This window comes from Labrenzia sp. VG12 (assembly GCF_002237595.1).
Lineage (GTDB): Bacteria > Pseudomonadota > Alphaproteobacteria > Rhizobiales > Stappiaceae > Roseibium.
Genome location: NZ_CP022529.1, coordinates 1554068 through 1668867, shown reverse-complemented (window position 1 = coordinate 1668867; position 114800 = coordinate 1554068). Strand labels below are relative to the sequence as shown.

Annotated in this window: 105 protein-coding genes, 1 tRNA gene and 1 riboswitch (2 of these 107 running past the window's edge); of the genes, 72 read left to right on the top strand and 34 right to left on the bottom strand. The window is 60.1% G+C overall.

From position 1 onward, the window contains the following. The 8 genes from CHH27_RS07630 to CHH27_RS07595 form a co-directional block, all read left to right on the top strand. A protein-coding gene (locus CHH27_RS07630) for an HAD family hydrolase (RefSeq protein ID WP_094071057.1) crosses the window boundary here: on the top strand, positions 1-511 show its 3' portion. It extends 140 nt beyond the left edge of the window; the window shows 511 of its 651 coding nt (coding positions 141-651); its start codon lies beyond the left edge, outside the window; it ends in the stop codon at positions 509-511. A gap of 355 nt (positions 512-866) precedes the next feature. Continuing rightward, positions 867-1691 carry an RNA ligase family protein gene (locus tag CHH27_RS07625; protein WP_094074588.1) on the top strand — a complete coding sequence of 275 codons (825 nt, stop codon included), beginning with the start codon at positions 867-869 and terminating at the stop codon, positions 1689-1691. Further along, on the top strand, positions 1672-2826 hold the full coding sequence (locus CHH27_RS07620) for an AAA family ATPase (RefSeq protein WP_208988671.1): 1155 nt from the start codon (positions 1672-1674) through the stop codon (positions 2824-2826). Before CHH27_RS07625 ends, CHH27_RS07620 begins: the two co-directional genes overlap by 20 nt. 155 nt (positions 2827-2981) lie before the next feature. Next, positions 2982-3157: riboswitch (FMN riboswitch) on the top strand. Positions 3158-3241: 84 nt separating this feature from the next. After that, positions 3242-4141, top strand: a complete 900-nt coding sequence (locus CHH27_RS07615) for a DMT family transporter (RefSeq protein ID WP_094074586.1) — start codon at positions 3242-3244, stop codon at positions 4139-4141. A gap of 133 nt (positions 4142-4274) precedes the next feature. Continuing rightward, on the top strand, positions 4275-4562 hold the full coding sequence (locus CHH27_RS07610; RefSeq protein WP_094071056.1) for an acylphosphatase: 288 nt from the start codon (positions 4275-4277) through the stop codon (positions 4560-4562). A gap of 166 nt (positions 4563-4728) precedes the next feature. Beyond that, positions 4729-5949 carry an NAD-dependent epimerase/dehydratase family protein gene (locus CHH27_RS07605; RefSeq protein ID WP_094071055.1) on the top strand — a complete coding sequence of 407 codons (1221 nt, stop codon included), beginning with the start codon at positions 4729-4731 and terminating at the stop codon, positions 5947-5949. 9 nt (positions 5950-5958) lie between these two features. After that, positions 5959-6825: a glycosyltransferase gene (locus CHH27_RS07600; protein ID WP_094071054.1), complete on the top strand. Its 867-nt coding sequence runs from the start codon at positions 5959-5961 to the stop codon at positions 6823-6825. 1 nt (position 6826) lies between these two features. Next, complete coding sequence (locus CHH27_RS07595; protein ID WP_094071053.1) at positions 6827-7687, top strand: NAD(P)-dependent oxidoreductase; 861 nt, start codon at positions 6827-6829, stop codon at positions 7685-7687. Between the two features lie 191 nt (positions 7688-7878). Here CHH27_RS07595 and CHH27_RS07590 read toward each other — a convergent pair whose 3' ends face one another. Beyond that, positions 7879-9837, bottom strand: a complete 1959-nt coding sequence (locus tag CHH27_RS07590; protein ID WP_094071052.1) for a methyl-accepting chemotaxis protein — start codon at positions 9835-9837, stop codon at positions 7879-7881. A 226-nt stretch (positions 9838-10063) separates the two neighbouring features. Then, the gene (gene lipB, locus CHH27_RS07585; RefSeq protein ID WP_094071051.1) at positions 10064-10771 is read right to left on the bottom strand and encodes a lipoyl(octanoyl) transferase LipB; all 708 of its coding nucleotides are present in this window, start codon (positions 10769-10771) and stop codon (positions 10064-10066) included. Positions 10772-10867: 96 nt separating this feature from the next. On the opposite strand from lipB, the gene CHH27_RS07580 reads away from it, so the two are divergent. The 7 genes from CHH27_RS07580 (at position 10868) to mgtE (ending at position 17486) form a co-directional block, all read left to right on the top strand. Then, positions 10868-11134: a FliM/FliN family flagellar motor switch protein gene (locus tag CHH27_RS07580; RefSeq protein ID WP_094071050.1), complete on the top strand. Its 267-nt coding sequence runs from the start codon at positions 10868-10870 to the stop codon at positions 11132-11134. Positions 11135-11266: 132 nt separating this feature from the next. Next, positions 11267-11353, top strand: a tRNA-Leu gene (locus tag CHH27_RS07575). Between the two features lie 195 nt (positions 11354-11548). Further along, positions 11549-12130, top strand: coding sequence for a hypothetical protein (locus tag CHH27_RS07570; RefSeq protein WP_157738784.1), 582 nt, complete (start codon positions 11549-11551; stop codon positions 12128-12130). Positions 12131-12191: 61 nt separating this feature from the next. Next, on the top strand, positions 12192-14957 hold the full coding sequence (locus CHH27_RS07565; protein WP_094071048.1) for a DEAD/DEAH box helicase family protein: 2766 nt from the start codon (positions 12192-12194) through the stop codon (positions 14955-14957). Positions 14958-15061: 104 nt separating this feature from the next. After that, the gene (locus CHH27_RS07560) at positions 15062-15550 is read left to right on the top strand and encodes a hypothetical protein (RefSeq protein WP_094071047.1); all 489 of its coding nucleotides are present in this window, start codon (positions 15062-15064) and stop codon (positions 15548-15550) included. Further along, a complete protein-coding gene (locus CHH27_RS07555) occupies positions 15543-15887 on the top strand; it encodes a hypothetical protein (RefSeq protein WP_094071046.1) in 345 nt (114 codons plus the stop codon). The genes CHH27_RS07560 and CHH27_RS07555 overlap by 8 nt, the downstream gene beginning before the upstream one ends. 183 nt (positions 15888-16070) lie before the next feature. Beyond that, on the top strand, positions 16071-17486 hold the full coding sequence (gene mgtE, locus CHH27_RS07550) for a magnesium transporter (RefSeq protein ID WP_094071045.1): 1416 nt from the start codon (positions 16071-16073) through the stop codon (positions 17484-17486). 21 nt (positions 17487-17507) lie between these two features. Here mgtE and CHH27_RS07545 read toward each other — a convergent pair whose 3' ends face one another. Continuing rightward, positions 17508-17948 (bottom strand): DUF1330 domain-containing protein, encoded by a 441-nt coding sequence (locus tag CHH27_RS07545; RefSeq protein WP_094071044.1) that lies wholly within the window; start codon positions 17946-17948, stop codon positions 17508-17510. Between the two features lie 50 nt (positions 17949-17998). On the opposite strand from CHH27_RS07545, the gene CHH27_RS07540 reads away from it, so the two are divergent. Then, the gene (locus CHH27_RS07540) at positions 17999-18604 is read left to right on the top strand and encodes a TetR/AcrR family transcriptional regulator (RefSeq protein WP_157738781.1); all 606 of its coding nucleotides are present in this window, start codon (positions 17999-18001) and stop codon (positions 18602-18604) included. 9 nt (positions 18605-18613) lie between these two features. Here the strand turns inward: CHH27_RS07540 and CHH27_RS28295 are convergent, their stop codons facing one another. Continuing rightward, positions 18614-19354, bottom strand: coding sequence for a MarR family winged helix-turn-helix transcriptional regulator (locus CHH27_RS28295; protein ID WP_094071042.1), 741 nt, complete (start codon positions 19352-19354; stop codon positions 18614-18616). Positions 19355-19488: 134 nt separating this feature from the next. Here CHH27_RS28295 and CHH27_RS07530 point away from each other — a divergent pair, with 134 nt between their 5' ends. The 15 genes from CHH27_RS07530 (at position 19489) to CHH27_RS07460 (ending at position 29128) form a co-directional block, all read left to right on the top strand. Next, positions 19489-19914 (top strand): organic hydroperoxide resistance protein, encoded by a 426-nt coding sequence (locus CHH27_RS07530; protein ID WP_094071041.1) that lies wholly within the window; start codon positions 19489-19491, stop codon positions 19912-19914. A 64-nt stretch (positions 19915-19978) separates the two neighbouring features. After that, positions 19979-20263, top strand: a complete 285-nt coding sequence (locus tag CHH27_RS07525; RefSeq protein WP_094071040.1) for a YciI family protein — start codon at positions 19979-19981, stop codon at positions 20261-20263. 102 nt (positions 20264-20365) lie between these two features. Further along, positions 20366-20788, top strand: coding sequence for a VOC family protein (locus tag CHH27_RS07520; RefSeq protein ID WP_094071039.1), 423 nt, complete (start codon positions 20366-20368; stop codon positions 20786-20788). Between the two features lie 54 nt (positions 20789-20842). Continuing rightward, positions 20843-21553 carry a GH25 family lysozyme gene (locus CHH27_RS07515; RefSeq protein WP_094071038.1) on the top strand — a complete coding sequence of 237 codons (711 nt, stop codon included), beginning with the start codon at positions 20843-20845 and terminating at the stop codon, positions 21551-21553. Positions 21554-21643: 90 nt separating this feature from the next. After that, entirely contained in the window at positions 21644-22042 is a 399-nt protein-coding gene (locus CHH27_RS07510; RefSeq protein WP_094071037.1) for a MerR family DNA-binding transcriptional regulator, read from the top strand. Then, positions 22042-22485 carry a PaaI family thioesterase gene (locus CHH27_RS07505; protein WP_094071036.1) on the top strand — a complete coding sequence of 148 codons (444 nt, stop codon included), beginning with the start codon at positions 22042-22044 and terminating at the stop codon, positions 22483-22485. Before CHH27_RS07510 ends, CHH27_RS07505 begins: the two co-directional genes overlap by 1 nt. Before the next feature lie 5 nt (positions 22486-22490). Then, positions 22491-22937, top strand: coding sequence for a GNAT family N-acetyltransferase (locus tag CHH27_RS07500; RefSeq protein ID WP_094071035.1), 447 nt, complete (start codon positions 22491-22493; stop codon positions 22935-22937). Positions 22938-22963: 26 nt separating this feature from the next. Next, a complete protein-coding gene (locus tag CHH27_RS07495; RefSeq protein ID WP_094071034.1) occupies positions 22964-24136 on the top strand; it encodes an isovaleryl-CoA dehydrogenase in 1173 nt (390 codons plus the stop codon). A 20-nt stretch (positions 24137-24156) separates the two neighbouring features. Continuing rightward, on the top strand, positions 24157-24540 hold the full coding sequence (locus CHH27_RS07490; protein WP_094071033.1) for a cupin domain-containing protein: 384 nt from the start codon (positions 24157-24159) through the stop codon (positions 24538-24540). Between the two features lie 62 nt (positions 24541-24602). Further along, the gene (locus tag CHH27_RS07485; RefSeq protein WP_198338375.1) at positions 24603-25292 is read left to right on the top strand and encodes an SDR family NAD(P)-dependent oxidoreductase; all 690 of its coding nucleotides are present in this window, start codon (positions 24603-24605) and stop codon (positions 25290-25292) included. Positions 25293-25375: 83 nt separating this feature from the next. Beyond that, a complete protein-coding gene (locus CHH27_RS07480) occupies positions 25376-26347 on the top strand; it encodes an agmatinase (RefSeq protein ID WP_094071031.1) in 972 nt (323 codons plus the stop codon). Between the two features lie 34 nt (positions 26348-26381). Then, positions 26382-26951 (top strand): GNAT family N-acetyltransferase, encoded by a 570-nt coding sequence (locus CHH27_RS07475; RefSeq protein ID WP_208988669.1) that lies wholly within the window; start codon positions 26382-26384, stop codon positions 26949-26951. Positions 26952-26964: 13 nt separating this feature from the next. Next, a complete protein-coding gene (locus tag CHH27_RS07470) occupies positions 26965-27369 on the top strand; it encodes an ACT domain-containing protein (protein WP_094071029.1) in 405 nt (134 codons plus the stop codon). Positions 27370-27484: 115 nt separating this feature from the next. Beyond that, complete coding sequence (locus CHH27_RS07465) at positions 27485-28333, top strand: adenylate/guanylate cyclase domain-containing protein (RefSeq protein ID WP_094071028.1); 849 nt, start codon at positions 27485-27487, stop codon at positions 28331-28333. Positions 28334-28513: 180 nt separating this feature from the next. Further along, the gene (locus tag CHH27_RS07460) at positions 28514-29128 is read left to right on the top strand and encodes an ATP-dependent Clp protease proteolytic subunit (RefSeq protein ID WP_094071027.1); all 615 of its coding nucleotides are present in this window, start codon (positions 28514-28516) and stop codon (positions 29126-29128) included. Positions 29129-29181: 53 nt separating this feature from the next. Here the strand turns inward: CHH27_RS07460 and CHH27_RS07455 are convergent, their stop codons facing one another. Beyond that, positions 29182-29589, bottom strand: coding sequence for a Clp protease ClpP (locus tag CHH27_RS07455; protein WP_094071026.1), 408 nt, complete (start codon positions 29587-29589; stop codon positions 29182-29184). A 553-nt stretch (positions 29590-30142) separates the two neighbouring features. Here CHH27_RS07455 and CHH27_RS07450 point away from each other — a divergent pair. Both CHH27_RS07450 and CHH27_RS07445 read left to right on the top strand, forming a co-directional pair. Next, complete coding sequence (locus tag CHH27_RS07450; RefSeq protein WP_094071025.1) at positions 30143-30940, top strand: YdcF family protein; 798 nt, start codon at positions 30143-30145, stop codon at positions 30938-30940. Positions 30941-31052: 112 nt separating this feature from the next. Beyond that, positions 31053-32300, top strand: a complete 1248-nt coding sequence (locus tag CHH27_RS07445) for an adenylate/guanylate cyclase domain-containing protein (RefSeq protein ID WP_157738779.1) — start codon at positions 31053-31055, stop codon at positions 32298-32300. Here the strand turns inward: CHH27_RS07445 and CHH27_RS07440 are convergent. The 3 genes from CHH27_RS07440 to CHH27_RS07430 all read right to left on the bottom strand — a co-directional run bounded on the left by CHH27_RS07440 (position 32186) and on the right by CHH27_RS07430 (position 34921). Then, positions 32186-32941 carry a DUF599 domain-containing protein gene (locus CHH27_RS07440; protein WP_094071024.1) on the bottom strand — a complete coding sequence of 252 codons (756 nt, stop codon included), beginning with the start codon at positions 32939-32941 and terminating at the stop codon, positions 32186-32188. The genes CHH27_RS07445 and CHH27_RS07440 overlap by 115 nt on opposite strands. Before the next feature lie 445 nt (positions 32942-33386). Continuing rightward, entirely contained in the window at positions 33387-33932 is a 546-nt protein-coding gene (locus CHH27_RS07435) for a hypothetical protein (RefSeq protein WP_157738777.1), read from the bottom strand. A gap of 104 nt (positions 33933-34036) precedes the next feature. Next, entirely contained in the window at positions 34037-34921 is an 885-nt protein-coding gene (locus CHH27_RS07430; protein ID WP_094071022.1) for an SDR family oxidoreductase, read from the bottom strand. 121 nt (positions 34922-35042) lie between these two features. On the opposite strand from CHH27_RS07430, the gene CHH27_RS07425 reads away from it, so the two are divergent. After that, entirely contained in the window at positions 35043-35477 is a 435-nt protein-coding gene (locus tag CHH27_RS07425) for a DUF1489 family protein (RefSeq protein WP_094071021.1), read from the top strand. An 18-nt stretch (positions 35478-35495) separates the two neighbouring features. Here the strand turns inward: CHH27_RS07425 and CHH27_RS07420 are convergent, their stop codons facing one another. After that, a complete protein-coding gene (locus CHH27_RS07420; protein WP_094071020.1) occupies positions 35496-36101 on the bottom strand; it encodes a TetR/AcrR family transcriptional regulator in 606 nt (201 codons plus the stop codon). A 78-nt stretch (positions 36102-36179) separates the two neighbouring features. Between CHH27_RS07420 and CHH27_RS07415 the strand changes: the two genes are divergently transcribed. The 3 genes from CHH27_RS07415 (at position 36180) to CHH27_RS07405 (ending at position 38371) form a co-directional block, all read left to right on the top strand. Continuing rightward, complete coding sequence (locus CHH27_RS07415; RefSeq protein ID WP_208988667.1) at positions 36180-36830, top strand: DUF2306 domain-containing protein; 651 nt, start codon at positions 36180-36182, stop codon at positions 36828-36830. A 90-nt stretch (positions 36831-36920) separates the two neighbouring features. Next, on the top strand, positions 36921-37667 hold the full coding sequence (locus CHH27_RS07410; RefSeq protein WP_094074584.1) for a hypothetical protein: 747 nt from the start codon (positions 36921-36923) through the stop codon (positions 37665-37667). After that, positions 37664-38371, top strand: a complete 708-nt coding sequence (locus tag CHH27_RS07405; protein ID WP_094071019.1) for a DnaJ domain-containing protein — start codon at positions 37664-37666, stop codon at positions 38369-38371. The genes CHH27_RS07410 and CHH27_RS07405 overlap by 4 nt, the downstream gene beginning before the upstream one ends. A 17-nt stretch (positions 38372-38388) precedes the next feature. Here the strand turns inward: CHH27_RS07405 and CHH27_RS28290 are convergent, their stop codons facing one another. Beyond that, on the bottom strand, positions 38389-40077 hold the full coding sequence (locus CHH27_RS28290) for a D-alanyl-D-alanine carboxypeptidase (protein WP_094071018.1): 1689 nt from the start codon (positions 40075-40077) through the stop codon (positions 38389-38391). 609 nt (positions 40078-40686) lie between these two features. On the opposite strand from CHH27_RS28290, the gene CHH27_RS07395 reads away from it, so the two are divergent. The 3 genes from CHH27_RS07395 (at position 40687) to clpA (ending at position 44212) form a co-directional block, all read left to right on the top strand. Further along, the gene (locus CHH27_RS07395; protein ID WP_094071017.1) at positions 40687-41019 is read left to right on the top strand and encodes a phasin family protein; all 333 of its coding nucleotides are present in this window, start codon (positions 40687-40689) and stop codon (positions 41017-41019) included. Between the two features lie 403 nt (positions 41020-41422). Further along, positions 41423-41755 (top strand): ATP-dependent Clp protease adapter ClpS, encoded by a 333-nt coding sequence (gene clpS / locus CHH27_RS07390; protein WP_094074583.1) that lies wholly within the window; start codon positions 41423-41425, stop codon positions 41753-41755. A gap of 12 nt (positions 41756-41767) precedes the next feature. Next, positions 41768-44212: an ATP-dependent Clp protease ATP-binding subunit ClpA gene (clpA, locus tag CHH27_RS07385; RefSeq protein ID WP_094071016.1), complete on the top strand. Its 2445-nt coding sequence runs from the start codon at positions 41768-41770 to the stop codon at positions 44210-44212. Positions 44213-44350: 138 nt separating this feature from the next. Here clpA and CHH27_RS07380 read toward each other — a convergent pair whose 3' ends face one another. Beyond that, positions 44351-45769: a patatin-like phospholipase family protein gene (locus tag CHH27_RS07380; RefSeq protein ID WP_094071015.1), complete on the bottom strand. Its 1419-nt coding sequence runs from the start codon at positions 45767-45769 to the stop codon at positions 44351-44353. A 200-nt stretch (positions 45770-45969) separates the two neighbouring features. Between CHH27_RS07380 and CHH27_RS07375 the strand changes: the two genes are divergently transcribed. Next, positions 45970-46674 carry an SDR family oxidoreductase gene (locus tag CHH27_RS07375; protein ID WP_094071014.1) on the top strand — a complete coding sequence of 235 codons (705 nt, stop codon included), beginning with the start codon at positions 45970-45972 and terminating at the stop codon, positions 46672-46674. Here the strand turns inward: CHH27_RS07375 and CHH27_RS07370 are convergent. Continuing rightward, on the bottom strand, positions 46671-47609 hold the full coding sequence (locus CHH27_RS07370) for a formyltransferase family protein (RefSeq protein WP_094071013.1): 939 nt from the start codon (positions 47607-47609) through the stop codon (positions 46671-46673). The genes CHH27_RS07375 and CHH27_RS07370 overlap by 4 nt on opposite strands. Before the next feature lie 158 nt (positions 47610-47767). Here CHH27_RS07370 and CHH27_RS07365 point away from each other — a divergent pair, with 158 nt between their 5' ends. Further along, positions 47768-48529, top strand: a complete 762-nt coding sequence (locus CHH27_RS07365; protein ID WP_094071012.1) for an AzlC family ABC transporter permease — start codon at positions 47768-47770, stop codon at positions 48527-48529. Next, complete coding sequence (locus CHH27_RS07360) at positions 48529-48912, top strand: AzlD domain-containing protein (protein WP_247646203.1); 384 nt, start codon at positions 48529-48531, stop codon at positions 48910-48912. The genes CHH27_RS07365 and CHH27_RS07360 overlap by 1 nt, the downstream gene beginning before the upstream one ends. On the opposite strand, the gene CHH27_RS07355 is transcribed toward CHH27_RS07360, so the two are convergent. Then, positions 48909-49643 carry a hypothetical protein gene (locus tag CHH27_RS07355; RefSeq protein WP_094071011.1) on the bottom strand — a complete coding sequence of 245 codons (735 nt, stop codon included), beginning with the start codon at positions 49641-49643 and terminating at the stop codon, positions 48909-48911. The two genes, CHH27_RS07360 and CHH27_RS07355, sit on opposite strands and share 4 nt — an antisense overlap. A gap of 240 nt (positions 49644-49883) precedes the next feature. Between CHH27_RS07355 and CHH27_RS07350 the strand changes: the two genes are divergently transcribed. After that, the gene (locus tag CHH27_RS07350; protein ID WP_094071010.1) at positions 49884-50534 is read left to right on the top strand and encodes a glutathione S-transferase family protein; all 651 of its coding nucleotides are present in this window, start codon (positions 49884-49886) and stop codon (positions 50532-50534) included. Between the two features lie 33 nt (positions 50535-50567). On the opposite strand, the gene CHH27_RS07345 is transcribed toward CHH27_RS07350, so the two are convergent. The 5 genes from CHH27_RS07345 to CHH27_RS07325 all read right to left on the bottom strand — a co-directional run bounded on the left by CHH27_RS07345 (position 50568) and on the right by CHH27_RS07325 (position 55047). Next, positions 50568-51062: a hypothetical protein gene (locus tag CHH27_RS07345; protein WP_094071009.1), complete on the bottom strand. Its 495-nt coding sequence runs from the start codon at positions 51060-51062 to the stop codon at positions 50568-50570. Between the two features lie 24 nt (positions 51063-51086). Then, entirely contained in the window at positions 51087-51515 is a 429-nt protein-coding gene (locus CHH27_RS07340) for an HIT family protein (protein WP_094071008.1), read from the bottom strand. 104 nt (positions 51516-51619) lie between these two features. Further along, positions 51620-53077, bottom strand: a complete 1458-nt coding sequence (locus CHH27_RS07335; RefSeq protein ID WP_157738775.1) for a serine protease — start codon at positions 53075-53077, stop codon at positions 51620-51622. A 22-nt stretch (positions 53078-53099) separates the two neighbouring features. Beyond that, positions 53100-54524 (bottom strand): serine protease, encoded by a 1425-nt coding sequence (locus CHH27_RS07330; protein WP_094071006.1) that lies wholly within the window; start codon positions 54522-54524, stop codon positions 53100-53102. Positions 54525-54708: 184 nt separating this feature from the next. Next, a complete protein-coding gene (locus tag CHH27_RS07325) occupies positions 54709-55047 on the bottom strand; it encodes a helix-turn-helix transcriptional regulator (protein WP_094071005.1) in 339 nt (112 codons plus the stop codon). A gap of 38 nt (positions 55048-55085) precedes the next feature. Between CHH27_RS07325 and CHH27_RS07320 the strand changes: the two genes are divergently transcribed. From CHH27_RS07320 to CHH27_RS07300, 5 genes are all read left to right on the top strand, one after another. Then, complete coding sequence (locus CHH27_RS07320; protein ID WP_157738773.1) at positions 55086-56447, top strand: aminotransferase class V-fold PLP-dependent enzyme; 1362 nt, start codon at positions 55086-55088, stop codon at positions 56445-56447. Between the two features lie 157 nt (positions 56448-56604). Then, a complete protein-coding gene (locus CHH27_RS07315; RefSeq protein ID WP_094071003.1) occupies positions 56605-57762 on the top strand; it encodes an amidohydrolase in 1158 nt (385 codons plus the stop codon). Then, a complete protein-coding gene (locus CHH27_RS07310) occupies positions 57755-58948 on the top strand; it encodes a diaminopropionate ammonia-lyase (RefSeq protein WP_094071002.1) in 1194 nt (397 codons plus the stop codon). The genes CHH27_RS07315 and CHH27_RS07310 overlap by 8 nt, the downstream gene beginning before the upstream one ends. Beyond that, on the top strand, positions 58938-60107 hold the full coding sequence (locus CHH27_RS07305; RefSeq protein ID WP_094071001.1) for a Xaa-Pro peptidase family protein: 1170 nt from the start codon (positions 58938-58940) through the stop codon (positions 60105-60107). Before CHH27_RS07310 ends, CHH27_RS07305 begins: the two co-directional genes overlap by 11 nt. A 79-nt stretch (positions 60108-60186) precedes the next feature. After that, the gene (locus tag CHH27_RS07300; protein ID WP_094071000.1) at positions 60187-60636 is read left to right on the top strand and encodes an Lrp/AsnC family transcriptional regulator; all 450 of its coding nucleotides are present in this window, start codon (positions 60187-60189) and stop codon (positions 60634-60636) included. Positions 60637-60714: 78 nt separating this feature from the next. On the opposite strand, the gene CHH27_RS07295 is transcribed toward CHH27_RS07300, so the two are convergent. From CHH27_RS07295 to CHH27_RS07285, 3 genes are all read right to left on the bottom strand, one after another. Further along, the gene (locus tag CHH27_RS07295; protein ID WP_208988665.1) at positions 60715-64131 is read right to left on the bottom strand and encodes an acyl-[ACP]--phospholipid O-acyltransferase; all 3417 of its coding nucleotides are present in this window, start codon (positions 64129-64131) and stop codon (positions 60715-60717) included. Between the two features lie 97 nt (positions 64132-64228). Then, a complete protein-coding gene (locus tag CHH27_RS07290) occupies positions 64229-64510 on the bottom strand; it encodes a YiaA/YiaB family inner membrane protein (RefSeq protein ID WP_094070999.1) in 282 nt (93 codons plus the stop codon). 14 nt (positions 64511-64524) lie between these two features. Next, the gene (locus tag CHH27_RS07285; protein ID WP_157738771.1) at positions 64525-65223 is read right to left on the bottom strand and encodes a PspA/IM30 family protein; all 699 of its coding nucleotides are present in this window, start codon (positions 65221-65223) and stop codon (positions 64525-64527) included. A 107-nt stretch (positions 65224-65330) separates the two neighbouring features. Here CHH27_RS07285 and CHH27_RS07280 point away from each other — a divergent pair, with 107 nt between their 5' ends. Further along, positions 65331-65918, top strand: a complete 588-nt coding sequence (locus CHH27_RS07280) for a TetR/AcrR family transcriptional regulator (protein ID WP_094070997.1) — start codon at positions 65331-65333, stop codon at positions 65916-65918. A 32-nt stretch (positions 65919-65950) separates the two neighbouring features. Here CHH27_RS07280 and CHH27_RS07275 read toward each other — a convergent pair whose 3' ends face one another. Further along, complete coding sequence (locus CHH27_RS07275; RefSeq protein WP_094070996.1) at positions 65951-67432, bottom strand: YdiU family protein; 1482 nt, start codon at positions 67430-67432, stop codon at positions 65951-65953. 178 nt (positions 67433-67610) lie between these two features. Here CHH27_RS07275 and CHH27_RS07270 point away from each other — a divergent pair, with 178 nt between their 5' ends. The 8 genes from CHH27_RS07270 to CHH27_RS07235 all read left to right on the top strand — a co-directional run bounded on the left by CHH27_RS07270 (position 67611) and on the right by CHH27_RS07235 (position 77590). Beyond that, positions 67611-68150, top strand: coding sequence for a hypothetical protein (locus tag CHH27_RS07270; RefSeq protein WP_094070995.1), 540 nt, complete (start codon positions 67611-67613; stop codon positions 68148-68150). 188 nt (positions 68151-68338) lie between these two features. After that, the gene (locus tag CHH27_RS07265) at positions 68339-69613 is read left to right on the top strand and encodes a hypothetical protein (RefSeq protein WP_208988663.1); all 1275 of its coding nucleotides are present in this window, start codon (positions 68339-68341) and stop codon (positions 69611-69613) included. Then, positions 69610-70542 (top strand): UbiA family prenyltransferase, encoded by a 933-nt coding sequence (locus tag CHH27_RS07260; protein WP_094070994.1) that lies wholly within the window; start codon positions 69610-69612, stop codon positions 70540-70542. The genes CHH27_RS07265 and CHH27_RS07260 overlap by 4 nt, the downstream gene beginning before the upstream one ends. Next, entirely contained in the window at positions 70539-72992 is a 2454-nt protein-coding gene (locus CHH27_RS07255) for a PEP/pyruvate-binding domain-containing protein (protein ID WP_198338374.1), read from the top strand. The genes CHH27_RS07260 and CHH27_RS07255 overlap by 4 nt, the downstream gene beginning before the upstream one ends. Beyond that, positions 72989-74080 carry a DUF3419 family protein gene (locus tag CHH27_RS07250; protein WP_094070992.1) on the top strand — a complete coding sequence of 364 codons (1092 nt, stop codon included), beginning with the start codon at positions 72989-72991 and terminating at the stop codon, positions 74078-74080. Before CHH27_RS07255 ends, CHH27_RS07250 begins: the two co-directional genes overlap by 4 nt. Further along, positions 74077-75378 (top strand): diacylglycerol/polyprenol kinase family protein, encoded by a 1302-nt coding sequence (locus CHH27_RS07245; RefSeq protein WP_094070991.1) that lies wholly within the window; start codon positions 74077-74079, stop codon positions 75376-75378. The genes CHH27_RS07250 and CHH27_RS07245 overlap by 4 nt, the downstream gene beginning before the upstream one ends. Next, a complete protein-coding gene (locus tag CHH27_RS07240) occupies positions 75375-76172 on the top strand; it encodes a hypothetical protein (protein WP_094070990.1) in 798 nt (265 codons plus the stop codon). The genes CHH27_RS07245 and CHH27_RS07240 overlap by 4 nt, the downstream gene beginning before the upstream one ends. Beyond that, a complete protein-coding gene (locus CHH27_RS07235; protein WP_157738769.1) occupies positions 76169-77590 on the top strand; it encodes an AMP-binding protein in 1422 nt (473 codons plus the stop codon). Before CHH27_RS07240 ends, CHH27_RS07235 begins: the two co-directional genes overlap by 4 nt. A 7-nt stretch (positions 77591-77597) precedes the next feature. On the opposite strand, the gene CHH27_RS07230 is transcribed toward CHH27_RS07235, so the two are convergent. Continuing rightward, on the bottom strand, positions 77598-78164 hold the full coding sequence (locus CHH27_RS07230) for a hypothetical protein (RefSeq protein ID WP_094070988.1): 567 nt from the start codon (positions 78162-78164) through the stop codon (positions 77598-77600). 185 nt (positions 78165-78349) lie between these two features. Here CHH27_RS07230 and CHH27_RS07225 point away from each other — a divergent pair, with 185 nt between their 5' ends. From CHH27_RS07225 to CHH27_RS07210, 4 genes are all read left to right on the top strand, one after another. Beyond that, a complete protein-coding gene (locus tag CHH27_RS07225) occupies positions 78350-79684 on the top strand; it encodes an adenylate/guanylate cyclase domain-containing protein (protein ID WP_094070987.1) in 1335 nt (444 codons plus the stop codon). Between the two features lie 112 nt (positions 79685-79796). Beyond that, the gene (locus tag CHH27_RS07220; protein WP_094070986.1) at positions 79797-82463 is read left to right on the top strand and encodes an AsmA-like C-terminal region-containing protein; all 2667 of its coding nucleotides are present in this window, start codon (positions 79797-79799) and stop codon (positions 82461-82463) included. Positions 82464-82515: 52 nt separating this feature from the next. After that, a complete protein-coding gene (locus tag CHH27_RS07215; protein WP_198338373.1) occupies positions 82516-83928 on the top strand; it encodes a lytic transglycosylase F in 1413 nt (470 codons plus the stop codon). Between the two features lie 264 nt (positions 83929-84192). Beyond that, positions 84193-84705 (top strand): hypothetical protein, encoded by a 513-nt coding sequence (locus CHH27_RS07210; protein ID WP_094070984.1) that lies wholly within the window; start codon positions 84193-84195, stop codon positions 84703-84705. 57 nt (positions 84706-84762) lie between these two features. On the opposite strand, the gene CHH27_RS07205 is transcribed toward CHH27_RS07210, so the two are convergent. Continuing rightward, on the bottom strand, positions 84763-86580 hold the full coding sequence (locus CHH27_RS07205; protein ID WP_094070983.1) for an SLC13 family permease: 1818 nt from the start codon (positions 86578-86580) through the stop codon (positions 84763-84765). A 338-nt stretch (positions 86581-86918) separates the two neighbouring features. Between CHH27_RS07205 and CHH27_RS07200 the strand changes: the two genes are divergently transcribed. Further along, complete coding sequence (locus CHH27_RS07200) at positions 86919-87644, top strand: spermidine synthase (protein ID WP_247646202.1); 726 nt, start codon at positions 86919-86921, stop codon at positions 87642-87644. Between the two features lie 256 nt (positions 87645-87900). Next, positions 87901-89805 carry a CAP domain-containing protein gene (locus CHH27_RS07195; RefSeq protein ID WP_198338372.1) on the top strand — a complete coding sequence of 635 codons (1905 nt, stop codon included), beginning with the start codon at positions 87901-87903 and terminating at the stop codon, positions 89803-89805. Positions 89806-89988: 183 nt separating this feature from the next. Here the strand turns inward: CHH27_RS07195 and CHH27_RS07190 are convergent, their stop codons facing one another. From CHH27_RS07190 to CHH27_RS07180, 3 genes are all read right to left on the bottom strand, one after another. Continuing rightward, positions 89989-91422, bottom strand: a complete 1434-nt coding sequence (locus CHH27_RS07190) for a glyceraldehyde-3-phosphate dehydrogenase (RefSeq protein WP_094070981.1) — start codon at positions 91420-91422, stop codon at positions 89989-89991. A gap of 369 nt (positions 91423-91791) precedes the next feature. Then, positions 91792-92211, bottom strand: coding sequence for a cyclic nucleotide-binding/CBS domain-containing protein (locus CHH27_RS07185; protein ID WP_198338371.1), 420 nt, complete (start codon positions 92209-92211; stop codon positions 91792-91794). A gap of 207 nt (positions 92212-92418) precedes the next feature. Beyond that, a complete protein-coding gene (locus CHH27_RS07180; protein WP_094070979.1) occupies positions 92419-96102 on the bottom strand; it encodes a vitamin B12-dependent ribonucleotide reductase in 3684 nt (1227 codons plus the stop codon). 637 nt (positions 96103-96739) lie between these two features. On the opposite strand from CHH27_RS07180, the gene CHH27_RS07175 reads away from it, so the two are divergent. The 3 genes from CHH27_RS07175 (at position 96740) to CHH27_RS07165 (ending at position 98572) form a co-directional block, all read left to right on the top strand. After that, positions 96740-97450 (top strand): response regulator, encoded by a 711-nt coding sequence (locus tag CHH27_RS07175; protein ID WP_094074578.1) that lies wholly within the window; start codon positions 96740-96742, stop codon positions 97448-97450. Positions 97451-97678: 228 nt separating this feature from the next. After that, positions 97679-98065: an NADH:ubiquinone oxidoreductase subunit NDUFA12 gene (locus tag CHH27_RS07170; protein WP_094070978.1), complete on the top strand. Its 387-nt coding sequence runs from the start codon at positions 97679-97681 to the stop codon at positions 98063-98065. 126 nt (positions 98066-98191) lie between these two features. Further along, a complete protein-coding gene (locus CHH27_RS07165; protein WP_157738767.1) occupies positions 98192-98572 on the top strand; it encodes a DUF5071 domain-containing protein in 381 nt (126 codons plus the stop codon). Between the two features lie 59 nt (positions 98573-98631). Here CHH27_RS07165 and aat read toward each other — a convergent pair whose 3' ends face one another. From aat to CHH27_RS07140, 5 genes are all read right to left on the bottom strand, one after another. Then, positions 98632-99312 (bottom strand): leucyl/phenylalanyl-tRNA--protein transferase, encoded by a 681-nt coding sequence (aat, locus tag CHH27_RS07160; protein ID WP_094070976.1) that lies wholly within the window; start codon positions 99310-99312, stop codon positions 98632-98634. Between the two features lie 52 nt (positions 99313-99364). Further along, complete coding sequence (gene accC / locus CHH27_RS07155; RefSeq protein ID WP_094070975.1) at positions 99365-100711, bottom strand: acetyl-CoA carboxylase biotin carboxylase subunit; 1347 nt, start codon at positions 100709-100711, stop codon at positions 99365-99367. Between the two features lie 15 nt (positions 100712-100726). Continuing rightward, complete coding sequence (accB, locus tag CHH27_RS07150) at positions 100727-101203, bottom strand: acetyl-CoA carboxylase biotin carboxyl carrier protein (protein WP_094074577.1); 477 nt, start codon at positions 101201-101203, stop codon at positions 100727-100729. Between the two features lie 310 nt (positions 101204-101513). Continuing rightward, positions 101514-102302, bottom strand: coding sequence for a DsbA family protein (locus CHH27_RS07145; protein WP_198338370.1), 789 nt, complete (start codon positions 102300-102302; stop codon positions 101514-101516). Positions 102303-102365: 63 nt separating this feature from the next. Further along, on the bottom strand, positions 102366-103763 hold the full coding sequence (locus tag CHH27_RS07140; protein ID WP_247646201.1) for a M48 family metalloprotease: 1398 nt from the start codon (positions 103761-103763) through the stop codon (positions 102366-102368). A 254-nt stretch (positions 103764-104017) separates the two neighbouring features. Between CHH27_RS07140 and CHH27_RS07135 the strand changes: the two genes are divergently transcribed. Beyond that, positions 104018-105187 (top strand): pyridoxal phosphate-dependent aminotransferase, encoded by a 1170-nt coding sequence (locus tag CHH27_RS07135; protein WP_094070973.1) that lies wholly within the window; start codon positions 104018-104020, stop codon positions 105185-105187. Between the two features lie 95 nt (positions 105188-105282). Here the strand turns inward: CHH27_RS07135 and CHH27_RS07130 are convergent, their stop codons facing one another. After that, entirely contained in the window at positions 105283-105801 is a 519-nt protein-coding gene (locus tag CHH27_RS07130; RefSeq protein ID WP_157738765.1) for a DUF2478 domain-containing protein, read from the bottom strand. 293 nt (positions 105802-106094) lie between these two features. Beyond that, positions 106095-108932, bottom strand: coding sequence for a ribonuclease E/G (locus tag CHH27_RS07125; RefSeq protein ID WP_094070971.1), 2838 nt, complete (start codon positions 108930-108932; stop codon positions 106095-106097). A gap of 688 nt (positions 108933-109620) precedes the next feature. Here CHH27_RS07125 and CHH27_RS07120 point away from each other — a divergent pair. The 4 genes from CHH27_RS07120 to prfB form a co-directional block, all read left to right on the top strand. Continuing rightward, entirely contained in the window at positions 109621-110544 is a 924-nt protein-coding gene (locus CHH27_RS07120) for an N-acetylmuramoyl-L-alanine amidase (protein WP_208988652.1), read from the top strand. Further along, entirely contained in the window at positions 110502-110897 is a 396-nt protein-coding gene (locus tag CHH27_RS28060; protein ID WP_371681833.1) for an N-acetylmuramoyl-L-alanine amidase, read from the top strand. Before CHH27_RS07120 ends, CHH27_RS28060 begins: the two co-directional genes overlap by 43 nt. Positions 110898-111100: 203 nt before the next feature. Next, on the top strand, positions 111101-113572 hold the full coding sequence (locus tag CHH27_RS07115) for a penicillin-binding protein 1A (RefSeq protein WP_208988914.1): 2472 nt from the start codon (positions 111101-111103) through the stop codon (positions 113570-113572). Between the two features lie 155 nt (positions 113573-113727). Beyond that, positions 113728-114800 (top strand): peptide chain release factor 2 gene (gene prfB, locus CHH27_RS07110; protein WP_157738763.1). Its coding sequence is split into 2 segments (ribosomal slippage): positions 113728-113796 and positions 113798-114800, totalling 1131 coding nucleotides (it continues 59 nt past the right edge of the window); the frame shifts between segments, so codons are not numbered across the junction.

The window sequence follows — 114800 nt, the reverse complement described above, 5'->3', positions numbered from 1 at the left end:
GCCGCCGCTCTGGGACAGTTTCCGGGTGCTGCTTGAGACCGATGACAAGGCCCGGCTGGATGAAGCTGTTGCGCATTACCGGGAGCGCTACACCGTCACCGGTCTCTATGAGAATTCCCTGATCGAGGGCATCCCGGACGTGCTTGCCGAACTGTCCTCGGCTGGCGTCAAGCTTCATGTCTGCACCTCCAAGCCCCACGCCTATGCCGGCAAGATTGTCGAGCATTTCGGCCTGATGCCGCATTTCGGCAAGGTTTATGGGTCCGAGCTGGACGGGACGCGATCCGCCAAGACAGACCTGATTGCTTATGTCCTTTCCGAGGAAGGGCTTGCGGCAGGGGAAACCGTAATGATCGGCGACCGAAAACACGACCTCATCGGGGCCAATGCCAATGGCGTTAAAGGCGTCGGTGTGCTGTGGGGCTATGGCAGCCGGGAAGAGCTGGCCGCCGAGAAGCCGATGTTGATCGCCGAAAAACCCGCCGATTTAGGGTCTTTGCTCGAGGCCTGACAACAGGTGGACAATCCCTGAACCCGTCAGATCCGGGGTGCCATCAAAAGGGCTCAAGGACAGGGAGCGTGTTGTCTGCCGGCAACAGCGTCAGCCAATGTCTTGAGGCTGAGGCAAGCGACGTTGCCCTTGTCGCCGATTGGCGTATAGTTCCGCCATTGTCACTCGAACGCCCGATGGCCGGTTCCATGTAATCCGTAATTGCACATTGTCCTTGTTCAATCGGCCCCGTTTCCCGGGGCTTTTCGATGTGCATTCCCGTGACCCCATCTCCGATTGCCGACTGAACGCGGTTTGAAAGACCGTGAAAGCAGTGCTGCGTCCATCCGGGGCACGGGCCAATTCGAGCAAAACCATGGAACTGATAAAATATCCGCGCACGCGCCATCTGGAAGGATCGCGCTTGCAACAAGGGGACCTGTCCGACGATCAGCCGGTATCCGGCCTGGCCGGAAGGAACCTTGTCATTGAAGAGAAAATCGATGGAGCCAACTGTGCCGTGTCTTTCGACCAGGAGGGGCAACTGCAGCTGCAAAGCCGTGGCCACTTTCTTGTGGGTGGGCACCGGGAGCGCCATTTCGACCTGCTGAAGACCTGGGCGTCTGCGCATGCTCACAGGTTTCGGGAGGTGCTTGGCATGCGCTATGTCATGTATGGCGAATGGCTTTATGCCAAACACACGGTGTTTTACGATCGGCTGCCGCATTTCTTCCTCGAATTCGACCTTCTCGACCGGGAGACGGGTCGTTTTCTGAGCACGGCTGCGCGCCGGGACATCCTGTTCGGTCTGCCGGTCATGCCCGTTCCCGTTGTTTTCGAGGGGGAAGTTGGTTCGGTCGAACAGATTGAAGGCCTCGTGAAACCGTCCCTCTACAAGTCGCCGGACTGGCGAAAGGCACTCCGGGAGGCCGCGCTGGCCTCCGGCAATCGCCCTGATATGGTCGACCGGCAGACGGAGGATTCCGATCTGGCGGAGGGGCTTTATGTCAAACAGGAGGTGGGTGAGGCGGTAACCGGGCGGTTCAAATTCGTGCGCGCTGATTTCATCCAGGCGATCACGGAAGCAGACGGGCACTGGCAGTCCCGTCCGATCCTGCCCAACCGTCTGGCGGAGGGAATCGATATCTTCGCACCCGAGCTTGCCGTGAAAGGAGCCTATGATGATCCGGATGCCATCTGATCAGGTGACTTTTGAAGCGCTGCAGCAACTGGTGCCGGCTGCTCCAGATTGGCGGGTTGCCTGGGACCGTGTCTGGCCACTCTGGCCGGAACTGGCACTCCTCGACAGCTGCCCGCAGGATCCGGTCCATCATGCGGAAGGTGATGTCGGCCGGCACACCCGCATGGTGGTGGAGGAGCTGGTGTCGCTGCCGGACTGGCGACAGCTGGACCCAGGGAGCAGATCCTGTCTGTTCTGGGCAGCGGTCTTGCATGATGTCGGCAAGCCGGCGACAACGCGGGCTGAGGATGACGGGCGCATAACCTCTCGTGGGCATTCCAGGGTTGGCGCAAGCATCGCGAGGCGACTTCTGTGGCATGCGGGCGCGCCCTTTGCCTGGCGGGAACAGCTGTGCGGTCTCATTGTCGCGCATCAGCTTCCCTTCTGGCTGATTGAGCGGGACGACCCGGAGCGTCTTGCCATTGAGACCTCCTGGAAGTGCCGGCCGGATCTCCTGTGTCTTCATGCCGAAGCCGACGCGATGGGGCGGATCTGTGACGACCAGGACGGCATTCTGGTGAATGTCGGACTGGCACGGCAGGTCTTTGAAGACGCCGGCTGCAGGACAGAGCCCTTTGCCTTTGCCAATGACGAAAGCAGGGTTGCTTTTTTTGAACGGCCGGAGAGGGATCCGCGTTACGTGGCCTTTGAAGACTTTCGTTGCCGTGTGACCGTGATGTCAGGTCTTCCGGGGGCGGGCAAGGACACCTGGATTGCGCGGAACCGACCGGAACTGCCTGTCGTCAGTCTCGATGCGGTGCGCGAGGAACTTGGGGAATCGGCAACGGGGAACCAGGGCAGGGTGATCCAGGCTGCCTATGAGGCGGCGCGTCAACACCTGCGCAAGGGGCAGGACTTTGTCTGGAACGCGACCAACATATCCGCGCAGCTCCGGGGCAAGCCGCTCAGATTGCTGCGTGACTATGGCGCCCGGGTCGAAATCGTCTATCTGGAGCCGTCACAAGCTGCCTTGCATGCCCAGAACAGGAGCAGGGACGCAGTCGTGCCGGAGGCGGTCATCGATGATCTGGTGCGGAAGCTCGAACCACCGGGTCGCTGGGAGGCACACAAGGTCACCCATGTCGTGCAAGGGTGAACACTTTGACACCATTGCAGAGCCGGGCGCTGTCCGGCTCTGCCACGACCCGGGGAAAGGCAGTTGCCTGATCCGGGACATGTTTCAGTATCACTGAAATTTTTTGGCCGTGTCCATTGCATGGTGTCCCTTTCAGGCGTAAGGATCGCCTTGAGAACAGTTCTCGGGGCGGGGTGAGAGTCCCCACCGGCGGTATCAGGGAGACCTGGAGCCCGCGAGCGCCTTGCTGATGGTTTCAGCAAGGGTCAGCAGATCCGGTGAGAAGCCGGAGCCGACGGTTATGGCAACGTTTTGCGGCGATGTCTGAAAGTCCGGATGAGAGAGAACTTGGCCGTGGTCCCGTTTCGGGGCCCGGTCACGTGTCTTTTTGAGGCTGTTCAGGACGACAACCGAACGGATCAGAAAGGACACCGTCATGACAAACGGATCCCGGACATCACTTTTTGCTGCGCTTGCCATGATCGGGGCAGGGGCCTCCTTTGCGCTGGTCAATGGCGCCCTGCAGGCCTCGACCATGCAGCTCGGCGTGCCGTCGACCTCGGCAGCCTTCTGGCAATATGCGCTGGGATTGCTGGTGGGGCTGCCCTTTGTCTTGCGGCGCGGTTTTTCGGCACTCAGGACCAAACAGCTTGGCTGGCACCTGGCCCGCGGTGCCCTGGCCGTCATCGGCATTCAGCTCTGGGTGGCCGGTCTGGCGCGGGTGGAAATCTGGCAGGCAATCGCCCTGGTGATGACCTCGCCGTTTTTCGTGATTGTCGGGGCCAAACTGTTTTTCAGTGAACGGGTCGGTCTGGTGCGCTGGCTTGCCACCATTGCCGGTTTTGGTGGCGGCATGGTGATTCTCGAACCGTGGACAGAGGCATTCAGCTGGGCAGCTCTGCTCCCGGTCGGCGCGGCGGCCTTCTGGGCCGGTACCTCTCTGGTGACGAAGAAGCTGACTGCAACCGAACAGGCCGATTCCATCACAATCTATCTCCTGCTTCTGCTGACGCCCGTGAACGCGCTGCTGGCGCTGGGCGATGGTGGAATTGTTCCGTCCGGTCAGGCGATGTGGCTGCTCGTCGGCGCAGGCGTGCTTACGGTTCTAGCCAATTATCTGTTGACGCTGGCCTATCAGAAGGCAGATGCGACCTTCGTCCAGCCGTTCGATCACCTGAAGCTGCCGCTCAACATCGCGGTTGGCTTTTTTGCCTTTGGCTTTGCGCCTTCCGGTGCCTTCTGGCCAGGCGCGCTGGTGATTGTCGGGGCCTCGCTGGTCGTCATGCTGGACGAGCAAAAGCGGTCGGCCCGGGACGCGGCTCTCGTCAAGGCTTAGGAGCGACCAGGGATCGGTCCCGCTTTCGCGATCGGGCCCTGGTCTGGTTGCAGATCCCAAAAGCCCACAGCCTCTAGCAAGCGATGACGAAGCGCTCTAAGCTTTCGGCAAAGCCGACGCGAAGGAGCGCTTGATGACGGCAGATCCATTGACCATGCATGTTCTGATCGAAGGCCGTGTGCAAGGTGTGGGCTATCGGGCCTGGTGCGCCGAAGAGGCCGAAGCAAGGGCCTTGTCGGGATGGGTGCGCAACCTGCAGACCGGGGCCGTCGAGGCCGTAATCTCCGGCCCCGCCGACACGGTGGTCGACATGCTGGATGCGCTTTGGCAGGGGCCTGCATTGGCGCGCGTCAACACGGTCACCAACCTGGAAACGGCGGACCCTGCTTCCGGCGCATTCGAGATCCGGCCGACCGAGTGATCAGCCCCGCACTCTTCCTGTGACCAATCGTCTTTTATGTATCAATTGCGACAATCGAAGTTGAGTTGTCACGGAAATATCGCAATGATCTGGTCTTTCAGATGAAACAATCGGGACGTCCGATCGTTTCATTTCACGTTGTGGTGATAATCCAGGGAGAATTTCAGTGAAGATTGCGATACTTGGCGGTGATGGTTTTGTCGGTTGGCCCACGTCCCTGCACCTGTCGGACCAGGGACACGAAGTTCATATCATCGACAATCTCAGCCGTCGCTGGATCGACGCCGAACTTGGCGTGCAGTCTCTCACGCCGATGGATTCGATCCAGGAGCGCACGCGGATCTGGAAACAGGAAACCGGTAACACGATCCATTTCCACCTGATCGACATCGCCGCCGACTACCAGGTTTTCAAGGCCTGGCTCGCCGACAATCGCCCGGACGCGATCATCCATTTCGCCGAACAGCGCGCCGCGCCCTATTCGATGAAATCGGATCAGCACAAGAATTACACGGTCAACAACAACGTCAATGCCACGCATCACCTGCTGAACGCCATGGTGGAGCTCGATCTGGATGCGCATCTGGTTCACCTCGGCACGATGGGTGTCTACGGCTATTCGAGCGTCGGTGCGGCCATCCCGGAAGGCTATCTCAGCGTGGATGTGGAAACGCTGGGCGGTGACAAGGCAGCCCAGGAGATTCTCTATCCGGCCAATCCCGGCTCGATCTATCACATGACCAAGTGCCTGGATCAGCTTCTGTTCCAGTTCTATGCCAAGAATGACGGTCTCAGGATCACCGATCTGCACCAGGGGATCGTCTGGGGCACCCATACCGAGCAGACCCTGCGCCACAAGCAGCTGATCAACCGGTTCGACTATGACGGCGACTATGGCACCGTTCTGAACCGCTTCCTGATCCAGGCGGCCATCGGTTACCCGCTGACGGTGCATGGAACGGGTGGCCAGACGCGGGCCTTCATTCACATCCAGGATTCGGTGCGCTGCGTCGAGCTGGCCCTGAGAAACCCGCCGCAGAAAGGCGACCGGGTCAAGGTCTTCAACCAGATGACGGAAACCCACCGGGTGCGCGATCTGGCGGAACTGATTTCCAGGCTGACTGGCGCAAAGGTGGCCTACCTGCCGAACCCGCGCAAGGAAGCGGCTGAAAACGATCTGGTCGTTGAAAACAAGCAGTTCCTGGAACTCGGTCTCAACCCGATCACGCTGGAAGACGGACTTCTGACGGAAGTGGTCGACGTTGCGAAAAACTTCTCCTACCGCGTCGACCGTAGCCGCGTTCCGGCGGTTTCGGCCTGGACCAAAGACATTGCCGAAGAGATCGAGCACGATCCGGAACATCCGCGTCTGAAATCGGTCTCCTGAGGTCTGGCCATGCAGGATGCTCCGGAATTTGACAGGGGACCGGCCAGCCGGACCGCCTATGTGACACTGGTGACCAACCGGGACTATGTGCTCGGGGCGTCCGCGCTATTGCGTTCGCTGCGGCGGACCGACACGGAGGCAGACCTTGTGGTGCTGTTCACGCCGGCGGTCGCAGAAGACGACCTGTCGGTTCTGACACCCTTTGCCCCGCGGCTCGGCCGTTGCGAACGCCTGCCGACGTCAGAGACTTTCAACGAGCGTCACGAGCGTGGCCGCCTGCACAAGGCGGCCCCGTTCACGAAAGGCGGCAAGCCGGTGTTTCATACACCGCTCGATAATTTCGTGAAGCTGCGCCTCTGGCAGCTGAAGGACTATGAGCGCGTTGTTTTCATCGACGCCGACGCATTGGTGCTCCGGAACTGCGACAAGCTGTTCGGCTATCCGGAGTTCTGCGCCGCGCCCAATGTCTATGAAAGCCTGATGGATTTTCACCGCCTGAACAGTGGTGTTTTCACGGCGAAGCCGGATGAAGGCACCTTTGCCGCAATGCTGGAACGACTCGATCGGCCGGAAGCGTTCTGGCGGCGCACCGATCAGACGTTTCTGGAGCATTTCTTTCCCGACTGGCACGGACTGCCGGTCTTTTACAACATGCTGCAATATGTCTGGTTCAACCTTCCGGACCTCTGGGACTGGCGGCAGGTTCACATTCTGCACTACCAGTATGAAAAGCCCTGGCAGACCGGTCACGACAAGGCTGAACGCCTGCGGCCCCTGATCGATCTCTGGCAGGCCTATGCGACCGGTGACGGCATTCCGGACGTGATTTCGGATCTGCCCGGACCGCTGGACGGACCGGCGCGGAAAGCATCCTGACATGCATGTCCTGCTGACGGGGGCTAGCGGGACGGTCGGGCGGTTCATCCTTGATCGGCTGATCAGGGATGGCCACAGTGTCACATGTCTTGGGCGCCAGCCGGTTGACGGATTTTCGGCCGGATTTTGCCGGTACGACCTTGCAGATCCTCAGCCGGAGCTGCCGCAAGCCGACGCATTGGTTCATTGCGCCTTGCTGCATGAACCCGGGAGGTTTCGGGGCGGCGAGGGGGACGATCCAGAAGCATTCACCCGGGTGAATGTCGGGGGCACGGAAGCCCTGTTTGACGCGGCAAAACGCGCCGGATGCCGGCATGCCGTGTTTCTCTCAAGCCGGGCGGTCTATGGTGATCACCGGCGCGGCGACCTGCTTTCAGAAAGTGATCAGCCACGGCCGGATTCGCTTTATGGTGAGATCAAGCTGGCCGGTGAGCAGGCACTTGAAGCCCGGAGCGACGCGCATTTCGGTGGCAGCGTCCTGAGAGCAACCGGCATTTACGGACTGCCACCCGGGCTCAGTTCACACAAATGGTCCTCCATGTTCGAGGCCTTTGCGTGTGGTGAAGAGATTGCACCGCGCCGGGCAACGGAAGTTCATGGCGCGGACCTGGCAGCCGCCGTGTCCCTGCTGCTGGGACGAAACGGCCAGTCGCCCTTTGATGTCTTCAACGTGTCGGATCTGTTGCTCGACCAGCGAGAGCTGCTTGAGCTTTATGCTGAATTTTCCAAAGTGTCCGGCAAGTTGCCGGATGAGGCCGAAACGGTGCCGGGCGTCATGGCCACAGACAAGCTGCGCGCCCTCGGTTGGAGACCGGGTGGCAAACAAACACTGCAAAGGTTTTTGCGGGACGTGGTGAAATAACCGGGCAGGAAACGTCGACCTGATCTTCTGCCCGGGCGACTCCGCGCCACGAGACGTCCGAATGGCAAGGCCTTTTCCGCCGTGTTTGATCGATATGGACGCCACCGTCGCACGCTGGCTCGAAGCTGGCGGGAGGCAAAAAAGAAGGGCGGACCAGCAGGTCCGCCCTTTTCTCCAAACTTCCGTTTCAATCAGGCGGCGCGGATGCCGTCGAAGAAGCGTTCGACCTTGGAGCGCAGGTCCGATGCCTCGCTGGAGAGCGACTCGGCGGTCGACAGGACATCGGCCGCATTCCGGCCCGTTGACTGGGCGCCGCTGGAAACCTGGATGATGGTTTCGGAGATCGAATCCGTGCCGGTGGAGACCTCGTTGACGTTTTTCGAGATCTCGTTGGTTGCTAGGCTCTGCTGTTCGACCGAGACCGAGATGTCCTTGGAGATCTCCGACATTTCGGCGATCACGTTGGCAATGTCCTTGATGGCATCGGCCGCCTGGTTGGAAACGGTCTGCATCGCCTGGATCTGGGTGGCGATTTCTTCCGTTGCCTGGGCGGTCTGTGTTGCCAGGGATTTCACTTCCGACGCCACGACCGCAAAGCCCTTGCCGGCTTCCCCGGCCCGGGCTGCCTCGATGGTGGCGTTCAGGGCAAGGAGGTTGGTCTGGGCAGCGATGTCGTTGATCAGACTGACGATCTGGCTGATCCGGTCCGTGGTTGCTACCAGGCTCTGGACGGTCTGATCTGTCTGGGAAGCTGCACTGGAGGCCTTGTCGGAGATGCCGGCCTGGTCTTCCACGCGCCGTGCGATTTCGGCGATGGAGGAGGTCAGCTCTTCGGAGGCGGCTGCAACCGAGCGTACATTTGCGGCCGTGTCGCCGGTGGTGCGGGCGGCTGCTTCCGCATCGGTCGAGCTCTTGTCGGACGTTTCTGCCAGCTCACGTGCCGTGCGTTCCAGCTCGTCGGTGGCGTTGGAGACGGTTTCCAGAACGCTGCGGATTTCCTGGTTGAAACCGCCGAGAAGATCGTCGACAGCGGCGGCACGGCGTTGCTTTGCTTCCTGTTCGGCTTCGCGTTCCGCCTCCAGTTCACGCTGCGCCTTGCCGTTGGTCTTGAAGACTTCAACCGCGTTGGCAATCGATCCGATCTCGTCGTTGCGCTCCAGGCCCTGAACCGGTGCATCGAGGTCACCTTCGGCGATCTCGGCCATGGAGCGGGTCACGGAGGCCAGCGGGCGGGCAAGCAGGGTCTGGAACAAGGTCCCCAGGATGACCAGCATCAGCACGGTGGCGATCACCGTGGCAATGATGGCCGAATAGCGGAAACTGGTCAGGCTGGCATAGGCCGCGGCCTCGTCAACCGACAGGCCGATTTGCCAGTCAACCGGAAGGCCGGTCACGGCAACAAACTGCACGATCCGGTCGCCATTGGCATTGGAGGCATATTGCGGCTCGGCGGAGACCTTGACCGTGCTTTCCGGAAACAGGTCGCTCAAGGGCTTGGAGATCAGGTCGCTGTCGGGGTGGACGAGGATGGTGCCATCCGCATCCGTTACGAAAACATACCCCATTCCGCCCATGTCGGAGGAGGCCAGCATGTTGGCCAGGGTCGTGATTTCAAAGTCGCCGCCGACAACACCGGCAAGAGATCCGCCGGCCTTGACCGGCGTGGCGGCCGTCACGATCAGATTGCCTGAAGAGGCATCCTGATAGGGCGCGGTAATGGTGGAGCTGCCCTTGGCGGCAGCGTCCTGGTACCAGGGTCGCTTGCGCGGGTCATACCCTTCTGGCAGATCCGCCTCCGGCCACATGTTGAAGGCACCGTCTTCGGCAACACCGTAATAGGTGGCGCTGAAATTGTCGGTCAGGGTCTTCAGGTTGAAGAACTCGGGCGTGACGTCGTCTGCCTTGGCGATCCGTTCGGCCGTGGTTTCCACAAGCAGCAGACGTGCCTCGAACCAGTTGCGAACAATATTGACTTCGGATTGTCCGACACCGGTCATGTAATCGCGCACTTCGTCGGATTTGGCGTTGCGCTGCAGGGTGTCGTTGAAGAGGCCGAAGCCGGCGAAAATCGCCACAATGACGGCGGCTGCCGCCAGCAGGATCTTGGTAATGACGCTCTTGGATGAGCGTTGCGCAGGAGACTGGGTCACAAACTCTGGTCCCGATCGTTGAGAAAGTTTGTGTCTTTCTTGGCGCAAACGAGTGAAGGAATATTAAATCTGGCCGGGTGTTGCCGGTTAATACATGAAGGAGATCAGTATTTTGAAAAAATACCCGCAATAATGACAATGATTATTTCGGGTGGGCTCTGTCGGTGGCAGCAAACGCGTTGGAGGAGCGAATCATTTCTCGTGGTTGTGGCCGCCAGGGATCCCGTCAGCGCAGTTCCGTCGGGCCGAAGATTTTCTCAAATTCCCCCCGAAGGACGCTGTCGTTTTCAGCCATTGTCACGGGAATGCCGAGGTCGACCAGGCTGGTGACACCATGCTCGGTGACGCCGCAGGGGACGATGCCTGAGAAATGCTCCAGTTCCGGCTCGACATTGAAGCTGATGCCGTGAAAGGCCACCCACTTGCGCAGGCGAATGCCGATGGCGGCGATCTTGTCCTCGACGGTCGCGCCGCGATCCGGCCGGCGTACCCAGACGCCGACCCGGTCCTCTCGCCGTTCGCCGCGGATATGGTAGTGCCAGAGCGTGTTGATCAGCCAGGCTTCGAGTGCGGAGACAAAGGCGCGTACGTCCTGATGGCGTCGCTTCAGATCAAGCATCACGTAAGCAACCCGCTGGCCGGGACCGTGATAGGTATGCTGACCGCCGCGCCCTGTGCGATAGACCGGGAACCGGTCCGGCGCGACCAGATCGGCATCGTCGGCGCGCTTGCCGGCGGTATAAAGGGGAGGGTGCTCCAGCAGCCAGACCTGCTCGCCCGCGTCACCCGCTATGATTCTCGCAACATGCGCATCCATTTCCGCGATCGCCTGCTCATAATCGACAAGGTCGTCCGAAATACGCCATTCCACCGGTGCAGAGCCCGGTTTTGGCAGAAAACTGTAAGAAAGGTCGTCTCTATCGGCTGGTGACATGTGGATGACACTTCATTGTTTTTTGAGCTGGCAGGCCGTGCCGTGATATGATGGAGCGCTGGCGGGCAATGCCCCTTTTAAGGATCAATGCGTCCAATGACCACCTTTGACGAGATCAAAGTCGACATATCCGTTGTGCTGGGGGAGAACGAGATGCCCGTTCACCAGCTCCTTCGCATGGGCCGTGGTGCCGTGATCGATCTCGATGTCAACGAGGACGATGACGTCAGGATCTACGCCAACAACACCCTGGTCGCAAAGGGCCAGGTGGTGCTGCTTGGCGAGCGGATCGGCATCTCGATCACAGAAGTCCTGATGCGGCCACCCGAGATCCGGCCGATGCGCACCGATGGGCCGCTCTAGCCTGAATGCACAGCTGTTTTGAAGAAATCTCGTGAGCCTGTGAATTATTGCAAAAAGGGCTCTTGCGCCCCCAAATTCCTTTTGCTACATGGAGCGCCTCGACGCTGACAGGCGCCGGGAACAATCGAATATGCGGTCGTGGCGGAATTGGTAGACGCGCAGCGTTGAGGTCGCTGTGGGGTAAAACCCGTGGAAGTTCGAGTCTTCTCGACCGCACCATATTCGAAGCATGCTACCAGTGCTTCACCAAAAGGCTGCCCCCGGGGCGGCCTTTTTGGTTTTTGGGTCGCTTGGAAGGCACAGATGGATGCGCTTGTCGGCGCAGCGCCGAATATGCTTTCTTGTCCCGGCGTTCGATTCACAGCGTCTTGCCTGAACAGCTTCTGTCCGGGAGACGCGTGTCAGGGGCTGAAGATGTTGACTTTCAAAGCAAATCTTACATTGCCGGTGTTGGCCGCAGTGGCCATGCTGCCGATCACCGGCAGCGGTTTCGCCCAGGAGCCAATGATCTCGCCGCAATCGGTGGTTGGCTCCGCGACCGTGCCCATTGACGGCGACATCTATCGCTACCGGGCCGTGCTCGCCGAAACGGAAGACGGCGGCGACCTCTATGTCTTCACCGATGCGGGCGAGGGCTGGGTTCAGGCCGTCCATGCCAAGGATATTGTCTGGCGGGGCGGCATGTATGGCCAGGAACCGTGGATGGAAGAAACCGAACACGGGTCGCTGAAAATCTATTCGGAGAACTCGTCCATCGGACGGGATCGCTGGGAACAGATCCTGACCATTGCCTATCGGGGTGGCGCCTTTGTCGTGGCGGGCTATACCTACAGCTACTACGATACGCTCGATCCGGATGCCGCCGGCCAATGCGACGTCAATCTGCTGACCGGCAAGGGTGTGCACAACGACAGGCAATTCAAGACGAAACTTCCTGCCATGAAGGTTGCTGACTGGACAATGGAGACCAGGCCACCGGAATGTGCAAGGGACTGACAGTCTTGCAGGGTCTCGCCTTCCGGCCGGTCTCCGTTGCGCGCAAGTCCAGCGGTCCGGCATGACGGGTAACTCCGATAGCCGGCACCGGTTTGACCAGATCCTGCAAAGCATGCGCTTCAAGTTTCCCTGGAGAGACTATCAACAGCGGGTTCTGGATGAACTGGATCGTCATCTGGACGATTCTCAGTTGCATGTCGTTGCAGCGCCTGGGTCTGGCAAAACGGTGCTCGGCCTGGAGGTGCTGCGTCGCCTTGGAAAACCGGCCATCGTTTTTGCGCCGACACTGACGATCCGGCAGCAATGGAAGTCACGTCTGACAGAGCTGTTTCTGCCGGATGGGGCTGACGACAGCTGGATATCGCTGAACATCCGGGAAGTGAAACCGGTCACGATCGTGACCTACCAGGGCTTTCACGCCGCAATGACGGGTACGCCGCCGGCGGCTGGAGACGGAAACGGTTGGTCAGATGCCGAGAAACTTGTTCAGCAGTTTCGAGACCTTGGTATCGGCACGCTGGTTTTCGATGAAGCGCATCACTTGCGCAAGGAGTGGCACCAGTCCCTCATGCAGCTGCGCCAGGCGCTTCCCGAGGAGACCACGACCGTTTCTTTGACCGCGACGCCGCCTTATGACACCGACGCGGCGGAATGGGACAATTATGAAGCCCTGTGCGGTCCGATAGACTGCGAGATTTCCGTGCCGGAGCTGGTCAAGACCGGCGACCTGTGTCCGCATCAGGACCTGGTCTGCTTCTCCGCGCCAACTGCAGACGAAACCAGCTTCATCAATGCGTTTGCCAACAATCTCAATGGATTTGCACAAGACCTGCTGATGAACGCGGAATTTCTTGACCGCCTGGAAAATCTGCCCTGGTTTCGCAATCCGGCCGATTGGGAAGAGGAGCTTTTCCGTCAGGCAGACGTCTGTCTCGCCGCGCTGGTGTTTCTGACTGCCGCCGGACGTTCTGTTTCCCCGGTGCTGCTGGAACTCTTCAGTCTGGACAAAGGGGAACTGCCCGGGCTGGATCGGGAGTTTCTGGAATGCCTGTTGAACGGTGTCCTGAACGGCGAGATGGCCGACCGGTTCGAGCCGGATTTCCGAAAGGAAATTTCCAGGAAGCTCAAGACCTTTGGCGGAATGCGCGGCAAAAGAGTCGCGCTTGCCAACATGGACCGGATCGATCGCATGCTGCGCAACAGCCTGGGCAAGATCCAGAGCATCCGGTCCATCGTGGCAGCGGAATGCTCCAGTTTGGGCAGTCGTCTGCGCATGGTCATCCTGACCGATCACATTCACCGCGATCTTCAGCCCAGTGATCAGCAGGCGGACTATGAACCGGTCAAGATCGGCGCGGTGCCGGTGTTCGAGGTCCTGCGCAATCGCGGTGACTATGCCTACGAAGTCGGGCTGTTGACGGGTTCCTATGTGGTCTTGCCGGCCAAGGCACTGGAACTGTTGCAAGCCGCCTGCGGGAAAGCCGGGCTCAGCCGGGACGACCTGCGTTTGCGACCGCTGGCCCACGATGCCGATTATGTTGAGGTGGAACTGACGGCCGCCGTCCGTCATCTGACGGTCCCCCTGATGACCGAAGTGTTCCGGAAGGGCGGCGTGACCGTGCTTGTCGGGACCCAGGCGCTTCTGGGAGAGGGCTGGGACGCGCCCTGCATCAATTCCCTTGTGCTGGCGAGCACGGTCGGATCGTTCATGCTGTCCAACCAGATGCGGGGCCGCGCCATCCGGAAGGACCCGGAGGACAGCCGGAAAACGGCAAATGTCTGGCATCTGGCTTGTGTCAATCTGCCGGACACCAGCAGCGTCGCCGGCAAGGTTCTGGAGACAGGCCGGCAGATGGGAAGACACTTCAAATCGCAGGAGCCCCTGCGCGAGGATCTCGGACAGGATGCCGTACTGCTGGTGCGCCGCTTCAAGGCCTTTGAAGGCCTCAGCATGAGCGATCCGCCCTATATCGAAACAGGGTTGGGACGGCTGGGGTTCGCCGAAACGGTCTGGTCGGAAGAAGCGCTTGATCAGGTCAACGGGGCAACCTTTGCCAGAAGTGCCGATCGGGCAGGGCTTGCAGAGCGCTGGAAGCTGGCCCTTTTCAAGAGCTCGGCTGGTGCAAGACTGCGCCCCATGGCCGCCGTGCGCAGAGCCCCCCAGAGCTGGGTCTATCGCAGGGCCAGGCGTATGGGTGGGGTGATCCTGCCCTTGCTGGTTCTGGCCGTTGCTGCGCTGGCCTATTCCCTCTGGGAACAAAAAACGGTGTCTGCCCTGGGGGCGGCCGTCGTCCTATTGCTCACGCTCTTGCTCGCGAAGAAGGAAAACCTCCTCAAGACGGTTCCGCGGGCGCTACGCAACCGGTCGGTGGAACAGAATCTGTCGCAGATCGGGAAGGCTGTGCTTGAGGCGCTGTCGGAAACAGGGCAGCTAAAGACACCGGTCCATCAGTTGAAGCCTGCTGTTCATGTTCTGCACGGCGAGCATTTCTGCAGCCTGGATGGCGCAGAGCCCAAGGAACAGGCGCTTTTCCTGAAATGCCTGGAGCAGCTTTTGAGTCCAGTGGAGAACCCAAGATACATCCTGTTGCGGCAGGTGCGCGGTTATGGGCAGACGCGTACCGATTATCATCCGGTTCCAGATGCCCTCGGGGCCCGGAAAAACCAGGCGGAAGCCCTGGCGCGCTGTTGGCAGCGGCATGTTTCGGATGTCGATCTTGTCTCGGTGAGGTCCAGGGAAGGGCGCAGGCTCCTGTTGACGGCAAGGATGGAAACATATTCTGCCGATCTCAGTCCTCATGCCGAACGTCTGGGACGTTGGCTATAGACGCAGGTGATCGTGTCGGCGTGTGTCAGGAGCAAGTGCTGACGCTCTCATTGATGCCGCATTTGCACCGCTGCTATGTCCTTGAAAACCAACCTGGGTGACGTGTGATCTCGACCGACAAGACCATTTTGAAACGGGCGGCGCTCCTTGGTGTCGCAATTGCCGTTGTTGCACTTTTGTTGCTTCAGCTGGTCACGACCGTTTTCTCGATCAAGGACTTCTGGCTGGTTGCAGTCCAGAGTGCAGCCGTGTGGCGTCACGTGCTTCTGCCTCAACTGATGTCGCCTGGCGTCTGGTCGATCCTGATTTCAACACTTGAATGCCTGGTGATTTTGCTGGTCCTGACGCTGGTGGTTCTGAGACCGCGCAAGGCCTGGAAAATCTATCTGGCGCTGGTTGTCCTGGAACTGATCTCGGCTTTGCTGTCTTTTGCGGCCCTGCGACCGGACATGCCGGATCAGCTTCAGTCTGCTGTGATCCTGGGGTATGGCTATGCCCTTCTGCGCATGGGCCTGACGTTGGTCCTTCTCCTTTTGCTGGCCAGATTGGCGGCGGCGACAAGCAGTACTGTGGAGGTTGAAAACCGTGCGTGACGTTTTCCGGTACTGGAAGAAAGGCCATCGCAGCAGCAGGCTCAAACCGATAATCGCTTTGGCTTTCTTGTTGTCGTTCGCAGATATCGCGTGGGCCCAGAAGCTCACGGTCAATCCCGGTCGCTTCGGGGCGATGACCTGCCAACAGCTCTGGTATACCGAACAGGAAGTGCTGGCGGAGGGGCGTGTGTGTCTGAAGAGCGAGCGGGCCCGACGGGCGTTTCGGCAGGCGCCGCGCTGTATATCCGATGACGAGACCATTTTGCCGGCAAAGGTGGAAGCCTATCTGGAGCAGCTGCGTGCGGCCGCGCGCACCAAGGGTTGCCGAGGTTTTTGACGGCGCCTGACCAGCTGGATTGTCCGGCGTGGAGCACACGGTTTCAAGTTGCTTTCATCTGCGTAAGTCTGTGGACCGGTTTCGTTTTTCCTGTGGCGCTTTTTCCCTGCAAACGCTAGTTCTGGACGAACGCCGGTGCAGGCTCACCGGATCGGGTCAACACGCAGGTGAGGAGGGTGCCGGATGAGCGAAGCAGCTGAGCTTGATGTCGCCGTGCCGTCCGAACCGCTGATCCCGGTGCGTGACGAAGAAGAGCGCCTCAATCCTGATTTCATTGCCGCCGTCGAAGCGGCAATCCAGGCAAAGGACACGGTTGCGCTTCGCGAACTGGCCGGCGACCTGCACGAGGCCGATACCGGCGATCTGCTTGAAACGCTCGATGCGGATGACCGTGCCGCCTTTGTCCGGTTGCTGGGCGACGAGTTCGACTACACCGCACTGACGGAAATCGACGAGGCGGTTCGCCTTGAACTGCTGGAAGAGCTGCCCAACGAGGTCATCGCCGAAGGTCTGGAAGACCTTGATTCCGATGACGCCGTCTACATCCTGGAAGACCTGGACGAAGACGATCAGGCCGAGATCCTGGAAGAGCTGCCCTATGCCGACCGGGCGCAGCTGCAAAAGGCTCTGGACTATCCGGAAGACAGCGCCGGCCGGCGCATGCAGAGCGAATTCATCGCCGTTGCGCCCTTCTGGACCGTCGGACAAACCATCGACTACATGCGCGAGGCGCGGGATCTTCCGGACAGTTTCTACGAAATCTACGTGGTGGATCCCAAGTTCAAGCTCCTGGGGGCGGTGCATCTGGACAAGATCCTGCGCACCAGGCGCGACGAAAAGGTCACTTCCATCATGGAAGAGACGCGGCAGGCTGTCCTGGCAACGGAAGACCAGGAAGAGACCGCCCGTCGGTTTGAACGCTACAATCTGGTCTCTGCCGCCGTCGTTGACGAAAATGAGCGACTTGTCGGTGTGCTGACCGTCGATGACATCGTCGATGTCATCCAGGAAGAAGCGGAAGAAGACATTCGCGCGCTGGCCGGTGTTGGCGACGAGGAAATCTCCGACGATGTCATCACCATCGCGCGCTCGCGGTTTACCTGGCTGGTCGTCAATCTGGGAACGGCCATTCTGGCGTCCGTGGTGATTGCCCTTTTTGAAGACACGATCGAGGCCATGGTCGCGCTCGCCGTGCTGATGCCCATCGTGGCCTCCATGGGTGGCAATGCGGGCACGCAGACCATGACGGTTGCCGTGCGCGGTATCGCCACCCAGGAGCTGGGCGCCCGCAACATGCTCCGCGTCCTCAATCGTGAGGTGCTGGTGAGCGTGCTCAACGGTGTGGCGCTGGCGGTGCTGATCGGGGTCACGGCCTGGCTCTGGTTTGCAAGTCCGGGCCTTGGCGTGGTGATCGCCGGGGCGATCGTGATCAACATGCTGTTTGCCGGTCTCTCCGGCCTGCTGATCCCGATCGCGCTTGACCGGATGAATGTCGATCCGGCCATTGCCTCCAGCGTTTTCGTGACGACGGTGACCGATGTGGTCGGCTTCTTCGCCTTTCTCGGCATTGCCGCACTCTGGTTCGGCCTGCCGTTCTAGATCTCTTTCCGTTTCATTGGCTTAATCGCCACAAACGATCACTTTCTGGCGTTCACAGGCAGCCGTGCGGTGGTGAAACGCACCCCGATAGGCTTCATCGGAATAAAGGGCCGTGAAGGCCTTCAGGTCCGGATAGGCGCCGATGGCGATCAGGTCCCAGTCCTCGGTCTCGCCCAGAAACATGCCCTGAAACGGACCGACATAGAGAAAACGGCCACCGGCGCGCTCCATGGCCGGTACGCTGACAGAGGCATAGTTTGAAAAGGCTTCCTGGCCTGACACGGTCTCGGCGTCATCCTGATAGAGCGCTTTTTCCCTGAGTTTGAAGAAATTGATCAAGGTGACGGGTTTGTCGGGTGCCCGGCCCAGAAGGTCTGCCCACTGTGTTTCTGTCGGGCTGGTGCCGTCGAGGCCCGGTCCATACCAATCGGCGAATTGCAGGGTTTGCTGGTTGACGGTCATTGTCGATCTCCATAATTTTACACATGTCAAATATGGAGATGACTTTACACGTGTCAAGTGAGCGGCGACTGCAAAAAACCAGAGCAGAGATCCTGGACAAGGCCTGGAGCCTGATTTGCGACCACGGCGCGGACGTGTCCCTGGCCCAGATCGCAAAGGCGGCCGGGATCAGCCGGCAATCGGTCTATGATCATTTCGGCTCGCGCGGGGGCATGATCCTGGCGCTGGTCCGGCGCACGGACGAACGACTGGATATCAGGGCCAGGCTGTTTGCGGCTTTCGAGGAAACAGACCCTCGAGTGCGCCTCGTTTCGACGGTCGAGGTGTGGATCCGGTTCGTGAAGGAAATCTACCCGGTGGCTTCGGACCTGATCCGGCTCAGAAGCACCGATGCGGACGCCTCTGCCGCCTGGGAAGACCGGATGAGTGAATTGCGGGACTGGCTTTTAACCCTGACGCAGGGACTGGAAAAGGAAGGGGCCCTGGCGCCGGACTGGACGGCAAAGCAGGCCGCGGATTACCTGTGGGCCTCCTTCAGCGTGCAGACCTGGGGCCTGTTGACCCGGGACTGCAGCTGGCCGGAAGAGATGGCGCAGGAAGTTCTGAAACGCACGATCTGCCAGGCGTTGTTGCGTCAGGACAGGTCTTGGTCCTGACGCTTTGCATCAGGCGTCGAGGCCTGCTTCGCGCAGATTGTCGCGCAGCTGCATGATCCTGGATTGCAGCGTCATGACTTCCTCGAGTTTCAACCCGGTCGAGGACAGAATGCAGGTGCTGAAATGCTCGGTCTTTTTCTGCAGCGCGCGGCCCTTGCGGGTGAGTTTCAGGATGACCTGACGCTCGTCCTTGGGATTGCGAGTCCGGGTCACGAGCCCCATGGCTTCGAGCCGTTTCAGCAGCGGTGTCAGCGTGTTGGTGTCGAGCTGCAGCTTTGCGGTGATGGTGCCGACCGGTACGTTGTTGTTTTCCCACAACACTGTCATGGCCAGGAATTGCGGATAGGTGAGGCCGGCTTCCTTCAGGAGGGCCTTGTAGACCCCGTGCATCGCGTGGTTGGCCGAATAGAGCGCAAAACAGAGATACTGGTCTAGGGAAACCGGATTGGCCGCATCGCCCGGAGCAGCCGGTGTTTCCGGCACTGAAGGCGCTGTGTCTTCCGCCTCCCTATCGGTGGCAGAAACGGTGACGGCAGCAGGTGGGTCCTCCTGCGGGGCCGCCGCCGCGACCGGTGCAGGATCTGCGGCTTTCGCAGGCGCCTCATCGGGTGCCGCGGCTTTCTTCTTGCGCGGTTTTTTCTCAGACTTTTCGGCTTTCGCCGGCTTGTCTTTTTTCTGTTTCTTGGTCTCTTCTGCCGCGGGCAAACCGATCGCGTCCAGAAGCGACATCTGATTGGTCGTCTCGTTCATGAGTCCGTTATAAATCGCGCGCGATATGGTCGCAACCTGTTGACGGTTCTGTGCAGCTTCTATATGTGGGTAATGTATATCGCGCACGATTTAATCTTGTGCGATTTAAAGAGATTGAGCTGAAGGATAGCAAGATGGCTGTAGACGTGCTTTACGAAACGAAAGCGAAGGCAACCGGTGGCCGGGACGGCGCTGCAGAGACGCTGAGCGGGTCTTTCAAGGTTGCCCTTTCAACGCCGAAGGAACTCGGCGGTGCCGGCGGCCCGGGCAACAATCCGGAAGAACTGTTCGCGGCCGGCTATGCCGCCTGTTTCATCGGGGCGATGAAATTTGTCGGTGGCCAGGAGAAAATCGCTGTTCCGGTAGACGCATCCATTACCTCAACGGTCGGGATCGGTCCGCGATCGGAAGGCGGTTTCGGTCTGACGGTGGCGCTCGACGTCTCGCTGCCGGGTCTCGAAACGGCTGTCGCCGAGGATCTGGTAGCCAAGGCACATCAGGTCTGCCCTTATTCCAACGCGACGCGCAACAATATCGACGTCAAGCTGACCGTCGTCTGAACCCGAGCCGGCCCGGCTGCACCGGCCGGGCCGGCGCCATTCCTCCAGGCGGTATACCGATCCCATGAGCCTTTTTGTCATCGACCTGACCTACACAGCAGACCTTGCCGACGTCGACCGGCACCTGGAAGCGCACCGGAGCTTTCTGAAAGACCAATATGCGGCCGGTCATTTTCTGGCGTCGGGCCCCAAGAACCCGCGCACCGGGGGCGTGATCCTGGCGAAGGGCTCCTCGCGCGCAGAGATCGAGCACCTGGTTGCGCTTGATCCCTTCAAGATTGAGGCCGTGGCATCTTATGCGATCACGGAGTTCAACCCGGTGATGAGCGTTCCGGGCTTTCCGCTCTGAGGAGCATGTTTGGGCAAGGGCCCTGTGTTGTTGTTCACCTCGACAGGCTCGCTGATGCAGGTATGCTTGAGCCGACGTTTTGAGTAGCAAACGGATGGATCAATGCGACCCAAACTCGACGGTATCCTGGAAACGGCCGTCTATGTCGATGACATGGAGGCCGCACATGCTTTCTACTCCGATATCCTTGGCCTGAAGCGCATGGTGGCCGGGGAGCGGCTCTTTGCCTATGACGCGGGACCGGCACAGGCGCTGCTTGTCTTTCACAGAGGCCATACCGGCGACGACGTGCCGACATCCGGGGGCATCGTGCCGGGCCATGACACCAGTGGCCACAGCCATTTTGCTTTTCGTGTCTCGGCCGATCAATTACAGCCCTGGCGGGACTATCTGGGAGAGCAGGGCATCGCGATCATCAGCGAGGTTACCTGGCCCGCTGGTGGTACCAGCCTTTATTTCAACGATCCGGACGGCAACGTGCTGGAATTGGCCGCGGCGCCGCTCTGGCCGAATTTCTTGGCGTGATTTTTAACTGATTTGGGGCAGTCTCCCCTCAGATGGGGATTTTGGGGTGGCGGAATGAATCTCTTGCAAGCAATCTTGCGAACCATGTTCTATGTGGTGGTCGGTGGGGTCATCTCGATTGTCGGAGCTGCGTTTTTCTTCATGAACTGGGAACCGGACCGGGACGATTTTCCCGTGCGCGGGATCGATGTCTCCCATCACCTCGGGGATATCGACTGGGCTGAGGTCGCGTCCGATGATGTCGCCTTTGTCTACATGAAGGCCAGCGAGGGCGGTGATTTCAAAGACAGCGCCTTTGAGCGAAACTGGGCAGGGGCCGGCAGCGCGGGTCTTGCCCGGGGTGCCTACCATTTCTTCAGCCTGTGCGAACCGGGGCAGAAGCAGGCGGAAAACTTCCTGAGCGTGCTGCCGCAGGATAGTGACATGCTGGCGCCGGTTCTGGATCTGGAGCTTGCCAGGAACTGCGCCCGCCGTCCGCCCGCGGCCGAAGTGCTGCGTGAAATCAGTGCCTTCACCACGCTGGTGGAGGCTGCACGCGGAAAACAGGTGATCTTTTACGCGCCGGCTGAGTTCTATGAGGCCTATTTGAAGGGCAGTGGGCTGAACCGGCGCCTCTGGGCCCGGTCCATCTGGCATTCGCCGGACTATCCTTCGGACTGGGTGCTTTGGCAGTACCATGACAGAGGACGGGTCACCGGCATTGAAACCGATGTTGACCTCAACGTCCTGAATTCGGAAAAGTCGCTTCCTGAATTGAAAATGTGATCAATTAACACACTGTTTTTTCGTCTTAAAAACAGATGTATTGACTTTAACGTAAAAAGACTGAACTGTGCGCTCCAACAAGGAGCGGGCATGCAGCGCTATTTCACAATCACCCAGCTGACCCAGGAATTCGACATCACCACCCGCACGCTTCGGTTCTACGAAGCGCAGGGCCTGGTGTCGCCGACGCGGCGGGGCCGTCAGCGGCTCTATACGCCCGGTGACCGAACGCGCATCAAACTGATCCTGCGGGGCAAGCGGCTTGGCTTTTCCTTGAATGAAATCAAGGAAATGATCGAGATGTATGGCAGCGCGCCGGGCGAGACGGGCCAGTTGCGCCTGCTGCTCGACAAGATCGCCGCGCGCCGGGGGGAGCTCTTGGAAAAGCAGCGTGACATCGAACTGACCTTGCTCGAGCTCGATGAAGTGGAAGCTGGTGCGCATCAGCGAATTGCCGAATTGTCTGCCACGAAACCGGAGGACGCCTGATGGACCTGTCGCCAAGAGATCCGGACTGGAGCGACCGGGTCAAAGCAAGCTTCGCATCGCAGAAATTCATGGCGCATCTGGGGGCGCAGATCGCGCATCTGTCGCCGGGCGCCGTCGATCTTGAATTGAAGATGGCGCCTGAACTGACCCAGCAGCACGGCTTTTTCCATGCCGGTGCCACGTCGGCCATTGCCGACAGCGCCGCCGGGTATGCCGCCTTGTCCCTGTTTGAGGCTGGCGCAGGCGTGCTGACCACAGAATACAAGATCAACCTGCTCAATCCGGCAAGCCAGACGGTGCTGCTCGCACGGGGCAGGGTGATCAAGCCGGGGCGGACGCTGACCATTGCCCGGTCCGATGTTTACGGGCTCGATGACGGCAGCCAGGTGCATGTCGCCACCGGGCTGTTCACGCTCATGAGCGTCTCCGGCGTGAAGGACTAAAGGATATGAACATCATCATCAGGTCACTGCAGCAGCAGGACAAATCCGCCTGGCTAGGTCTTTGGCGGGATTACCTGTCGTTCTACGAACAGGATCTTGCCGCCGAGGTCACCGAGAGGCTGTTTGACCGGCTGCTGTCTGCCAACGGGCACAGGGCGCAGGTTGCGGTCAGGGACGATGAGCTGGTCGGTTTCGTGCATTATCTCTTTCACGACAGCACCTGGTCGATCGATGCTACCTGCTACCTGGAAGATCTTTATGTCAGCCCGGAGCTGCGCGGTGGCGGCGCCGGCCGCAAGCTGATCGAAGCTGTCTATGCCGCCGCCGATTCAGAGCCTGCGGCCAGCGGCAACGTCTATTGGCACACCCATGATCACAACGCGCGCGCCCGGCGACTTTACGACCGGATCGGCGTTCTGAGCGATTTTGTTCGATATGACCGCCCCAGATAAAAACAGGGGCCAGGGAGGTTCACAAAATGATCCGCAATGATTTTCCGTCCTTCAACTTCGACCTTGGCGAAACGGCAGACATGCTGCGCGACACGGTCCGCTCCTACAGCCAGGACCGGATCGCACCGCTTGCAGAGAAGATCGACCGTGAAGACTGGTTCCCGCGCGAGATCTGGCCCGAAATGGGCGAACTCGGCCTGCATGGCATCACGGTCGAAGAAGAGTGGGGCGGTTCCGGGCTCGGGTATCTGGAGCATTGCATTGCCATGGAAGAGGTCAGCCGGGCTTCGGCCTCCATCGGCCTCAGCTATGGCGCCCATTCCAACCTGTGCGTCAACCAGTTGCGCCGCTGGGGCAATGACGACCAGAAGAAACGGTATCTGGAAAAACTGGTGACGGGCGAACATCTCGGCGCGCTGGCCATGTCCGAGCCGGGCGCCGGATCCGACGTTGTTTCCATGAAGCTTCGTGCCGACAAGAAGGGTGACCGTTACATCCTCAACGGCTCGAAAATGTGGATCACCAACGGTCCTTCCGCCGAGACCATGATCATCTATGCCAAGACCGACGCGACTGCCGGCCCGAAAGGCATCACGGCGTTCCTGGTGGAAAAGGATTTTCCGGGCTTTTCTGTCGCCCAGAAGCTCGACAAGCTCGGCATGCGTGGCTCCGAGACAGGTGAACTCGTGTTCCAGGATTGCGAAGTGCCGGAAGAAAACGTGCTGGGCGAAGTGGGCAAGGGCGTCAACGTTCTGATGTCCGGTCTCGACTATGAGCGGGCTGTGCTGGCAGCCGGTGCCATCGGCATCATGCAGGCGGCCATGGATGTGGTGATCCCGTATGTTCACGAGCGCGAGCAGTTCGGCAAGCCGATCGGGACCTTCCAGCTGGTCCAGGGCAAGGTGGCAGACATGTATGTCTCCATGAATGCCTCAAAGGCCTATGTCTATGCCGTTGCAAAAGCGTGCGATCGCGGTGAAACGACCCGCGAGGATGCGGCCGGTGCGATCCTTTATGCTGCTGAAAACGCGACCAAGATGGCGCTCGATGCGATCCAGCTGCTCGGCGGCAACGGCTATATCAACGAATATCCGACCGGCCGTCTGCTGCGCGATGCCAAGCTGTACGAGATCGGTGCCGGCACGTCTGAAATCCGGCGGATGCTGATCGGCCGGGAAATCTTCAACAAGACCGCCTGAGGGCGGATCGGAAGGGCACCATGAAACAGACAATGCTGCCGGAGGAGCCTGATGCCAGGTCGCCGGCAGGTGCGGCGATCCGCTTCATCATGGATGGCCCGACCGGCAACATGATCCATTCGACCGTGCCGCCCGGCCAGATCAACCGGGCGACACGGCACAAGACCGTTTCCGAATTCTGGCACGTGCTGGACGGCGAGGGCGAGATCTGGCGGTCCGACGGCACCGACCAGTCGGTTGTCAAACTTGTCTCAGGTGTCTCCATCGATATTCCCGTGGGCACCGCCTTTCAGTACCGGGCCACTGGCAGCACGCCACTCAAGTTCATCTGCATCTCGATGCCGCCCTGGCCGGGGGACGACGAAGCAGATTATGTCGACGGCCCCTGGGCGCCGACAATTTAGATCGCAGCCAGATCTCGTGACCGTATGTGTGCGTATCCTTTTTCAAATGAAAGAGGATGCACATGACAGGACTTGCGGTCGTGATCGGGTCAGGCGGTGGTATTGGCGCTGCGATCCAACGGGAACTTGAAAGCTCTGGCCAATTTGAACGGGTGCTCGGTGTAAGCCGGTCGTCCGAGCCAAAGCTCGACCTTCTGGATGAAGCCAGCATCGCGCAATGCGCAGGCGGCATTTCGGGACAGGGCGCAGAGATTCGGTTCGTTATTGACGCAACCGGCGCCCTTGTTCTCGATGGCCATCGTCCCGAAAAGAGCCTGCGGGATCTTGATCCGGAGGCTCTGGCCAATAGCTTCGCCGTCAATGCAATCGGCCCCGCGCTGCTGATGAAGCATTTCCTGCCGCTGCTGCCGAGAAGCGGACGCAGCGTTTTTGCGACGCTCTCGGCCCGGGTCGGCTCCATCGGAGACAATCGACTGGGCGGATGGTACGCCTATCGCGCGTCAAAGGCCGCGCTCAACCAGCTTGTTCATACGGCGGCCGTCGAACTGGCGCGCAGGAAACCGGGTGCCATCTGCGTTGCACTTCATCCTGGAACGGTGCGCACACCTCTGACGGAAGGTTTTGCCAAGACAGGTCTCGAGGTTCAGGAACCGGAGGTGGCGTCCCGGAGACTGCTTGCCGTTTGCGATGGTCTGACGAGCGAACAGTCCGGTGGTTTTTTCGATCATCACGGCAAAGCCGTTCCCTGGTGATGCAAGACAGATTGAATTCTTTCTGTCGGGCGGCTTGAATGGTGCTCCGGCCTTCTCGATCTGCCCGCAGCAAGGATCTTTGCATGTCAGACCCGTTCTTTCATCCGGTCTCCGGTTTCGAACTGCCGCGTTTCGCCGGCGTGCCGACCTTCATGCGCCTGCCGCATGTCGCGCTTGATGATCCCAGGCTGAAGGACGTCCGGATCGGGCTGATCGGAACACCCTGGGACGGCGGCACGACCAATCGGCCGGGGCCAAGACATGGTCCGCGGCAGCTCCGCGATATGTCGACCATGATCAGGGCCCAGAACGGGGCGACAGGCGTCAGGCCGTTTGAACTGGTCAATTGCGCCGATCTCGGGGATGTCGGTCCCAATCCGGCCAGTGTCGACGACAGCCTGGTTCGCATGACGGCCTTCTATGACAGGGTGGTTGCGGCCGGTATTCGCCCGCTTTCTGCCGGTGGCGATCATCTGTGTACCCTGCCAATCCTGCGGTCCCTGGCAAAAGAACAACCGCTCGGAATGATCCATTTCGACAGCCACACCGACCTCTATAAAAGCTATTTCGGCGGCATGCTCTACACGCACGGAACGCCGTTCCGCCGGGCGGTGGAGGAGGGGCTGCTGGATCCGAAGCGGGTGGTCCAGATCGGTATTCGCGGCACCGCCTATGACAATGAGGACCGGGATTTCGCCGACAGTGTCGGCATTCGCGTCATTCCGATCGAGGAGTTCCACAAGCGCGGTGTCGAAGACGTGATGGTCGAGGCCAGGGAGATTGCAGGGTCCGGAGACACCTACGTTTCCTATGACATCGACTTTGTCGACCCGGCATTCGCACCGGGGACCGGGACACCGGAAGTGGGTGGGCCGAACTCCTTTCAGGCGCTTGAAGTCGCCCGTCTGCTCAAAGGCGTAACCATCGTCGGGGCGGATCTGGTCGAGGTGTCGCCGCCGTTCGATGCCAGCGGCGGAACGGCCTTCCTGGGTGTTTCGATCATGTTCGAGATGCTGTGCAACATGGCGCTGAGCTGCGTGCAAGATCAGGCCTAAGGACAGGAACCGAATTGTGTCCGCAGACAGCACCTTGTTTCAACCTCTTACGCCAGACCGCTGGCCTGATCTGGTCGATCTCTTCGGTCCGGAGCGGGGCGCCAGCTCCGGTTGCTGGTGCATGTGGCCGTTTCTGAGGGGCAGGGATTGGCAGGCAATGCCGCGTGAGGCGCGGCGCGATGCGCTGAAGGGCAAAGTGGAACAGGGGCCTGCGCCCGGCCTGCTGGCCTATCAGGACGACCTGGCCGTTGGATGGATCGCCCTAGGGCCACGGGCAACCTATGTGCGCTTTCAATTGGCCAAGACCTCAAGGCCGCTTGACGAGGACACGGATGCGCAGATCCAGAAGACCTTTGTTGTGCCGTGTTTTTTCATCCGCAAGGGCTTTCGCAAAAACGCTCTGATGGGTCAGCTGCTGGATGCCGGCAGCGAGTATGCGCGCCAGGCTGGCGCGGCGTACCTCGATGCCTGTCCGATCGAATCGGATAAACCCCTGCAATGGGGCGAGGGCTTCGTCGGGATCGCATCCGTGTTCTGGCGAAGTGGCTTTGAAGAGGTTGCCCGGCGCAGCCCCAGGCGCCCGCTCATGCGTAAAACACTATGACAGCAGGACGAACATGACCGGCGAGACAGACCTGAACACATTGATTGCCCAGATGCGGCCGATGCTGGATCCGGTTCCTTATGTCTTTTGTACCTTTGCAACGAAGACGCTGGTCGACCTTGCCGAATATGACCCTATCGGGCTGTTCGCGGAGACCGAAGGCGTCACGGCGATCCTGCCGTTGGAACGGGCCCGCGAACTTGGCCTTGCCGAGGCCGAATGGTTTCGCCGGATCACGCTCACCGTGCATTCCTCGCTGGAGGCAGTCGGCCTGACGGCCGCCATTTCCGCGGCTCTGACGGAAAAGGGAATCTCCGCAAATGTGGTGGCCGCCTATTTCCACGATCATGTCTTTGTGCCTGAGGAACACGCGGAAGCCGCGTTGAGCGCATTGCGGGCGCTTTCGGAAAACCGTTAAGGCCAAGATCAGCTTTGTGGCTCCGGACCGGCAGAACTTGGCAAAAAGACGGATTTGTCCTTGCAATTTGCGGCCTGCCTTCCCATTCCTACAATGAGCAATCAGGGGTAAGAGCATGCAACGGGTGAAGCGGCGTCTGGCCGCGATCATGTGCGCGGATGTTGCACAATATTCCAAGCTCATGGAGCAGGACGAGGATGGCACGCTCGACCGGTTGAAGGCCTACCGGTCGGTTATGTCGTCTTTGACAGCACGTCACAACGGCCGGATCGTCAACACGTGGGGCGATGCGGTGATCATCGAGTTCACCTCCGTGACCGAGGCCGTGCAATGCGCGGTCGACATCCAGAATGAACTGTCACTGAAAAACGCGGAACTGCCGGACGCGAACCGGATGGAGTTCCGGATCGGCATAAACCTCGGCGACATCATGGTCGAGGGAGAGGATATCTACGGCGACGGCGTCAATGTTGCCGCCCGGCTGCAGGAGATTGCACCCCGCGGCGGCATCATGTTGTCGCAGTCGGTCTATGACCAGGTCAAGGCGAAGATGGCACTGGGGTTCGATCCGCTCGGACCGCAACAAGTCAAGAATGTCTCCGACCCTGTGGAGACCTATGCCGTGCGGCTTGGGGGCCGGAACGCGCCGCAATTCACCAGACCTGATCCGGATAAAGAGAACAGCAGCAAGGGGCAGAAGACCCATCCGGAGTGGGACAAGGATACGCAGGCCGTGGCCAACGGGTTCGAGCAGGCACGCCGCTGGCTGCGTGCACAGCCGCGCCGGATCCGCAGCTCGGTCTTCATGATCGGTTTCTTCTTCATCCTCAACTTGCTGACATCAGGTCTGTCGACGCTCTGGTTTGTCTGGCCGTCCCTGCCTTTTGCCATGATGATCGTCTGGCACTTCATTGTCGGCCGCAGGGGGAAGTCCCTGGCCAAATCCTCCGGGCAAGGTGACTGACGGCAACATGGTCCGTTGCCAATCTGATAACTCTTTTCGCGCTATGGAGGACCTCATGATTTGCGAGTGCCCGCCACATCGCTTACACATGATTCAAAATCGGCTTTGTGAACGTGGTTCGCAGGCCGTGAAAACTGCCGGCTCGGCCGGTCCAACAGCCAAGGGAGCTTAATCCTGCGCATGAAAAACTATTCGACCCCTGTGCCTGCACACCTCGACGACGACGAAGACGAAAAGTCCAAGAGCCAGCCGTCGATCCAGGTTGACAAACACCTTTTTGAAGCGCGCACGGTGCTGATCACGGGCCCCGTGACCCAGGACATGGCCCGCGACGTGTGCGCACGTCTGCTGGCGCTTGCGCAGGTGTCCAACGATCCGATCACCGTCATCGTGTCCTCCCCGGGCGGGCATGTGGAATCGGGCGACATGATCCATGACACCATCAAGTTCATTTCTCCGGAAGTCCGGATCCTGGGCATGGGCTGGGTTGCCAGCGCCGGCGCCCTGATCTACGTGTCCGTGCCCAAGGACAAGCGTTTCTGCACCCCGAACACGCGCTTCCTGTTGCACCAACCGTCCGGTGGTGCCGGCGGCATGGCGACGGATATCGAGATCCAGGCCAAGGAAATCATCAAGATGCGCGACCGTCTCAACAAGATCTTTGCGGATGCCACCGGGCAGCCGATCGAGCGGATCGAGAAGGACACGGATCGTGACTACTGGATGAGCCCTGAAGAAGGGATCGAGTACGGTCTCGTCGGCAAGGTCGTCACCAGCGTCGATGAACTCGGCTGAGTGTCAGACGGATCTGAATTGAAAACGCCGGCCACTTGGCCGGCGTTTTTCTGTCAGGCGCTGAGAAGGTCCGGCTCGACGGAGTAGACCAGTTCCGGCCGAACGGGCTTCGGGTTGAGGACATGCGGTCGCAACCGGCTCATCAGTTCGCGCAAATCGGCCTCATCGGCCGTTGCAGCCTGGCGTCCGACCAGCAGCACCGAAATCAGGTGGTCCACAAATCGCTCATAGACATCGGCGCAGGTGCAGATCGGTGACAGAAGCTCGCAGATCGGCTTGCCGTCGTAAAAGGGTGCGCCGCCGGAAAGAAAGATCAGGAATTCGCTCAGATCGTCCGAGCGTTCAAATTCCCTGCGAAAGTTGCCAAGGTTGAAACACGGGTCCTGCTCCAGCCGCGTCAGAAGACGTGGCATGGCCCGCATGATCGCCTTGCGACCGCCGAGTTTCATGTAGAGTGTCATCTGGCCATCCTTGATACTGCCTTCGAAACGATGCCGACACCTTGCCGCAAGCAAAGCCAGTCTCCTGTGACTTCGATCACGGTCCTGTCCTTTGCAAAAACAACAATGGTGCTTGTTGCAGGGCGCAGGCTCGGCGGGCGCCGACAACAGGGTGACAGCGGCGGCGCGAGGGGAAGATGTCGGCAAATTGTGGCGGCAACATTACAGATTTGTAATCTAGAGAGGCAAGTCCCGTGCCCAGCGAGAATTGCGAGTAGTTTTTGTTTAAGTATCTGTTTTATTTATTAAAAACGTAACATGATTGCCTGTTCACATTCAAGTTACTGGCCGATTGCGCCACCCGTTGCAAATCGATTGCGGGGCAGTTTGCGGTTCTCGTGAGAATTGGGTCGCAATTGTGACGGCGACTCGCGGTTGCGCTTGTGCCGGCAGAGCGGCAATGCGATACCGCTGACCTGCCCGGCAAGTGGCCGGGAGATCATTTGAGCCTCAGAAATGCCTGTTTCGCAGCATCCTGTGGTCGGCCAGATTCGCGTTCAATTCGGATTGTCTGATGTTCTTTTACGTTGCCAAGGTCGGCGGTTTTTTTCTGCAACCGTCCAATTTCCTGCTTGCCCTCGTGCTGATCGGCCTGTTGATCGGCCTGCGCAGCTCCTGGCGCAAGACCGGCCGACGGTTGATCTGGCTGGGAGCGCTCGGTCTTGCGATCTGCGGGTTCTCGCCTGCCGCAAACTGGCTGATCCAGCCGCTTGAGGACCGATATGCAAGGCCTGCCGAGCTTGACGGTTTTGACGGCATCATCGTTCTGGGCGGGGCGGTCGATACGATTGTGACAGGTGGGCGCGGCGACACCGCTTTGACCATGTCCGCAGAGCGCATCACCATTACCGCACGCCTTGCGAAGCAACTGCCTGACGCGATTGTTGTTCACACGGGCGGGCAGGGGATCATCGTGTCGTCGCAGGCGACAGAAGCGGAAGGCGCCGCGCGGCTTTTCGCCGACTTCGGCATTCCCGCAGACAAGGTCGTCCTGGAGGACGTTTCCAAAAACACCTGGCAGAACGCGGTTCTGGCAAAGGAACTCGTCAAACCCGAACCTGGTCAAAAATGGCTTCTGGTGACCTCGGCCTATCACATGCCGCGGGCAATGGGCGTTTTTGAATCCGCCGGCTGGACCGGAGTGACCGCCTATCCGGTCGACTACCGAACCCGCGGCGTGGAAGATCGTTCGCTCGGTTTCAGTGGCGCTTCCAAGGGCCTCAGACGATTTGACGTTGCGTTCCGCGAATGGGCCGGGCTTGCCGTCTACTGGCTGATGGGCCGGAGCACGGCGTTCCTTCCCGGACCGTAAAGTCGAAATTCCCTTTCAACTTTGCTGTGCATTTGAAACCCAACCTCTTTTACCGGCAAACGGTCGATCCCATATACTGATCGGTATCCAGGGTTTGAAAGGACGTGGGCAGATGGTCCTCGAAGCGCCGCTCGTTGCGGCAGACGTTGTGCAATGGCTTTACAGCGATGCGCCGCACCTCAAAGGCACGCTAGAAATCGTCAGCGAGCTGGGAGAGCGTTTGCGCGCAGGAAGCGTACCTGTCGACAGGGTGACCACCGGCATTTGGGTGGTGCACCCCAATGTGCGCGCCGAAGGATCCATCTGGACCAGCAGCAAGGCGCCGGAGCTCGTTCTTTACACGGCCGATGCCAAGACATCCGATGATTATCAGAAGAGCCCGATCAAGCGGGTGCATGAAACGCAGAAGCCGGTTCGGGTCGAAATCGAGCGTGACCCGGTTGCGGCCGCTCAGTATCCGATTTCCGAGGATCTGCGCGAAGAAGGGTATACGGACTATATTGCCCTGCCGATGCCGTTTTCCGACGGATCTGTGAAAGTGGCGAGCTTCTCGACCAAGGCGCCGGGCGGGTTTTCTGGCTCCCATATCAGCGTGTTTGAATCGCTCATCCGGCCGCTTGCCCTTGTGTGCGAACTCAAGACATTGCGGCGCACCGCCGAGACGGTTCTGGACACCTATGTCGGTCCTCGCGCCGGCGGCAAGGTTCTGGACGGAACGACACGGCGCGGAGAAGGCGAATGGATCAAGGCGATCGTCAGCTTTGCTGATATTCGCGGGTTCACGCGCCTGTCCAACACGCTGCCGGCTGACAAGATCGTTCTGTTCCTGAACAAGTATTTTGGAGCGATGACCGCGGCCGTGGAAGCGCATGGCGGAGAGGTGCTGAAATTCATCGGCGATGAGGTCATGGCGATCTTCCCCTACGAAACGGAGGAAGAAGCCCGGGATGCCGCCATGCGCGCACTGCTGGCCGCCCGGGACACGCTTTCGCGGATTGCCGAGATCAATGCCGAGAAGTCCTGCGTTCAAACGCCTGACATGAGCGTCGGTATCGCGCTGCATGCCGGTGATGTCTTTTACGGCAATGTCGGCAGCGAAACGCGGCTGGACTTCACGGTGGTCGGACCTGCGGTCAATCTCGCGGCCAGGATCGCCGAACTTGCCAAGGACCTCGAACGCCAGGTGCTCGTATCCGATGCCATTGCCGACATCATGGGATGCCGGTCCGGGCTGTTTGGCCAGTATCAGGTGAAAGGGTTCGACGATCCGGTGTCCGTGTATTCGCCCGATATGTCTGCCGACGCAGCCGTCGGGTATTGCCCGGAAAACACCGCAGAACGGGCCCGGGACGCGAACTGACGCCGGATCAGGACCAGAAGCACGGCGAGCGTGGTTGCCGCGAAGACATACGGTCCGGCAAACCAGCCAAGAAATCCGATCGAGAAAAAGAACGCACGCTGGCCGCGATTGAAATGGCGGCCGGCGAGCACATTGAGTTCGGCCGCCTGAGACGCCATCTTCTCGATGGTCTCCCTGGAGGCTCTGCTCTTTTCCGGCACGGCCCCCATGATGATGCTGGCATAGTTGAACAGCCGGTAGGCCCAGCCGAACTTGAAAAATCCATAGGCGAAAATCAGCATCAAGCCCAGGACCTTGATTTCCCAGAGCGCGCGGCTGTCGGCGACCGGGATCGACAGGTCGCCCGCGACCTGAAGAATGCGGTCGGTGGCATCCAGCAGGGCAAAGCCGCCACCTATGGCCAGAAGCGAGGTGGAGGCAAAAAAGGCAGTGCCCTGCTGCAGGCCGCCCATGATCGAGGTGTCCATGATGCGTACGTCGCGCGAACACATGGACAGCATCCAGCCACGCCGGTAGTCGTCCATGGCGCTCGACAGGGTCTTCTTGCGCAAGGGGCTGATGTCGACGAGAAAATTGAACCCGAACCAGGCGACGAGAAACCATGCGGCGGCGGCCAAATCCAATTGCGACAGCACCTGCATCGCGATCCCTTCTTCTAGCTGCGGGCGAATCCAGGCCCTGTGAGAGTCATATCAGAGTTTTTCACCGTCCATAAGGATGGTTCCGTTAACGTAAGTTGCTGAAATTCCGCGCAGATCCGAGCTCTGCAAAAATGGCTCAGCAGCTGCTCCATTTTTGCGCTTGCGAAATGGTAAGGGATCGTTTACCTCCTCGCCTCAATGGCGCCATATTTGGGTTCGCAGGGGACGGGCGCCGCATAACATGTGTAGGGTTTTTATGGACGAAAACGTGCAGAAATCTTGTTGGAGCGTCACTCTTTGGACTGTCGCTGCAGTGGGCCTCGCCTTGACGATGGTCCTTCTGTTCAACGATGTTGAGAGTGCACAACAGGCCGTCGCCGTCGCCCAATAAGGTCACGGGACGCGAAACATCAAAGGCGCAGCGACTGGCTGCGCCTTTTTTCGTTCAACTACCGCTTTTTTCTGTCCGCGGGACAGCGCCGGGCCGGTTGGAAGGGCCGAACACCTGCCGGAACTCCATCTGCCGGACGACCGTCTTGGAACCGGGCCGGCTGATCAGGAAGCCGGTCAGGGCGCGCTCACCCAGGGGGAAGAGCACCAATTGCACCTGTCCGTGGCGTGGCCACGCGATGTCGGCCCCCCAGGCAGGGACCTCTTCGCGGCTGGCCTTGTCCAGGAGAGCCTGAATGTCCTTGCCGTGCAGCAGCGCGGTGTCCTCTGCATTCCACTCCAGGCCGGCAAGGCCTCTTTCCAGCGGGAACAGCCGGAGAGCGGATCCGTTGATCTCGAGCAGGAGACTGTTGTCGCCTTGGGGCGCAATTATGGCCGTGCCGACCGTATGGTCTCTTTCCAGGGCGGTGCGCACGCCGTCTTTCTGAGAGAAGCCTTCGGTATTTACAACCCGGTAGGTGCCCGCAGGCACGATCTCTTCAGCCCGGAGAGGGGCTGCAAGGCAAAAAACCATGAAGATCATTGCGAGCAGTTTTGACAAGAGCCGGTCCTAGCTGAGCTTTTGCCCAATTCTAGCTTCGCAGAGATTGAAAAAGTCTTTGCCAGACCAAACAGTCAGGAGGTCTTGTTCGACAGGAGACTTGCCTATCTGGACAGGGAGACAATCAGGTCTTCGACTGTCGACTGTTCGGGCTGCCACCCCGTGACGCGTTGGGCGTGAGCCGTGTCCACGCTCTGAGACAAGGCATACCCGGCGCTCCAGTCCGTGTCCGGATCGGCGCCTTCCGGTGGTCCAATCGTGACAACATCCAGCGGGTGGCCGTGGCGCGCTGAGATATGGGCTGCCAGGTGACCAACGGAAATTCCGGAAATGGAGCTGGCGATGAGCGAGAGCCGGAACCGGGCGTGCTTGAGCGCAACGGCATAAAGCGCGGCCAGGTCCTCGATTTCCACCAGCGGCCAGAGGGTCTCAGCTGTTGCCCGGGTTTCGAAGGGCTGACCGGCCTTCAGGGCCCGGGTCATGTCCGCAATGGGGCCTGAGTCCCGGCTGCAGGCAAGCGCCGGATGCACGACAGCCAGGTTGAGATCCGTGCCGTGCGACAGGGTGCGGATCGTCTCCGTCATGAAGCGGAACGCCGGAAGCGGCGCAAACGGCGTTTTTTCGGTGATTTTCGTTGTGTTTCCCGTGGCAGGAAACAGCCAGATGCCACCCGTATAGACAACTTTCAACGGTTGTTGGCGATGCCGGGCGGCCTGCTTCAGGGCGAGCATGCTCTGCCGGTCGACGCGTCCCATGTCCTCTGAAAAGGTTGCCCCGGTGTGGATCACGGCGTCGCAGGCGGCGGCGCGTGAGACCCAGCTGTCCGGGTTGCGCAGATCGCCAGGATAGGCGTTCGCCCCCAACTGGCGCAGCCTGGCGGCTGACCCTTCGGAACGCGCCAGGCCGATGACCGTCGCGCCGCCCGAGACCAGCTTTCGAACCACCGCCGAGCCAATGCCGCCGGTGCCGCCTGTTACAAACACATCCATAGCCAGAGAGAACCTTTTTCCGGGAAACCATGCAAGCGTTAGCTCATGGGGGCATACCAAAATCCACTGCCGTTTCGCGGCCGGACCTTGACCTCTTCTGCAAGGCTGTTAGGTCAGGATTATGACGTTGCATCTGGTGAAACTGTGTGTCGGGGCCGACAGCGTGGAATCGCTTCAGGCCTGGATGGATTTCCGGCAGGAAACCGCGCGAAAAGCGGGGCTTCCGGCCGAATCCATTCACACAACGCGCATGGTGCCGACCCGCCGCGCGGAGATCCTGGACGGCGGCTCGCTCTACTGGGTGATCAAGGGCAAGATCCAGGTGCGCCAGCATCTGATCGATATTCGGCCCTTCACCGATGAAGCTGGCGTCAAGCGCTGCGACCTGGTCATGGAACCGCGGCTGATCCTGACGCACTATCAGCCGAAACGGCCCTTTCAGGGCTGGCGCTATCTCAAAGCCGAAGATGCTCCGGCGGATCTCAAGCTTGGTGGCAATGCTCAGGCGATGCCGGACGAGATGCGCCGCGACCTGACCGAACTCTGTCTGCTTTGAGGACACCGCCCGGCGGGGTCAGTTGTCAGCTTCCAGCGCCTTGTTGAGGTGCTTCAGCAGGGCATCAAGTGGTGGCCAGCTGCGGCCCAGGTCCGGATTGTCCTTTTTCCGTGTCATCGCCAGATGGGCATAACCGTGGACAAGAGACCATACGAGGATCTCGATTTCATCGGGCGCAGTGCCATCCGGAACAAACGGCGCGCATGTCGAGCGCAGAATGTCATAGGCACCGGATGCATGCTTTTTGAAATCCTGATCGTCTTCGGAAAACCGACGGCTTGAAAAAATGAACAGGAACAGATCGGGATGCTCGGCCGCAAAATCCAAATAGCCGTGACAGATCGCGTTGAGGCGGTCCAGGGGCTCGGGAGAGGCCGCTTCAAGCCGGTCGGTCATGGCCTTTGAAAAAAGCTGGTAACCACGTGCTGCAATGGAGGTCGCAAGGCCGGCAATATTCTTGAAATGATAGGCAGGCGCGGCGTGCGAAACACCGGCCTTAGCTGCACATTCGCGCAATGACAATCCGTCCGGGCCACGTTCCCGCAGCATCTCGACGCCGGCGTCCACCAGTGCATTTCGGAGGGTGCCGTCGCGCTTGCGGCGGGGCGGGGAGGAATTCGTCATGAAAGCTTCATTCCCGATTTGCTTGACACTGTCAAGTTCATACCTATCTTGACAGTGTCAAGTATCAGGGGAGGTGGAATGATGAGGATCGGAAAAGCTGCCGGCTGGGCAGCCTTTGGCCTTGCCGCGGTGTCGTCTGTACTGGTCGCGCTGGTGTCCTACAGGTTCTTGCCGCTCGGCGTGGAAGGGGCCATGGACTTCATGGCGCATCATCTGGATGGCAATGCCTTGGCGCTGTACGGCCATATCGGTGTGGCGCCGATCGCGCTGGCGGTGATGCCGTTTCAGTTTCTGTCCGGTCTTCGCGCGCGCCGCCCGGCGGTGCATCGCTGGCTCGGCCGCCTTTATGTTGCAGCGATCCTGGTGTCCGGCCTGTCCGGTCTGCAACTGGCGTTTTACACGACGGCCGGCAGTTTTGCAGGAACGGGCTTCGCGCTTCTGGCGGTGATCTGGCTGGGCACAACAGGGGCGGCCCTGGTGTTTGCACTGAGACGCCAGTTTGCCCGGCACCGTTTCTGGATGCTGCGCTCGGCGGCCCTGACCTTCGCCGCCGTCACCCTGCGGGTCTATCTCGGCATCCTGACCGGTCTCGGTGTCGAGTTTGAAACCGCCTATCAGCTCGTTGCGTGGCTGGCCTGGGTTCCGAACGCGCTGGTCATGGAGGCCTACCTGTGGACAGAGCGTCAGCGGAAAGGGGCTCTTACGCAGGCCCGCCCACAACTCTCCTGACCTGACAGAAGCAGAGACGTTCGGCCACGCTTGCCAAATCGCGTTCCGGGTCCCAATTTGAAAGGCAGAGACTGTCAGGAGGACCCGGCCGTGGTGGCAAGAACCGGCAAGAACAGCGTCGATCCGCTTGTGCGCCAGGAACAGAATGTGGCGCCGGCCTCTGCGGATGCCGAGATATCCGCGTTTCTGCAAAAGGCCAAGGACATGAAGCCGCCGCAGGGACAAAGGGGACGGCTGGTGTTTGCGCTGGACGCGACCATGAGCCGCCAGCCGACCTGGGACCAGGCCTGTCACATCCAGGCGGAAATGTTTCAGGAAGCCGGCAAGATTTCCGGCCTCCAGATCAAGTTGGTTTATTTCCGCGGTTTCGGGGAGTGCAGGGCTTCCCGCTGGTTTGACAGCGGCAGCGAACTGGCCAGCGTCATGGGGCGGATTTCCTGTCAGGGAGGTCGCACGCAGATCGGCAAGGTCCTGACGGCGGCTCTGAAAGCCGCAGGCGAGGAAAAGATCGCAGCGCTGGTCTATGTCGGCGACTGCATGGAAGAAGATGTCGACATGCTGTGTGACAAGGCCGGCCAACTCGGAATGCTGGGTGTGCCGATGTTCCTGTTCCAGGAGGGCCAGGATGGTGTCGCCGAACGGGCCTTTCGGGAAATGGCCCGGTTGACCAATGGTGCCTATTGCCGGTTCGAACCGGGTGCGGCGCGACAGCTGGCAGAACTCCTGAAGGCCGTCGCGGTTTACGCATCAGGTGGACGGGACGCGTTGAAGGCCCTTGAAAAACAGGGCGGGCAGGGGGCGCGCCTGCTCTTGGAACAACTCAAGCCAGGCTCATGATCTACCTTCTTATCGGCGTCATCATGCTGGCGGCTCTGGTGCTGCTGGGCAACACCTTCGTCACCGCAAGCCCTGCGGCCCTGGCAAGCACGCTGCGCACGATCGCAGGTGGTGTTTTGCTGGCGATTTCTGCCGCGTTTGCACTGACAGGCCGCTTTCTGCTGGCCATTCCTCTTGCCGGCCTCGGTCTTTCACTGCTTGGCGTGCCCGGGCTTCGAGGATTGACGGGCAGTTACAAGCCGAACAAGACGGCCGGGCAAAGGTCGCGGGTACGCACGGCGATGGTGGAAATGGAGCTGGATCACGACACCGGCGTCATGTCGGGAACCGTGTTGGCCGGCGGCTTTCAGGGCCGCGGGCTGGACGATCTGGATGATGCCGAACTGGAGACATTCTGGAAGGAAGCCGCCCAGGACGAACAGAGCCGGCAGTTAGTCGAAGCTTATCTCGACCGCAGGCTTGCCGGCTGGCGTGAACACTTCCAGTCGGATGGAACAGATGGGCAGGGAAGCTCGTCTGGCACGGGCCCCATGACAGATGAGGAGGCCTACCAGATCCTGGGGCTTGCGCCCAATGCCGGGGACGCGGAAATTCGAGCCGCGCACCGCAGGCTTATGATGCGGGTTCATCCCGACCAGGGAGGCTCCGGTTTCCTCGCGGCGAAAATCAACGAGGCTAAAGACACGCTTCTCAGAAGACATTGACGGCATCTCTTACGCAGTTACTGGTAGATGGCGAAGCAGGCGTATTTTGCCCTTTTGAGTGATTTGCAGGCTTTCCAGGCTGCAGATTTGGTGTCGAAGCCGACGAAGCGCGCCCGGTAAAGGGTCTGTCCGCCGGATTCAACTGGTTCGGTGTAGGGAACACGGCCGCGCAATGCGGAGCCGGTCCTGGCCTTGGCATTCTTCAGCATGGTGATTGCCTGGCCTTCGGTTTCGGTGGCCGCGATCTGAACCTGCCAGCCGGGTTCGGCTTCCATGGTCTCGGTTGTCGCAACGGTCACGGTGTCGTCCCTGGTCTCGGTCCTGTCGACCGAGACGGCCGGGATTGTCTCCACAGGCGTTGCGGCAACCGAAATGGTTTCCACCTGAACGCTGCGGGTCGGGGTGGGTCCTTCGGGCAGCGGCTGAGCCGCCTGGTTGTCGGCGCGTCTGGATTGTGCTGCCTGCAACAGAGCCGTCTTGGAAATGGAGTTCGTGGTCAGACTGCCGTCCGGGCTTTCCCGCGGAATGGGCGGCAGCGCGGTGGCGACGGCAAAGGTGCTGTCAAACCGGCGCTTGATGGCCTTTGGCGGCAGCGGAACATTGTCGCCAAAGCCTGGCACCGGAGCCGGAGCAGCGGTCACAACTGCGGCCGTTGCGAGAACAGGCTGCGCCTGCGATAGAACCGGGGCAGGGGCAGGTGTCGGAACTGCCTGCTTGCCGTTGGAAGACGTGAAGGCCAGAACCATCGGTGCTCCGGTCGCCGGCGCGGGTTCACTGCCGGGTTTTGCCGTCGGAAGCGGCGGGTTCTTGAGCGAAGCGGCGACGAAGGTCGGCTGAACGGCCCTGTTCTTGGCGATCAGCGGCGCGCTCTTCTTGCCCCGGCTTGCCTTCTTCAGGTACCGGCCGATCAGCTTGGTCATCTGGGCATTGCGGGACGCACCGGTCCTGCCACCCATGACGACGGCGACGATCTGGCGGCCACCCCGGTTGACAGACGTCACGAGGTTGAAGCCGGAGGCCCGGATATAGCCGGTCTTGATGCCGTCGACACCCTTGACCCGGCCGAGCAGCTTGTTGTGGTTGCCATACGTGCGCTTGCCGTATTTGTAGGAACGGGTCTTGAAGTAGCCGTAGTATTGCGGAAACCGCTCCTGGATGGCGATGCCGAGGCGCGCCATGTCCCGCGCAGTCGTGCGCTGACCCGAATTGGGCAATCCGTGCGGATTGCGGAACGTGGTCTTTTTCATGCCAAGCTGGCGCGCGGTCCGCGTCATGCGCTCGGCGAATTTCTTTTCAGATCCACCGATGTTTTCCGCAACCACCGTCGCAACGTCGTTGGCGGACTTGGTGACCAGTGCCAGGATCGCGTCCTTGACCTTGATGGTCTTGCCGGCCCTCAGTCCAAGCTTGGAGGGCGGCCGGCCAGCGGCATATTTTGAAACGGTCAGCCGGGAATTCAGAGACAGGCGTCCGGCCTCAAGCTCTTCAAAGACGACATAGAGTGTCATGATCTTGGTGAGCGAGGCCGGGTATCTGTAGGCATCGGCCGAAGACGCGTAGAGGGTCTTGCCGGTCTTGGCGTCGACGACGATACCCGCATATTTCGGGTTTGCCATCGCTGTCGCCGGGACGCTGAGCAAGAGTGCGCCGAGGGTCAGGATCTTGGCTGTGCGGACCAGGGTCCGTGCATTGCGAAAAAAACGCATCCCAAACACTATAACTATCCCATTCCGGGTTACGCGGTTTGTGTTCGGAGCTGCGCGGTGTGGATCTAACCCCCATGCGATTCAAACCGCCGCCCCATCGCTCTTGAGGTCATTTGATGGAATCACGGTTACGAATGTGTAAATGATCGACATAAAAACCACTTAAAAAAATAGATTTTTATTAGAGTTAATGCATAGTTAAGGGGGGTGTGCGAAAAATAGAAATCCTATTTTTCTTCTATTTGCTTCGCCTTAACTTGTATTATTTGTTAATTTTTCATTTCTTTGCGTGTGGTTGTTGTCTCGGCATCAGATGTAATCTCGATAGTGTCGGAGAAAGCGTTTTGCTCTACCTGGCTCTTGAGCTCGAGAACAGTTGTCGAGCATCTGGTTCATTTTTGTCCCGCGTTCGGGTGTATAAATCTTACGTTGCGGTAAGAAATGTGAAATACCCGTAATGGTTGTTTTTGCACCGCAAAATCGCCTTGACACTTTTTGTGCAGTGCATTACGAAGAAATCTTGTTAGGTAACGCGACAAGCACGCAGGTTGGCGAGAGCGGTTCTCTCAAGCGCTGAGATGGCCAATCCGCGGGATGAGGGCAGTGAAAATGATGAACAACTTTGATGAACTCCAGAAGATGAGCAAAGACAACATGGACATGGCCATGGAGTCCTTCGGTTCCGTCAGCAAGGGTTTTCAGGCGATCGCCGCCGAAATGGCCGATTACCAGAAGAAGTCCTTCGAAGAAGGCACGGCCGCCGTTGAGAAGCTGGTTGCTTCCAAGTCTCTCGACAAGGCATTCGAAGCTCAGGCCGATTACGCCAAGTCCGCTTACGAGGGTTTCGTCGGCGAAATGACCAAGCTCGGTGAAATGGTCACCGACATGTCCAAAGACGCCTACAAGCCGTATGAAGGCGTTCTCGGCAAATTGGCCAAGTAAGCATCTTTTCGAGCCGCCGAAAGGCGCTGAGAGGTTTGGAACCCGGCTCCCAGGAGCCGGGTTTTGTTATATGCACAGATTTACCATGCCTGTTGCCGGCGCGCCGAGGCACGCTGCGGGTTGGCGCTGAATTGCGATAGCGCCCCATCTTTTAATCGCTTTCAAGAAACCTACATTCAGCCTTGACGACGGTGCTTCTTAAGCAAATGCACCGTTCACCTTAATGTTGATGAAATCGACCATTGCGCGAGCGCGGCTTGCGCGGCAGGATTACCAGAGAAGAACATCGGTCTGCAGCGCGGGCTGTGTCGCGGGAAGAAAGCTCCGGACATGCTGCGTGTGATCTGCTGACCGGAATGCGAAACTGGTGATGGCCGGAGTGATTGAGGCAAAAGAAACGGCAATGGCGGCGGGCTCTGATTATGACAATGACGGTGGTGACGCCGGAACGGTTGTCGTCACCCGAACCAAAACAGTTACCAAGCGGCCCAATCTCTATCGTGTGCTGCTCTTGAATGACGACTACACACCGATGGAGTTCGTCATTCACGTTGTGGAGAACTTCTTCCAGAAAAACCGGGAAGAGGCCACACGGATTATGCTGCATGTTCACCATCATGGCGTCGGGGAGTGCGGGATCTTCTCCTACGAGGTCGCGGAGACGAAAGTCACCCAGGTGATGGACTTTGCGCGCAAGCATCAGCACCCGCTGCAATGCGTCATGGAAAAAAAGTGAGGACCAAATCACGTGCCTTCCTTCTCACGCAGTCTTGAAAAAGCCCTCCATCAGGCTCTGGCCTTTGCCAACGAGCGGCAACAGGAATATGCAACACTGGAGCATCTCCTGCTGGCCTTGCTGGATGATCAGGATGCGGCTGCCGTCATGCGGGCGTGCAATGTGGATCTGGATACGATCCGCCGCAACCTGATTGAATATATCGAGACGGAACTGGACAATCTGGTTACCGACAGTGACGAGGACTCCAAACCGACGGCTGGGTTCCAGCGTGTCATTCAGCGCGCGGTGATTCACGTTCAGTCTTCCGGCCGGGAAGAAGTGACCGGGGCCAACGTGTTGGTCGCGATCTTCGCCGAGCGCGAAAGCCATGCGGCCTATTTCCTGCAGGACCAGGACATGACCCGCTACGACGCGGTCAACTATATCTCGCATGGAATCGCCAAGAGACCTGGCATGTCCGAGGCCCGCCCGGTTGAGGGCGCGGACGAGGAAGACGTGCTGCCCGGCGCGGAAACCGACAAGAAGTCCAACCAGAAGACGGACGCTCTTGAAGCCTATTGCGTCAATCTCAACGACAAGGCCGAGAAGGGCAAGATCGATCCGTTGATCGGCCGCGACAGCGAGATCCAGCGCACGATCCAGATCCTGTGCCGGCGGTCCAAGAACAACCCGCTCTTCGTCGGTGATCCCGGCGTTGGCAAGACGGCGATCGCGGAAGGCCTGGCGCACCGGATCGTCAATGGCGATGTGCCGGATGTTCTGGAAGACGCCACGATCTTCTCGCTCGACATGGGCTCGCTGCTCGCCGGAACGCGGTATCGCGGCGACTTCGAAGAGCGCCTGAAGCAGGTGGTCAAGGAAGTCGAGGACTATCCCGGTGCCGTGATGTTCATCGACGAGATCCACACGGTGATCGGCGCCGGCGCCACGTCGGGCGGCGCGATGGATGCGTCGAACCTGTTGAAGCCGGCCCTTGCATCCGGTGCGATTCGCTGCATCGGCTCGACGACCTACAAGGAATACCGCCAGTTCTTCGAAAAGGACCGGGCGCTGGTGCGCCGGTTCCAGAAGATCGATGTCAATGAACCGTCCATCCCGGACGCAATCGATATTCTGAAGGGCCTGAAGCCCTATTTCGAAGACTTCCACAAGGTCCGCTACACCCAGGATGCCATCAAGACGGCCGTGGAACTGTCGGCAAAATACATTTCCGACCGGAAGCTGCCGGATAAGGCAATTGATGTTCTCGACGAGACCGGCGCGTCCCAGATGCTGGTGCCGGAAGCCCGTCGCCGCAAGACCATCGGGGTCAAGGAAATCGAGAACACCATTGCCACCATGGCAAGGATCCCGCCGAAATCCGTTTCCAAGGATGACGCAGAGGTTCTGGAGAATCTCGGCAAGGAACTGAAACGGGTTGTTTACGGTCAGGACCAGGCCATCGAAACCCTGGCGTCGGCGATCAAGCTGGCCCGGGCAGGCCTGCGCGAGCCGGACAAGCCGATCGGCAGCTATCTGTTCTCCGGCCCGACCGGCGTCGGCAAGACCGAAGTGGCGCGTCAGCTGGCGTCGTCGCTTGGGGTCGAGCTGATCCGCTTCGACATGTCGGAATATATGGAACGGCACACGGTGTCCCGTCTGATCGGCGCGCCTCCGGGTTATGTCGGTTTCGACCAGGGCGGTCTACTGACCGATGGCGTCGACCAGCATCCGCATTGCGTGCTGCTGCTTGATGAAATCGAAAAGGCCCATCCGGACCTCTTCAACATCCTTCTGCAGGTGATGGATCACGGCAAGCTGACCGATCACAACGGCAAGCAGGTCGATTTCCGCAATGTCATTGTGATCATGACCACCAATGCCGGTGCTGCGGACATGGCGAAGATGCCGGTCGGCTTCAACCGGGTAAAGCGGGAAGGCGATGACGCGGAAGCGATCAACAAGCTGTTCACGCCGGAGTTCCGGAACCGCCTAGACGCGATCATTCCGTTCGGCAACCTGCCGATGGAAGTCGTCTACAAGGTCGTCGACAAGTTCGTCATGCAGCTGGAAGTCCAGCTGGCGGATCGTGGTGTGACCTTCGAGCTGACCGAGGATGCCACCAAGTGGCTGGCAGACAAGGGCTATGACAGCCAGATGGGGGCCCGGCCACTCGGCCGGATCATCCAGGAGCACATCAAGCGGCCATTGGCCGACGAGGTGCTGTTCGGCAAGCTCAAGAAGGGCGGCATGGTCAAGGTGTCGGTGTCCGAAGACGGCAAGGGCCTGTTGCTGGAGAGCATCGAGGAACGTGCCACGCCGCCGAAGCCGAAGGCCAAGACGGAGGCCAAACCCAAGCCGAAGCGGAAGCGCAAACCGGCGGCCAAGGCGGCAGCTGCCAAGGACAGCAAGTCATCGGGCAAGGGTGGCAGCGCCAAGAAAAGCCTGGTGCCGAAAGTGCCGCTGGCCGACTAGGTCTGAACCTGAAACTGCAAAAGCCCCGGAGAGATCCGGGGCTTTTTCCTTGAGCCGAGTATCTTTCTTCCCGGTCTTCGCTCCGCTGCGCCCGGGATGACAAATCGGAGGAAGATGACGGTCGAAGATCTTCTCCAGCTACTCAGCCGCTTCAGCAGCAGTAGCTCCAGTTTCCTTAAGCGGTCGGCCCAGACTACTTTCCAGTCTCTGCCTGTGGTTCTCCAGAAAGGTGCGGCCGGTCTCGTAGCCGACCTCGAACAGGAACGACAGGTTCGAGTGGCTCCAGTCGAGGATCTTCGGCCAGTGATCCTCCGGAATATGCCTGCGGAAGGGCATGCGTAGCAATTCGGAGCGGCGGCTGTGGGTAGCGGTGCAGGTGGAAGGAACACCCGCGGCCAGTTCGCGCTCTTTCAGGTAGATTTCACGCTCGCGCACAAAAGCTGCGTAATCCGCGCCGGCAAGATCTGCCAGTTGCTGCAGCCGGCTGTCGGACTGGTCATTCAGGTGGATGGTCATTGCGGTCTGGAACGCCACCAGATCGACATCGGCGCTGCCAAGCAGGTCGGTCAGCGCGTATAGCTCTCGTTCGGCCCGAATGAGATCGCGCTTGTCCTTGAAGGCGCCGCTGTCGGTCTCCGCCAGATCAGAGGCCTTGTCGAGTGCGGTCAGAAACCGGTTCTGTGCGTGCCGTGCGCGCCTGTCCTTGAATTGTTCGAGACTGTTTTCCGTCAGCCGGGTGAGGGGGGCAATGATCGACTGGACCCAGGCATCGGTGAGGTCCCGGGGTTCATCGACCAGTTTGCGATGGCCCAGAATATCGAAGAAGATGATGGTATCGACGTCGCCGTCGACCATGACATCGTCCGGGTTCAGCTTCAGCGGATCGAAGGCGGACCCTTCCAGATAGGTCTTTTCACCCCCGGCACCGTCAGACAGCTTGTAGGGCTCGTAGATGAAGGGCATCGCGAGCGCCGCCTTGCAGTGGTCCAGGCTGAGATCTTCCCGGTCGAAGGAAACGTCTGCCCGGTCCTCGATGCAATAGGCGCCCAGGCGGAAACCTGCCTCGCCGAGATTGTCCAGAAAGGCGTCGAAATCGACGAGCCCTTCGATCCAGGACGGCGGCTGACACAGACCCTTGCTCCAGGGCGTGAGACTGGAGGGCATGAAGGTGGCCGACATCAGCGCCATCCAGTCGCTGAAAAGGCGCTGTTCCGGCGTGTCACGGGGGGCCTGGAAAAACAGGTTGAAGGCTGGGGCCAGTGCTTCGGCGACCGGGCCCGGCTTCTGGAAGACTTTGTAATTGATGGGCAGAAATTGGTAGATCAGGTCCTCGACGCCCATGGTGCTGGTGGCTCTGAAGGCGCGCCGGCGTGCCTCACCAAGGCTTTCGGCGGGATTCAGGCGACTTGGCGACACATAGAGCAGGCCCGCCAACATGCCGGCGCCGGTTGTCGACATCACCTTGAAGTCAAGCCCGGCTTCCTCAAGGGCCAGTAACGCGCCACTCATAAGCGGCAGATGTGGGGCGCCGCCCCCCAGAACCAGTCCAATCGGCATTTTGAAAATCCCTGAAACAACAATTAGGAGTTTAGGGTATCACAGTTTACGACCGTTGAAATTGACAATTGTGCTTTGCAGCATCGCAGCGTTCCGAGAGACGCATTCACAGCATTGATCCAATCCATTCAGCAATATCATTTGCTGAATGCGGCCTGGCTTCCTAGGTTTCCCGGACCGCATTCAATTGGAGAAACGAGATGACCGACAGCAAGGTAGCCCTGATCACGGCCGGGGGGTCCGGCATGGGCGCGGACGCTGCACGCAGGCTGGCCGCCGATGGCTTCAAGGTGGGGATCCTGTCCTCTTCCGGCAAAGGCGAGGCCTTGGCAGCCGAGCTGGGCGGTTTTGGGTTTACAGGCTCCAATCTGGTCAATGAAGACCTGGAGTTTTTTATCAAGAAGTCCATGGAACAGCTTGGTCGTGTTGATGTTCTGGTCAACTCGTCCGGTCACGGTCCAAAAGGGGATATTCTGGAAATCTCCGACGAGGACTGGCATCTCGGCATGGATTATTACCTGATGAACGTCATCCGCCCGAGCCGCCTTGTCGCGCCGATCATGGCCGCGCAAGGGGGCGGTACGGTCATCAATATTTCCACTTTCGCCACGTTCGAGCCGGATCCGATGTTTCCGACCTCAGGTGTCTTTCGGGCAGGGCTTGCCAGCTTTACCAAGCTCTTCTCCGACAAGTTCGCCGCCGACAACGTGCGCATGAACAACGTTCTGCCCGGTTTCATCGACAGCTTGCCGGAAAAGGAAGACCGGCGATCCCGCATCCCCATGGGGCGCTATGGCCGCTCAGACGAGATTTCCAGCCTGATTTCCTACCTCGCCAGCGACGCGGCGGCCTATGTCACGGGGCAGAACATCCGGATCGATGGCGGGCTGACGCGGTCGGTCTAGGAGCTCCTGGCGGCAAAAAGATCCGGGTCCGGAAAAAGATAAACCGGGAAATCCCGGATGGGTTCCAGCATGCGCTGCTTGATGGTTCTGGAAAAAAGCCTGTCGAAATCGATGGATTTCATGGGCTCCGTCTGGCCACTCTCGTGCCAGTCGACCAGCGCGTTGACGGTGTGAAAGGCAAGATGGTCAAGCCCGTCGGTGACCTTGCTGTAATAGGCGATCGGGTCATGCGGGAAACTGCCATCCGCCTGGCGGATATTGATCGGCGGCGAAGACCCGAGGATCTGGCCGTCGTCGATTGCCTCATTCATGAAATGCACCGTCCAGCACGTAGATTGCGCGTCCCGCGTCCTGCTGTCCTCGAACGGCGCCGGACCGGCGCCGAAGCCGTTGGCGAGATCCGACGGGTGCATGTTGATCACGCCCAGATTGGCAAGTTGCAGAAAAGGCTTGTCGATCAGTTGTCCGAAACCGCAGCACAGAACTGAGTCCGGTTTGAGCTCGGCGAGCGTGGAGCGGAACCAGTCATCCTTGATGTCGCCGGTAAAGACGGGGATGCCGGCTGACAGCGCCAGTTTCACGGTCTCGGCCTCGATCTGACGGCGTTCGTCTTCTTCGAAATGATGCCAGATCCGTTTCTTGGCACTGACCTTCGCATCCGGATTAAGCGGATCGTCGGTCAGAACACAGACGATATGGAACGCTTCCGGAGACCGCCTGGACACCGCGAGCAGCGTCTTGAGCATGAGGAAACCGACCGGCAGGCTCGCGATGACCGCCAGTCGCAGGGTGCCGTCGGCCGGAACGGGCCTTGGGTCTGTGCTTGGTTCGATAAACTCTCCCCAGCGCACGCTCAGGTCGGAATAAACGTGATCGGCCAGACGCAGGCCCTTGAGATAACGGTTGAGCCATTGGTCCTTGCCGAGATCTGCCATGCCTTGTCTCCGTAACGCTTTGCATTGCTTCCCCTGTCATGCAACGTGTGCAGGTCTGCCATGTCAATGTGGGATTGCTTTTGGAAGGTGCGTTGATTGACAAGCAGGCAGGGCGCCGAATTATAAGGTTGCCTTACGATTTAGTTTCAAATGAGATCATGGCGCCGATGGGAGACGAGACCTCCGACCAGATGACAGCTCCTGATCCGGAACCGGCAAGGGTCTGGATGGCACGTGGTGCGCGCGCGGCGGTGTCGATCCCGGCCTTTATCCTGACAGCGGCCTTTGTCGGCTATGCGGGGCTTGCACGCGAGACCGGCCTGTCCCTTGCCGAAACGCTGGCCATGACCGGGTTCATCTGGGCGCTGCCGTCCATCGTCGTTTTGACCGGCGCACTGTCTTCCGGCATGGGCCTGATCCCGGCCGGGATTGCCGTTGCGCTGGCCTCCGTCCGATTGATGCCCATGACCATGGCGCTGATGCCGATTATCAAGGTGCCGGGCAAGACCCGGACCTGGCAGCTGCTGATCGCCTCTCATTTCGTTGCCGTGACCGCCTGGGTCTTTGCGATGAAGAACCTGCCGGAGATGACGCGGGAAGGGCGCCTGCCGTTTTTCATCGGCTTTGGCGGCTCCGTGACCTGCTTTGTCTTCTGCATGACAGGCCTTGCCTATCTCCTGGTTGAGCGCCTGCCGGACATGGTCGCCGGCGCGCTGGTGCTGCTGACGCCGGTCTATTTCCTGTGTTCCCTGTGGGGCGCGGCGCGGGTCAATGCGGACAAGGCGGCCATGGTGGCCGGATTGGCCCTGGGACCGGTGTTTTTCCTCTACCTGGAAGGCCTTGACCTGCTCTGGACCGGTCTGGTTGGCGGCACACTTGCCTATCTGGTGACGCGGGTGATGCGGCGGGGGCTTTTCTGATGGACGGCCTGATGACCGATGCGGGGCTTGGCGACACCTGGTGGTGGCCCTTTGTCATGATCCTGGTGGCCGGCTGGCTGGCGACCGATGTCTGGCGCTGGCTTGGGGTGTTTGCCGGTGGCCGCCTGCGCGAAGACGGCGAATTGCTGATCTGGGTCCGCTGTGTCGCGACTGCGCTGGTCGCCGGCGTTATTTCCAAGCTGATCCTGTTTCCGCAGGGCATTCTCGCCGAAACGCCGCTCGCCTTGAGGCTGGCAGCCGCCGGTTTCGGCTTTGCCGCCTTTCTGCTCAGCCGGCAGCGGGTGATTGTCGGTGTCCTGGCGGCTGAAGCATTTCTTCTGGCCGGCTGGTTTCTGCTTGAGGCTGTCGAGGGGGCCGCCTAGCGGCCATATTGCTCGTAATTCGGAAACTGTTCGCGCAGATGATCGCGATAGGCCAGGACCCTGTCGCTGGACCCGCGTCCGTATTGCCGCCAGATCTGCCAGTCGTCCATGAAAACGAGATTCCGCTGTTCCTGGCTCAATCCGTTGAACGCCCGCCGGCGCGCACCGCCTGGCGGATAGCTGATGCCACGGAATGACGCATAATAAAGGCCTGCTTGCAGCTCCGCGCCCGCGATGAACTGGCACCCGGCACCACCTGCGACCATCGCAGCCTCGATATTGCTGACGGTTCCCAGTGCCGGGCCGGTCGGACCACAGGCCGAGACAGCCATAAAACGGCTGACAGAGGCGAAGCTGTTCATCGCCAGAAACACGAAGATCATCACGTCGGCATCAGCGCCAACTCCGGCTGCTCCGCTGTAAACGGCAACAGGGCCTGCAAAAGTTTCAGCCGACACAAAGGCACCGGCGGGACCCTTGTAGACATGGGTGCCCCAGGACTGCATTGTTTCCGTCGAGAAGGAGCCGCTCACGGGAAGCGGATAGAGGTCCAGGGAAATGCCTGCATTGAAGCCGCCAAGGAGAAATCTTGCGCGCTGGCCTGTTCCTTCTTCCTTGATATAGAGATTGATGGCACCGGCTCCGACGGAAGACTCCAGACCAAAGCCGACATCCACTTCGATATCCGCATGTGACAGGCCGTCAAATCGCCAGGATGTTCTGTGAAACATGATCTCAACTCCTTCTGCTGTGCCTCCGTATCTACCGGTCTGCCCGGTCGTTGCCCGTGATCGCTGTCACGCATAACGCAGGCGTTATCAGGCGTGAAAACTGGCGGATTGGACGTGAAGACACCGTCAGCGCGATGCATAGAGACTTGCAAAAAAGAGGTGTTCAATCTGTGGCTGCCGACGGATCGATGCGGTAGCCTGAAGGCGAAGAGAACCGGACTTCCGAGTGAGGAGAGAACAATGGCCGATCAGGTGGAACTGTTTTATGCCCCTCAAACCCGCGCGACAGGGGTGCGGGTTCTTCTGGAAGAACTCGATGCCCCGTACAAGCTGAACGTCCTGAATTTCAAGCTCGGTGAAAACCGGCGCTCCGATTACCTCGCGATCAACCCGGCGGGCAAGGTGCCGGCGCTTCGCCGTGGTGATTCCGTCGTCACAGAGCAGGTCGCCATCTATCTTTATCTGGCCGATCTTTTTCCCGAGAAAGGGCTGACACCGTCCCTGGAGGATGCGCGCCGCGGCCCCTATCTGCGCTGGTTCGTTCACATGGCGTCGTGTTTCGAACCTGCGCTGGTCGACCGAGCGCTGAAGAGGGAGGAACCGCCGCAAACCATGTCGCCCTATGGCAGTTTTGAAACCGTCATGGAGAACATGCGCGCACAGCTGGCAAAGGGACCTTATGTGCTGGGCGACGAGATGACCGCGGTCGACGTGCTCTGGGCGATGGGGCTGCGATGGGGCATGGCCTTTGGTCTCGTCCCCGAATTCGACGAGTTCAGGGCCTATACGGAACGGTATTTTTCACGGCCGGCGCCCGTCAAGGTGCTGCAGGAGGACCAGAACATGGTCAAGGAACAGGAAGACGCCGCCATTCATGCCGGAGTCGCCTGAACAATAGTGGCCTGACCCATCCCGGCGAAAAGATCAGGCCAGGTCTGGCAGGGGAGAGACGGAGCCCACCCAGTCGCGTCTCAGATGTGCCAGGATGGCCTGAACCGTGTCGCCGTCATCCCGACCGACCTGCTGCCAGTCGAGCCAGGTGCCGTCATCGACAACTTCACCGTTTTCCAGGCACTCAAAGAAGAGATCGCACCAAAGATCGTATGACGAACGCAGGATCTGAGGTTCGGGAACGCTCAGTTCCAGGGTCACATACTCATTCGACTGCAGTTCGACCTCCGACAGCAGCATATGGGCAAGATCTGCAAGTTGCTCCGGCCGGGCTTCGTAGGCCCAGACCGGTGGAGAGGCGCCGTCGGTCAGGTTGAGACGTTCCAGCTGTGAAGCGGCATAAGCGTAGGCGGTCCGGAGATTGCCGGTCGCGCCTATGCCGTTCCAGGTCGGGGTATAGAGGCCGACCGGATCAAACAGGTTCAGGATCAGCGCGCGCTGGAATGTGAACAGGCGCACACGCTCCATGGCCTTTGCCAATGGATCGAGCGATCAGGCGAGGGCGGCCCGGATCTTGTCCGCATGGCCCGCCAGGAGGTCATTATCTGCCATCTCGCCCGTGTGCGGCTTGAGCGATACGCCGTCAAAGCGCGGGATCACGTGAACATGGGTGTGGAACACCACCTGGCCACCGGCCGGTTCAGAGAACTGCTGAATGGTGGTGCCGTCCGCGCCGAAGGCCTTTACCACCGTTCGAGCCATCTTCTGGACCGTCGCCATGACCGCGTTGAGGTCCTCTGACGCAATATCGAAGATGTTGCGGGACGGTGCCTTGGGAATCACCAGGATATGACCGTCGCCGCGCGGCATGATGTCCATGATCACCAGTGTCTTGTCGTCTTCATAGACCGTGTGGCTCGGCAACTCACCACGCAGGATCTTGGCAAAGACATTCTGGTCGTCATAGGCAGGAGTGGACATGGTTGGTTCTTCCTCGTGTAGCGGGTGCTGGTCCGGTCGCCTGGCGTTGCAGCAAATGTCCTGGACGCCGTCCGGCAGACGAATATCTTGACCTGAAGGTGGTATCAGTTTCCCGCGTCCTTGCAAGCGATGGCGAGCGTGAAGCCGGACAAGTGGTCGGCCATGCGTTCCGGAACCATGACCGCCTGCTCCGGCGCGCGACTTGGCGTTATGCCGTTCTGAAACAGGAACAGCTGCGCAATTTCGCCGCTGACTGCGAAGTTCACGTTCTGCGGTACGTCGCCGATAATCTCGGCCACTTTTTTGGCATCCAGTTTGGCGGCAACGACGCCAATGATTTCACCCTGGTGATTGACAACCGGGCCACCGGTCATGCCCTGCTGAACCGGAGCAGAAATCTGAACTGTTACCCCCGTTCCGGCCAGTCCCTTGAGAGAGGTGACTGCACCGCGGGTCACGTTGAAGCCGCCGAGAATCCCTGACAGGGGATAACCTGCAACCGTTACATCCATGTTGAGTGCCGCCGGAGCGCGGGCGAAGGCGGCAGGATTTTCCACTGTCAGGCCAGGCACTTCCAGGAGAGCAAGATCGAATTCCGGATCCCTGGCAGTCAATGAGGCCGGGTGTCCGGAAACCTTCAGGCCGGCGCAGCCTTCCAGTGCGTGCAAACTGGTCAGGACATGTCCTTGCGAGGATACGGCGAACCCTGTTGCTACAGCGTTTCTGGCCGCCTCATCGGCATTTGGTTCGGCGGGTATTCCCTCTTCCGCAGCGGCTTCCTGCGCCCGGGCCAGCCGGTCCAGTTTCAGCACAACATGGTCGATCCCCTTGTTGAGCCGGTCTGAAGCAGTGACCGGTTCGCGGTAGCCGCGCATGATACTGGCCTTCACAAGGGCAAAGTCACGTGCGTCGTCCCGGCTGGCATAAATGCCGACAGTCGCCCAGCGACCGTCATCCAGACGTTGCGAATAGATATAGACAAGCCGATCTTCGTAGGAAGCCGTGGTCGTCCAGACAGCCTCGTCTCTTTGCTTCTCGATGCTGGCCACATCGGCCGGATCGCGTGAATGGTACTTGTCCATCCGGGCCTTGCTGTTTCTGAAGATCTCGTATTCGAGCGAGCTGTCCAGATCCTTGAAGGAAACATTGTTTTCCGCCACTTCAAGGTTGGCGAATGGGATCAGAAGGGAAATTCCCATGTGGTCCAGATGGTGGCTTTTCCAGCGACGGACCTGAAACACGGAATCCGTATCAAAGGCCATCAGAAGTGCAGCCCAATTCGGTACCGGACCTGGCAGATTGGACGTTGCGAAAAAACGCTCCATCGCAGCTTGGGTCTCACGGTTCCAGTCGCCGTTCAGCGGGCCGTCATAATCGGCGTAAAGGATGAGGCCGGCTTGCAGGAATGTTCGCTCGTTGCTGGTCAGCTCTCCGGGCTGAAAGGGAGCCCCCAGGTCCAGAAGTTTGTCAGCTGCGGCAGCTGTGCCGGCCCACACGAGACAAAGACAGGCGCAGCAGAGGAACTGGCGGAAAAAGCGGGCAAGTCGGTTCGCAATCGGCACTGTTGAATCCTGTCCGGAAAATCTAGAAGCAGTTGATCAGAAACGTGTAGGCGCTGAGCCGGGACGCGATTTCTTCCGGTGCGAGCGGCTCCCCGCTGACGGCTTTCCGGGGCGTAATGCCGTTTTGATGCAGGAACAGCTGGGCGTTTGTGCCGCGGATGGCAAAATTGACGTTTTGTGGAATGTCGCCGATGGCCTCCGCGATCGCTGTGGCATTCAGTTTGGCAACAACAACTCCAACGACCTGGCCCGAGGCATTGACCGCAGGGCCGCCGGAATTTCCCGGCTGAAGCGGTGCCGTGATCTGCATGTTGACACCGCTGCCGCCGAGGCCCTTGCGGGCAGCAACAGTGCCACGCGTGATATTCAATCCGCCAAGCAGTCCGCTGAGCGGGAATCCCGCTGTCGTGATGTCCGAATTGAGTGCGGCCGGCGTGTCCGCGAAGATGGCAATGCCGGCCGGTTCAAGATCTGGGACATGAACCAGTGCGAGATCAAAGTTTTCGTCCTTGTCCACGATGAAGGCCGGTTTTCCACGGACCTTGAGGGCCCGGCATTCGTTCACGACGTGTGCATTGGTCAACAGGTACCCTTCGGCATTGACCGCAAAACCGGTTCCCGTGCCGCGTGGGTCGTCCTCTTTCCTGGTCTTGCCGTTTCCCGACCCGTTTTGACGTGGGGGCTTCTTTTCTTCTTCGGTCGCCTGTGCCTGGTCGAACTCTTCCAGGAAGCGATCTGTCAGCCTGTTGAAACGATTCGAAGGTTCAATGTCTGCGGAATTACCGCGAAACAGAGGAGCAATTACGACGAGCAGCCTGCCAACGTCTTCTCGTTCTGCTGCGACCAAGATGGTATTCCAGTTTCCGCGATTGTTCCGGGAATAAACAAAAACCACGCCATCAGTGTAGTCGACGAAACTGGCCCAGATCCGCTTTTGCCTGATGCTATAAATGAGTTCCGCACTGGGATCGCTCTTTTTGTGCGTCGCCCGCATTTCCGATCTGGACAGGACAAGTCTCCGAAGAGCCATGTCGCCCATGAAATAACTTTCACCTTCGTCCGACCCGTTGCTTTCATCTGCCTGCAGTTCGGGTGTCAAAAGGGTCTGATCAACGCCTGGAAACGTGGTTTGGCCCCAGCCCAGCAGCCTGAACTCCACGACCGTCGTTACGACCAGCTGCATCACATCCAGATTGGTTGGAGCATGATCTTCGTTCAGATCGATGCTGATGAATTTTTCCAGGGCCTCCTGGCTGTTGCGCCCCCACAAACCATCGAGATCATCGAAATAGTGCCGCTTGATGGTCAGTCCGGTCTGGAGAAACCTGATTTCCTCTCTTGTCAGCGTTGACGGACTGAAAGGCGCATCCGGCTCACTGAAGTCCATCGAATAGGCGTTGCCGAGGGCGACAAAGAAACTGACCAAACAACAAAGGAACAAGCGCATTCAAAATTCCGGAAAACAATCGGCCCAAATACAACTCTACTATGGAACAGCTAAATCACAGGTCGCAATGGGTTTGTGACACGATTGGAAGAAGTTGCAATTCCGAATGGGCCAACTGGCCGTTCTGGATTCCCCCAAATGCCCTTGCGAAGGTTCAGCGCGTCCCGCTTTGACTTTCTGTATTCTACTCCGCAGCAACTGTGGAAGCGCTGGTCAGGGACATTCCAAGTGCGGCCAGGCGGGTCCGTTCGGGCTTGTAAAACATCCAGTTGCCGATCCTCTTTCCCGTGACCAGGCCTGCTTCGGACAGTTTTTTCATGTGCGAGCTGACCGTTGGCTGCGTGAGACCAACCTTGTCGGTGATGAAGCCGACACAGACCCCGTCCTCGACAAGATCACCATCCTTTTGCGTCGGGAAGTGCGGGCGGGGGTCCAACAGCCACAAGAGGATCTGAAGCCGGACAGGGCTTGAAAGCGCGGACATGGCCGCGGCGCTTGACTTCACATCTATATTGATATTCATCTATATAGAAACTCTTCAATATGGTTGGTGAGGCGACTATGCAGAAATCTTTCCAGAATGTACAGGCGCAGGCCTATGCCAACGGTGCTGCGCGGGGCGCGCGTTATCTTCAGACCATCTCTTCGCGGCAGGTAAAGGCCGAGACCGGAGCGTTCGCACGGCTTGATCCCGGGTTGGCGACCGACGGCATGACGGTCGAGGCCATTCTTGATCTGATGGAAGAGGTCGGGGGCGAGGGCACCGTCGCGTCCGCAAGCGGCCGCTATTTCGGGTATGTCATCGGCGGGGCATTGCCTGCGGCATCTGCGGCGCGGGCCCTGTTGTCGGCCTGGGACCAGGTCGCCGATGCGCTGACGGGACCTTCTGTTGTGCGCATGGAGGAGACGGCAATCCGCTGGGCGGTCGATCTCCTGGGTTTGCCGGTCGGCACCAGCGGTGCCTTCACGACCGGCGCAACCATGGCGAACATGACACTCCTCGTGACGGCGCGCGATGCCTTGCTTGCCCGGCAGGGGCATGAACGCGGCGCTGGCCTTCATGGCGCTCCCAAGATTCGGATCGTGGCTAGTGCAGAGATCCATGCGACCGTTCTGAAGTCCTTGCGCATGGCGGGGCTTTCCAGCAATGACATTGAATGGGTGCCTGTAGACCGCGAGGGGCGCATGGATATTGGCGCGCTACCGGTGCTTGATGACCGCACGCTCGTGCTGGCACAGGCGGGAAATGTCTGTAGCGGTGCGTTCGATCCTTTCGAGGAGCTCGGCGAACTCTGTAAAGCTGCGGGAGCCTGGCTCCATGTCGATGGCGCCTTTGGCCTCTGGGCACGGGCATCGCGGCAGCTCGAGCACAGGCTCAAAGGACTGGAGAAGGCCGACAGCTGGGTCGTCGACAGCCACAAGACACTCAACACACCCTATGATGCCGGACTGGCCCTGTGCCGCCATCCGAAGGAGATGGAAGCCTCTATGGCAATCGGGGCCGGTTATCTGCCGGCCGCCGAGAGCAACCCCGCCAATCGGGCGCCGGAGTTCAGCCGGTCTGCCCGCGGAGCGGAAACCTGGGCAGCGCTTCTGTCTCTTGGGCGCAATGGCGTGGCGGAGATGGTCGAGCGGTTTCACCGACATGCCACGCGGATCGCAAGCGAGTTGCGGGCACTTGGATTCGAGGTGCCGCATCAGGTCCATTTCAATCAGGTGTTCACAACACTGCCGTCAGCGGAGGAGGCCTGTGCCAAAATCGCAGATCACGTGCAGCGGTCCGGGGAAGCCTGGTTCGGCCAGGCGGCCTGGCAGGGCAAAAAGGGGTTCCGGATCAGTGTGTCTAACTGGTCGACGACGGATGACGATGTGTCTCGTCTCATAACAGCCATTGCGCAGGCCAAGCGGGACCTGGGCGTCTGACGGCACTCGGACCTTCATGGTGGTCCTGAACAGAACGAATTACGAGAAACGGAACGGATTGCCGGTTTCGGGATGATTTTCGTATCTCCAGGCGATGACATTGATGCAATCAGCTGATTGAATTTCCCTAGCTTGGCCGAAGCAAAGGGAAATTGGTATGGACAGGACAAAACTGGACCTTGTCGGCCTGCGCCGGGATCTTCACCGCCATCCGGAACTGGGATTTCAGCTTGACCGCACAAGGTCGACGGTGGCCGATGTGCTGCGCAAGCTCGGCCTCGAGGTACATGTCGGCGTTGGTGTTGTCGGCGTGCTTCGTGCTGGTGGCGGCAACCGGGCCATTGGTCTGCGCGCCGATATGGATGCGCTGCCCATCCATGAGCGCAGTGCGCATGACTATGTTTCACAAACACCGGGAAAGATGCATGCCTGCGGCCACGATGGACATACGGCCATGCTGCTTGGCGCGGCCGAGCAACTGGTTCGAGACCCCGGATTTGACGGCACGGTGGTTTTCCTGTTCCAGCCGGACGAGGAACAGGGGCAGGGCGCCAGGGCGATGATCGACGAGGGCGTTCTCGACCGGTTTCCGGTCGAGGAAGTCTACGCCATCCACAATCTTCCGGGAGCGCCGGTGGGCCAGGTGTCGACCCGTGTCGGGCAGATCTGCGCAAGCGAGAGCCTCTTTGAGATCGAGATTGCCGGCAAGGGAGGACATGCCTCCATGCCGCAGACGGGTGTCGATGCGATTACGGTCGGATCAGAGTTGGTGCTCGCCCTGCAAACCGTCGTGTCACGCAAGCTTGCACCGGGCTCGGGCGCGGTTGTCTCGGTCACGGAGTTCCTCACCGATGGACAGCGCAATGTCTTGCCCGGGCGCGCATCGCTGAAAGGGGATGTGCGCGCGCGGGATCCCGAAGACCGGGCGGCCGTTGAGGTCTTCATGCGCCGGATCGTTACGGGCGTGGCTCAGGCCCACGGTATCGAGGCAACGATGACCTTCCGGACGGAGTTCCGTGAGACGATAAATTCTCCCGAACCTGTTGCAGCGGTTCTAAGGGCTGCCGCGTCGGCCGGACTTCAGGCCATTGGCGATCGCGAGCCCATGAGCTTTTCCGAAGACTTCGGTCAGTTTGCCGACGCGGTTCCAGGCTGTTTCCTGTTGCTTGGCAATGGTGAGACAGGCGCTCACGGCCAGCCACTGCACGCATCCGACTACGACTTCAACGATGCATTGTTGCCGCTTGGTGCCGCCTTCTGGGCGGAGCTTGTGCGCGACCGTCTGCCCCTCAAGGGAGGAGAATCCCATGTTTGACCTTATTCCGGAAACCTCTCTCGGGCACATTCATGCAGAACGCCGGCCTGGCAATGCCGCCGAGCGCGTTCTGAGCAAAGACGCTTTTGATCGTGCCTGTGCGGAAATCACGGCATGGCCCGGATACGAAAAGACACCGCTTCACGCGCTCGATGCTCTGGCAACGGCAATTGGTGTCGATGCTGTTCTTTACAAACACGAGGGCGCGCGGTTCGGCCTTGGCAGCTTCAAGGCGCTTGGCGGGGCGTTTGCCGCACAGCGTGTGCTGCAGCGTGAAGTCTCGCTTCGCAAGGGCTGGAAGGTGTCCTTGTCAGAAATACGAGCCGGCCGGTTTGCCCGGGAGTGCGCCGAGATCACCCTGGTGTCGGCAACCGATGGAAATCATGGCCGTTCGCTGGCCTGGGGCTGCAAGCGGTTCGGCGCGCCTTGCCGTATCTACATTCATGCCGAGGTGAGCGAAGGGCGCGCAGAGGCAATGCGCGCGCTGGGCGCCGAGGTCATCCGGATCGAAGGCGACTATGATGCCTCCGTGGCGCTTGCCAAACAGGAGGCGGAGGAAAACGGTTGGTTCGTCGTCTCGGACACATCCTGGCCGGGATATTCCGCTCCCCCGCTGGACGTCATGTCCGGCTATGGTGTCATGACCCGTGAGATCTGTGACGATCTTGCTACGCCGCCCAGTCACGTCTTTCTGCAAGGCGGCGTCGGCGGGCTCGCCGCAGGTGTTGCGGCCGGCTTGCGTCAACGCTGGGGGGAAAAGGCACCTCGTGTGGTGATCGTCGAACCGGACCGCGCAGCCTGTCTCTTTGAAAGCGCCAGAAGGGGCGAGGCCACGACCGTCGCCATTGAAGAGGAAACGATCATGGCTGGTCTTTCCTGCGGCGAGCCATCAGAGCTTGCCTGGGAGATCCTGGCCGAAGAGGCTTCGGATTTTCTGACCTTGCCGGATGCGACCATTGCGCCGACAGTGCGTCTGCTGGCACGTCCGCTTGGCAATGACCCTGTCATCGAGGCGGGCGAGAGCGCGGTTGCAGGGCTTTCGGCCCTGATTGCAGCCAGGCAGAATGAGGCGCTTTCAAAAGCGCTTGGACTGGATGAGTCCTCCCGGGTCCTTCTGATCGGCTCTGAAGGCGTGACAGATCGGGCCATATTCGACGCGATCATGGAGGAGCGCGATGCAGCCTGAAGCGCCGGGGCGCGGGTTTCCCGTATCCGAGTTTGAAACACGGACGGAAAAAACACAGGCTCTGATGGCGAAGGCGGGTCTTGCCGGCCTTCTTCTCATGAGCGAAGCGGAGGTTCGCTATTTCAGCGGGTTCCAGACACTTTTCTGGCAAAGTCCGACCCGGCCCTGGTTCCTGTTCGTTCCTGCCAGCGGCAAGCCGGTTGCGGTCATCCCCGAGATAGGTGCTGCCCTGATGCGCCAGACCTGGCTGGAAGACATCCGTACCTGGAGTGCGCCTTCACCGGATGATGACGGCATCAGCCTCCTGAGCGATCTTCTGTCACCTTTGGCCGCCGGGAAGGAGCGTTTGGGTGTTCTGAAAGGGCACGAGACCTCTCTGCGGATGCCTCTTGGGGACTGGGAACGGCTTCTTTCAGAACTGCCTGAACTAGAAATCGCGGATGCGACCCCACTGGTCAGATCCCTGCGCATGGTGAAATCGCCGGCGGAAATCGAGAAACTGGCTCACATTTGCGCCATCGGCTCTGCCACGTTCGAGCAGGTGCCGGAGTTGGTGGCTGAGGGGGATCCGCTGGAAGACGTCTTCCGATCGTTTCGGCGCGCCGCTCTGCTGAACGGGGCAGATGATGTGCCTTATCTGGTCGGAGCTGCAGAGCAGGGCGGATATGCCGACGTGATCTCGCCGCCGTCGCGCGCTCCGCTCAAGACCGGCGATATTCTCATGCTGGATACGGGTGCGGTCTGGGATGGCTATTTCTGCGATTTCGACCGCAACTGGGCCGTCGGACGGGCAGACGATGAGGCACGCCGGGCGTATGACGTGCTCTGGCGGGCAACTGAGGCCGGTCTGGAAGCGGCAAGACCGGGAGCGACCTGCCGGGATCTGTTTCTGGCAATGGGCAGGGTGATTGCCGAGATGGATACGTCCGGTGGCGATGTCGGCCGGCTCGGGCACGGTCTTGGCATGCAGCTGACGGAGTGGCCCTCCCATGCAGCTTTCGATGAGAGCGTGATCGAGGAAAACATGGTGCTTACCCTTGAACCGTCCCTGAGTTACGGCAACGGCGTCATGATGGTGCATGAGGAAGACATCGTCATTCGGCCAGGCGGCGCTGCATTGCTGACGCGTCGGGCTCCGGTGGAATTGCCGGTCCTGTGAACGGCTATGTCTGATCGTAAGTTCCGGTTCCTGAACGAATTTCATTGCCAGGACGACTGGTTCTGATCTTATTCAGCTCATGGATGATATCGATCTCGAAATTCTCAGGCGTTTTCAGTCGAATGCGCGCCTGACCGCCGATGCCCTTGCAGAAGACATTGGCCTGTCGTCACCGGCCATTCAAAAGCGGCTCAAGAAACTCAGGGACACAGGCGCGATCGAAAAGGAAATCGCCGTGTTGTCGCCGTCCAAGCTGGGACGGGAGATGACCGTGATCGTGCAAGTGATGCTGGAGCGGGAAAGCCGGCAGAAACTTGATGATTTCAAGCGACTGATGCGGCGCGCCCCTGAGGTCCAGCAATGCTATTATGCAACGGGTGAAGCCGACTTCGTGCTCATTCTGGTGGTCAAGGACATCAAGGAATATGAGGAATTCACGCAGGAGTATTTCTTCGGCGAGAGCAATGTCAGTCGCTTCACCACCTCGATCGTCATGGACCGGGTCAAGGTGTCTCTCGACATTCTGTGACCCGGTCCGGGGTTTTCAGCTTTTCGGGGACAGTGACGGCCCGCGCCGTCTGAAGGTGAGCGCGGGCCAAAGGCCGGTTCAGGCCGCCTTTTGCTTAGTGTCGGTCTGGTTCACAAGCTTTGCGACACCTGCGAAGTCCAGTTTTCCCGATCCCAGAACCGGAACCTGGTCCACGATGCGGACTTCCGCCGGGATCATCAGGTCCTGGGCGCCGCGTTCCTTTGCGCCTGCGACGAAGGTGGAACGGTCCGCGTCCGGGTTTTCCGTGACCAGGATGAGTTTCTCACCCTTGCGCGGATCCTTGGCGGTGGCCACGGCGGAAAGGTGCTGAGGCCAGATCTGTCCGGCGAGGGCTTCGACAGCTGCCAGCGAGACCATCTCGCCGCCGATCTTGGCAAAGCGCTTGGCCCGGCCCTTGATGGTGATGTAGCCGTCGGCGTCAATGTCGACGATGTCGCCGGTGTCGTGCCAGCCGTCGACCAGCGGATCGACGATGCCGGGGTTCTCTTCACGCAGGTATCCAACCATCACATTCGGGCCAGCCACGTGAAGGCGGCCACCGGCGTCGACACCCGGAACCGGTTCCAGGCGTGCCGTCATGCCCGGCATCAGCTTGCCGACGGTTCCCGGCTTGTTGAACATCGGCGTGTTGAGCGCGATGACCGGGGCCGTTTCAGTGACGCCATAGCCTTCCAGAACCCGCAGCCCGAACCGCTCCATGTAAGTCGCGCGCGTCGAGGCCTTGACCGGCTCCGCGCCGGCAAAACAGTAGCGCAGGGAACGGAAGTCGTAGGCATGGGCCGTGCGGGCATAACCGTTCAGGAATGTGTCCGTTCCGAACAGGATCGTGGCGTTGGAGGCATAGATCAGCTCCGGCACGATGCGGTAGTGCAGGGGAGAGGGGTAGAGATAGACCGGTACGCCGGAGACCAGCGGCAGAATGGTGCCCGCCGTCAGGCCGAAGGAGTGGAACATCGGCAACACATTGAAGACCTTGTCTTCAGTTGAAAAGTCAATGCGGGCCGCCGCCTGCGCAGCATTGGCCAGGATGTTGCGATGGGTCAGGACCACGCCTTTGGGTTTGCCTTCCGAACCGGAAGTGAACAGGATCACTGCGGTATCGTCGGCACGGCGCCGGGCAAGCGGGCGCTTACGGGTGGCAAGACCCCGCAGCTTGTCCAGAAGGCTGATTTCCTTGCGCAGTTCGTCGAGCCAGACGAAGCGGACCTCGCCCGACAACTCTTCAATCAGTGGCTCCAACCGGGCCTGGGTGACAAAGGCCTTTGATGAAAACACCGTTTTCACCTCAGCGGCGCGGCAGGCCGACAGGATGTTCTTTGCACCTGCCGTGAAGTTCAGCATGGCGGGCACTTTGCCGGCCGACAGGGCTGCCAGGAAGGTCACTGCAGCGCCGTTGGCGTTCGGCAAAAGCAGGCCGATCGTGTTTTCTTCTGGTGTCAGCTTGCGGATCTTGCGGCCCAGCACTGCGGCGCCTGCCAGCAGCTTGCCGTAGCTCAGCTTGCCCGTCACAGGGTCTTCCAGCGCTGTGCTTCCAAAGCCACGGTCACGTGCAGTCTCGATTACCGTTTCCAGGATGGTCCGGTCGCTGGCAAGGCTGGTCTCAAACATCAGGTCGGACATGATGCCATACAGTTCCGCTCCGGCCGCAGCGCGGCGTTTGCGGCCTTTCAGGGTGTCATCCAGGCTCAGGCGTTTGGGCTCCATGATAGTCACCTTTACTTTCGGAAACAGGCTTTTTCGGATCTGGGTCGGATTCAGATAGGAGAAGGGCGTGCGCTCCAGACCGTCGATGCGGATCGGCACAATCATCGCGCCGGTCTTGTCGGCGACCATGGCGGCGCCGTCATAGATCTTCATGAGGCTGCCGGTCACCGTCAGGCGGCCCTCGGGGAAGATCACCATCGGCTCGCCCGAACGCACCACCTTGATCAGGGCACGGGTCGCCAGCGGCTTGGCCGGGTTGATGGGCAATGCGTTGGCAAGACGCAGGAAAGGCTTCACCCACCAGCGTTTCGCCACATCGTAGTCGATTGCGAAAGTCGGCGCCCGATCCGTCAGCGTCAGTGCGAGCCCGGCGTCGAGATAGCTCACGTGATTCAGGGCCAGGATCGGTGCCTCGCCGGCCTTCTTCAGGTTCTCAAGCCCTTCGACTTCCAGGCGGAAGGCTGCGCGGTAGATCATCGACACAAGGTCGCGCAACGGATTGGTCGGCAAGAACCGGAACATCAACAGTGCAGCGACGGCGTTGGCTGCCGCGAGCGCCGTCAGGATGACAGGCAGCGAGACACCTAGTTTCTGGGCCGCAGCCAGGACAAGGCCGCCGATGGTCATCAGTGCTGCACCAAGGGCATTGGTCGCGGCCAGGCGCCGGGCGCGGACGGCAGGGGGCGCCCAGCTCTGCAGGGCCGTAAAGGTCGGAACGGCGAGCAGGCCACCTGCAATAGCAAGCCCGGCCATATCGATGCTCAGGCGCAGAACCCCTTGCTGAGCCAGGAACTGGGACAGTGTGATCGCGGTCGCGGCATGGTCCATGCCGGCGACAACGGCAGCCGCGTCGAGACAGAACAGGGCCATGATCACGGTGCCGACCGGGGCCGGCAACAGCACGATGCGTCCGGCGGCAAGCCAGGCGGCCAGTGCCGAACCGACGCCGATCGAAACGGCAAAGATGGTCAGGAAATAGGTCACCGCGATCTCGCTGCCGCCCAGGTGGGTTTTGACCAGCAAGGGCAGGATGGACAAGACCAGGGCACCGACAAGCCAGAACCAGGCGTTCATCAGCGCAACGCGGATCAGGCGGCGGTCTTTGACAAGGTCAGCCAGAACGCGCCAGGTCGAGGTCGCGATGTTCCAGTCGATCCTGAGGTCTGGAGCCGCGGCTGGCGTTGAGGGAATGTTGCGGCTGAGACCATAACAGCCGAGCGCCAGCGCGATCATGAACGGGGCAAACAGGAGCGCCGGTGTGCCGGTTGCAAACAACAGGCCCGCTGAAATTGTGCCGCCCAGGATGGCGAGAAACGTGCCGGCTTCGACCCAGGCGTTTGCGCGCGGCAATTCAACAGGTGCCAGCAGTTCCGGCAACAGGCCGTATTTGACCGGGCTGAACAATGCGGACATGGCGCCGAAGACGAACAGGGACACGAACAGAACCGGCAGCGACCCGAGCGCCATTCCAAGGACCGCCAGCGCTGCGCCGCCGATCTCGGTGCCCTTGGTGATCCGGGCAAGCCGGGCCTTTTCATAGCGGTCGGCGAGTTCGCCCCCGAGCGCGGACAAGACCAGGAAAGGTGCAATGAAAACGGCGCTGGCCAGTGCGATCAGGGCGCCGGTATTGCCTGCCGCATCCGACGACGTCACCTGAAACAGCACCAGGAACACCAGCGTGTTTTTGAGGAAATTGTCGTTGAAGGCTGACAGGAACTGCGTCCAGAACAGCGGGGCAAAGCGCCGTGTTGTCATCAGGGATGCGCGCATGAGGGTCTCCTTCGGTGCCACCGCAAGGCTGGCGCCGTTGAAATCTTCTGGCTGAACCCCGGTGTGTCACCGGGGTTCGAGATGGAACGGGATCAGGTCAGGCCGCGTCCGACTTGCTGACATCCATCAGCAATTTCTCGGTCTTGGCGTCTTCGAGCCGATTGTGGAACTTCTCGGCTTCGTCGCGGTCGCGAAGCGTCTTTGTCAGCGTAACCGCCGTGTGCACCAGCATGATTGCCGACATGGTGTAAAAGCCCTTGGCGGAGAAGCTGGCTTCCAGATTGTAGATGCCGAGCGCCATCATGACGGCGGCAACCAGGAAACTGGCGGCGGTGAAGACCATCCAGTTGTTGGAATGCTTGATCACAGGTTCCTGCATGGGATGTTCCTTTTTTACTCAGACTTTTCAAGAAGGGGAGGAAGGTCGGATTTCAGCCGCGCCAGGACATCGTCGGCACGGGTTTTCACCGGTGCGCCGCACCCGGCGTCGCCGAGTTTCTCGATCAGGGCGTCGGGTTGCTCTGCCACCGAGAGCGCCAGGAATTCCTGGTCCGCGATCTGGTCGCGCTCCTGCTGGTGCCGGATGTCTTCAAGGCGGTGCTCCGCCTCCGCGAGCGCGGAATGCCCGTTGCCGGCGCCGATCGACTGGGCCTTTTGAATGTGGGCCCGAACGTCGACGCCGCGTTCACCGCGCTTCAGCGCCCGCAGGCGGCCCTGTGCCCGGTGCAGGCTTTCCGTCAGACCTGCAAGATCCCGCTCAAAGCTGGCAATGGCGCTTTCAAGGGCAGCCTTTTCGTCTTCAAGCAGGGCAATGGCCTCAGCAGCTTCGCGGGCGAGAGGGTCGTTGCCTTTCAAAAGCGCGTTTCGCGCGCGATTTTCCAGATCCTCGACCGAGGCCTTGATGTGCTGAAGCCGTTTCCGGTCGAGCTGCTGTTCGGCGCGTGCGCGGGCCAGGGCCACCTGAGCAGTCCGGACGGCCGCGGCTGCTTCCCGTATATTGGCGGAAAGGACAGCGCGCGACTGACGGCTGTCGCCATCCGGCAGGCCGCCTGACAGCAGGTCTTTCAACTGGGCTACAAATGGTTCAAACATAATACCTCCACAAAAGTGAACGACGTTCACCATTTGACAAAGCCACACGAGTCGGGCTAAGTCAAGAAAAAAATGAACCAGGTTCACTTTTGTAAAGGTAGGCCGCAATGGCGGGTGTGCAGAAAGCCAAGAGCGAAGAAACGCGACGCAAGGTGCTGGAGGCGGCGATCGCCGCAGTGGAGCAGGGGGGCATGGAAGCCGCAAACATCCGAAAGATTGCGGGTGAGGCCGGTTATTCCGTCGGCTCGGTCTACAAGCATTTCGAAGACCAGGATGCGCTGCTGATCGCGGTCAATTCCGTCTCGCTCGGACGGATCAAGGACGTCATGGCGTCAGCGGTTGACGGCACTGAAGATCCGCTGGCGCAGCTCAAGGCGCTGGCCCATGCCTATCTGGCGTTTGCCCAGAAGAATGAAAATCTCTGGACGACACTTTTCAGTCACCACTTGCCCGACGGCAAAGCGGTGCCGGATTGGCATATTCAGGAGAACATCACCCTTCTGGCCTTTATTGCCGGCCCGTTGAAGGTGTTGAACCCCGGCCTGGAAGGTGAACAGCTGGAAGACAGGACGCGCACCTGTTTCTCAGCCGTGCATGGACTTGTGACCATCAGCCTGGAAACCAGGTTCATCAGTCTGACCGGTGAGCGCCTCGCGCGGGAGATGGATTTTCTGGTTGAGCGACTGGCGGGATAGGGTAAGCCATCACCCGGACAGAGCGGGCTTGATCAGGTGCCGCAGAACGTCTGATAAGGTCCGAAGGAAGATGGCGCCGGTTCGGAATAGCGTTCCAGTCCGGGCCGCTCGTCGAAGGGGCGGGACAGGACATCAAGCAGCGTCTTGACGGGGGTGTAATCACCGTCTTCGGCAGCCTGAAGAGCCTCTTCGACCTTGTGGTTCCGGGGAATGTAGAGCGGATTGACGCTGTCCATGCGGGTTTTGACCTGGTCATCCGTCTCCGCTTCGCGCGCACGTCTTTCCCGCCACTGGTCGAGCCAGGGATCAACGGCCGTTGGATCGACAAAGAGGTCCCGGAATGCAGACGGTGAACCTGTGGCAGCGGCTCCGAGGTGCCGGAAGCTCAAGGTGTAATCGGCACCCTGGGCCTGCATGAGGGCAAGCAGGTCTTCAAACAGGGCTTCGTCCTCCTCAGCCACTGTCGCAAGACCAAGCTTTTCACGCATGCCGGCCAGCCAGGCCGCCTTGTAGAGGTCCGGGAACCTGCCAAGCGCCGCGCTTGCCAGGTCCACGGCGTTGTCGAGATCGTCCGGGTTGAACAGCGCAAGCATCGCTTCAGCAAGGCGCGCCAGGTTCCATTGCAGGATCGCGGGCTGACGGCCAAAGGCGTAACGCCCACCATGATCGATGGAGCTGAAAACGGCCGCCGGATCAAAGGCATCGATGAAGGCGCAGGGGCCATAGTCGATGGTTTCTCCCGAGATCGTGGTGTTGTCCGTGTTCATGACGCCGTGGACGAACCCGACCAGAACCCACCTTGCAACCAGCGCTGCCTGCCGTTCGACCACGCGCCGGAACATGCTGAGATACCGGTCTGGCGTCTCGGCCAGATCCGGATCGTGCCTGGCTATCGCGTAATCCGCCAGTTGGCGCACCTTCTCGGTCTCGCCCCGGGCCGCGAAGAACTGAAACGTGCCCACGCGCAAATGACTTGCAGCAACCCGTGTCAGTACAGCGCCCGGTTTCGGGCTTTCGCGGTAGATCGTTTCGCCTGTTGCGACGGCGGCCAGGGCCCGCGTCGTCGGAATGCCAAGGGCATGCATTGCCTCGCCCATGACGTATTCCCGCAGAACGGGGCCAACCACGGCCTTGCCGTCGCCGCCGCGCGAAAAGGGGGTTGGTCCGGAGCCCTTCAGTTGAATGTCCTTGCGCGTTCCGGACGCATCCAGGATTTCTCCCAGCAAGAGCGCACGCCCGTCGCCGAGCTGCGGCGAGAAGCCGCCAAACTGGTGCCCGGCATAGACCTGGGCCAGCGGGGACGCCCCGTCCGGCGCACTGACGCCCGCAAAGACGTCTGCGCCTTGACCTGAGTTGAGCGCATCGGCCTCAAGGCCAAGGCTTTCGGCCAGCGCCTGATTGAACAGGATCATCTGCGGGGCGGGTACCTTTGCGCCTTCCCAGGCGACATAGAAGCCAGGCAGGTCACGGGCATAGGAATTGTCAAACTGGAAAAGCGGCGGATTTGCTGTCATGGGCTCGCACTAACATATCTCTGATGCAAGATGTAGTTGCCTCGATGGACAAAACCAGAGGGAAACGGCTTCCTGTAAAGACCCGGGAGCGGATCAGACCAGGCGCTTGACCGGCATGATTGCTGAATGCTTGGCTTGGGGTCTCCCAGAGTGGAAAAAGTGCAGGAAGACCTTGCCGATGAAAACCGTTCTTGCCGCAATCTTTCTGGGATTCGGCGTCACCTCTACGCAGGCTGTGTCGCCGGAAGACTGGGAACGGCCGCCCGAACCGACCGAAACTTCGACCGAATGTCCGGACGGACAGGCATGGGACAAGGAAGCAGAGCGCTGCACAGATGTGAAAGCAAATAGTTTCAACGATGATGAGCGCTACCGGGCCGCGCGTGAACTGGCTTACGCAGGCCGCCTGAAAGCGGCAGGACTGGCTCTCGATGCCATGACCGACCAGTCCTCGTCGAGGGTGCTGACCTATCGCGGCTTTCTGGCGCGCAAATCGGGAGATTGGGCATTGGCCGAACAATTTTATGCAAGGGCACTTCAGGAAGAGCCGAACGATTTGCTGGCACGGTCCTATCTTGGCATGGGGCTGGCTGAAAAGGGCGACGTGGAGGCCGCGCGAAGACAACTCTGGCAGATCCGGGCACGCGGAGGGCGGGAGACCTGGCCGGAACGGGCTTTGTTGATGACCCTGCGCGGTGGACGCTTGTCGGCCTATTGACGTCAGCAATTGGCAGTTTCGTGGTCCGGCTTTTCAGGAAACCCGGTTTGAACGGTGGTGTTCGGCTGGCAGAGATTGGTATTTTCACTTTGGGGAAATTTTACAAAGGCGCTGTAGGCTGATGTGAGATTATTCTCAAATGTCCGTCAGGCGTTCACAACAGTCTTTCGTTTAACAAGTTCCAGATCATGCCCATTCCCCCCAAGACCCTCCGTTATCTAAAGAAACTCAAGGCCTCTGCCGATCCGGCGGAAATCGCGGCGCGCCTGTCACCGCGCGAAGGGGCTCCGGCAGCCCTGATGACCCTGCCGAAACCGTCTGCTGCTGCGATTGCCAGGGTCTGGAAACGCATGCTCAAGGCTGGAGTTCCACAAACGGCGCAGGGTCAGCTGGCCGATGACCGGACCGTTGCAGAAGCGGAGACCTATACCGGAAACATCGAAAACATGATCGGCACCGTGAAGGTGCCTGTCGGGGTCGTCGGACCGTTGCGGATCAATGGGGTGTTTGCCCATGGTGACTTTTTCGTGCCGCTTGCCACCACCGAAGCCGCGCTTGTCGCTTCCTATGCGCGCGGCGCCAGGGCCGTCGGCAAGTCCGGTGGGGTCAGCGTGGCAACGCTCGGGGAGGGCGTGCTCCGCACACCGGCATTCCGGTTTGCCTCCATTGCCGAAGCGGGGCTGTTTGTCGATTGGGTGGTGACAGCATCTGCCGATCTGATTGCCGCAGCCGAGGCCACGACGCGGCATGGTCGACTTCTGGGAATTGATCCGGTCATCGATGGCGAGATCGTTTTCCTGATGTGCCGGTATGAAACCGGAGATGCGGCCGGTCAGAACATGGTGACCTTCGCCACGGAGGCGCTTTGCGCCCATGCGCTCAAGGCCTCGCCCGTTCAGCCCAGGTCCTGGTTTCTGGAAGCCAATTTCTCCGGCGACAAGAAGGCCAGTTTTCTCGGCACGATGCTAGGGCGCGGGCGGCGGATCACCGCGCAGGTCGATATGCCGGACGATGTCGTCGAAGGCGTCCTTGGAGCATCGGTCGAAGACATTCTCGAATATGGCCGGATTGCCAATCTCGGCGCACTGATGACCGGGCAGGTCGGTGCGCAGGCCCATTTCGCCAACGGCCTTGCCGCGCTCTACCTGGCGACGGGGCAGGATGTGGCCTGTGTTGCCGAATCCGCTGTTGGCTTCACCCGCATGGAACAGAGCGAGACCGGGCTGCTGGTCACCGTGACCCTGCCGAACCTGATCCTCGGCACCGTGGGCGGCGGCACCAGTCTGCCGTCTCAATCTGCCGGGCTTGATGTGCTTGGACTGAAGGGCTCCGGCAAGGCACCCGCGCTTGCAGAAGTTGCCGCTGCCCTATGCCTGTGCGGTGAACTGTCCCTGACTGCGGCGGTTGCCGGCGGGCAATTCGGCAGTGCCCACAAGCGCCTTGCACGGGAAACAAAGGCATGAGCGCCAAAACCGAAGCCGATGCGCCGGTCCTCGCCCGGTTATGGACGTACCAGGCCGAGCGGTTCCCGCTGATCCAGACAGTCCCACTGCTGGCCGCCTTTTCCGCTGCATCGGTGACGGCGTCGGCACGGCTCGCGGACCGATCCCTGCCGCACCTGAGTGCTTACCTCATCGCCTTCCTGATCGTGATGGTGTTCTTCTTCCAGATGCGGGCCCTGGATGAGGTCAAGGACGCGGAAACCGACCGGCGTTATCGCCCCGAGCGGCCGATCCCGCGCGGGCTGGTGTCGCTCGGACTGATCCTCTGGATTGCCGGTGTTGCGGTTCTGCCGGCAGCGCTCGGTGCCTATTGGGTGTCACCCCTGTTGCTGCTGCTGGTGATCCTGGCCTGGGGCTGGCTGGCCCTGATGAGCTTCGAGTTTTTTGCGCCGAAGTTCCTGCATGCGTCTCCAGCGCTTTATCTTGTGTCGCATATGGCGATCATGCCGTTGATCGACCTGGTTCTGACGGGTGCCGAATGGGCGCCTTACGGAACCATGCCGCCAGGGCTCTGGACCTTCCTTCTGATGAGCTTTGCCAATGGCTGCGTTGTCGAATTCGGCCGCAAGATCTGGGCACCGGAGCAGGAGCGTGAGGGCGTGGAAACCTACAGTTCGTCCTGGGGCATCAAGTCGTCTCTTCTGGCACTCGGCGTGGCCGTTCTGACATCCTTTGCAGCCCTCGTGATCTGCGGGATCTATCTGGCGCGCCCGGTGGAGACCGCGCTGTGCGGACTGGCTGTGCTGCTGCCGACCATCTACGTCATCATCGCCTTTTCCCGTCATCCGGATCAAAAGCGCCAGAAGCGGCTGGAAACACTGTCCGGCGTCTGGGTGCTTGCCTGCTATCTCGCAGCGGCCTTCACGCCGACCCTTGGAGTATCGGTTTGACAGCTCTCGTCACATGGCAACAGGCGCAAGACGCCTCCCAGCAGACTGTCGGCGGCAAGGCCTTCGTTCTGGCGGAACTTGCAGCGCAGGGCTTCAAGGTCCCGCCGTTCTTTGTGCTGTCGCCCGAGGCGTTTGAAAACGGTGGGTTGACGGAAACCGCACGTAAACGCATCGAAGCGGCGTGTGGCGACCTGCCCGGCGATCTCTATGCCGTCCGGTCTTCGGGCCGTGCGGAAGATGGCGCTGCCGATTCACATGCCGGACAGTTTCTGAGCCTTCTGGAGGTAGCATCGCAGGATGTTGGCGCGGCCGCCGAAAAGGTCTTTGCATCCGGTCTCAGTTCGAGCGTAGATTCTTACCGGTCCGCCCGGGGACTGACCGAGGTGGACATGCCTTCGGTGATCGTTCAGGCGATGGTCAACGCAAGGGCCGCCGGCGTTGCCTTTGCCGCTGACCCGGTTTCCGGCCGGCGTGACCAGGTGCTTGTGTCGGCGACGGCCGGCTTGGGAGATGCGCTGGTCTCGGGTGAAGTTGACGGCGAAACCTGGCGGTTTTCACTGCCAAAGCTGGAACTGCTCGAAACACCGGCCGGTGAGGCGGCGCTGGACCTGGACGAGGCACGAGCCGTGGCCCGCCTCTGTGTGGAGGTCACCGGCAAGAAGGGCGCCCCTCAGGACATCGAGTGGGCGCTGGGGCAAGAGGACGGTGCTCCGTATCTGCTTCAGGCACGGCCGATCACGACGCAGCTGCTGCCGGTGGCTCCGGCCGAAACCAGACTGCTGGTGTTTGACAATTCCAACATCGTTGAAAGCTATCCGGGTATCGTCTCGCCGTTGACCTACAGCTTCGCGGTCACCGCCTATGCCAGGGTCTATCGCACATTCCTGAACCTGATCGGCACGCCGCCGGACGTCATCCGGGCGCATTCGACCGATCTTGCCAATATGCTCGCCCGGATCGACGGACGCCTATACTACAATCTGGGCAACTGGTACCGGCTGCTTTCTTTGCTGCCGTTTTTTTCCAGCAACCGCCAGCACATGGAAACCATGATGGGGGTGTCGGAGCCCTTGCCCGATGAAGCCATGGCCGGTGCGGAACCGACCAGGAGCTTTCTCTCCGGGTTTGTCATGGTTGCGCGTCTCGCCTGGGCGGCAGTGCGCCTGAAGAAAACCCATGCGGGTTTCATGGAGCGTGTCGAGGAGACCATTCCGCCAAGAGAAGACTGGCAACGGCTCTGCGCCAAGTCCCTTTCCGAACTGGCCGCCGAATACCGCCGGGTTGAACTGGCTCTGCTGGATGACTGGGATGCGCCCATCGTCAACGATTTTCTCTGCATGATGGCCTTTGGCGGCTCGCGCAAGCTGCTGGAGACCTGGGCAGGCCAGGCAGGGCTGGCGCTGCACAATGATGTCATGATCGGCCAGGGCGACATTATCTCGGCCGAACCAGCACGTCTTATCCGCGAAATGGGAGAACTGGTGCGCCAGTCACCCGGTGCTGTGGAGGTTCTGCAGAGGGAAGAGGCAGACGAGATTTTTGCGGTGCCGGGGCTCGCCTCGCTTCTCCAGCATTATCTGAACCGCTTCGGTGACCGGCGGATCGGCGAACTGAAACTCGAACAGCCGACACTGGACGAAGCGCCGGAAGCGCTGTTTCGGGCGGTCGCTGCCGCAGCAAACCGGGACGTTGCTGAACCGGTCCGAACACCGCCTGACGACAGGCTCAAAAAGTTGTTCGGCGGCAAGCCTGTCAAAAGGTTCGCCGCAAGGCTTGCCCTTGGATATGCCAAGGCAAGAGTGCGTGACCGGGAGAACCTGAGGTTCGAACGAACGCGCATTTTCGGTTACGCGCGCCGGGTTTTCCGGGCCATGGGCGCCACGCTGACCGCAACAGGTCAGCTCGAAACCCGGGATGAGGTCTTTCTGCTGAGCCTGGAAGAGCTACTCGGCATTGCCGAAGGATCAGCCTCGGGCGGCGACATCAGCGGCCTGATCGCTTTGCGAGGCAAGGAACAGGAAGACGTCGCACGACTGCCTGATCCACCCGAACGGATCCTGGTGCGTGGTTCGGTCACTGACAGGGCAACTCGGCAGGCCAGCGTACGAATTGCCGGTGCGGGAGATGATGAAACGCAGCGCTATGGAACCGCCTGCGGCGGCGGTGTCGTGACCGGCATTGCCCGTGTCATCCACGATCCGGCGGAAGAACAGGTCCAGGCTGGTGAAATCCTGGTTGCCCGACACACCGACCCGGGCTGGATTTCCCACTTCGCCAATGCGGCAGCTGTCGTTGGTGAGCGGGGCAGTGTGCTGTCTCATTCGGCGATCGTTTCCCGCGAACTCGGCATCCCCTGTGTGGTTGCCGTCAATGACGCCTGTTCCTGGATCCGGACGGGAGACAGGATTGAAGTGGACGGGTCCAACGGCTGGGTGAAGAAAATCCGATGAACGAACCGATCGATCAGCGTGCCAGTTTTGAGGCCATCCGATATGCCCGGGCCTGGGAGGACGCCGATGTGCTCATCGGCGCTTTCCGAAACGAGCCCGGACAGCGGTTCCTGTCGATCTGCGCCGCCGGTGACAACGCCATCGCGCTTCTGCTGCTCGACCCGAGTGAGGTGGTTGCGGCTGATCTTTCGCCTGCGCAACTGGCCTGCCTGCGTCTGAGGATCGCAGCTTACCGATCTCTGTCGCATGACGCCTTTCTGGATCTTTTTGGCGCAAGACCGGCGGAAAACAGAGGTGAACTGCTCGACCAGGTGCTGAAGGGCTGTGATCCGGAGACGGTGTCCTTCTGGCAGGCGCAGAGGCAGGCGGTTGTTGACTGCGGAGCCGGCAATGTCGGCAAGTTCGAAAACTACTTCCGCCTGTTCCGCCGATACATTCTGCCCTTGATCCATTCCAGGTCGACAATCGAGAGCGTGTTCGAGAAACGAGCCCATGAGGACCGAATTCGTTTCTTTGAGGAGCGTTGGAACAACCGCCGCTGGCGGCTTGCGACCAGCCTGTTCTTTTCAAGGACGGTCATGGGCTGGCTCGGGCGGGATCCGGCCTTTTTCGATCATGTTGACGGCAGTGCCGGGGCGCATGTCCGGCGCAAGGTGCGGTTTGCGGCCGTCGACCAGGACCCGAGCCAGAACCCTTACATGCGCTCGATCCTGACCGGCACCAATGACACGGCGCTGCCGACGGCCTGGCGCTCGGAAAATCACGCTGTCATTGCCGAACGGCTGGACCGCCTGACGCTGGTCCAAGGGCCTGTGGATCAGGCCGGCGAGGGGCGGTTTGACGGGTTCAACCTCTCGGACATCTTCGAATACATGTCCCTCGACGAAACGGCGAGGGTCTATGGCCGTTTGCTGGACCGTGCCTCGCCGGGGGGGCGCCTGGTTTACTGGAACATGATGGCGCCGCGTTCGGCGCCCGCGCAATTTAAAGACCGCGTGCAGCGTTTGGCTGAGTTCGAGGACCGCATGAAGCGACTGGACAAGGCCTTCTTCTACGCCGACCTGGTGATTGAGGAGGCGTCTGGTTGATTGCCCAGTCCGTCATCGCTGTTGCATCGGTTATTGCGCTGTTCGCCCTGGCGTGGGCCATTCGCAGGATCGCAGACCGGTTCTTGCTAAGTGCGGAGAGCCAGCGCAAGGCCGTGCATGTGGGCGTCGGCATTCATGCCATGACGCTGCCGCTGCTGCTTACCCGTGACGGGTTTCTGATATTTGCGGTTCTGGCGGCGGCGGCCCTGCTGGTGTTGCGCATTCCCGGCATTGCCTCGGACGGCATCGGGGCATCGCTTCATTCGGTGCAGCGCCGTTCCTGGGGTGACTTCCTGTTTCTGGTCGCGGTTTCGCTGCTGTTTGTCCTGACACCCGGCAATCCGGCGCTCTACACGCTTCCCATCGCGGTCCTGACGCTGTCCGACGCCGCCGCCGCCTTGATCGGAACCGAATATGGCAAGCTTCGCTTCGGTGGAGACGACCGGATCAAGAGCGTGGAAGGCAGCGCGACCTTCTTCGTGGTCACCTGGATCACCTGTGTAATCATTCTCCTCCTGGAAACGGAAATCCCCCGGCAGAATGTGCTGTTGCTGGCAACGCTGGTTGGGGCCTTTGCCACCTATGTGGAAGCGGCCAGCTGGCGGGGGCTCGACAATCTGTTTGTGCCGGTTGGCATCTACGTGCTGTTGTTCACCTGGGCGAATTCGCCGCCGTTGATCCTGGCGGCGGTGACCGTCGGCTGGCTGTTGTTTTTGCTGGCCGCCGAAGTCGCGGCACCGCGCTTTGGCATGACCCCGCATGCGGCCCGGTCAGCCGCGGTCGCCCTGTTCCTGACCGTGATCGTCGTGCAGCCGATCAACGCGGTGATGCCCGTTCTGGCATTTTTTGCGGCACTGCTCGCGAGACCTTCCGGTGACGACACGGAAATGATCCTGGACTTCGTGGCCACACTCGTGCTTACCGGAGTTGCCTGGCTGATCACCGGCAATGTCCTGGGTGTGAACGCGATTGCCTTTTATGCCGCGTCCTTTGCCGCCATCGGCGCGGGCTATACAGGCTACGCGCTGCGTGAAACGAACTACCGGATCGTGGGCGGGATTGCTGCCGCAGCAGCTGTCTGTCTCGTCTACTGGCTGCTGCTTCCTGGCATGATCCAGTATATGGGCTGGGTGCCGGCGGCTCCCTTGATCGGTTTCGTGGTTTTTGTGACCTCGGTAACAGTGCTGACAGAAGTTCTGCGGCCAAAACACTGGAGCACACGCAATCCGGGCCTGCGGCTCGCCGTTACTGCCCTGGTCCTGCTTGTTCCCGTCTACCTATACGAGGTGCTGCAATGAAACTGCCGACTGTTTATCGTGACGTGCCTTCCTGGAACGGGCGCCGGACAGCGGCGATCGGATGTGGCGCCTTTGAGGATTTGGCCAGCGGCGCCGCTTTTCTCGCCGAGACCTGCGCCGCCTTGAAGGCCGATGGATACGAGGCGGTGGTCGGACCGATGGATGGTTCCACCTGGGGCAAGTACCGCCTGCCGGTCTGGTCCGATGACAGTCCCGGATTTCTGATGGAGCCGGATGGCGGCCCGCATGATCTGCCAGCCTATGAACAGGCCGGGTTCGATGTTGCGGAACTGCATGTCTCCGCAAGCGCGGCCCCCGGATCGCGCGGCTTTGCCGGAGCGGTTCCCGGTCTGACAGTGAGCAGTTGGGACGGTCAGGACGGAGAGGCACTCCTTGGGAGAGCATACGCGATGGTCATGGAAGGGTTTCAGAAAACGCCCTTTTTCACACCCGTGCCCGAAGCTCTCTTCGTGGAGCGCTATGCAGCGCTGCTGGCGCATGCCGACCCGCGTTTTATCCTGCAGGCGTTTGATGAGGGCGGCGTGGTGCGCGGCCTGACCCTGGCCTTTCCGGATCCCATGCGCCGGGGGGCGGTTGTGCTGAAGACATATGTCGGCTCCGTGCCGGGTGCCGGACGGGTGATGGCCGACAGGGTCCATGACCTTGCAGGGGAACTCGGCTACCGGGAAGTGGTGCATGCGCTGATGCGGTCCGGTATTGCCTCCGAAGCCCAGAGCCGGAAATTCGGTGGCAAGGTGTTTCGGCGCTATGCCCTGATGGGGCGCGTGCTTTGAACCTGATTGAGAATTTCCTGTCAGAGGCAGAGCGCCGCCCGCAGCAGACGGCGATCATCGACAGGAAAGGCAGGTCGATCAGCTATGCGGCGCTGGCCAAACGGTCCGCGGATCTTGCGGCTGCCTTTGCCGCCAAGGGCATTGGCAAGGGCGACCGGGTGCTGATCGGAACCTTTCCCGGGATCGGGCTCTATGCGGGACTTGCCGCGCTCTGGCGGCTTGGAGCCGTTGTCGTCTTTCCCGAACCCGCCATGGGCCTCGCCGGATTTCGGCACGCGGCAAAGGTCACGCGGCCGAAGGCACTGCTGGCGTCCTGGCCGATCGGGTGTCTGGCCTGGTTCTTTCCCGAAACCCGGTCCATTTCGACCCGCCTTTCGGCAGGCGCGATCGGCCACGGGGATGAGGGCCAGTGTCTTCCTCTCAAGCCAGACGATCCGGCACTGATCTCCTTCACCAGCGGCAGTACCAGAAAACCGAAAGCCATCGAACGCACGCATGGTCTGATGCGTGCGCAGCATCTGGCATTGGCCTCGCTGATCGGTTCGGATCACGGGCCGGAAATCGATATCGTTGCCTTTCCCGCCTTCGTCCTGACCTGCATCGGCCATGGATCAACGGCGGTCATGCCGAACTGGAACCTGCGCCGGCATGACCGGATGCCACCGGAGAGGCTGAAAGAGCTCGCCGAGACGACCGGGGCAACGCGCCTGCTCGTTCCGCCGGTGGTCGTCTCGCGGCTGGTCGGCAGCACCCTGCCAAGCAGCGTCAGCCGTGTGATGACCGGTGGCGGGCCGCTCTATCCGGATGTGGCACGCGCCTTTCTGGCAGCCCACAGGGGCATTGGCCTGACCAATGTCTATGGCTCCACGGAGGCAGAACCGATTTCTCATGCCCATCTGGAGGAGCTGACTGACGCCGACTGGGACGCTGCAGCTGCCGGCAGGGGGCTGCCGGTCGGCGTGCCGGTGCCCGAGGTGCGGCTGCGCTTTGTCGACGACGAGATCCAGGTGGCCGGGCCGCATGTCAACCGCGGGTATCTTGACCCTTCACAGGACCGGGACACCAAGGTTGCCGACGGCGACACCATCTGGCACCGAACCGGCGATGCCGGCCGGCTTGATGAAGACGGCCGTCTCTGGCTGCTTGGCCGGCACGGGGCAGCCAAGGACGGTCTTTTTGCCTTTTCCGTTGAAACCGCCGCGCGGCTCTGGCCCAGCGTTACCGGCGCCGCCTTTGCGGTCGACGATGCTGGTGAGCCGGTCCTGTTCCTCTGCGGAGACGCAAGCCATTTGCCTGACTGGCAAAGTCGCGCCGGATCGATCGGCCGTTTCGAGATCAGTGTTGTCGATGAGATCCCGATGGACCGACGTCACCGGTCCAAGCCGGATCTCCGAACCTTGCTTGATCAGCGGGGATAGCGGCTGCTCAGAGCTGATCGGTTGCCGTGTCCAGCAGGATATAGATGCCGGCCGCGATCATCACGAAAGGGGACAATCGCTCGAAGAAGCGCTGAACGGTCCGGTTGTCCTTGAGACTTGCCGCCAGCAGAGTGCCTGCCAGCAACAGGCTGGCGACCGCGATCAACGCCCCGACAAGAATGAACCGGTCATAGCCGGGGCTGGAATCTGCAATAAACGCCGCCATCAGCACAAATGTGTCGGTGCTCAGCGCCAGAAACAGCGTCATGCTGCTCAAGACCGAGTGACCTTCGCCGGTTAAAACGACATCGGCTTCCTGAGCGCGATAGGTTTTTCGCAACTCCCATAGGCCAAGGCCGAGCGGCACGACACCGAGATAACCGATGAGGTGGGGGCTGAAGAAGGTGACCCCGGCGCCTGTTGCATAGGCGCCCCCGGTGACGATGGCCTGTGCGGCCAGAAAACCGGCAATTGCCTGCCTGTGTCTGCCCGAGACCGCGATGGCAAAAAAGGCGAACAGGCCGTCGATGTTCGTGAGCACATAGCTGAGGGCGATGGTGAGAGCAAAAATCATGAATGTGTCGCTCTCTCCAGAAGGAAGGCCAATCGGGCAAGGCCGAACAGGAAACGTCTGACCGTTTAAGCCTCGTTCCACCGCGGGTCAAAGTCTTTGCGGGGATCGTCATACCAAGGTGGCACGACAATCCCGCATCGTTTGGCCTATAGTGCGCGCCAACGGGGCAGAGGCGGGATGCGCAAGTGGCGGGCGACAAAGCAGAAACCGATCTGGTGGACAACCTGCATTCGCTGAGGTCGGAAGAACTCGCGGCTCAGAAAACCGCCATGATCGGACGCACGATCGCGCTGGCCTTCATTGCCTTGCTCGTGACGGTTCTTTCGCCCTGGCCGGCACCTCTTTTCACCTATCTGCTTCTGCTGACTTTCGTGGGACTGGGCTGGACGGCCTGGCATGTGGCCAGATCCGATTGGGGCCGTCCCTGGCATCAGTACCTGTTTGTCTTTGCCGATTTTGCGTTGCTCAGCTTCACCCTGGTCTATCCGAACCCGCTTGTGCCATTCGACTATGCTCCGCAGTTCTCGTTGCGCTACGGCTCCTTCATCTATTTCTTCGTGTTGCTGGCTGGGCTTGCCTATGTCTACCAGCCCAAACTTGTCCTGTGGGGCGGTCTCTCCGGCGCGATCTGCTGGGCTGTTGGCGTCGGCTGGCTGTTCAACCTGCCGGATACGATCTATCAGCACAGCGGCGAATATACATTCGACACCGCGATGGCACTGGTGTCCGAGCCGACCTTCATCGATCTGGGCGAACGGGCCCAGGAAATTGCCGTTCTCCTGATTGTCGCCTGTCTTCTGGCGCTGGCTGTGCGGCGATCGAGAAGGATCGCACAGCGCCAGGCAACACTGGCGCGCGAACGAGAAAATCTTGCGCGATATTTTCCGCGAAAAACGGCACAGATGCTGGCAGAAAGGACCGATCCGTTCTCCCGGCCGAGCGAACAGAACGCCGCAGTTGTCTTTGCCGATCTGGTGGCCTTTACGACCTGGTCGGAGAAGCACTCTCCAGGGGAGACCATCGAGCTGCTGCGCGACGTTCACGGGCTTCTGGCCGATATCGTCTTCCGTCACAATGGTACCCTGGACAAGTTTATCGGCGATGGCCTCATGGCGACCTTCGGTACACCGGAGCCGTCCGGCCGGGATGCCTCCAACGCTCTGGCTGCAATCACCGAGATGGTAAAAGCCTTCGAGCGCTGGAAAAAGACTGACGCCCCGGAGCAGGCCAGAGATCTGGATCTTGCAATCGGTGCGCATTATGGACCGGTTGTTGTCGGCAATGTCGGCAGCAAGACCCGGCTGGAATTCTCGGTTCTGGGCGATACGGTGAACGTGGCAAGCCGACTGGAAGGCGCGACTCGGAAGGTAGGATGCCGCCTGCTTGCAAGCTCGGCGCTAATTGCGGCAGCGGCAGCCGAAAACGAACGGGAAAACAAGGCCGTGTTGTCTGTCCTGGGACATGTCGGTCAGATCAAGCTGCGTGGTCGAAGCCAGGAAATAGACGTCTATCGACTGTAGCTGACTGCCGCTATTCAACCCGTTCGGGATATTGTCTGAGACTTTGCCTTGGTGGATCGGGCCGGCTTGAGGTTATGATCCTGTCAGCTCCCACAGGCAAAGGGATCGATCCATGCCCCGATCACCAGTGCAGAAACCGCGCCGTAACTGGAACAGGCTCCGGATTGCACTCCTGGTGTGTGCGGTCGCTGGCCTGACAGGTGGTTCGTTTCTTTATGCCGTCCTTTATTCAGGTGTTTTTCTGTCGCTCAGACAATCTCTTGCGGCACAGGCCGTCGGAACGGTCCTGTCACGGCAGGTCGAGGTTCGTGGTCCGGTCGGGATAACACTCGGACACCAGATCAAGGTTCAGATCGAAGACGCCTATGTGGAGCGATCGACCGGATCGGAGGGCGGTAAGGCCAGGGTGTTCGAAAAGGTCCGTTTCGATGTGGGCTACGGCCTTCTGACCGGAAACTTCTCCAGCATATCCAACTACGAAATGAGCGGCGCGGATCTCGTCCTTCGGGCAGGGGCAATGCGCACGGATTCTGCCGGGACACCTTCCTATGCCAGGTTGCCCTCCCAGATCATCAACAGTGCCGTCCTGGACAATTTTGACCTGAGTGATGTCACCGTCAGCCTGGTGGATGATGAAGATGGCTGGAACGAGACCCTGGTGATCAACACGCTCCGGTCGCTGGGCGATCCTGAAACCAAACAGGTCGATCTGGTTCTGGATGCCAGCTTTAATGGAACGCCCTTTCAGGTGTCTGGCAGCTTTCCCAGTTCAAAAATCGCACAAGAGGCCTATCGCGGTCCTTTCGACCTGACCCTGACGATACCTGGTCTGGAAAGCAGGATCTCGGGGACTGTGGACACGTCTTCGGAAATAGCTGGTCTGGACGGACAACTTGCGTCCAGTTCCGCATCGATCAAGACCCTCCTGGCATCACTTGGTCTTGAAAGCGACCTTGCCGGCCAGGGAACCTTGACTGCTGATTTTGCAGGTCCCCTTGATCAACTCAGCCTTTCCGGGATCGAGATGGATTTTGAAAACGAGATCAGGGACCGGGTGAAGATCACAGGGGCGGTCAGCCGAAGCCTGACGACCCCTGAAGTCGATTTGCACTTCAAATCCATCCTGTCTCCCCCCGTCGTGACATCGGACAATCGCTTCGCCGTCAATATCGAAGCCCTTGAGGGCAGCGTCAGTGGGCCGCTGACCGCGTTGACGGTGGATGATGTGCTGATCCGGACGGATACGGTCCTGCTTGATTTTGACCAGATCGGGCCGATTTCGGTCGGCCGTGTCGTGAAACACCCGGACAATTCCGTGGGCCTGGAAGACCTCGTGATCCGGGATGGTCCGCTGGACGCCCCCTATATGACGCTGCACGGTCAGATGAGCGACCTGATTGCCTTTTCGGGCCTCGATCTGAAAGGCAGCTACCGGTTTCCAACGGCCCTTCTTCTCGGGCGCCCGGCTACCTCAGTGCCTGATCTGGGCTTTGTCGCCGGCAATGTTGCGCTCAACAATGCCTCCGGGACCTTCGGCCTGGAGGAGCTGACAGGGGCCGTCGAGGCGAGCGATCTTCTGACGCTCAGCTTTCAGCTTGCCATTCCGGAGTTTCGCGTCATCGACGAACTTCGGTTTTCAACGGATCTGACCATGCCAAATCCGGCGAATGTGCTTGAAGCTCTTGGTGTCCCGAATGGCTCGTTTTCCGCTATGGGTTTCCTAGGAAGTGTTGCCGTTTCGGCTGAAGGCGCTCGACTTGACGGGGCCTTGACATCCGGTGCAACGGAGATCGAGGCCGCGTTGACCCTTTCGGCGCCACCGGACACCCGTTCGCTGGCGCTCGGCGGTGGCATTTCGTCTGCGAAAATGGACCTGACCGATGTTGCAAAGGTTGTGGAGTTCACACGAGAGGTGCTGGGACCGGACGACACCACATCAGAGCTGCGAGACGAACTGCAATCGGTGCTGACGGCGGACCTTGAGGTTGCGGTCAAGGAAATCGTTGCGGGTCGCAAGAAGGCCGGAAACCTCACCGGCCATGTGACTTATGAAACAGATGATCTGAAAGTGAGCGACTTGCGGATGAGCTTTCTGGGCGGCACCGTGCGGGGCGACTTCGGTGTTGACCTGGGCAGTTCGCCCGAGGTCGCCACGGCCCATGGCCGCATGGAAAAGTTTCCGCTGAAGAGCCTGATGACCGAACTCGGCCTGTCATCGCCGATTTCCAGCACGGTCTATGCAAGTTTCGATGTCAGCGGCACAGCGTCCTCGGAGACGGCGTTCTTGAGGTCGCTCTCCGGCAACCTGACGGCATCGCTCTGGGGCGGCACCTTGCCCAACAGAATGCTCGATCTTGCGGGTCTCAGCGTCTTCACCTGGCTGGTCACCGGAAATGCGGACGGAACCACAAAACTTGTCTGCGCAGTGCTGCCGCTGCATTTCAGGAACGGGTCCGCCTCCGGTAAGTCCCTGATCGTGGAAACGCCGAATGTGCAGGTGGTCGGGGCAGGCAGTGTCAATTTCAGGTCGGGGGCGCTCAACCTGTCCTTCGTGCCCCGCGCCAAGCGCAAGCAGCTTGTCGAAATCGTATCGCCCTTTGACCTTGGTGGAACATTGAAGGCTCCGAAACTGACTGTCCATGACGCAGGGCCTGGCCGCGCTGTCGGAGAAGTGCTGGCAACACCGCTCAACCTGATCGGTCACCTCTTCACAGGCTCGCGCGCCATCAATGAGGACGCAAAACCCTGCCGGTTGCCCAAGAATACCAAACCAAAATGATCGAGGATCGGACCGCCGGTCTCGCCGTCACGAGGGAGAGGGAGAACACCTGATGATGAAGCGGTTCATGATTGTCCTGTCTGCCATTCTGATGTCCTGTCTGCCCGTTGCTGCGCAGGAAAACGCGAGCACTTTGGAGCGCGCCGTCATCGAACCTTTTTTCGGCGATTACGATGAGATGAAGCGCGATAAGATCGTGCGCGTTCTGATCCCGTATTCGGTCACGGACTACTATCTTGAAAAGGGGCAGGAGAAAGGGCTGGCTGCAGAATATCTGCGGCTGTTCGAAGACCATCTCAACAAGGGTGTCATAAAGGAAGCGGACAAGGTTCGCGTGGTGCTGCTGCCGACGCGGCGCGATGCCTTGCTGAGCGGACTGATTGAGGGAATTGGAGACATTGCGGCGGCTGACCTTACGATTACCGAACAGCGCGCAAGCCTGGTTGACTTCAGCATGCCCATACGCGGCAACGTTCGCGAGGTCGTTGTGACCGGCCCGCAAACCGACAGTCTCGACACAGAGAAAGACCTTGCGGGACTTGAGATCCATGCGCGGGCATCGTCCAGCTATTTCGAGAGTTTGACAGCGCTGAATGCGCGCCTTGCAGAGCAAGGGCTGACACCGGTCAGCATTCTGCCTGCCAACGAGATACTCGAAGACGAGGACCTGCTGGAAATGGTTGCCGCCGGGGTCATTCCGGCAACAGTCGTAGATGAATACAAGGCAGATCTCTGGCTGCCGGTTTTCAAGGATCTGAACATTCAGCGCGACGTTGTCTTGCGGGAAGGAGCGCAGCTTGCCTGGGCGTTCCGGAAGGACAGCCCCGAGCTTGCCAAAACACTGAATGCCTTTGTGGCCGAGACACGCATCGGCACCACGCTCGGCAATATTCTGGCAAATCGCTATTCCAGGGACGCTACCAGGATCGTCAACGCCAAGGCGGACGCCTACCAGGCCAGGCTGGACGAGCTGGTCGCGCTGTTCGAAAAGATCGGCACCAAATACGAAATCGACCCGATGCTGCTGGCGGCGCAGGCGTTTCAGGAATCGCGGTTCGACAACAACGCCAAGAGCCGCGTTGGCGCGGTCGGCATCATGCAGCTCCTGCCGTCAACGGCAACGGACAAAAGTGTCGGCATCAGGAATTACCGGGAGCTGGAAGGCAACATCGAGGCAGGCGCCAAATACAACCGCTATGTCGCGGACACCTATTTCGACGATCCCGCGATTTCCGAACTCGATCGTATTCTGTTCGTGTTGGCCTCCTACAACGCTGGTCCGAACCGGGTCGCCCGTGTGCGCAAGCTGGCAAAGGACCCGAACAGCTGGTTCGGCGAAGTCGAGTGGCAGGTGCTGAAGGCGGCGGGGGCCGAGCCGGTCAAATACGTAAAGAACATCTATATCTACTACGTCGTCTTTTCGCGGATCCACGCCTACAACACGCAGAAAAAGGCCGCGCAGTAACCGCTCATGGCCTGGGCTCTGGAAAGAGGGACGGTTGACTTAGTTAAAATTACACGCTGACAGCGACACGTTTATGTGGAACCTTTTCAGTCGTTAAGTGTCTATGGGCGCAACGTTATTTGGTAACGTTGCGCGGTGCGAAGCTGGCCCGGGAGGATAGGTCATGCGCGCTGGAAAACTGGTGGCGTTCACAAGTGCGCACTTGTTGGGAGCGTCGACAGCGGCCTTTGCTCAGAAGGCTTATTTTGGGAGGGGAGGAAAAGCATGCGCATTCTGTTCGTATCACTCTTTCTGCTGATCGGATCGTTTCCTGCCCGGGCCTGCGGCAATCCTTTGCTCTGGGCGATGCTGTTCAAGCAGGTGCCGGAGGCCAAGGTGGTTTTCGAGGCTGAATTGGCAGCACGCACGGAGGGGGTCATCACCGCAAGGGACTATGATGCCGAACCCGGACAATCCTATCACCTCTGGTCCAGGGCTTGGCTGATGGATCTCGGCAATGAAATGCAGCCGGTGATGAATGATATGCTTGCTCCTGGTGAAGACCTGACCATTCTGCTGGCGGACGAGGTGGCCGTTCTGCGTTTTTCGAAAGAAGACGGTGTTCAACTGGTGCCCGTGGCCGGCCGGCACGAGTTTGCAGGACATGACCTGATTACAAGCATCAATGCCTTGAAGGGCATCTGGCGTGACGGCCTGAGCTCCCACGAAGGTTTTTCTCGAAATCTGTTGCTGACTGCCGACAAAGAGGTGCACCGGCGATGGACAGAGGCGTTTTGATTGGCCGTTGACTGAAAAGGCTGGCTCGCAACCTTCAAAACGAGTTGATGCAGCCTGTCAAAACGGAAACAGCAGCGGCGTGACCAGAACCGTCGTCAGCCCCACCAGCAGCGTCAGCGGGACACCAAGTTTCAGGAAGTCGGAGAAGACATAGTTGCCCGGTGTCACCACCAGCGTGACGACGGGCGTTGAGACCGGCGTTGAAAAAGCTGCAGAAGCGGCGATCAGGACGGTTATGGCCAGCGGGTAGGGCGAGACACCGAGGGCTTCGGCCGCCGTGATGGCAATCGGCGCCACGAGAACGGCCGAGGCCGTGTTGGACAGAACCAGGCCGAGCGCGGCGGTCAACAGGAACAGGGCCCCCATCATGACACGCGGATTGGCTTCGCCGACCAGGTGGAGCAGTTGCTCGACGATCAGCGCCGAGCCGCCGGTCTGTTCCAGGGCATTGGCCAGAGGCAGCATGCCGGCAATCAGAACCAGGGTCGACAGGCTGATGGACCGGTAAGCCGTTTCCGTGGGCATGGTCCGGAACAGGACGGCGGCAAGGGCTGCCAGGAGCACCGCAATGGTCACCGGAACGATGTTGAATGCGCTGAGGACCACCATGCCGACAAGAATGGCAATGGCGACGGAGAATTTCGACAGCATCGGTACCGTGTCCTCGCGTTCCTTGGGATAGGAAAGGAGCACAAAATCGTCCTGCTGGCTGATGAGATCATCAAGTTCGTCCCAGGGCCCGAGCACCAGTAGCCGGTCGCTCGCCTGCAGGCGCACATCCGCAAGGTCTTCCAGGGGAGCACCACTGCGCAAAATGGCGAGTGTCTGCAGTTCCTGATAGTCCGGGCCGAGCGCGTCGCTGCCCGCATTGCCGATCACCGAGGCTTCCGGGTGGACCATGACGTCGGCAAGCCCGAGGGCATCGCGCCAGTCTTCGGCGCGGACGCCGGTGGCCGACCGGCGGGTGAAATCGGAACGGGAGGCCATTTCGTCAAGAATTTCGAGCGGTCCATTCACCAGGATTAGATCGTCGCGCTGAAGCTCCATGCCATCCTTGAACAGAACCGTCTCCCGTTGGCGGTTGCGGTCGCGGCGGCGCCGCGCCACGAATTTCACGCCTCTGGCTTTCAAGTCGCGGATTTCTTCCAGGGACACCGGGCCGCCGATCCAGAAGTCGTTGACCTCGCCCTGCAGCTGAAACGCCTGCCACATGTCGGCGGCCGTGCGGGCAGGGCGGCGTTTTTTCGTTGGCGCCTGCGGTGCACGGGATCCGAGCAGGGACTGACCCCAGAACAGCATGTAGACGGTCGTGACGGCCAGGATCAGAAGACCGATCGGGAAGAAGGAGAAAAAGCCGAGCGCCTGATAGCCCTGGGCCACCAGCTCGTCGCTGACCACGAGGTTCGGCGTTGTTGCGATCAGGGTCAGCATGCCGCTGATCAGGGCGGCGTAGGACATCGGCAGCAACAGGCGCGACTTGTTGAGGCCGGTGTCGGCCGCAATCTTCAGAACGATCGGAATGAAGATGGCGACCACCGCCGTTGAACTCATGACACTGCCGAGAATGCCGGAGCTGACCATCAGCAGCACCAGCAGCCGGGTTTCGTTGCTGCCGCCTTTTTTCAGGATCAGGTCGCCGACAAAACGGGCGACACCGGTGCGCTCCAGCATTTCCCCAACGACCAGAAGGCAGGCAACCAGGATGACAACGGAACTGCCGAAGCCGGAGAGCGCTTCGCCGACCGTCAGGATATTGCCAAGCACCAGGGCGACGACGACCAGGAGGGCCACCAGATCGTAACGGACCCGGTTGCTGGCCATCAGCACACCGGCGACGCCGATAAGGGCAAATACATAAAGACTGTCTGGGGTCATCTCGGTCCGGTTCGATCCGTTTCATCTGCAATCGGGTCTGCTGACAGGGTATCGCTGCCTTGTGCCCGGAGGCAATTGGCAGCAACAAATAAACGTCTGAGCGATATGAGACTTTCGGCTGAAGATTTCGATCGGGTTTGCGGGCGTTTGCAGTGTTGAGCGCTTATGTCGCCTGGTGTGAAGGGCGGCAGAGTTACACGAAGTGCAGGACGGTTCGGAAGCTGTCTGTCGAGGTGGGGACGTATTCTGAGCGGCACACGCCTGCCATGGCCGGTCGTTTCGGTGGAGCGGTGGACCATTTGGTTGGCAAAACGCTCCAAACCCCTCATGGTGCGCTCATGAGCGCGATGTTTGAAGAACTTGATTACGCCCCGACCCCGATTGGCGCGGTGTCTCTGCGCCGGCGGCATATTCTGTCGCTCGGGACCGATGTCTATGAAATCCTGTTGGGCGAAGAACATCTCATGTCGAGCCTGTTCACGGCGTCGGAAGTGGCATTGGCCGATCTTGGACTGGCGGCTCTTGATGGCGGGAAACTGGATATCCTGGTCGGGGGATTGGGTCTTGGTTACACAGCGGAAGCTGTACTGGCCCACCAGACGGTCGCAACGCTGACCGTGGTCGATCTGCTGGAACCGGTGATCCGCTGGCACAGGGAAGGCCTCGTGCCGATGAAGACCGCGCTTGCCGACGACCCGAGATGCCAGCTGGTTCAGGGTGATTTTTTTGCGCTGGCCGGTTCGACGGAAGGTTTCGATGCGCAGGAACCAGAACGCCAGTTTGATGCCATTCTGATTGACATCGACCACACGCCGGACCGGTTGTTGCATGGCGGCTCGGCCGGGTTCTACACCACCAGCGGCCTGACGAAGATCCAGCGTTTTCTGAAACCGGGCGGTGTTGTCGGTCTCTGGTCGGACGAGGCACCGGAGGCCGCGATCACCGACCTGCTCAAGACCGCGTTTGCCGACGCCTGGGCCGAACCGGTCATCTTTGCCAACCCGTTGCAGGACGGGCGTGAGTTTACACAATCGGTCTATCTGGGGCGCAAGGCGGGGCCCTGAGGAAGGGAGGCGGCAGCAACGGCCCTGCCTGGCTTGAGCGCACCGGTGAGGCAGGTTGGTCTACCAGTTCCTGGAGCATTCGATTGTCTCGGGAGGGTAATTGCCTCGCCAGGCTGTAATCACACAACCGGAGCCGCGCGCAGAAGGCGATATTTTTTCGAACACAGCTTTAGCAAAATCTCTCCGCAAATCCGTGTCTGTTTTGACCAAGTTTCTCGCGAGCCTTCCAGCGGCAGAACCAAACAGGGAAGGTCGTGTGGTGGGAAACAATCCGGTAGACAAGCTGAGTTCCAGCGAACAATTGATCCTGGAACTCGTCAACAGGGAACGGCTGGCGGCAGGGCTCGAACCCGTCGCTTCGGCATCTCAACTCAACGCAGCAGCACAAAAACACTCGGAATGGATGGCGGCCGGAAGGCGGCTCGACCATACGGGAGCCGGAGGCTCGAGCCCTTGGGACAGGATCAAGGCGGAAGGCTGGACTGAATACCCGATGGGCGAGAACATTGCCTATAACCCCTTCAACCAGAGCCGACCTGCGCCGGGCGAATATGTTCCGCAAAATATCATCGAGGACATGCATGCAGGCTGGATGAACTCGTCTGGCCACAGGGCCAACATCCTGAACGCCGGGTACACGGTGCTGGGGGTCGGCGATGCCATCGGTGGACACCCGCGCGCTCCGGGCAACGCCACCGATTACGCCACGCAGAACTTTGCCGGGACAACCAGGAACTATGTGACCGGGGTTGTCTATGATGATGCGGACAAGGACAAGTTCTATGACATGGGCGAAGGCCTGGGATCGGCCACGGTCGCAATCTTCAATTCGTCCGGGCTGACGGTTGCGACTAGCACGACCGATCCGGGCGGAGGCTACAGCATTGCGCTTGCGGACGGGACCTATACTGCAAGGTTCTCCGGCGACGGGATCAACGGGACGATCGAAAAGCGCTTCACCATCTCCGGCAAGAACAGGAAGGTGGATGTCCTGGATGCGAATGCCGGAGAAGAACCACCCGCACCGCCTGTGGGCACTGACGGCAACGATGTCATTCATTTTTCAAACGGTGATGGCTTCTGGGAAAATGGCGTTGCGCGCAATATCGGTCGCGCGGGGATCGACACGCTCGTCGTCAACGAGGGGTCGGTGTTCAAGACATCTGGTCTTTCCTGGTACGGGTTTGAGCGGTTCATCGGCGCAAGTGGCAATGACCATGTCAGGGGCAATCTCGATACGGTCGACTATTACCTCCAGGGCAATGGCGGCAATGACACGCTCATCGGTGCCGGAGGTGACGATACGCTGATCGGTGGCACAGGCAGGGACACCATGCTGGGTGGCGCCGGCAATGACACCGTCCACTACGGCGCTGGAGACGTTTTCTGGAAAAATGGCCGGGCAATCGATGTCGGTGGAGCGGGGATGGATACGCTGCAGCTTGAAGACGGAGCGACATTTCGCACAAACGGTCTCTCCTGGTACGGGTTCGAGCGCTTTGTCGGGGCCGGCGGCAGCGACAGCATCAGGGGCAACAATGATGGAGTGGACTATGTCCTGAACGGAGGAGGCGGCAACGATACGCTGATCGGGGCGGGGGGAGACGACACGCTGCGTGGGGCAGCCGGTCGAGACACGCTTTTCGGGGGCGGCGGAAACGACACCATCTTCTTTGGCACCGGCGACCATTTCTGGGAAAATGGCCGCGCAAGAAATGTCGGAGGCACCGGTACGGACACCCTGCGCGTCGAAGAAGGGTCAACGTTCAAGACCAATGGCTTGTCTTGGTACGGATTTGAGCGGTTCATCGGCTCTGCCGGAGGAGACACTGTCAAAGGCAACAGCAAGGCTGTCGACTATTTCCTGAATGGCGGGGGCGGAAACGACGTGCTGGGCGGTGCTGGCGGCGACGATACGCTTGTCGGTGGTGCGGGGGCGGACATCTTCGTCTTCGGCAACGCCTGGGGTGCGGACAAGATCACCGATTTCGCGGATGGAACGGATCAGATCGACCTGTCTGGAGTGTCCGGCCTCGACAGTCTCGACGACTTGTCGATCACGGAACGTGGCGGCAACGTCCTGATCAGTTTTGCCGGAAACTCCATCGAGCTGGTCAATATGACCGGCGCACAGATCGGTGCCGCCGACTTCATCCTGTAAGCCATCCGATAGGTCGAAGCCCGATTTGCGCCGTTGTTCGGCACCTGGAGGGTGCGACGGCTGCTGTGGGCTTTGCCTTCGTCACGACGCGCTTGCAGCAAATCCGCTATTCGGGGCCACATGTGAATGAAGGCAGGCAGTATGGGACCCGCCCGGCCGTTCCCGGCGGGCGGGTCTTGTCGGTTACTCCGGTACGGAGGGATACTTCATGCCGGCGACTTCCTGCATCAGGCGGATCACCTGGGTGCTGTAGCCCGCCTCGTTGTCATACCAGACATAGAGGACAAGGCGGTCGCCATCGACGATCGTGGCCTTGCTGTCGACCACACCGGCATGGGTGGAACCGACCAGGTCGGAAGAGACCAGCTCGGTCGAGGCCGTGTAGTCGATCTGATCCTGCATCGGGGACTGGACGGACACACCCCGCAGGTAGTCGTTCATTTCCTCGGCGGTCGTTTCGCGCTTCAGGTTCAGGTTCAGGATCGCCATGGAAACATTGGGGATCGGCACCCGCACGGCGTTGCCGGTCAGTTTGCCCTTCATTTCCGGCAGGCATTTGGCAACGGCACTGGCAGCCCCCGTGCTCGTCAACACCATGTTCAACGGCGCTGACCGACCCCGGCGATCGCCCTTGTGGTAGTTGTCGATCAGGTTCTGGTCATTGGTGAAGGCGTGGATGGTTTCCACATGACCGTTTTCGATCCCGAACTCGTCGTTGATCACCTTCAAGACGGGCGTGATGGCGTTGGTGGTGCAGGAGGCCGCGCTCAGGATGTCGTCGCTCTCGGTGATGTCACCATGATTGACGCCATAGACGACGTTCTTGATGTCGCCCTTGCCCGGCGCGGTCAGGATGACCTTCGATGCCCCCGGACATTTCAGGTGCTGGCCAAGCCCGGCTTCATCGCGCCAGATGCCCGTGTTGTCGACCACCAGGGCATTCTGGATGCCGTACTGGGTGTAATCCACCTCGGCGGGCGAATTGGCGTATATCACCTGGATGTAGTTGCCGTTGGCGATGATGGCGTTCTTTTCCTCGTCAACCGTGATTGAGCCTCTGAACGCACCATGGACGGAATCGCGCCGCAGCAGGCTGGAGCGCTTCTTGAGGTCGCCATCCTTGCCGCCGCGCACGACAATGGCGCGCAGGCGCATCTTGTTGCCGGCGCCGACTCGTTCGATCAGCATGCGGGCAAGCAGACGGCCGATGCGGCCGAAGCCGTAGAGAACGACATCCTGCGGTTCCTGCAGAATGGAGGTCTTGCCGGTGTTGATGCTGGCCAGCTGCTCTTCCAGGAAGCTCGACACGTCACCGCCCTGTTCCATGTAGCGGTGGCACAGCTTGCCGAGATCGACGCGGGATGCGGCCAGATCCATCTGAAGCATCGCCTTGACGATGTCGAGGCTCTTGGAGACGTCCAGCTCCTGACCGGTGATCTGCAGGGCGTAGCGGTGGGCCTTGATGATCTCGATGGCGGAGTTGTTCAACAGGCGCCGGCCAAAGATCCGGATGTTGATGCCGTAGTCCCGGTAAAGGTGACCGACCAGCGGGATCATCTGCTCGGCGGCGGATTGCTGTTCCTTCCAGTTCTCGAAGTGATTATCCAGTGCCGCCATATTCAACAACTCCCTTATGGTCTTTCCAGCGCAGCGATCGGCAGGTTTTCGAGCCCGCGCAGGGCTTTTAGCTCCTGTGCAAACGCAATGTCCATAAGCAGTTTGAAGACTAATCGATTGAAATTGTTGGAAGTGTTTTGATCCGCATTCCGCACGCCTGAAAAGCCGCGTCAGAAACCTTGCAGACGACTAAGTGTCAACGCAAAGAGAACTTGAGCTGATCGCGGCCTAAAGGCACTTACGGGCCCTTTGCACACAGGATTGCCGTCGGTAGCAGAGCTTACAAGCCGGCCCAACCTGGCGGCGGCCGATGCATGCAGGTCTTTGTCGGACGACACCACGCTGACGTCCGAAGCCAGATCTTTGGGGCTAGTGCGCGGCCGACATTTCGCGAAACCGTTCAAACATCATGACATATTCCGCCGGGATGTCCCTGAAGGAGATGATGCCGACGACCTTGTCACGTTCGATCACCGGCAAATGCCGGAAACGGTCGCCCAGTTTGGCGGCCAGCGCGTCTGAAACCGCGTCTGCGCTGTCAACGGTCACCGGGTCCGGGGTCATGATGTCGCCGGCAGTCCTGTCATCCATCGAGAGGTGTTTCGCCACGCCCCGGAACACGATGTCCCGCTCTGTCAGGATCCCGGCAAGCATGCCTTCATCGATTACAGCCAAGGCACCGACACCGTTTTCCAACATCACACGGGCGGCTTCGCGGATCGAGGTGTCCTTGGAAATGCTGAACAGGGGACGTCCCGCCAGGATATCTCCGATTGACTTGGTGATCATTTTTCGCCCTCCAGGAATTCCGTTCGGGCCTAGCGTAAGGTTCTGATTTTCTTCCCTCAACTTGGGAGAAGGGCGTACGCTCATGCCGGTGGGGCCCAAAAAAGAACCCGCCTGATCGTCTCCGATGGGCGGGTATCTTCATGTCTGGGCGCCGGGAGCCGCGCTGTGGCGGGTGGGGACCCGCCTTGGCGAACTCCCGACTAAGCCTTAGCTGCAGCCGCTCGTGGAGCCGCAGGTGTCGCATTTCAGGCAGGTGCCGTTGCGGACCATGGTGAAGTTGCCGCATTCCGCGCAGCTTTCGCCTTCATAACCCTTCATGCGGGCCTGGGCGATCTGCTGGGCAGCTGTCTTGGCGGGGGCCGGAGCCGTGGTGACTTCGACCGCCGCGGCGGCTGCCTCGCCGCCGCGGGCAAAGGCCGTGGCGACAGCGGATGTCTGCGCCGACACCGAACCAGCCAGTTCCATGGTCACCGCCTCGGTGATTTCGCCAGCCGGTTCGGTGCCGGAGACGAGACGGAAGCGCTCGGTCTGGCCGCGCACGAGACCATGCGAGACGACACCGCCGGAGGCACCCTTTTCCATGTGCTTGACCGCGCCGGCGTCGACCGGGCCGTTGAAGGCTTCCGGCGGGACGTGGGCAAGGTCGTGACGGCCGAGATAGGACACCGCCAGTTCGCGGAAGACATAGTCGAGGATCGACGTTGCGTTCTTGATCGCATCGTTGCCCTGAACCATGCCGGCCGGCTCGAACTTGGTGAAGGTGAAGGCGTCGACATATTCCTCCAGCGGCACGCCGTATTGCAGGCCGAGCGAGACGGAAATGGCGAAGTTGTTGATGAAGGCGCGGAGAGCAGAGCCTTCCTTGTTCATGTCCAGGAAGATCTCGCCGAGGCGGCCGTCGTCATATTCGCCTGTTCTGAGGAACACGGTGTGACCGCCGATCTTGGCCTTCTGGGTGTAACCCTTGCGGCGACCGGGAAGTTTCTCCTGTTCGCGAACGACGCGTTCAACAATGCGCTCGACAATGCGTTCGGCGACAACCTCGGCCTTGGCGGCCTGCGGCTTGGCGGCGATGTCCTCGACGAGATCATCCTCGTCTTCGTCCTCATCTGCCAAGAGCTGGGCGTTGAGCGGCTGGCTGAGCTTGGAGCCGTCGCGATAAAGCGCATTGGCCTTGAGCGCCAGCTTCCAGGACAGCATGTAGGCTTCCTTGCAGTCCTCGACGGTCGCATCGTTCGGCATGTTGATCGTCTTGGAGATCGCGCCGGAGATGAACGGCTGGGCTGCGGCCATCATGCGGATGTGGCTTTCCACCGAAAGGAAGCGCTTGCCGATACGGCCACACGGGTTGGCGCAGTCGAAGACCGGGTAGTGTTCTTCCTTCAGGAAGGGCGCGCCTTCCAGGGTCATGGCACCACAGACATGGGTGTTGGCGGCTTCGATCTCGGACTTGGAATAGCCGAGGAATGTCAGGAGGTCGAATTCCGTGTCTTCCAGCTGTTCGTCGGAGACGCCAAGTGCCTTCATCTGCTCGTCGCCGAGGGTCCAGCGATTGAAGACGAACTTGATGTCGAAGGCCGACTTCATGCCGTCCTTGAGCTTGGTAAGGCTCTCGTCGGTGAAGCCCTTGGCTTTCAGGGCAGACGGGTTGATGCCCGGTGCCTGGTCGATCGAGCCGTGGCCGACCGCATAAGCCTCGATCTCGCCGATCTCGCTTTCCGCATAGCCAAGCACGCGCAGGGCTTCGGGAACGGCGCGGTTGATGATCTTGAAGTAACCGCCGCCGGCCAGCTTCTTGAACTTCACCAGGGCGAAGTCCGGCTCGATGCCGGTCGTGTCGCAGTCCATCACCAGACCGATCGTGCCTGTCGGCGCGATCACGGTGGACTGGGCGTTGCGGTAGCCGTTCTTTTCACCGAGCTCCAGGGCACGGTCCCAGGCCCTCTTCGCCCGTTCCACGATGATCGGGTCCGGGCAGGAGGCATGGTCGAGCGCCACAGGATTGGTGTTGAGGCCCTCGTAGCCCTCCGTCTCGCCATGGGCGGCGCGGCGGTGGTTACGCATGACGCGCAGCATGTGCTTGGCGTTTTTCTTGTAGCCCGGGAAAGAGCCGAGTTCACCGGCCATTTCGGCGGAGGTGGCGTAGGCAACGCCGGTCATGACGGCGGTCAGGGCACCGCAGAGCGCGCGGCCTTCGTCGCTGTCATAGGAAATGCCGGAGGTCATCAGGAGGCCGCCGATATTGGCGTAGCCGAGACCAAGAGTGCGGAACTTGTAGGACAGTTCTGCAATTTCCTTGGACGGGAACTGCGCCATCAGCACCGAGATTTCCAGAACGATGGTCCACAGGCGGACGGCATGTTCGTAATTGTCGATGGCGAAGGAGCGGTCCTCGTTGCGGAACTGCATCAGGTTCAGCGATGCCAGGTTACAGGCCGTGTCATCGAGGAACATGTATTCCGAGCACGGATTGGACGCGCGGATTTCGCCGTCGGCGAGGCACGTGTGCCAGTCGTTGATGGTGCTGTGATATTGCAGGCCCGGATCGGCGGAGGCCCAGGCGGCATACCCGATCTGTTCCCAGAGTTCCTTGGCCTTGACGGTCTTCAGGACACCACCGGTCTTGCGGGCGGTCAGGTCCCATTCGCCGTCTTCGACAACGGCGTTCAGGAAGCCGTCGGTAACGCGCACGGAGTTGTTGGAGTTCTGGCCGGCCACCGTCAGGTAGGCTTCGGAATCCCAGTCCGTGTTGTAGGTCGGGAAATCGATCTTTGTGAAGCCCTGCCTGGCGAACTGGATGACGCGCTGGATGTAGTTTTCCGGCACCATCATTTTCTTGGCCGCGCGGATCTCGCGCTTCAGAGCCGGGTTCTTGGACGGATCGAAACAGTCACCATTGTCCGCCTCGCAGTTGACGCAGGCACGCATGATGGCGGTCAGGTGTTTCTGGCAGATCTTGGAACCGGTGACGAGCGCCGCTACCTTCTGCTCTTCCTTGACCTTCCAGCTGATGTATTCCTCGATATCCGGGTGATCGACATCGACCACGACCATCTTGGCCGCGCGGCGGGTGGTGCCGCCGGACTTGATCGCGCCAGCCGCCCGGTCGCCGATCTTCAGGAAGCTCATCAGGCCGGAAGACTTGCCGCCGCCGGAGAGTTTTTCGCCTTCCGACCGCACATGGGAGAAGTTGGAGCCGGTGCCGGAGCCGTATTTGAAGAGGCGTGCCTCGCGGACCCACAGGTCCATGATGCCACCTTCATTGACCAGGTCGTCGCCGACGGACTGAATGAAGCAGGCATGCGGCTGCGGATGCTCGTAGGAGCTCTTGGATTTGGTGAGCTTGCCGGTCTGGAAATCGACATAGTAGTGGCCCTGGCCCGGACCATCGATGCCATAGGCCCAGTGCAGGCCGGTGTTGAACCACTGCGGGGAATTCGGCGCCACCTTCTGGGTCGCCAGCATGTAACGCAGCTCGTCGTAGAAAGCCTGGGCGTCGGCTTCCTTGTCGAAATAGCCGCCCTTCCAGCCCCAGTAGGTCCAGGTGCCGGCGAGACGGTCAAAAACCTGTCGGCCGTCGATTTCAGAACCGTAGCGTTCGTCTTCCGGCAGGTCGGCGAGGGCAGCTTCATCGGCTTCGTGGCGCCACAGCCAGGAGGGAACGGTGTTTTCTTCAACCGGCTTCAGCTTTGCCGGCACGCCTGCCTTGCGGAAATATTTCTGCGCCAGGATATCGGACGCGACCTGGGAAAACTGGGCCGGGACCTGAATGTCCTCGAGGCGGAACACAATGGAGCCATCCGGATTGCGGATCTCACTGGTTGCGTTCCGAAATTCAATGCTTGCGTAAGGCGATTGACCTTCCTTGGTATAGCGCCGCTCGATCCGCATTCTCTAAGTCCCCTTTAATCCCCGCCGGTTCCCCCGAACCGGTCTTGATCCGCATCTCATCCGGTGTGGCGTTGCCGCCTGCCTCGTCACCGGATGTCGCCCTGCATGGTACAGGCTTCGGAGCCTGTATGTAGCGTATCTAGTGCTGTGATCCACTACATATAGTATTCATCAACAGGTTTGTCACGACATGCGCCGGAAAATCGGCACACAAAAACCCGTCTCCCGGCTTTGGTTCAAAAGACCCGGAGCGGTACGCGGATACTGGTGGTTTTGGATGACCGGAGGGCCCGATTGGGCTCCCGACTACGCACATCGCAATGATTAGGAAACTAATGTAAATGAATTCTTAAGGTCAAGGCGTGAGTGACAACCACTAGTGCCGAGATTGTGGGCAAACGCAAAATCTTGTGTGCCCGTGTGGATAATGGGGAGTGGAGTGGGGACCGCTGAACTGCAAGGAAAATAGCGCTTGCTTTCCCGGCGAAGGAGTGCGCGCCCACGCGGCAACGAAGCCTGTGGACGAGGATAGATCGAATTTTATGAAAATTTGAAGAAAATGGCGCGGGCCGATTTCAACCGGGTTTAAGCCGGGTCTGGTTTTATGCGGATCAGTGAGGGAAAGGGTCCGCATTTCATGAAGCATCACGCTGCATTTGGCCTGGCCATGGAAGACATCGACGCCGTTGTTGTTGAGGACAGCAAGCCGATGCAAACGATTCTCAGGTCGATTCTCCTGAGTTTCAAGGTTGCCAGAGTGCGGGTCTTTGATTCGGTCGACGAGGCTCTGGAAGCCAGTCTTGCCGAACCGCCCAACGTGATTCTGACCGACTGGCGCATGGCGCCGACCTCAGGCTATCAGTTCCTGCGGCTGGTAAGGCACCGGCACATGGAGCCGCTGTGCTACGTTCCGATCCTGTTTGTTACCGCCCACGGTACGCGCCCCCTCGTCGACAAGGCGCTCAGGGCAGGGGCTCACCACGTGCTGGTGAAACCGGTATCGCCCTCGACACTCTACAAGCGTCTGCGCTGGCTCCTGAACGACGACCGGCCGATGATCCTCGAGCATTCCGGATTCTACAACATCTATGGCATCCAGAAGACCATGGATGAGCAGGCGGAGAAGATGCAGTCGCTCGCAGGTGCCCGCTTGCATCATCGAATCGCAACGCAAAAACGTGCGGAAGTCGAAGATGCTGTCGAAGCGGCTTTCGACAAGAAAGAGCCCGTCCGGCGGGATCCTTTCGCCAAGGTGAAAAAGGAAAAGCCGAAACCCCGGCAGTCCGCGGCGGCAAAGCACATTCGCAACGCTGCCTTCGCGCCCATGAAGGGCGACAACGTTCACTAGGGCTTCTTCATCCGGAAGGAAAGATCCAAAGGCTCGACGTCTGCCCAGAGCCGCGCGTGATCGCCATCAGCTGCGGCAAAGACGCCAGAGCGCCTGTTTCCCTAAGATTTCAAGGAGGACGGTCTGGACAGATGCGGCTGTTGACGCCATAGTCCGCCGAAATTCGCCCGTTACGCTCAGGCGGCAACGGCGCGATGTGAATTGCAATCAAGGGACCTGCAACGGGCCATGAAAACACTGCTGCTTGAATTCTTCACTTGGTGGAACGGCCAGACCATGGGAACCCGCTTCTTCACCTGGCGGAAGGGGGAATTTGTCGGGGAAGACGAGTTCGGCAACAAGTACTACAAAGAACGCGGCGGCAAGAAGCGCTGGGTCATCTATAACGGCCTTGCGGAAGCCTCTTCCATTCCTCCGGGCTGGCACGGCTGGATGCATCACCGCGTTGACACGCCGCCGTCCGAAGAGACCTATCATGCCAAGCACTGGCAGCAGGCGCACAAGGTGAACCCGACCGGCACCCCGGACGCCTACCGTCCGCACGGCTCGATCCTGACCCCGGAAAAACGCCCCGAGGTCACTGGCGACTACGAAGCCTGGACGCCGGGAAGCTGAAGTTTCTGAATAGAGCGATGGTTTCGGAGCCCCGCAATGCGGGGCTTCTTTGTTTGAGGCGTGCTGCGACGAAGAGGCGTTGGACCAAGCGGGGCTCGATGCCATTGGTCGATGGAGAGCAAAAGCATGAAACCGGCTGACTGTGTGCCTCGAGACAAGCACGACTTGCCTGCCGTGAGACGGGCGAGGGCGCTTGGATTTCCAGGTCTCAATGCTGTCCTGCCAGAGCTTTTGCAATGGATTTGCGATGCAAACTGGCCGGTGGCGCCGGAAGTTGCAGACCTGCTGTCACAATCAGGTCAGGAGATCATCCCGCATCTTCAACGGGTTCTTCATTCGAAGGACTCGGACTGGAAATTCTGGACGATCGATCTGGTCATCCGAAATCTTGACCCTGATATACGACAGCAACTGCGTGCCGATCTTGAACTTCTGGCAAATCGCGCAAGCCGGGAAGACAAGCTGAATGAGGTCGACGTCGTCTCGAACGAGGTTCTAAACCTCTAGATTATCCGCGTATCGTATGGCGCGGATGCTTGTTCCGTCGCGTGGCCCGCGACCTTCGCTTATCGCGATTTCCAGCTGTCCAGCACGTCCAGCACTTCCTGTCCGCAGGCTTGCGGGGAAAGCGCATAGAAATCGGTTTCCAGTTTCAGGGCTTCGGCCAGCCTTGTGTTGTATTCCGCTTGCGGAATTTCCAGGGCGCCAAACTTGCTGAGGTGATCGGTGACAAACTGGGTGTCCAGCAGGGAATATCCGCCGACGATCAGGCGGGCCACCAGATGCGCAAGGCAGACCTTGGACGCGTCGGTGCGGAACGTGAACATGCTTTCGCCAAAGAAAGCCCCGTTCAGGCTGACACCATAGAGGCCGCCGACCAGTTCATTGTCCTGCCAAGCCTCGATCGTGTGGCAATAGCCCATGTCGAAGAGTTCGCCATAGAGCCGGCGGATTTCCGAATTGATCCAGGTTTTCTGGCGCCCGGGCATGGGTTCGGCGCAGCCGTCGATGATGCCCTGGAAGTCTGTGCTGACACGGATCTCGAAGACGTCGCTGCGAATGGTGCGACGCAGGCGGCGCGGCAGATGAAAACTGTCCAGCGGGAGATGGCCGCGCCGTTCCGGCTCCAGCCAGAAGAGCCCTGGATCGTCTGCGGATTCGGCCATGGGGAAGAGGCCGCAGGCATAGGCTTTCAACAGAACCTGCGGCGTGATTTCCATCACGATGTCGTCTTTGTAACCTGCCATTCGGCCTCACTGTCCGGGCGGCAAGGGGCACATGCCCCTTGGCCTTTCGCGGTCAGCTCGACTTGGCAGCCAGATGTTTTTCCAGCCAGTGAATGTCGTACTGACCGTTCGCGATGTCTTGATTGTCCACCAAATCGCGGAAAAGCGGAATAGTGGACTTGATTTCGTCAACGACAAATTCATCCAGGCAGCGGCGCAGGCGCATCATGCACTCGACACGGTTGCGGCCATGCACGATCAGTTTGCCGATCAGGCTGTCGTAATAGGGCGGGATCTTGTAGCCCTGATAGACACCGCTGTCGACGCGCACTCCCAGGCCACCTGGCGGGTGGTAATAGGTGATCGTGCCCGGTGACGGCGTGAAGTTGACCGGATCCTCGGCATTGATGCGGCATTCGATGGCATGGCCTTCGAACCGGATGTCGTCCTGGGTCATGTCCAGGTCGCCACCGGCTGCGATACGGATCTGCTCGTTGACGAGGTCGATGCCGGTGATCATTTCGGTCACCGGGTGTTCCACCTGCAGGCGGGTGTTCATCTCGATGAAGTAGAATTCACCGTTCTCATAGAGGAACTCGACGGTACCGACACCGCGATATTTCAGCTTGCGCATTGCGCTTGCGACAATTTCGCCAATCTCGTTGCGCTGGTCGGCATTGAGGCTTGGAGAAGGAGCCTCTTCCAGAACCTTCTGGTGCCGGCGCTGCAAGGAGCAGTCTCGCTCGCCCAGATGAACGGCATTGCCTTTGCCGTCGCCGAGCACCTGGATCTCGATGTGGCGCGGCTTGCCGAGATATTTTTCCATGTAAAGCGCGTCGTCGCCGAAGGCGGCCTTCGCCTCGGACCGGGCGGTCGACAATGCCGTATCCAGCTCAGCCTCGGTCTGGGCAACCTTCATGCCGCGGCCACCGCCACCGGCAGCTGCCTTGACCAGAACCGGATAGCCGATCTCGCGTGCGATCGCGTGGGCGTCGTCCGTTGCCCGGACTTCACCGTCGGATCCTGGAACCACGGGAATGCCGAGATCCTTGGCGGTCTGCTTGGCCTGGATCTTGTCACCCATCACCCGGATGTGCTCTGCGGTCGGGCCGATGAACTCGATGTTGTGCGCTTCGAGGATCTCGGCAAAGCGGGCGTTTTCCGACAGGAAACCGTAGCCCGGATGGACTGCGTCGGCGCCGGTGATTTCACAGGCGGCCAGAAGCTGGGGGATGTTCAGGTAGCTGTCGCGGGCCGCTGGCGGCCCGATGCAGACGCTTTCGTCGGCCAGGCGGACATGCATGGCGTCGGCATCGGCGGTGGAATGCACCGCGACCGTTGAAATGCCCAGCTCCTTGCAGGCACGCAGGATGCGCAGGGCGATCTCGCCTCGGTTGGCGATAAGGATCTTGGAGAACATGGCCTGAGCGGCTCCTTATTCGACGATGATGAGCGGTTCGCCGAATTCCACCGGCTGGGCGTCGTCGACCAGGATCTGCTTGACGGTACCGGCCTTGGTGGAGGGGATGTGGTTCATGGTTTTCATGGCCTCGACGATCAGGATCGTCTGACCTTCGGACACCTTGTCGCCAACCTGAATGAAGGCGGCTGCGCCGGGCTCCGGCGACAGATAGGCGGTGCCGACCATCGGAGAGGTCACGGTGGTTCCGGACTGAGCCGGTTCAGCGGCGGCGGCCGGTGCGGTGGCAGGAGCTGCGGCCGGTGCGGCAGCGGCAACAGGTGCTGCAGTCGGGGCGGCAACGCTCACCGGCGCATTGATGGACATCTGGCGTGCGACTCGGATGCGGGTGTCGCCCTGTTCCAGTTCGATCTCGGAGAGATTGGTTTCATCCAGGAGGACGGCGAGATCGCGGATCAGGGCCGTGTCAAATTTCTTGTTATCATTACGCATCATGTTCTGGCTCTCATACTCGGTCCGCAAGAAGCTCGGCGGGCCGTGTTCGGGATGACCGCTCCATCGAAACATGGGGTCTGTCCCGTTCGTCACCGGTCCTTCACAGAAGCAACACCGTGCGACGTTTTTGGCTCAACCGCGCTCTTTGCTCCGCCGATTCAGGGCGTACAAAGGTCTTTGGCCCGTCTCCGAGAGGACAACGGGCCAAGCTTCTTATAGGGATTCAAACGTATAAGGAAAACCCCCGATTTCTCATTGATATCGTGCTTCAGGGGTTTCCAACAGGCTTCGGTCCCAAAAGGACTCGTCAGCAGGTGGTCTGCTCGCAATTCTTGAGCGACTTGATCTTCTCATTGAGCTGTTCATAGCCGACAGCGCCCATGACAACCTCATCCCCGACGACATAGGACGGGGTACCGGTCAGACCAAGTCGGTTGGCCAGAGAATAGACTTCTTCAATCGTCTGACCGGCCTCGTCGGTCTTCATCGCGGCCAGAAGGTCTTCCTCGGCAATGCCGACGCTTTTTGCTGCTGCCAGGGCGCTGGCGTTGTTCGCCTGTCCGCGGCTCAAAAGCAGGGCCTCGTGAAAGTCGCCGTATTTGTCAGGCGCGACGGAATTGACTGCAACAGCCACCTGGGCAGCTTCCACGGACCCCTGGCCGAGCACCGGAAATTCCTTCAGAACGACCTTGAGGTCCGGATGTTCCTCGATCAGCTTGACCATGTCGCCATAGGCACGCTTGCAGTAGCCGCAGTTGTAGTCGAAGAACTCGACAAGTGCGACGGACCCTTCAGGGTTGCCAAGGACAACCTGGCGCGTCGAGTTGAACAGGACATCGGCACTGTCAGTCAGCGCCTGGACGCGCGCAAGGTCTGCGGCCTCCCGCTCACGGCGGTCGAGTTCCGTCAGTGCTTCGGCGATAATGTCGGGATTCTCCAGGATATACTCGCGGACGATCTTCTCGATGTCTTCGCGCTTCAGCTCCTGGGCGGCAGCCGGTACGGCCACCAGGGCAAGAAGAAGCGCACAGAGCGATAGGACACGCATCAGGACCGGTGGATAGAGTGACCGGATCGATTGAAGGGAGTGGGTCATCAAGGGCTCCTCGAGCAGCGTTCTTAAGGTTCGTTGTCTACGCCGCCCTGTGTGTCACAGATCTTATCGGCGATTCGGCACATTAGGGGGTTTGTACGCGACAATGTCGTCCGCTTGAAGCCATGCGGGCGATCCGCGCTTCAAACTTTTTTGAGCACGGGCGGCATAACGCTTTGCCGCCTGGAAATCGCCGGTCACCATCAGGCCCTTTGCCGTGGCCAAATCTGCTTCTGCGCGCTCACCCTGCCGGCCATGCGCAATCGCAAGCTGGCTGTAGGCAACACCCGAGTTGGCGTCCCGCTGAATGGCCTTTTTCAGGACGCGCTCGGCTTCGACGAGCTTGGAATTGTCGTTGGACGCCACAAGGGCATAACCGAGCCAGACCATGAACTGGGGTTCGTTGGGCTTGATGGAAAGGGCCTTGCGGAATGGAGCGATCGCGCGTTTCGGATCTCCGCCTTCCAGGAGAGCCTGCCCCTTGAGCTCATAATAATAGGGATTGTTGGGCTGTGTCCGGATCAGTGCATCGATCTCCTTGACCGCCCCCTTGCCACGGCTCTTCATGGCCGCAATGGCCCTGGCATATTGCGCGGCCGGGCTCTTGTCCTTGCGCGGGTAGGCCCGAAGCGTCGCGGAAGGGTGGCTGGAGAAGGCAAACAGCTTGGCGCGGACGAGTTCGTGCCGGTACTGCAGGACATAGTCTTCGGGTTTGTCGAAATGCGGGGATTTCTGCGCCTCGCGCAGAAGACCATTGTAACGGTCCTGGGCCATCGGGTGGCTCTGCGCATAAGGATCCACGAATTGGCGGGTGAACATCTGTTGTTCCGACATCCGCTGAAAGGTTTTCAGCATGCCGCGCGCGCTTTGCCCGGTTGCGTTGAGATACCTCAAGGCGGCCCGATCGGCCGCGGCCTCTTCACCGCGCTGATAGGACAAAAGAGAACGACGTCCGACAGATCCTGCGCCGAGGGCGATCGCACCACCGCCAGATGCCGCCTGACCCGATCCGGAAGCGGCGCCCGCCGCAGCCGCGCCAGCACCAAGGACCATGCCGATCACGGACATGATCTGTGCGTTGGCAGCCGCGGAGCGCAACCGCACCAGATGGCGGCCGGCGATATGGCCGGTTTCGTGCGCGATGACGCCGATGACCTCGCTCGGGGCCTCTGCCTCCATCAGCACGCCGATATTGATAAACATGCGCCGGCTGTCCGGTACGAAGGCATTGAAGCTCTTGTCGTTCACCAGAATGATCTCCGGCTCGGAATGGGCGATCCCGGCAACCTTGAAAATCGGCTTGGCATAGTCGCGCAAAAGCGCTTCGGTCTCGGCATCCCTGACCAGCGAAATCCTGCCGCGCTGCGCTTGTGCTGGCGTGATCAAGAGCGGCAGGGCGACGGCGAGAGAACAGGTGAGGGCCAGCGATTTCCGGAACAGGTTCCGGGCTGATATCCGTTTCAACGGTTGGGATCCAGATGCAAGACTGTGCACTGTAGCAATTCTCCATTCCGACTTCTTCGCGCGCCACAACCCGCGCTTATGCAAGCGCACATTGTGAGCGAAGGTATGGAGACCGGACTTCCGGGTCAAGAAAGGCCGTATTACAAACCGGTAAGAATAGGGTCATCACATCGTCGCAGCCAGCAACGGCGTTGCATCTGCCCGGAAAATTCGCGATAGGGGAGGCTGTGTTTCAGCCTTGCCGCCAGGACCCGATGACAAAGAACGCCTTCCTTCCCTCCCGCCGCAGCGACGTTGCTCCTTTCATCGCCATGGATGTTCTCGCAGAAGCGGCCAGACTGGAGGCCGAAGGGCGAAAGATCGTGCATATGGAAGTCGGCCAGCCGTCTGCCCCGGCACCGCGCATTGCCCTGGAAGCGGCCAGAAGTGCTCTGGAGCACGGCCGTCTCGGGTATACCGAAGCGCTCGGCATCGCTCCGCTGCGCCAGGCACTGTCGGCGCATTACCTCAAGACCTATGGCGTTGACGTGCCCGCCGGGCGGATCATGGCGACCACAGGCTCGTCTGCCGGGTTCAACCTGGCTTTCCTGACAGCCTTCGACCCGGGGGACCGCGTGGTTCTGACAGCGCCCGGCTATCCGGCCTACCGGAACATTTTGAAGTCGCTGGGGCTGGTCCCGGTTGAGATCGAGGTGGGGGAAGAGACTATGTGGAGCCTGACACCGGCTCATCTCGATCAGGCACAGGCGGATGGACCGATCAAGGGTGTGCTTGTGGCCAGTCCGGCCAATCCGACCGGGACCATGATGACCCCTGAAGCGCTGGATGATCTGGTCCGGTATTGTGAAGATGCCGGGATCTGGTTCATTTCCGACGAGATCTATCATGGACTGGACTATGCCAGCGGGCAGAAGACAGCTCTGGAAACGTCCCAGAATGTCATCGTCATCAACAGTTTCTCCAAATACTACTGCATGACCGGATGGCGCATCGGCTGGATGGTGCTGCCTGAGCAGCTTGTCCGCCCGACGGAGCGCATCGCCCAGAGCCTTTATATTTCACCGCCGGAGCTATCGCAGATCGCCGCGACGGCTGCGCTGGATGCGGTTCAGGAGCTGGAAGCGGTGAAGGCCGTCTACGCGGCCAATCGGGATCTGCTGGTTGCCGGCTTGCCTCGGATCGGTCTGGACAGGCTGCTTCCCGTTGACGGTGCCTTCTACATCTATGCAGATATCAGCCGTTTCAGTGACGACAGCCTGGGCTTTGCCACGAGGATGCTTCAGGAGGCTGGCGTGGCGGCAACACCCGGTGTCGATTTCGACCCCGTGCACGGACACGACTTCCTGCGTTTTTCCTTTGCCGGTGCCCATGAAGACATGAAAGACGCATTGGACAGGTTGTCCGGCTTTCTCACGCGTTCTTGAGACCGGACAAGCTGCTTGGCAGGGCGGTCGGCAATTCTTCAATCGCCCGACGCTCTTGCGTGTCTCATCAGAAAAGCAGGGCTATCTTTCGGCCGTCATCTATGGCCGGCCCCCGCAGCATTGCGGCACCAAGACAAAACATGTTCTTCATCGGCCGGCAGGAGATTGGCAGGAGCTCCTGTGAAGTCCTCGAAAGCTGCGCGATGCGGATCGGAAAGACCGATCAGGACCGGAATACCGCTTTCAATTGCCTTTGAAATCAAGGCTCGAAAACCGCGTCCTTCCGCCTCGCTCAGGCCGAACTTGTTCAGCATGACCAGATCTGCACCTTGCTCGGTGAGACGGGTCTCGGCGACGCCTGCTGCTTCGGCAAGCGCACCGGCATCCAGCCGGCAGGCTGACGAGCCGGCGCCGAGATCCTGGCTTATGCGAATGGACATGCCATCCGGCAAAAGCCGCAGCGTACTGTCGCAATGTGCCATCTCGGCATCCGCAACCGGTACCCGTAACGCACCGACCAACCGGCATCCGTCATCAGCCAACCGATCTGCCACCTTGTTCAAAAGGTGGTCGGTTGCAACTTGACCTGTCAGGGGAATGCACGCGATATCCATTCTCACACCATAAGCTTGGTCCATGGCGGACGTGTTCACCGAATTCAAAGGCCATATGAGCCTTCCGGTCCGCATTCCGCCTTGCGATTCCGCAATTGCTTCCACACCTTCGGTCTCATTGGACGGTGTTTTGAGTTCGTTTGATCCCTGACATCAGGTTTCGAACCGGCCAAACGCGCGCTCCGCATGAATCTCATCGAGCCTGACGTTCCTGCTTCGGGTTCGCAGATTGAAATCCAAGCGCAAGAAAAAAGGCGGCCAATGGCCGCCTTTTTGACTGATCGAAACAGATCCTAGAAGAACGAGCGGCCGCGTTGCCACCATCCGCCGCGCTTCGGCTTGTCTTCCTGCGGTTCACCGGATGTTTCGCTTGTCACCACCGGTTCCGCGGGAGCGGAGGGCTGCTGTGGCTCTTCTTCTTCCGCAGCTTCGTTGGCAACGGGCTGTTCGGAAGTCGGCGTATCGACAACGATGGTTCCGGTTTCGCTTTCGGCTGCGACTTCGGCTTCCCCGTCCGCCTCGGCAACCACCGGCTCTTCAGTCGTTTGCGTTTCGGCCGGATCGACGGGTGTTTCTTCAACCGGTGCCGGGATTTCCTCGGTGGTCTCCGGAGCAGATGCGCTGGCGTCTTCACCGTCAGAGGCCACGGCTTCCGTCACCGGAGCTTCGCCGTCAACCTGTTGTTCGCTGTCGGTTTCAGCACTGCCGTCAGCTTCGGCGGTCTGTTCCTCGCCAGCTTCGGACGCGAGTGTTTCGCCTTCACCTTCACCATTGCGGCGTCCGCGGCGGCCACCCCGGCGGCCACGGCGCCGCTTGCGGCGGGGTTCGTCGTCACCTGCCTCGTCGTCAGAAGAGCGGGCTTCCTGCGGCTGCGCGTCAGCATCCGCGTCGCCATCCTCGGCAGCTGCCTGTTTGGTGTCGCCATTTTCCTGCCGGCCGTCGCTACCGCCTCTGCGGCGCTTGCGCCGACGGCGGCGCCGGCGGCCGTCACCTTCGCCTTCACCTTCGTCCTCGGACGCGGCTTCCTGATAATCCGGCTGTTCGGTGTCCTCGTCGATGATCTCGACCGTGTCGGGCTGAACGGTCGGCGAGGGCGCCGGGAACCGGTCGCGGTCAACCGCTGCGCCGCGTTCCAGAACATAAAGCTGGCCGTTGACCATGTCGTCCGCATGGACTTCGATCTCGATCGCAAACCGGGTTTCAAGATCGACCAGGTTGGAGCGTTTCTGGTTCAGGATGTAGAGCGCGACCTGTGTGGTCGTCCGCAGGATCAGGTTATGCGATGCGCCCTTGAGGAGATTGTCTTCAATGGACCGCAAGACGTGCAGCGCAACGGACTCCACAGAGCGGATCATGCCGGTGCCCTGACAATGCGGGCAAGGCGTGGTCGAGCTTTCCAGGACCCCGGTGCGGATGCGTTGGCGCGACATTTCAAGCAGGCCGAAATGCGAAATCCGGCCGACCTGGATACGCGCCCGGTCGTTCTTCAGGCAGTCTTTCAGCCGACGCTCGACGGCCCGGTTGTTTTTCGACTCCTCCATGTCGATGAAGTCGATCACGACCAGACCGGCCAGATCGCGCAGGCGCAGCTGGCGGGTGACCTCTTCGGCCGCCTCCAGGTTGGTCTGCAGCGCGGTGTCCTCGATGTTGTGTTCGCGGGTGGACTTGCCCGAGTTCACGTCGATCGACACCAGAGCCTCGGTCTGGTTGATGACAATGTAGCCGCCGGATTTCAACGTCACCTGGGGCGAGAACATCGCATCCAGCTGCGGTTCGACACCATAGCGGATGAAGAGAGGCGAGGGGTCGCGGTATGGCTGGACGTTCTTCGCGTGGCTCGGCATGAGCATGCGCATGAAGTCCTTGGCCTCGCGGTAGCCTTCATCGCCCGCCACAAGGACTTCATTGATGTCCTTGTTGTAGAGGTCGCGGATGGAACGCTTGACCAGGCTGCCTTCCTCGTAAACGAGACTTGGCGCACTGGATTTCAGGGTCAGTTCGCGCACATTTTCCCAAAGCCGCATCAGATACTCGAAATCGCGTTTGATCTCGGCCTTGGTCCGGCTGGCGCCGGCAGTACGCAGAATGACGCCCATGCCCTCCGGCACGTCCAGTTCCGAAGCTATCTTTTTCAGGCGCTTGCGGTCTGTCGGCTGGGTGATCTTGCGTGAGATGCCGCCGCCACGGGCGGTGTTCGGCATCAGCACCGAATAGCGGCCAGCCAGGGACAGGTAGGTGGTCAGCGCGGCGCCCTTGTTGCCGCGCTCTTCCTTGACAACCTGGACCAGAATGATCTGGCGGCGCTTGATGACTTCCTGGATCTTGTACTGCTTGCGCAGCGGCACGACGCGCTCGGGGACTTCTTCCATCGCGTCTTCGGCGCCAACGGATTCAACAGCGTCCTCATCGTTATCGCTGTCGTCATCGTCGTCGGACTTGCGGCGCCGGCGGCGGCCACGCGTCCGCACCGGAGCTTCGGCCTCGGTTTCCTCTTCGGCGTCGTCTTCCTCGGTTGAGGCTTCGGCGTCGCTTTCGTCTGCCTCGGCGTCGTCGCTGGAAGTCTCGTCGCTTTCGGCTTCAGGAGCGCGTGCGCTGATGCCACCTTCGTCCGAAGCCTCTTCGCCAGAAGTGTTGGAACCTTCCTCAGCGGCATTCGCTTCTGAAGTGACCGTCTCGGACGAATCTTCAGAAATCGATTCTTCCGCCGCGTCTTTCCGCGCGGCTTCGTCGGCAGGTTCTTCGATCTTTTCGCTGGCGACTGTCTCGGTCGACTCGTTCTTCGCTGCGCGCGAGCGGCGGCGGCGCTTGGGCTTTTCCTCTGCTTCAGCATCATCGCGCTGACGGTCGGCAGCTTCGGCCGCAAGCAAGGCCTCGCGGTCGGCGACCGGGATCTGGTAGTAGTCCGGGTGAATTTCGCTGAACGCAAGGAAACCATGGCGATTGCCGCCATATTCCACGAAAGCGGCCTGGAGCGATGGCTCGACCCGCGTGACTTTTGCTAGATAGATATTCCCGCGCAGCTGTTTCCGGTTTGCTGCTTCAAAGTCGAATTCTTCAACCCGATTGCCACGCACGACGACGACCCGGGTCTCTTCCGGGTGGCCCGCGTCGATCAGCATTTTGTTTGCCATTATTGAACGTCTCCACGGCAGCGCTCATGGGCGCGTATGCAAAACGCGCATCGCCCGAAAGGAGGATGGCTGCCGTACTGGTTTTGCTAAGATGAGAAAGGGCGTCTGCGCCCGGCGCGGTCGTATGATCAACGCAAGCGGCCGCTGGAGCGGTACCTTGCATTATGTCGATCACCATGTGCATCGCGCGGGTCCTTCGGGGCAACGCAGGCCCTTGAGTTAAGTCGTTGTACCAGGCCGGTCTGCAGTTCGGCATCATTGCCAGTCCTGCGTCCGGTCGCGGAAGGGGTCACCCGTTCTTGTCCGCCGCGTGCCTCGCCGGAAAAACTGCCATCTGTTTCAGGGCATTACGTCGCGAGGCGGGGCGGTCTCAAACAGACACCGCTACCTTGTCCGCTGCCTTCCAGGTCCTTCAATTCAACCGTCAGAACGGCCTCTGTCCTGTCGTTCGCAGGCCTTGGAATGCAATGACGTTGTGGATAGGTACCCATGTCCGCCATCTGGGAAGGTATCGGTATCGAACCGAAATCCGTAAGGTACTATTACGATCCGGAGCGTCGCAATGCAAGCAATGTGAATTGGATAAGGCATTTTCCTGTCGTTGTAGTTGGCGTATGACAGGTACAGCGGGGGCGGAACCGGGCAGTAGACGGGCAATATGGCCGGAAGAATCGAATTGGTAAACGGAATGAAGCCGCTAACTGGCCGCGACTTGCACAAGATGACCGCACTGAAAAAGGCGTTCGCAGTCTGCCTGACCACGCTGTTCTGCGTGATTGGCGGTTTGTCTCACACTGCCCTGGCTGAAGCGTCCAAACCGGTTGTTACCGGTGCACGCGTCGCCGGCGACGAGAGCCGGACACGATTCGTGCTTGATATGGATCGTCAGGTTTCCCCGGTGATTTCCGGCCTCGCCAATCCATACCGGCTGATTATCGATCTTCCGGAAGTCGTCTTTTCCATACCAAGCGAAGCGGGGCAGGACGGTCGCGGACTGGTTGCCGATTGGCGCTTCGGCCTGTTTGCGCTCGGAAAGTCGAGAATCGTAATGGATCTCTCCGGCCCGGCGAAAGTTGACAAGACTTTCTTCTTGCCTGCCGTTGACGACCAGCCGGCGCGACTGGTTGTGGACCTGGTCAAGACATCACCGGATGCCTTTTCAGCATTCGTCGAGGCGTCGAGAAGCACGCCGGAGGCGCAGGCGGAAAAATCTGCGCCAAAGAGCGACCGGCTGACGGCCGAAAAGGATCGCGTCAAGCCGCTGATCCTTCTGGATCCCGGTCATGGCGGCATCGATACGGGCGCAACCGGTGTCCATGGTACGCTGGAGAAGGCGATCGTGCTCGATTTCGCGCTGCTTCTGAAGGACAAGCTGGACGAAACCGGACTTTACGACGTCAAACTCACACGAAGCGACGATACATTCGTGTCGCTGGCACGCCGCGTTGAAATTGGCCACGAGCTGGCGGCGGACCTGTTCATCTCGATCCACGCCGACTCGGTGCGGCGGGGCAGAAATTTGCACGTGGTGCGACCGTATACACGATCTCCGACAAGGCATCCGACCAGTTGGCCGAGGATCTTGCCGAATCGGAAAACATGTCCGACGTGATCGCCGGGGTCGAGCTCGACGAGGAGCCAACGGAAGTCACAGATATCCTGCTCGATCTGGCGCGGCGCGAAACACGTTCGTTTTCGGTCTATTTTGCGCGCACACTGGTGAGTGAACTGGAGAGTGCGGTCAGGCTGATCAACAATCCGCATCGCTCTGCGGGATTCAGGGTGTTGAAAGCGCATGATGTTCCGTCCGTTCTCGTGGAACTTGGGTATCTGTCCAACGAACATGACGAAAAACTTCTGATTTCGGACGAATGGCGCGAGCGCATGGCCAACGCGATGAACGAGGCCATTCATGCGTTCTTCCGGCCGCGACTGGCGCGCCAGCCGGAAACACCCTCGCAGTAAAAGGCCTTTGCCGCCGGGCAGAATCGCCTGGTGTCGCCGCTGTTGCCTCAGCATCGCCATATTGCTGCAAGAGGAAGGCGCATAAGTTTGTGCAAGGACCGGCATCTGAACGTGCCGAGTTCAGGTTTCCGTGTTAAGAACTGGAAGTGGCAGAGCAGATTTGCTCTCAGGACGGGGAAAGACGAGCCCGCGGTATGAAATTCTTGGTGAAGTTTTTTGGCTATCTGTTCGGGATCGGTGCGGTCTTCGCGCTTCTGATCGCGGCCGGCGTTTGGATGTATCTGCAGACCCTTTCCGAAGATCTGCCGGACTATACCGCGTTGAAGAATTACGAGCCGCCGGTCATGACCCGCGTTCATGCCGCAGACGGCAGCCTGATGGCGGAATATGCTACGCAGCGCCGTATGTTTCTGCCGATCCAGGCAATTCCCGATCAGTTGAAGGAAGCCTTCATCGCGGCGGAAGACAAGAATTTCTACAAGCACATCGGAGTGGACCCGGAGGGGATTGCCCGTGCCTCCGTGCGTTTCGTGCAGAACTATGGGTCCGGCCGTCGGCCGGAGGGCGCCTCGACGATCACCCAGCAGGTCGCAAAGAACTTTCTGCTGTCTGACCTTGTGAGTGAGGAACGGCGTCGCCGCTCTGCGGCTTACGAGCGCAAGGTGAAGGAAGCGATCCTGTCACTGCGAATCGAGCAGGCCTACACCAAGGACGAAATCCTGGAGCTTTATCTCAACGAGATCTATTTCGGGTTCGGTGCCTATGGTGTCGCAGCGGCGTCGCTGATCTATTTCGACAAGTCGGTTCATGAGCTGAGCCTGGAAGAAATCGCCTACCTGGCCGCCTTGCCGAAGGCGCCCAACAACTATCATCCGTACCGCAAGACCGAAGCCGCGGTTGCCCGGCGCAACTACGTGCTCGACCGCATGATGGCCGATGGCTACATCACCACGGCGGAGGGCGAGGAAGCCAAGCAGAAGCCGATCGTCGTCAAGCCGCGTGAAACCGGTTCCCGGCTGTTTGCCGCAGAATACTTCACCGAGGAAGTCCGCCGCGAAGTTGCGGAGATCTTCGGCGACAAGCGCCTCTATGAGGGCGGTCTTTCCGTGCGCTCGACCCTGGATCCAGAACTGCAGAAAATCGCTCGCAAGTCCCTGATGGACGGGCTGATCAAGTTTGACCATCAACGCGGCAGCTGGCGCGGCCCGGTCGACAGGATCACGCTTGGTGCGGACTGGGGTGTGGATCTTGCCAAAATCGAGGCGCTCAGTGATCTGCCCGAGTGGAGGCTTGCGGTCGTTCTTGAAAGCGGCAGCGACCAGGCAAGGGTCGGCGTCCAGCCGGAAACCCTGGTCAGCGGACAATTGTCGGACGAACGCAAGGCCGGACCGCTTTTTCTTGAGACCATGAAATGGGCGCGGGTCAATGGACGGGCACCAAACGCGGTTTCCGACGTGCTGGCACCGGGTGACGTCGTCTATGTTCAGGAAAGCAGTGTCGCGCCCGGAACATTCGAACTGCGCCAGATCCCGAAGGTTTCCGGCGCGCTGGTCGCAATGGATCCCTATACGGGGCGCGTTCTGGCCCTGGTTGGCGGTTTCAGCTTCGCGCAGAGCGAGTTCAACCGCGCCACGCAGGCCTATCGCCAGCCGGGTTCTTCCTTCAAGCCGTTCCTTTATGCCGCGGCCCTCGACAACGGCTATACCCCGTCCTCGGTGATCATGGATGCCCCGCTCGAGATCAGCCAGGGGCCGGGACTGGGCACCTGGCGACCGCAGAACTACGGTGGCAAGTTCTATGGTCCGTCGACCCTGCGCACCGGGATCGAGCTGTCTCGAAACGTCATGACCGTCCGGCTTGCGCAGGACATGGGCATGCCGTTGGTGGCCGAATATGCCAAGCGGTTCGGCATCTACGACAACATGTTGCCGGTTCTGTCCATGTCCCTGGGGGCAGGGGAAACCACCGTCCTGCGACTGACAACCGCCTACGCCACAATTGCGAACGGTGGCAAGAAGGTGCGTCCGACCCTGATCGACCGGATCCAGGACCGGTATGGCCGCACAATCTACAAGCATGACAGCCGCATTTGTGACGGCTGCACCCAGGATTCCTGGAGCGGCCAGGGAGAACCGACCCTCATCGATGACCGCGAACAGGTGCTGGACCCGATGACGGCCTACCAGATCACCTCCATGATGGAAGGTGTCGTGCAGCGCGGCACGGCAACGCGCGTCCGTGCCGTTGGCCGCCCCGTGGCCGGCAAGACCGGTACCACCAACGACGAGAAGGATGCCTGGTTCATGGGCTTCACGCCAGACCTCGCCGTGGGTGTCTTTGTTGGCTATGACAATCCCAAGCCGATGGGACGCGGTGCTACCGGTGGGCAGGTGGCCGCACCGATCTTCACCGAATTCGTGAAACAGGCCCTTGCCGACAAGCCGCCTGTCGAATTCCGGGTGCCCAGGGGCCTGCAACTGATTGCCATCAACCGGGGCACAGGGCAGCGGGCCACGCCCGGAACGCCGGGTGCGATTCTGGAGGCCTTCAAGCCGGGCATGGCGCCGAATGACAGCTACTCGGTCATCGACTTCCAGAGTTCCATGGGCGTTCCGACTTCCGTTTCACCGGAAGCGGCCGGGGCGGTCTTCCAGGGAACCAGCGGTCTCTATTGATAAACCTAATTTCCAAGAGGCGGCGGTCTGTCCGGCAGACCGCCGCCTCATCTGTTTACAGGGGCAGCCCGCGCGGGTAATGTCCCGCTCCAATTTGCGGCCCGGCTGCTTGAGGAAAGCGGACGGACCACTCCCGAAAACAAGCGAGGTATCCGATGCGCGCCGAGATGGAAGCGATCGTCGATGAAATCAAGCAGGCCATAAGCCTGCTGAGGAGGCATCTTTGACTGGGATCAGGCTCTTGTCCGTCTGGAAGAACTGAACGCTCTGTCCGAGGACCCGGAACTCTGGAATGATCCCGGAAAGGCGCAGAAGCTGATGCGCGAACGCCAGCAGCTCGACGACGGCATCAGTGGCGTCAAGGCGCTGGAACAGGATCTGGCCGACAATATCGAACTGATCGAACTGGGTGAGATGGAGGACGACACGTCCGTCATCGAAGACGCCGAGGGGGCGCTACGCGGCCTGAAGGACAAGGTGGGCGAGTTGCAGTTGCAGTCGCTTCTGTCCGGGGAAGCCGACGGCAACGATACCTATCTGGAAATTCACTCCGGCGCAGGCGGGACCGAAAGCCAGGACTGGGCGTCGATGCTGCTGCGCATGTATCGCAGATGGGCAGAGAAGCGCGGCTTCAAGGTCGAAGTGCTGGAATACCAGGACGGCGAAGAAGCCGGCATCAAATCGGCGACCCTGCTGGTCAAGGGTGAAAACGCCTATGGCTGGTTGAAGACCGAGTCTGGCGTTCACCGTCTTGTCCGCATCTCGCCCTATGACAGCAACGCGCGCAGGCACACGAGCTTCTCCAGTGCCTGGGTGTATCCGGTGATCGATGATTCCATCGAAATCGATATCAACGAAAGTGATTGCCGGATCGATACCTATCGGGCGTCCGGTGCCGGTGGTCAGCACGTCAACACGACCGACTCGGCCGTGCGCATCACGCACCAGCCGTCTGGTATCGTGGTGCAGTGCCAGTCCGAGCGATCCCAGCACAAGAACCGGGCAACGGCCTGGAACATGCTGAAAGCCCGCCTTTACGAGGCTGAGCTGAAGAAGCGGGAAGAGGCGGCGAGTGCCGAAGCCGCGTCCAAGACCGATATCGGCTGGGGGCACCAGATCAGGTCCTATGTCCTGCAGCCCTATCAGCTTGTGAAGGATCTCAGGACCGGCGTGGAAAGCACGTCGCCGGGCGATGTTCTGGATGGCGATCTGAACAAGTTCATGGAAG

Bases quoted from the DNA above. Each gene is read 5' to 3' on its own strand.
- CHH27_RS07280 (WP_094070997.1), top strand. From the start codon at position 65,331: ATGGCGGGTGTGCAGAAAGCCAAGAGCGAAGAAACGCGACGCAAGGTG.
- CHH27_RS07455 (WP_094071026.1), bottom strand. From the start codon at position 29,589: ATGACACTCTACATGAAACTCGGCGGTCGCAAGGCGATCATGCGGGCC.
- CHH27_RS07530 (WP_094071041.1), top strand. From the start codon at position 19,489: ATGGCTGTAGACGTGCTTTACGAAACGAAAGCGAAGGCAACCGGTGGC.
- CHH27_RS07480 (WP_094071031.1), top strand. From the start codon at position 25,376: ATGTCAGACCCGTTCTTTCATCCGGTCTCCGGTTTCGAACTGCCGCGT.
- CHH27_RS07495 (WP_094071034.1), top strand. From the start codon at position 22,964: ATGATCCGCAATGATTTTCCGTCCTTCAACTTCGACCTTGGCGAAACG.
- CHH27_RS07570 (WP_157738784.1), top strand. From the start codon at position 11,549: ATGTTGACTTTCAAAGCAAATCTTACATTGCCGGTGTTGGCCGCAGTG.
- CHH27_RS07305 (WP_094071001.1), top strand. From the start codon at position 58,938: ATGCAGCCTGAAGCGCCGGGGCGCGGGTTTCCCGTATCCGAGTTTGAA.
- CHH27_RS07490 (WP_094071033.1), top strand. From the start codon at position 24,157: ATGAAACAGACAATGCTGCCGGAGGAGCCTGATGCCAGGTCGCCGGCA.
- CHH27_RS07580 (WP_094071050.1), top strand. From the start codon at position 10,868: ATGACCACCTTTGACGAGATCAAAGTCGACATATCCGTTGTGCTGGGG.
- CHH27_RS07215 (WP_198338373.1), top strand. From the start codon at position 82,516: ATGATGAAGCGGTTCATGATTGTCCTGTCTGCCATTCTGATGTCCTGT.
- CHH27_RS07135 (WP_094070973.1), top strand. From the start codon at position 104,018: ATGACAAAGAACGCCTTCCTTCCCTCCCGCCGCAGCGACGTTGCTCCT.
- CHH27_RS07445 (WP_157738779.1), top strand. From the start codon at position 31,053: ATGGTCCTCGAAGCGCCGCTCGTTGCGGCAGACGTTGTGCAATGGCTT.
- CHH27_RS07365 (WP_094071012.1), top strand. From the start codon at position 47,768: ATGGCGCCGATGGGAGACGAGACCTCCGACCAGATGACAGCTCCTGAT.
- CHH27_RS07310 (WP_094071002.1), top strand. From the start codon at position 57,755: ATGTTTGACCTTATTCCGGAAACCTCTCTCGGGCACATTCATGCAGAA.
- CHH27_RS07360 (WP_247646203.1), top strand. From the start codon at position 48,529: ATGGACGGCCTGATGACCGATGCGGGGCTTGGCGACACCTGGTGGTGG.
- CHH27_RS07430 (WP_094071022.1), bottom strand. From the start codon at position 34,921: ATGGATGTGTTTGTAACAGGCGGCACCGGCGGCATTGGCTCGGCGGTG.
- CHH27_RS07525 (WP_094071040.1), top strand. From the start codon at position 19,979: ATGAGCCTTTTTGTCATCGACCTGACCTACACAGCAGACCTTGCCGAC.
- accB (WP_094074577.1), bottom strand. From the start codon at position 101,203: ATGCGTAATGATAACAAGAAATTTGACACGGCCCTGATCCGCGATCTC.
- CHH27_RS07270 (WP_094070995.1), top strand. From the start codon at position 67,611: ATGAAAACCGTTCTTGCCGCAATCTTTCTGGGATTCGGCGTCACCTCT.
- CHH27_RS07165 (WP_157738767.1), top strand. From the start codon at position 98,192: ATGAAACCGGCTGACTGTGTGCCTCGAGACAAGCACGACTTGCCTGCC.
- CHH27_RS07545 (WP_094071044.1), bottom strand. From the start codon at position 17,948: ATGACCGTCAACCAGCAAACCCTGCAATTCGCCGATTGGTATGGACCG.
- CHH27_RS07145 (WP_198338370.1), bottom strand. From the start codon at position 102,302: ATGACCCACTCCCTTCAATCGATCCGGTCACTCTATCCACCGGTCCTG.
- CHH27_RS07460 (WP_094071027.1), top strand. From the start codon at position 28,514: ATGAAAAACTATTCGACCCCTGTGCCTGCACACCTCGACGACGACGAA.
- CHH27_RS07425 (WP_094071021.1), top strand. From the start codon at position 35,043: ATGACGTTGCATCTGGTGAAACTGTGTGTCGGGGCCGACAGCGTGGAA.
- lipB (WP_094071051.1), bottom strand. From the start codon at position 10,771: ATGTCACCAGCCGATAGAGACGACCTTTCTTACAGTTTTCTGCCAAAA.
- CHH27_RS07505 (WP_094071036.1), top strand. From the start codon at position 22,042: ATGGACCTGTCGCCAAGAGATCCGGACTGGAGCGACCGGGTCAAAGCA.
- CHH27_RS07190 (WP_094070981.1), bottom strand. From the start codon at position 91,422: ATGGCGGCACTGGATAATCACTTCGAGAACTGGAAGGAACAGCAATCC.
- CHH27_RS07285 (WP_157738771.1), bottom strand. From the start codon at position 65,223: ATGTTTGAACCATTTGTAGCCCAGTTGAAAGACCTGCTGTCAGGCGGC.
- CHH27_RS07120 (WP_208988652.1), top strand. From the start codon at position 109,621: ATGAAGCCGCTAACTGGCCGCGACTTGCACAAGATGACCGCACTGAAA.
- CHH27_RS07170 (WP_094070978.1), top strand. From the start codon at position 97,679: ATGAAAACACTGCTGCTTGAATTCTTCACTTGGTGGAACGGCCAGACC.
- CHH27_RS07340 (WP_094071008.1), bottom strand. From the start codon at position 51,515: ATGTCCACTCCTGCCTATGACGACCAGAATGTCTTTGCCAAGATCCTG.
- clpS (WP_094074583.1), top strand. From the start codon at position 41,423: ATGGCGGCGGGCTCTGATTATGACAATGACGGTGGTGACGCCGGAACG.
- CHH27_RS07520 (WP_094071039.1), top strand. From the start codon at position 20,366: ATGCGACCCAAACTCGACGGTATCCTGGAAACGGCCGTCTATGTCGAT.
- CHH27_RS07295 (WP_208988665.1), bottom strand. From the start codon at position 64,131: ATGCGCGCATCCCTGATGACAACACGGCGCTTTGCCCCGCTGTTCTGG.
- CHH27_RS07510 (WP_094071037.1), top strand. From the start codon at position 21,644: ATGCAGCGCTATTTCACAATCACCCAGCTGACCCAGGAATTCGACATC.
- CHH27_RS07125 (WP_094070971.1), bottom strand. From the start codon at position 108,932: ATGGCAAACAAAATGCTGATCGACGCGGGCCACCCGGAAGAGACCCGG.
- CHH27_RS07200 (WP_247646202.1), top strand. From the start codon at position 86,919: ATGAGCGCGATGTTTGAAGAACTTGATTACGCCCCGACCCCGATTGGC.
- CHH27_RS07395 (WP_094071017.1), top strand. From the start codon at position 40,687: ATGATGAACAACTTTGATGAACTCCAGAAGATGAGCAAAGACAACATG.
- CHH27_RS07265 (WP_208988663.1), top strand. From the start codon at position 68,339: ATGCCCATTCCCCCCAAGACCCTCCGTTATCTAAAGAAACTCAAGGCC.
- CHH27_RS07615 (WP_094074586.1), top strand. From the start codon at position 3,242: ATGACAAACGGATCCCGGACATCACTTTTTGCTGCGCTTGCCATGATC.
- CHH27_RS07515 (WP_094071038.1), top strand. From the start codon at position 20,843: ATGAATCTCTTGCAAGCAATCTTGCGAACCATGTTCTATGTGGTGGTC.
- CHH27_RS07355 (WP_094071011.1), bottom strand. From the start codon at position 49,643: ATGTTTCACAGAACATCCTGGCGATTTGACGGCCTGTCACATGCGGAT.
- CHH27_RS07465 (WP_094071028.1), top strand. From the start codon at position 27,485: ATGCAACGGGTGAAGCGGCGTCTGGCCGCGATCATGTGCGCGGATGTT.
- CHH27_RS28295 (WP_094071042.1), bottom strand. From the start codon at position 19,354: ATGAACGAGACGACCAATCAGATGTCGCTTCTGGACGCGATCGGTTTG.
- aat (WP_094070976.1), bottom strand. From the start codon at position 99,312: ATGGCAGGTTACAAAGACGACATCGTGATGGAAATCACGCCGCAGGTT.
- CHH27_RS07320 (WP_157738773.1), top strand. From the start codon at position 55,086: ATGCAGAAATCTTTCCAGAATGTACAGGCGCAGGCCTATGCCAACGGT.
- CHH27_RS07405 (WP_094071019.1), top strand. From the start codon at position 37,664: ATGATCTACCTTCTTATCGGCGTCATCATGCTGGCGGCTCTGGTGCTG.
- CHH27_RS07420 (WP_094071020.1), bottom strand. From the start codon at position 36,101: ATGACGAATTCCTCCCCGCCCCGCCGCAAGCGCGACGGCACCCTCCGA.
- CHH27_RS07625 (WP_094074588.1), top strand. From the start codon at position 867: ATGGAACTGATAAAATATCCGCGCACGCGCCATCTGGAAGGATCGCGC.
- CHH27_RS07275 (WP_094070996.1), bottom strand. From the start codon at position 67,432: ATGACAGCAAATCCGCCGCTTTTCCAGTTTGACAATTCCTATGCCCGT.
- CHH27_RS07380 (WP_094071015.1), bottom strand. From the start codon at position 45,769: ATGCCGATTGGACTGGTTCTGGGGGGCGGCGCCCCACATCTGCCGCTT.
- CHH27_RS07290 (WP_094070999.1), bottom strand. From the start codon at position 64,510: ATGCAGGAACCTGTGATCAAGCATTCCAACAACTGGATGGTCTTCACC.
- CHH27_RS07440 (WP_094071024.1), bottom strand. From the start codon at position 32,941: ATGCAGGTGCTGTCGCAATTGGATTTGGCCGCCGCCGCATGGTTTCTC.
- CHH27_RS07595 (WP_094071053.1), top strand. From the start codon at position 6,827: ATGCATGTCCTGCTGACGGGGGCTAGCGGGACGGTCGGGCGGTTCATC.
- accC (WP_094070975.1), bottom strand. From the start codon at position 100,711: ATGTTCTCCAAGATCCTTATCGCCAACCGAGGCGAGATCGCCCTGCGC.
- CHH27_RS07230 (WP_094070988.1), bottom strand. From the start codon at position 78,164: ATGATTTTTGCTCTCACCATCGCCCTCAGCTATGTGCTCACGAACATC.
- CHH27_RS07250 (WP_094070992.1), top strand. From the start codon at position 72,989: ATGAACGAACCGATCGATCAGCGTGCCAGTTTTGAGGCCATCCGATAT.
- CHH27_RS07260 (WP_094070994.1), top strand. From the start codon at position 69,610: ATGAGCGCCAAAACCGAAGCCGATGCGCCGGTCCTCGCCCGGTTATGG.
- CHH27_RS07175 (WP_094074578.1), top strand. From the start codon at position 96,740: ATGAAGCATCACGCTGCATTTGGCCTGGCCATGGAAGACATCGACGCC.
- CHH27_RS07350 (WP_094071010.1), top strand. From the start codon at position 49,884: ATGGCCGATCAGGTGGAACTGTTTTATGCCCCTCAAACCCGCGCGACA.
- mgtE (WP_094071045.1), top strand. From the start codon at position 16,071: ATGAGCGAAGCAGCTGAGCTTGATGTCGCCGTGCCGTCCGAACCGCTG.
- CHH27_RS07470 (WP_094071029.1), top strand. From the start codon at position 26,965: ATGACCGGCGAGACAGACCTGAACACATTGATTGCCCAGATGCGGCCG.
- CHH27_RS07330 (WP_094071006.1), bottom strand. From the start codon at position 54,524: ATGCGCTTGTTCCTTTGTTGTTTGGTCAGTTTCTTTGTCGCCCTCGGC.
- CHH27_RS07620 (WP_208988671.1), top strand. From the start codon at position 1,672: ATGATCCGGATGCCATCTGATCAGGTGACTTTTGAAGCGCTGCAGCAA.
- CHH27_RS07300 (WP_094071000.1), top strand. From the start codon at position 60,187: ATGGATGATATCGATCTCGAAATTCTCAGGCGTTTTCAGTCGAATGCG.
- CHH27_RS07325 (WP_094071005.1), bottom strand. From the start codon at position 55,047: ATGAATATCAATATAGATGTGAAGTCAAGCGCCGCGGCCATGTCCGCG.
- CHH27_RS07210 (WP_094070984.1), top strand. From the start codon at position 84,193: ATGCGCATTCTGTTCGTATCACTCTTTCTGCTGATCGGATCGTTTCCT.
- CHH27_RS07450 (WP_094071025.1), top strand. From the start codon at position 30,143: ATGTTCTTTTACGTTGCCAAGGTCGGCGGTTTTTTTCTGCAACCGTCC.
- CHH27_RS07485 (WP_198338375.1), top strand. From the start codon at position 24,603: ATGACAGGACTTGCGGTCGTGATCGGGTCAGGCGGTGGTATTGGCGCT.
- CHH27_RS07370 (WP_094071013.1), bottom strand. From the start codon at position 47,609: ATGGCAGATCTCGGCAAGGACCAATGGCTCAACCGTTATCTCAAGGGC.
- CHH27_RS07130 (WP_157738765.1), bottom strand. From the start codon at position 105,801: ATGGATATCGCGTGCATTCCCCTGACAGGTCAAGTTGCAACCGACCAC.
- CHH27_RS07375 (WP_094071014.1), top strand. From the start codon at position 45,970: ATGACCGACAGCAAGGTAGCCCTGATCACGGCCGGGGGGTCCGGCATG.
- CHH27_RS28290 (WP_094071018.1), bottom strand. From the start codon at position 40,077: ATGCGTTTTTTTCGCAATGCACGGACCCTGGTCCGCACAGCCAAGATC.
- CHH27_RS07185 (WP_198338371.1), bottom strand. From the start codon at position 92,211: ATGATCACCAAGTCAATCGGAGATATCCTGGCGGGACGTCCCCTGTTC.
- CHH27_RS07220 (WP_094070986.1), top strand. From the start codon at position 79,797: ATGCCCCGATCACCAGTGCAGAAACCGCGCCGTAACTGGAACAGGCTC.
- CHH27_RS07205 (WP_094070983.1), bottom strand. From the start codon at position 86,580: ATGACCCCAGACAGTCTTTATGTATTTGCCCTTATCGGCGTCGCCGGT.
- CHH27_RS07500 (WP_094071035.1), top strand. From the start codon at position 22,491: ATGAACATCATCATCAGGTCACTGCAGCAGCAGGACAAATCCGCCTGG.
- CHH27_RS07345 (WP_094071009.1), bottom strand. From the start codon at position 51,062: ATGGAGCGTGTGCGCCTGTTCACATTCCAGCGCGCGCTGATCCTGAAC.
- CHH27_RS07240 (WP_094070990.1), top strand. From the start codon at position 75,375: ATGAAACTGCCGACTGTTTATCGTGACGTGCCTTCCTGGAACGGGCGC.
- CHH27_RS07180 (WP_094070979.1), bottom strand. From the start codon at position 96,102: ATGCGGATCGAGCGGCGCTATACCAAGGAAGGTCAATCGCCTTACGCA.
- CHH27_RS07415 (WP_208988667.1), top strand. From the start codon at position 36,180: ATGATGAGGATCGGAAAAGCTGCCGGCTGGGCAGCCTTTGGCCTTGCC.
- CHH27_RS07565 (WP_094071048.1), top strand. From the start codon at position 12,192: ATGACGGGTAACTCCGATAGCCGGCACCGGTTTGACCAGATCCTGCAA.
- CHH27_RS07600 (WP_094071054.1), top strand. From the start codon at position 5,959: ATGCAGGATGCTCCGGAATTTGACAGGGGACCGGCCAGCCGGACCGCC.
- CHH27_RS07315 (WP_094071003.1), top strand. From the start codon at position 56,605: ATGGACAGGACAAAACTGGACCTTGTCGGCCTGCGCCGGGATCTTCAC.
- CHH27_RS07610 (WP_094071056.1), top strand. From the start codon at position 4,275: ATGACGGCAGATCCATTGACCATGCATGTTCTGATCGAAGGCCGTGTG.